128 protein-coding genes (1 of these 128 cut by a window edge) are annotated in these 115343 nt (G+C 34.5%); 28 read left to right on the forward strand and 100 right to left on the reverse strand.

The genetic code is table 11. From position 1 onward, the window contains the following. Positions 1-399: 399 nt before the first annotated feature. From ACUN28_RS19115 to ACUN28_RS19200, 18 genes are all read right to left on the reverse strand, one after another. Positions 400-843 carry a DUF5085 family protein gene (locus tag ACUN28_RS19115; protein ID WP_016088164.1) on the reverse strand — a complete coding sequence of 148 codons (444 nt, stop codon included), beginning with the start codon at positions 841-843 and terminating at the stop codon, positions 400-402. Further along, positions 840-1301 carry a DUF5085 family protein gene (locus ACUN28_RS19120; RefSeq protein WP_016088165.1) on the reverse strand — a complete coding sequence of 154 codons (462 nt, stop codon included), beginning with the start codon at positions 1299-1301 and terminating at the stop codon, positions 840-842. The genes ACUN28_RS19115 and ACUN28_RS19120 overlap by 4 nt, the downstream gene beginning before the upstream one ends. 100 nt (positions 1302-1401) lie before the next feature. Next, positions 1402-2199 carry a hypothetical protein gene (locus ACUN28_RS19125; protein WP_016088166.1) on the reverse strand — a complete coding sequence of 266 codons (798 nt, stop codon included), beginning with the start codon at positions 2197-2199 and terminating at the stop codon, positions 1402-1404. A gap of 31 nt (positions 2200-2230) precedes the next feature. Beyond that, on the reverse strand, positions 2231-3781 hold the full coding sequence (locus tag ACUN28_RS19130) for a T7SS effector LXG polymorphic toxin (protein ID WP_016088167.1): 1551 nt from the start codon (positions 3779-3781) through the stop codon (positions 2231-2233). A gap of 17 nt (positions 3782-3798) precedes the next feature. Then, on the reverse strand, positions 3799-4101 hold the full coding sequence (locus ACUN28_RS19135; RefSeq protein WP_016088168.1) for a TIGR04197 family type VII secretion effector: 303 nt from the start codon (positions 4099-4101) through the stop codon (positions 3799-3801). Positions 4102-4104: 3 nt separating this feature from the next. Further along, positions 4105-4527 (reverse strand): YwqH-like family protein, encoded by a 423-nt coding sequence (locus tag ACUN28_RS19140; RefSeq protein ID WP_000510565.1) that lies wholly within the window; start codon positions 4525-4527, stop codon positions 4105-4107. A 12-nt stretch (positions 4528-4539) separates the two neighbouring features. Further along, a complete protein-coding gene (gene essC / locus ACUN28_RS19145; RefSeq protein ID WP_445423408.1) occupies positions 4540-9051 on the reverse strand; it encodes a type VII secretion protein EssC in 4512 nt (1503 codons plus the stop codon). A 43-nt stretch (positions 9052-9094) separates the two neighbouring features. Beyond that, positions 9095-10294, reverse strand: coding sequence for a type VII secretion protein EssB (gene essB / locus ACUN28_RS19150; RefSeq protein ID WP_016088170.1), 1200 nt, complete (start codon positions 10292-10294; stop codon positions 9095-9097). A gap of 73 nt (positions 10295-10367) precedes the next feature. After that, complete coding sequence (locus tag ACUN28_RS19155) at positions 10368-10619, reverse strand: EsaB/YukD family protein (RefSeq protein WP_001007573.1); 252 nt, start codon at positions 10617-10619, stop codon at positions 10368-10370. A 4-nt stretch (positions 10620-10623) separates the two neighbouring features. After that, complete coding sequence (gene essA, locus ACUN28_RS19160) at positions 10624-11127, reverse strand: type VII secretion protein EssA (protein WP_016088171.1); 504 nt, start codon at positions 11125-11127, stop codon at positions 10624-10626. Then, positions 11099-14797 (reverse strand): type VII secretion protein EsaA, encoded by a 3699-nt coding sequence (esaA, locus tag ACUN28_RS19165; protein ID WP_445423409.1) that lies wholly within the window; start codon positions 14795-14797, stop codon positions 11099-11101. Before esaA ends, essA begins: the two co-directional genes overlap by 29 nt. A gap of 126 nt (positions 14798-14923) precedes the next feature. After that, complete coding sequence (locus tag ACUN28_RS19170; RefSeq protein ID WP_000918601.1) at positions 14924-15220, reverse strand: WXG100 family type VII secretion target; 297 nt, start codon at positions 15218-15220, stop codon at positions 14924-14926. A gap of 368 nt (positions 15221-15588) precedes the next feature. Beyond that, positions 15589-15831 (reverse strand): hypothetical protein, encoded by a 243-nt coding sequence (locus ACUN28_RS19175; protein ID WP_016088174.1) that lies wholly within the window; start codon positions 15829-15831, stop codon positions 15589-15591. A 30-nt stretch (positions 15832-15861) separates the two neighbouring features. Further along, the gene (locus ACUN28_RS19180) at positions 15862-16290 is read right to left on the reverse strand and encodes a GNAT family N-acetyltransferase (protein ID WP_016088175.1); all 429 of its coding nucleotides are present in this window, start codon (positions 16288-16290) and stop codon (positions 15862-15864) included. Beyond that, the gene (locus ACUN28_RS19185; protein ID WP_016088176.1) at positions 16287-16658 is read right to left on the reverse strand and encodes a cupin domain-containing protein; all 372 of its coding nucleotides are present in this window, start codon (positions 16656-16658) and stop codon (positions 16287-16289) included. The genes ACUN28_RS19180 and ACUN28_RS19185 overlap by 4 nt, the downstream gene beginning before the upstream one ends. A 12-nt stretch (positions 16659-16670) precedes the next feature. Then, positions 16671-17156 carry a GNAT family N-acetyltransferase gene (locus ACUN28_RS19190; protein ID WP_016088177.1) on the reverse strand — a complete coding sequence of 162 codons (486 nt, stop codon included), beginning with the start codon at positions 17154-17156 and terminating at the stop codon, positions 16671-16673. Further along, on the reverse strand, positions 17153-17713 hold the full coding sequence (locus ACUN28_RS19195) for a 2'-5' RNA ligase family protein (RefSeq protein WP_033659674.1): 561 nt from the start codon (positions 17711-17713) through the stop codon (positions 17153-17155). The genes ACUN28_RS19190 and ACUN28_RS19195 overlap by 4 nt, the downstream gene beginning before the upstream one ends. A 6-nt stretch (positions 17714-17719) precedes the next feature. Then, positions 17720-18286 (reverse strand): GNAT family N-acetyltransferase, encoded by a 567-nt coding sequence (locus tag ACUN28_RS19200; protein WP_016088179.1) that lies wholly within the window; start codon positions 18284-18286, stop codon positions 17720-17722. A gap of 136 nt (positions 18287-18422) precedes the next feature. On the opposite strand from ACUN28_RS19200, the gene ACUN28_RS19205 reads away from it, so the two are divergent. Next, the gene (locus ACUN28_RS19205) at positions 18423-19049 is read left to right on the forward strand and encodes a DUF1648 domain-containing protein (RefSeq protein WP_016088180.1); all 627 of its coding nucleotides are present in this window, start codon (positions 18423-18425) and stop codon (positions 19047-19049) included. Positions 19050-19075: 26 nt separating this feature from the next. Here the strand turns inward: ACUN28_RS19205 and ACUN28_RS19210 are convergent, their stop codons facing one another. Continuing rightward, positions 19076-20188, reverse strand: coding sequence for a metallophosphoesterase (locus tag ACUN28_RS19210; protein WP_016088181.1), 1113 nt, complete (start codon positions 20186-20188; stop codon positions 19076-19078). Between the two features lie 147 nt (positions 20189-20335). Further along, positions 20336-20758, reverse strand: coding sequence for a GNAT family N-acetyltransferase (locus tag ACUN28_RS19215; protein ID WP_016088182.1), 423 nt, complete (start codon positions 20756-20758; stop codon positions 20336-20338). A gap of 130 nt (positions 20759-20888) precedes the next feature. Between ACUN28_RS19215 and pdxR the strand changes: the two genes are divergently transcribed. Next, positions 20889-22289 carry a MocR-like pyridoxine biosynthesis transcription factor PdxR gene (pdxR, locus tag ACUN28_RS19220; RefSeq protein WP_445423410.1) on the forward strand — a complete coding sequence of 467 codons (1401 nt, stop codon included), beginning with the start codon at positions 20889-20891 and terminating at the stop codon, positions 22287-22289. 46 nt (positions 22290-22335) lie between these two features. Here the strand turns inward: pdxR and ACUN28_RS19225 are convergent, their stop codons facing one another. Then, positions 22336-23181 (reverse strand): YitT family protein, encoded by an 846-nt coding sequence (locus ACUN28_RS19225; RefSeq protein ID WP_016088184.1) that lies wholly within the window; start codon positions 23179-23181, stop codon positions 22336-22338. A gap of 194 nt (positions 23182-23375) precedes the next feature. Between ACUN28_RS19225 and ACUN28_RS19230 the strand changes: the two genes are divergently transcribed. The 3 genes from ACUN28_RS19230 to ACUN28_RS19240 are packed head-to-tail and all read left to right on the forward strand — an operon-like array spanning position 23376 to position 25871. Next, a complete protein-coding gene (locus tag ACUN28_RS19230) occupies positions 23376-24254 on the forward strand; it encodes a hypothetical protein (protein WP_016088185.1) in 879 nt (292 codons plus the stop codon). 23 nt (positions 24255-24277) lie between these two features. After that, positions 24278-25165: a GNAT family N-acetyltransferase gene (locus ACUN28_RS19235; protein WP_016088186.1), complete on the forward strand. Its 888-nt coding sequence runs from the start codon at positions 24278-24280 to the stop codon at positions 25163-25165. After that, positions 25158-25871 (forward strand): class I SAM-dependent methyltransferase, encoded by a 714-nt coding sequence (locus ACUN28_RS19240; protein WP_016088187.1) that lies wholly within the window; start codon positions 25158-25160, stop codon positions 25869-25871. Before ACUN28_RS19235 ends, ACUN28_RS19240 begins: the two co-directional genes overlap by 8 nt. 21 nt (positions 25872-25892) lie before the next feature. Here ACUN28_RS19240 and alr read toward each other — a convergent pair whose 3' ends face one another. Beyond that, positions 25893-27068 carry an alanine racemase gene (alr, locus tag ACUN28_RS19245; protein WP_016088188.1) on the reverse strand — a complete coding sequence of 392 codons (1176 nt, stop codon included), beginning with the start codon at positions 27066-27068 and terminating at the stop codon, positions 25893-25895. A 171-nt stretch (positions 27069-27239) separates the two neighbouring features. Here alr and ACUN28_RS19250 point away from each other — a divergent pair, with 171 nt between their 5' ends. Then, positions 27240-27701 (forward strand): DinB family protein, encoded by a 462-nt coding sequence (locus tag ACUN28_RS19250; protein WP_016088189.1) that lies wholly within the window; start codon positions 27240-27242, stop codon positions 27699-27701. A 24-nt stretch (positions 27702-27725) separates the two neighbouring features. Here the strand turns inward: ACUN28_RS19250 and ACUN28_RS19255 are convergent, their stop codons facing one another. From ACUN28_RS19255 to ACUN28_RS19340, 18 genes are all read right to left on the reverse strand, one after another. Beyond that, positions 27726-28925, reverse strand: coding sequence for an MFS transporter (locus ACUN28_RS19255; protein ID WP_016088190.1), 1200 nt, complete (start codon positions 28923-28925; stop codon positions 27726-27728). A 184-nt stretch (positions 28926-29109) separates the two neighbouring features. Then, positions 29110-29655: a MarR family winged helix-turn-helix transcriptional regulator gene (locus ACUN28_RS19260; RefSeq protein ID WP_016088191.1), complete on the reverse strand. Its 546-nt coding sequence runs from the start codon at positions 29653-29655 to the stop codon at positions 29110-29112. Positions 29656-29804: 149 nt separating this feature from the next. Then, positions 29805-30581 carry a Cof-type HAD-IIB family hydrolase gene (locus tag ACUN28_RS19265; protein WP_016088192.1) on the reverse strand — a complete coding sequence of 259 codons (777 nt, stop codon included), beginning with the start codon at positions 30579-30581 and terminating at the stop codon, positions 29805-29807. Positions 30582-30587: 6 nt separating this feature from the next. After that, on the reverse strand, positions 30588-31178 hold the full coding sequence (locus tag ACUN28_RS19270; protein ID WP_016088193.1) for a histidine phosphatase family protein: 591 nt from the start codon (positions 31176-31178) through the stop codon (positions 30588-30590). 118 nt (positions 31179-31296) lie between these two features. Next, the gene (locus ACUN28_RS19275) at positions 31297-31491 is read right to left on the reverse strand and encodes a 4-oxalocrotonate tautomerase (RefSeq protein WP_016088194.1); all 195 of its coding nucleotides are present in this window, start codon (positions 31489-31491) and stop codon (positions 31297-31299) included. A 20-nt stretch (positions 31492-31511) separates the two neighbouring features. After that, positions 31512-32300, reverse strand: coding sequence for a 2-keto-4-pentenoate hydratase (locus ACUN28_RS19280; protein WP_016088195.1), 789 nt, complete (start codon positions 32298-32300; stop codon positions 31512-31514). A 3-nt stretch (positions 32301-32303) separates the two neighbouring features. Beyond that, complete coding sequence (gene dmpG / locus ACUN28_RS19285) at positions 32304-33329, reverse strand: 4-hydroxy-2-oxovalerate aldolase (RefSeq protein ID WP_016088196.1); 1026 nt, start codon at positions 33327-33329, stop codon at positions 32304-32306. Beyond that, positions 33316-34215, reverse strand: a complete 900-nt coding sequence (locus ACUN28_RS19290) for an acetaldehyde dehydrogenase (acetylating) (RefSeq protein WP_016088197.1) — start codon at positions 34213-34215, stop codon at positions 33316-33318. The genes dmpG and ACUN28_RS19290 overlap by 14 nt, the downstream gene beginning before the upstream one ends. A 31-nt stretch (positions 34216-34246) precedes the next feature. After that, the gene (locus ACUN28_RS19295; protein ID WP_016088198.1) at positions 34247-35020 is read right to left on the reverse strand and encodes a 2-keto-4-pentenoate hydratase; all 774 of its coding nucleotides are present in this window, start codon (positions 35018-35020) and stop codon (positions 34247-34249) included. 128 nt (positions 35021-35148) lie between these two features. Next, positions 35149-36618: an aldehyde dehydrogenase gene (locus ACUN28_RS19300; protein WP_016088199.1), complete on the reverse strand. Its 1470-nt coding sequence runs from the start codon at positions 36616-36618 to the stop codon at positions 35149-35151. A 12-nt stretch (positions 36619-36630) separates the two neighbouring features. Next, the gene (locus tag ACUN28_RS19305; protein WP_016088200.1) at positions 36631-37089 is read right to left on the reverse strand and encodes a RidA family protein; all 459 of its coding nucleotides are present in this window, start codon (positions 37087-37089) and stop codon (positions 36631-36633) included. Further along, a complete protein-coding gene (locus ACUN28_RS19310) occupies positions 37067-38104 on the reverse strand; it encodes an amidohydrolase family protein (RefSeq protein ID WP_033660061.1) in 1038 nt (345 codons plus the stop codon). The genes ACUN28_RS19305 and ACUN28_RS19310 overlap by 23 nt, the downstream gene beginning before the upstream one ends. Continuing rightward, entirely contained in the window at positions 38089-38628 is a 540-nt protein-coding gene (gene nbaC, locus ACUN28_RS19315; RefSeq protein ID WP_016088202.1) for a 3-hydroxyanthranilate 3,4-dioxygenase, read from the reverse strand. The genes ACUN28_RS19310 and nbaC overlap by 16 nt, the downstream gene beginning before the upstream one ends. Positions 38629-38657: 29 nt before the next feature. After that, the gene (locus ACUN28_RS19320; RefSeq protein ID WP_016088203.1) at positions 38658-39206 is read right to left on the reverse strand and encodes an FAD synthetase family protein; all 549 of its coding nucleotides are present in this window, start codon (positions 39204-39206) and stop codon (positions 38658-38660) included. 16 nt (positions 39207-39222) lie between these two features. Then, entirely contained in the window at positions 39223-39969 is a 747-nt protein-coding gene (locus tag ACUN28_RS19325) for an IclR family transcriptional regulator (RefSeq protein ID WP_016088204.1), read from the reverse strand. A 148-nt stretch (positions 39970-40117) separates the two neighbouring features. Continuing rightward, positions 40118-41590, reverse strand: a complete 1473-nt coding sequence (locus ACUN28_RS19330) for a 4-hydroxyphenylacetate 3-hydroxylase family protein (protein WP_016088205.1) — start codon at positions 41588-41590, stop codon at positions 40118-40120. A 250-nt stretch (positions 41591-41840) separates the two neighbouring features. Further along, positions 41841-42812 carry an SPFH domain-containing protein gene (locus tag ACUN28_RS19335; RefSeq protein WP_000257392.1) on the reverse strand — a complete coding sequence of 324 codons (972 nt, stop codon included), beginning with the start codon at positions 42810-42812 and terminating at the stop codon, positions 41841-41843. A gap of 2 nt (positions 42813-42814) precedes the next feature. After that, positions 42815-43243 carry an NfeD family protein gene (locus ACUN28_RS19340; protein WP_016088206.1) on the reverse strand — a complete coding sequence of 143 codons (429 nt, stop codon included), beginning with the start codon at positions 43241-43243 and terminating at the stop codon, positions 42815-42817. 275 nt (positions 43244-43518) lie between these two features. Here ACUN28_RS19340 and ACUN28_RS19345 point away from each other — a divergent pair, with 275 nt between their 5' ends. Further along, the gene (locus tag ACUN28_RS19345) at positions 43519-44736 is read left to right on the forward strand and encodes an MFS transporter (protein ID WP_033659671.1); all 1218 of its coding nucleotides are present in this window, start codon (positions 43519-43521) and stop codon (positions 44734-44736) included. 45 nt (positions 44737-44781) lie between these two features. On the opposite strand, the gene ACUN28_RS19350 is transcribed toward ACUN28_RS19345, so the two are convergent. The 5 genes from ACUN28_RS19350 to spoIIP all read right to left on the reverse strand — a co-directional run bounded on the left by ACUN28_RS19350 (position 44782) and on the right by spoIIP (position 49571). Then, positions 44782-46257, reverse strand: coding sequence for an amidase family protein (locus ACUN28_RS19350; protein WP_016088208.1), 1476 nt, complete (start codon positions 46255-46257; stop codon positions 44782-44784). A 186-nt stretch (positions 46258-46443) separates the two neighbouring features. Beyond that, positions 46444-46890: an NUDIX hydrolase gene (locus ACUN28_RS19355; protein ID WP_016088209.1), complete on the reverse strand. Its 447-nt coding sequence runs from the start codon at positions 46888-46890 to the stop codon at positions 46444-46446. 23 nt (positions 46891-46913) lie between these two features. After that, positions 46914-47654, reverse strand: coding sequence for a M15 family metallopeptidase (locus ACUN28_RS19360; RefSeq protein ID WP_000747667.1), 741 nt, complete (start codon positions 47652-47654; stop codon positions 46914-46916). Positions 47655-47665: 11 nt separating this feature from the next. Continuing rightward, positions 47666-48163, reverse strand: coding sequence for a GNAT family N-acetyltransferase (locus ACUN28_RS19365; RefSeq protein ID WP_033658874.1), 498 nt, complete (start codon positions 48161-48163; stop codon positions 47666-47668). A 253-nt stretch (positions 48164-48416) separates the two neighbouring features. Beyond that, entirely contained in the window at positions 48417-49571 is a 1155-nt protein-coding gene (gene spoIIP, locus ACUN28_RS19370; protein ID WP_016088211.1) for a stage II sporulation protein SpoIIP, read from the reverse strand. Positions 49572-49660: 89 nt separating this feature from the next. Between spoIIP and ACUN28_RS19375 the strand changes: the two genes are divergently transcribed. After that, entirely contained in the window at positions 49661-49957 is a 297-nt protein-coding gene (locus tag ACUN28_RS19375; protein WP_016088212.1) for a hypothetical protein, read from the forward strand. A gap of 4 nt (positions 49958-49961) precedes the next feature. Beyond that, positions 49962-50267, forward strand: a complete 306-nt coding sequence (locus ACUN28_RS19380) for a hypothetical protein (RefSeq protein ID WP_016088213.1) — start codon at positions 49962-49964, stop codon at positions 50265-50267. Here the strand turns inward: ACUN28_RS19380 and ACUN28_RS19385 are convergent. From ACUN28_RS19385 to cbpA, 4 genes are all read right to left on the reverse strand, one after another. Then, a complete protein-coding gene (locus ACUN28_RS19385) occupies positions 50240-50806 on the reverse strand; it encodes a DUF1572 domain-containing protein (protein WP_016088214.1) in 567 nt (188 codons plus the stop codon). The genes ACUN28_RS19380 and ACUN28_RS19385 overlap by 28 nt on opposite strands. After that, positions 50787-51116: a chaperone CsaA gene (csaA, locus tag ACUN28_RS19390; protein ID WP_016088215.1), complete on the reverse strand. Its 330-nt coding sequence runs from the start codon at positions 51114-51116 to the stop codon at positions 50787-50789. The genes ACUN28_RS19385 and csaA overlap by 20 nt, the downstream gene beginning before the upstream one ends. Positions 51117-51184: 68 nt before the next feature. After that, positions 51185-52522: a branched-chain amino acid transport system II carrier protein BrnQ4 gene (gene brnQ4 / locus ACUN28_RS19395; RefSeq protein ID WP_431153780.1), complete on the reverse strand. Its 1338-nt coding sequence runs from the start codon at positions 52520-52522 to the stop codon at positions 51185-51187. Between the two features lie 437 nt (positions 52523-52959). Then, on the reverse strand, positions 52960-53607 hold the full coding sequence (gene cbpA / locus ACUN28_RS19400; RefSeq protein WP_016088217.1) for a cyclic di-AMP binding protein CbpA: 648 nt from the start codon (positions 53605-53607) through the stop codon (positions 52960-52962). 255 nt (positions 53608-53862) lie between these two features. Here cbpA and ACUN28_RS19405 point away from each other — a divergent pair, with 255 nt between their 5' ends. The 3 genes from ACUN28_RS19405 to ACUN28_RS19415 all read left to right on the forward strand — a co-directional run bounded on the left by ACUN28_RS19405 (position 53863) and on the right by ACUN28_RS19415 (position 56732). Next, positions 53863-54732 carry a hypothetical protein gene (locus ACUN28_RS19405; protein ID WP_016088218.1) on the forward strand — a complete coding sequence of 290 codons (870 nt, stop codon included), beginning with the start codon at positions 53863-53865 and terminating at the stop codon, positions 54730-54732. 208 nt (positions 54733-54940) lie between these two features. Then, entirely contained in the window at positions 54941-56248 is a 1308-nt protein-coding gene (locus tag ACUN28_RS19410) for a hemolysin family protein (protein WP_016088219.1), read from the forward strand. Between the two features lies 1 nt (position 56249). Further along, entirely contained in the window at positions 56250-56732 is a 483-nt protein-coding gene (locus ACUN28_RS19415) for a DUF456 domain-containing protein (RefSeq protein ID WP_016088220.1), read from the forward strand. A 24-nt stretch (positions 56733-56756) separates the two neighbouring features. On the opposite strand, the gene ACUN28_RS19420 is transcribed toward ACUN28_RS19415, so the two are convergent. The 4 genes from ACUN28_RS19420 to cls all read right to left on the reverse strand — a co-directional run bounded on the left by ACUN28_RS19420 (position 56757) and on the right by cls (position 59542). Continuing rightward, positions 56757-57377 carry an NAD(P)-dependent oxidoreductase gene (locus ACUN28_RS19420; protein ID WP_016088221.1) on the reverse strand — a complete coding sequence of 207 codons (621 nt, stop codon included), beginning with the start codon at positions 57375-57377 and terminating at the stop codon, positions 56757-56759. A 128-nt stretch (positions 57378-57505) separates the two neighbouring features. Continuing rightward, positions 57506-57685 (reverse strand): hypothetical protein, encoded by a 180-nt coding sequence (locus ACUN28_RS19425; protein WP_016088222.1) that lies wholly within the window; start codon positions 57683-57685, stop codon positions 57506-57508. Between the two features lie 182 nt (positions 57686-57867). Continuing rightward, on the reverse strand, positions 57868-58326 hold the full coding sequence (locus ACUN28_RS19430; RefSeq protein WP_016088223.1) for a spore coat protein: 459 nt from the start codon (positions 58324-58326) through the stop codon (positions 57868-57870). A gap of 31 nt (positions 58327-58357) precedes the next feature. Continuing rightward, complete coding sequence (gene cls, locus ACUN28_RS19435) at positions 58358-59542, reverse strand: cardiolipin synthase (RefSeq protein ID WP_016088224.1); 1185 nt, start codon at positions 59540-59542, stop codon at positions 58358-58360. Between the two features lie 160 nt (positions 59543-59702). Between cls and ACUN28_RS19440 the strand changes: the two genes are divergently transcribed. Then, positions 59703-59789 carry a YjcZ family sporulation protein gene (locus tag ACUN28_RS19440; RefSeq protein WP_000505094.1) on the forward strand — a complete coding sequence of 29 codons (87 nt, stop codon included), beginning with the start codon at positions 59703-59705 and terminating at the stop codon, positions 59787-59789. Positions 59790-59915: 126 nt separating this feature from the next. On the opposite strand, the gene ACUN28_RS19445 is transcribed toward ACUN28_RS19440, so the two are convergent. From ACUN28_RS19445 to cotH, 8 genes are all read right to left on the reverse strand, one after another. Continuing rightward, the gene (locus tag ACUN28_RS19445) at positions 59916-60422 is read right to left on the reverse strand and encodes an acyl-CoA thioesterase (protein WP_000141167.1); all 507 of its coding nucleotides are present in this window, start codon (positions 60420-60422) and stop codon (positions 59916-59918) included. A 119-nt stretch (positions 60423-60541) separates the two neighbouring features. Further along, on the reverse strand, positions 60542-61411 hold the full coding sequence (locus ACUN28_RS19450; RefSeq protein ID WP_016088225.1) for a TIGR03943 family putative permease subunit: 870 nt from the start codon (positions 61409-61411) through the stop codon (positions 60542-60544). A 3-nt stretch (positions 61412-61414) separates the two neighbouring features. After that, positions 61415-62311, reverse strand: coding sequence for a permease (locus ACUN28_RS19455; RefSeq protein WP_000418724.1), 897 nt, complete (start codon positions 62309-62311; stop codon positions 61415-61417). Positions 62312-62509: 198 nt separating this feature from the next. Continuing rightward, entirely contained in the window at positions 62510-63451 is a 942-nt protein-coding gene (locus ACUN28_RS19460; protein WP_000932392.1) for a magnesium transporter CorA family protein, read from the reverse strand. A gap of 184 nt (positions 63452-63635) precedes the next feature. Further along, complete coding sequence (locus ACUN28_RS19465) at positions 63636-65015, reverse strand: putative polysaccharide biosynthesis protein (RefSeq protein ID WP_016136645.1); 1380 nt, start codon at positions 65013-65015, stop codon at positions 63636-63638. Positions 65016-65113: 98 nt separating this feature from the next. Further along, positions 65114-65716 carry a DedA family protein gene (locus ACUN28_RS19470; protein WP_016088228.1) on the reverse strand — a complete coding sequence of 201 codons (603 nt, stop codon included), beginning with the start codon at positions 65714-65716 and terminating at the stop codon, positions 65114-65116. Between the two features lie 104 nt (positions 65717-65820). Then, the gene (locus ACUN28_RS19475) at positions 65821-66438 is read right to left on the reverse strand and encodes an NUDIX hydrolase N-terminal domain-containing protein (RefSeq protein ID WP_016088229.1); all 618 of its coding nucleotides are present in this window, start codon (positions 66436-66438) and stop codon (positions 65821-65823) included. A gap of 105 nt (positions 66439-66543) precedes the next feature. After that, on the reverse strand, positions 66544-67620 hold the full coding sequence (cotH, locus tag ACUN28_RS19480; protein WP_016088230.1) for a spore coat protein CotH: 1077 nt from the start codon (positions 67618-67620) through the stop codon (positions 66544-66546). Between the two features lie 181 nt (positions 67621-67801). Here cotH and exsB point away from each other — a divergent pair, with 181 nt between their 5' ends. Then, the gene (gene exsB / locus ACUN28_RS19485; RefSeq protein WP_016088231.1) at positions 67802-68380 is read left to right on the forward strand and encodes an exosporium protein ExsB; all 579 of its coding nucleotides are present in this window, start codon (positions 67802-67804) and stop codon (positions 68378-68380) included. A 45-nt stretch (positions 68381-68425) separates the two neighbouring features. Here exsB and ACUN28_RS19490 read toward each other — a convergent pair whose 3' ends face one another. The 6 genes from ACUN28_RS19490 to ACUN28_RS19515 form a co-directional block, all read right to left on the reverse strand. After that, a complete protein-coding gene (locus ACUN28_RS19490) occupies positions 68426-69037 on the reverse strand; it encodes a phosphoserine phosphatase 1 (protein WP_016088232.1) in 612 nt (203 codons plus the stop codon). A gap of 14 nt (positions 69038-69051) precedes the next feature. Next, positions 69052-69597 (reverse strand): short-chain dehydrogenase, encoded by a 546-nt coding sequence (locus ACUN28_RS19495; protein WP_016088233.1) that lies wholly within the window; start codon positions 69595-69597, stop codon positions 69052-69054. Positions 69598-69611: 14 nt separating this feature from the next. Further along, the gene (gene fosB, locus ACUN28_RS19500; RefSeq protein ID WP_016088234.1) at positions 69612-70028 is read right to left on the reverse strand and encodes a FosBx1 family fosfomycin resistance bacillithiol transferase; all 417 of its coding nucleotides are present in this window, start codon (positions 70026-70028) and stop codon (positions 69612-69614) included. A gap of 58 nt (positions 70029-70086) precedes the next feature. Then, on the reverse strand, positions 70087-71748 hold the full coding sequence (locus tag ACUN28_RS19505; protein WP_016088235.1) for a peptide ABC transporter substrate-binding protein: 1662 nt from the start codon (positions 71746-71748) through the stop codon (positions 70087-70089). Positions 71749-71824: 76 nt separating this feature from the next. After that, positions 71825-72832 (reverse strand): DUF2628 domain-containing protein, encoded by a 1008-nt coding sequence (locus ACUN28_RS19510; protein ID WP_080118010.1) that lies wholly within the window; start codon positions 72830-72832, stop codon positions 71825-71827. A gap of 7 nt (positions 72833-72839) precedes the next feature. Beyond that, positions 72840-73292, reverse strand: a complete 453-nt coding sequence (locus ACUN28_RS19515) for a methylated-DNA--[protein]-cysteine S-methyltransferase (RefSeq protein WP_016088237.1) — start codon at positions 73290-73292, stop codon at positions 72840-72842. 133 nt (positions 73293-73425) lie between these two features. Here ACUN28_RS19515 and namA point away from each other — a divergent pair, with 133 nt between their 5' ends. Further along, positions 73426-74463: an NADPH dehydrogenase NamA gene (gene namA / locus ACUN28_RS19520; protein WP_016088238.1), complete on the forward strand. Its 1038-nt coding sequence runs from the start codon at positions 73426-73428 to the stop codon at positions 74461-74463. Between the two features lie 29 nt (positions 74464-74492). Here the strand turns inward: namA and ACUN28_RS19525 are convergent, their stop codons facing one another. Both ACUN28_RS19525 and ACUN28_RS19530 read right to left on the reverse strand, forming a co-directional pair. Beyond that, positions 74493-75152: an oxidoreductase gene (locus ACUN28_RS19525; protein ID WP_016088239.1), complete on the reverse strand. Its 660-nt coding sequence runs from the start codon at positions 75150-75152 to the stop codon at positions 74493-74495. Between the two features lie 115 nt (positions 75153-75267). Then, positions 75268-75417 (reverse strand): hypothetical protein, encoded by a 150-nt coding sequence (locus ACUN28_RS19530; RefSeq protein WP_016088240.1) that lies wholly within the window; start codon positions 75415-75417, stop codon positions 75268-75270. Positions 75418-75684: 267 nt separating this feature from the next. Between ACUN28_RS19530 and ACUN28_RS19535 the strand changes: the two genes are divergently transcribed. Next, a complete protein-coding gene (locus tag ACUN28_RS19535) occupies positions 75685-76635 on the forward strand; it encodes a metal ABC transporter substrate-binding protein (protein ID WP_016088241.1) in 951 nt (316 codons plus the stop codon). Between the two features lie 130 nt (positions 76636-76765). Further along, the gene (locus ACUN28_RS19540) at positions 76766-77236 is read left to right on the forward strand and encodes a GNAT family N-acetyltransferase (protein ID WP_016088242.1); all 471 of its coding nucleotides are present in this window, start codon (positions 76766-76768) and stop codon (positions 77234-77236) included. Between the two features lie 14 nt (positions 77237-77250). Here the strand turns inward: ACUN28_RS19540 and ACUN28_RS19545 are convergent, their stop codons facing one another. The 4 genes from ACUN28_RS19545 to ACUN28_RS19560 all read right to left on the reverse strand — a co-directional run bounded on the left by ACUN28_RS19545 (position 77251) and on the right by ACUN28_RS19560 (position 81190). Continuing rightward, a complete protein-coding gene (locus tag ACUN28_RS19545) occupies positions 77251-77997 on the reverse strand; it encodes a VOC family protein (RefSeq protein ID WP_016088243.1) in 747 nt (248 codons plus the stop codon). Positions 77998-78015: 18 nt separating this feature from the next. Continuing rightward, on the reverse strand, positions 78016-78540 hold the full coding sequence (locus ACUN28_RS19550; RefSeq protein ID WP_016088244.1) for a PadR family transcriptional regulator: 525 nt from the start codon (positions 78538-78540) through the stop codon (positions 78016-78018). 106 nt (positions 78541-78646) lie between these two features. After that, positions 78647-80115, reverse strand: a protein-coding gene (locus tag ACUN28_RS19555; protein ID WP_445423411.1) for an IS1182 family transposase whose coding sequence is annotated in 2 segments (ribosomal slippage) — positions 78647-79554 and positions 79554-80115 — 1470 coding nt in all. Because the reading frame shifts where the segments join, the coding sequence is not laid out codon by codon here. A gap of 124 nt (positions 80116-80239) precedes the next feature. Next, positions 80240-81190 (reverse strand): CobW family GTP-binding protein, encoded by a 951-nt coding sequence (locus ACUN28_RS19560; protein WP_016088245.1) that lies wholly within the window; start codon positions 81188-81190, stop codon positions 80240-80242. 166 nt (positions 81191-81356) lie between these two features. Between ACUN28_RS19560 and ACUN28_RS19565 the strand changes: the two genes are divergently transcribed. Then, positions 81357-82259 (forward strand): aldo/keto reductase, encoded by a 903-nt coding sequence (locus ACUN28_RS19565; RefSeq protein WP_016088246.1) that lies wholly within the window; start codon positions 81357-81359, stop codon positions 82257-82259. A 24-nt stretch (positions 82260-82283) separates the two neighbouring features. Here the strand turns inward: ACUN28_RS19565 and ACUN28_RS19570 are convergent, their stop codons facing one another. After that, entirely contained in the window at positions 82284-82868 is a 585-nt protein-coding gene (locus ACUN28_RS19570; protein ID WP_016088247.1) for a GNAT family N-acetyltransferase, read from the reverse strand. Between the two features lie 84 nt (positions 82869-82952). Next, on the reverse strand, positions 82953-84416 hold the full coding sequence (locus ACUN28_RS19575; protein WP_016088248.1) for a flavin monoamine oxidase family protein: 1464 nt from the start codon (positions 84414-84416) through the stop codon (positions 82953-82955). Positions 84417-84593: 177 nt separating this feature from the next. Here ACUN28_RS19575 and ACUN28_RS19580 point away from each other — a divergent pair, with 177 nt between their 5' ends. Both ACUN28_RS19580 and ACUN28_RS19585 read left to right on the forward strand, forming a co-directional pair. Beyond that, on the forward strand, positions 84594-84785 hold the full coding sequence (locus ACUN28_RS19580; RefSeq protein ID WP_000815502.1) for a DUF3896 family protein: 192 nt from the start codon (positions 84594-84596) through the stop codon (positions 84783-84785). 105 nt (positions 84786-84890) lie between these two features. Further along, the gene (locus tag ACUN28_RS19585) at positions 84891-85892 is read left to right on the forward strand and encodes an LLM class flavin-dependent oxidoreductase (protein ID WP_016088249.1); all 1002 of its coding nucleotides are present in this window, start codon (positions 84891-84893) and stop codon (positions 85890-85892) included. Positions 85893-85937: 45 nt separating this feature from the next. Here ACUN28_RS19585 and ACUN28_RS19590 read toward each other — a convergent pair whose 3' ends face one another. From ACUN28_RS19590 to ACUN28_RS19600, 3 genes are all read right to left on the reverse strand, one after another. Further along, on the reverse strand, positions 85938-86882 hold the full coding sequence (locus ACUN28_RS19590) for an alpha/beta hydrolase (protein ID WP_016088250.1): 945 nt from the start codon (positions 86880-86882) through the stop codon (positions 85938-85940). A gap of 226 nt (positions 86883-87108) precedes the next feature. Further along, positions 87109-87564: a DUF3939 domain-containing protein gene (locus ACUN28_RS19595; RefSeq protein ID WP_016088251.1), complete on the reverse strand. Its 456-nt coding sequence runs from the start codon at positions 87562-87564 to the stop codon at positions 87109-87111. A gap of 107 nt (positions 87565-87671) precedes the next feature. Then, complete coding sequence (locus tag ACUN28_RS19600) at positions 87672-88115, reverse strand: Dps family protein (protein ID WP_000105195.1); 444 nt, start codon at positions 88113-88115, stop codon at positions 87672-87674. Between the two features lie 241 nt (positions 88116-88356). On the opposite strand from ACUN28_RS19600, the gene ACUN28_RS19605 reads away from it, so the two are divergent. After that, on the forward strand, positions 88357-89397 hold the full coding sequence (locus tag ACUN28_RS19605; protein ID WP_016088252.1) for a YkvI family membrane protein: 1041 nt from the start codon (positions 88357-88359) through the stop codon (positions 89395-89397). 36 nt (positions 89398-89433) lie between these two features. On the opposite strand, the gene ACUN28_RS19610 is transcribed toward ACUN28_RS19605, so the two are convergent. The 5 genes from ACUN28_RS19610 to ACUN28_RS19630 form a co-directional block, all read right to left on the reverse strand. Next, entirely contained in the window at positions 89434-89802 is a 369-nt protein-coding gene (locus ACUN28_RS19610; protein WP_016088253.1) for a DUF3979 family protein, read from the reverse strand. A 297-nt stretch (positions 89803-90099) separates the two neighbouring features. Further along, positions 90100-90405 carry a hypothetical protein gene (locus ACUN28_RS19615; protein WP_016088254.1) on the reverse strand — a complete coding sequence of 102 codons (306 nt, stop codon included), beginning with the start codon at positions 90403-90405 and terminating at the stop codon, positions 90100-90102. A 196-nt stretch (positions 90406-90601) separates the two neighbouring features. Then, positions 90602-92584: a HAMP domain-containing methyl-accepting chemotaxis protein gene (locus ACUN28_RS19620; RefSeq protein ID WP_016088255.1), complete on the reverse strand. Its 1983-nt coding sequence runs from the start codon at positions 92582-92584 to the stop codon at positions 90602-90604. Between the two features lie 204 nt (positions 92585-92788). Then, entirely contained in the window at positions 92789-93838 is a 1050-nt protein-coding gene (gene rsgA / locus ACUN28_RS19625) for a ribosome small subunit-dependent GTPase A (protein ID WP_016088256.1), read from the reverse strand. 182 nt (positions 93839-94020) lie between these two features. Continuing rightward, positions 94021-94548 (reverse strand): DinB family protein, encoded by a 528-nt coding sequence (locus ACUN28_RS19630; protein WP_016088257.1) that lies wholly within the window; start codon positions 94546-94548, stop codon positions 94021-94023. Between the two features lie 196 nt (positions 94549-94744). Between ACUN28_RS19630 and ACUN28_RS19635 the strand changes: the two genes are divergently transcribed. Continuing rightward, the gene (locus ACUN28_RS19635; protein WP_000426320.1) at positions 94745-95092 is read left to right on the forward strand and encodes a DUF4257 domain-containing protein; all 348 of its coding nucleotides are present in this window, start codon (positions 94745-94747) and stop codon (positions 95090-95092) included. Positions 95093-95176: 84 nt separating this feature from the next. Then, positions 95177-95401, forward strand: coding sequence for a hypothetical protein (locus tag ACUN28_RS19640; protein WP_000162691.1), 225 nt, complete (start codon positions 95177-95179; stop codon positions 95399-95401). 208 nt (positions 95402-95609) lie between these two features. On the opposite strand, the gene ACUN28_RS19645 is transcribed toward ACUN28_RS19640, so the two are convergent. The 3 genes from ACUN28_RS19645 to ACUN28_RS19655 form a co-directional block, all read right to left on the reverse strand. Beyond that, positions 95610-95972: a DUF805 domain-containing protein gene (locus ACUN28_RS19645; protein WP_016088259.1), complete on the reverse strand. Its 363-nt coding sequence runs from the start codon at positions 95970-95972 to the stop codon at positions 95610-95612. 500 nt (positions 95973-96472) lie between these two features. Then, positions 96473-97648 (reverse strand): MFS transporter, encoded by a 1176-nt coding sequence (locus ACUN28_RS19650; RefSeq protein ID WP_016088260.1) that lies wholly within the window; start codon positions 97646-97648, stop codon positions 96473-96475. Positions 97649-97697: 49 nt separating this feature from the next. After that, positions 97698-98633: an aldo/keto reductase gene (locus ACUN28_RS19655; RefSeq protein WP_016088261.1), complete on the reverse strand. Its 936-nt coding sequence runs from the start codon at positions 98631-98633 to the stop codon at positions 97698-97700. 107 nt (positions 98634-98740) lie between these two features. Between ACUN28_RS19655 and ACUN28_RS19660 the strand changes: the two genes are divergently transcribed. Then, positions 98741-99049 carry an ArsR/SmtB family transcription factor gene (locus tag ACUN28_RS19660; protein ID WP_001259916.1) on the forward strand — a complete coding sequence of 103 codons (309 nt, stop codon included), beginning with the start codon at positions 98741-98743 and terminating at the stop codon, positions 99047-99049. A 284-nt stretch (positions 99050-99333) separates the two neighbouring features. Here ACUN28_RS19660 and galT read toward each other — a convergent pair whose 3' ends face one another. From galT to ACUN28_RS19680, 4 genes are all read right to left on the reverse strand, one after another. Continuing rightward, the gene (gene galT, locus ACUN28_RS19665) at positions 99334-100818 is read right to left on the reverse strand and encodes a UDP-glucose--hexose-1-phosphate uridylyltransferase (protein WP_016088262.1); all 1485 of its coding nucleotides are present in this window, start codon (positions 100816-100818) and stop codon (positions 99334-99336) included. Between the two features lie 213 nt (positions 100819-101031). Then, positions 101032-101985: a serine protease gene (locus tag ACUN28_RS19670; protein WP_001246218.1), complete on the reverse strand. Its 954-nt coding sequence runs from the start codon at positions 101983-101985 to the stop codon at positions 101032-101034. A 274-nt stretch (positions 101986-102259) separates the two neighbouring features. Next, positions 102260-102547: an AbrB/MazE/SpoVT family DNA-binding domain-containing protein gene (locus ACUN28_RS19675; protein WP_000648283.1), complete on the reverse strand. Its 288-nt coding sequence runs from the start codon at positions 102545-102547 to the stop codon at positions 102260-102262. A gap of 116 nt (positions 102548-102663) precedes the next feature. Further along, positions 102664-104544, reverse strand: coding sequence for an ABC transporter permease (locus ACUN28_RS19680; protein ID WP_016088263.1), 1881 nt, complete (start codon positions 104542-104544; stop codon positions 102664-102666). 270 nt (positions 104545-104814) lie between these two features. On the opposite strand from ACUN28_RS19680, the gene nadE reads away from it, so the two are divergent. Continuing rightward, positions 104815-105633, forward strand: coding sequence for an ammonia-dependent NAD(+) synthetase (gene nadE / locus ACUN28_RS19685; RefSeq protein WP_016088264.1), 819 nt, complete (start codon positions 104815-104817; stop codon positions 105631-105633). A 47-nt stretch (positions 105634-105680) separates the two neighbouring features. On the opposite strand, the gene ACUN28_RS19690 is transcribed toward nadE, so the two are convergent. The 4 genes from ACUN28_RS19690 to ACUN28_RS19705 form a co-directional block, all read right to left on the reverse strand. Continuing rightward, a complete protein-coding gene (locus tag ACUN28_RS19690) occupies positions 105681-106142 on the reverse strand; it encodes an NUDIX hydrolase (protein WP_016088265.1) in 462 nt (153 codons plus the stop codon). A gap of 30 nt (positions 106143-106172) precedes the next feature. Beyond that, complete coding sequence (locus ACUN28_RS19695) at positions 106173-106370, reverse strand: DUF4083 domain-containing protein (protein WP_016088266.1); 198 nt, start codon at positions 106368-106370, stop codon at positions 106173-106175. Positions 106371-106473: 103 nt separating this feature from the next. After that, positions 106474-107634, reverse strand: a complete 1161-nt coding sequence (locus ACUN28_RS19700; RefSeq protein ID WP_016088267.1) for a transglutaminase domain-containing protein — start codon at positions 107632-107634, stop codon at positions 106474-106476. A 145-nt stretch (positions 107635-107779) separates the two neighbouring features. Beyond that, positions 107780-108532: a YwqG family protein gene (locus ACUN28_RS19705; RefSeq protein ID WP_016088268.1), complete on the reverse strand. Its 753-nt coding sequence runs from the start codon at positions 108530-108532 to the stop codon at positions 107780-107782. A gap of 224 nt (positions 108533-108756) precedes the next feature. Here ACUN28_RS19705 and ACUN28_RS19710 point away from each other — a divergent pair, with 224 nt between their 5' ends. Then, positions 108757-108903: a YjcZ family sporulation protein gene (locus ACUN28_RS19710; RefSeq protein WP_000540425.1), complete on the forward strand. Its 147-nt coding sequence runs from the start codon at positions 108757-108759 to the stop codon at positions 108901-108903. Positions 108904-108990: 87 nt separating this feature from the next. After that, positions 108991-109956, forward strand: coding sequence for a patatin-like phospholipase family protein (locus ACUN28_RS19715; RefSeq protein WP_016088269.1), 966 nt, complete (start codon positions 108991-108993; stop codon positions 109954-109956). Between the two features lie 109 nt (positions 109957-110065). Here the strand turns inward: ACUN28_RS19715 and ACUN28_RS19720 are convergent, their stop codons facing one another. Both ACUN28_RS19720 and ACUN28_RS19725 read right to left on the reverse strand, forming a co-directional pair. Beyond that, the gene (locus ACUN28_RS19720) at positions 110066-110233 is read right to left on the reverse strand and encodes a DUF3933 family protein (RefSeq protein ID WP_016088270.1); all 168 of its coding nucleotides are present in this window, start codon (positions 110231-110233) and stop codon (positions 110066-110068) included. 12 nt (positions 110234-110245) lie between these two features. Further along, positions 110246-111688, reverse strand: a complete 1443-nt coding sequence (locus ACUN28_RS19725; protein ID WP_016088271.1) for an aminotransferase-like domain-containing protein — start codon at positions 111686-111688, stop codon at positions 110246-110248. Positions 111689-111806: 118 nt separating this feature from the next. Here ACUN28_RS19725 and ACUN28_RS19730 point away from each other — a divergent pair, with 118 nt between their 5' ends. Further along, positions 111807-112421 carry a LysE/ArgO family amino acid transporter gene (locus ACUN28_RS19730; protein WP_016136642.1) on the forward strand — a complete coding sequence of 205 codons (615 nt, stop codon included), beginning with the start codon at positions 111807-111809 and terminating at the stop codon, positions 112419-112421. Between the two features lie 53 nt (positions 112422-112474). On the opposite strand, the gene ACUN28_RS19735 is transcribed toward ACUN28_RS19730, so the two are convergent. From ACUN28_RS19735 to asbE, 4 genes are all read right to left on the reverse strand, one after another. Further along, positions 112475-113704 (reverse strand): MFS transporter, encoded by a 1230-nt coding sequence (locus ACUN28_RS19735; protein WP_033660140.1) that lies wholly within the window; start codon positions 113702-113704, stop codon positions 112475-112477. 236 nt (positions 113705-113940) lie between these two features. Continuing rightward, entirely contained in the window at positions 113941-114147 is a 207-nt protein-coding gene (locus tag ACUN28_RS19740) for an alpha/beta-type small acid-soluble spore protein (RefSeq protein WP_000113545.1), read from the reverse strand. A 125-nt stretch (positions 114148-114272) separates the two neighbouring features. Then, the gene (locus tag ACUN28_RS19745) at positions 114273-115115 is read right to left on the reverse strand and encodes a sugar phosphate isomerase/epimerase family protein (protein ID WP_016088274.1); all 843 of its coding nucleotides are present in this window, start codon (positions 115113-115115) and stop codon (positions 114273-114275) included. Positions 115116-115152: 37 nt separating this feature from the next. After that, positions 115153-115343: the 3' end of a petrobactin biosynthesis protein AsbE gene (gene asbE / locus ACUN28_RS19750; RefSeq protein ID WP_016088275.1), read on the reverse strand. It continues 793 nt past the right edge of the window; only the last 191 of its 984 coding nucleotides appear in the window; the start codon falls outside the window, past its right edge; it ends in the stop codon at positions 115153-115155.

Below are 115343 nucleotides of genomic sequence, written 5' to 3' on the forward strand. Positions count from 1 at the left end.
GTTGTGTTTGAAACTTGTACAAAAATTTCAAATGTACCAACAAACATAGCAACCGTTCGGGATAATTCTTTATTACTAATATATAAAATCGTTGCAAGTTCTTCTGCAAATTCAGGTATATAAACAATATATCAAGCATTTCAACAGCTATTATGCAATCATCCACCAATACTTTATCCAATATTTTTCTGTTCAATTAATCCCCCAGTTTTATCCCCACACTCTTACTGAAAGTACAAAGTTTTTTCTTTTGAAAATAACCACATATGTAGGACCCTTACTACTAAAAACAACAATTAGAACTCTTAATTCAAGAATACCTTTATATTCTTCTATAAAACAAAACTAAAATTAGGGTTTTACTTTTCATATCTTTATTACTAAAAGTGTACTAAATTATTATTGTGTATCTACTGCAATTTTTATTTCAACATACTGTAACTCTTCATCACCACTAAAAATATGGTAAATAGGCGAGATCATATCAAGTTCATTATCTTCCATATACTGAAGAATCTCAGCATATGCATACTCTGTTAATGTTTCAAAATCTCCTGCATATCTTTTCATTAGCATGTTATCAACATAGTAATAACTTCGAAACTTCATTGTGTCTGATTTAGGAATACTACTCTCATATACTGGCATAAATAATTCAATAAACATATCTCCATCTGATGGTACATTTTTCAGCGCATAAAACATTGGGCCTTTGACCGTTAAATTCGCTTGCGCAATTTCTGTCAATAAATCTTCTATTACTTTTTCCATATCAGTATAGTGAAAAAAATATTCTCTCGATACAACATTTGTATAAGCAATGCTTTGTTCCTCAACTATCATCGCACTAATTCACCTACTTCAATAATAGGAGCATAAATATCCAACCACATATCACCATATACATCTAAACATACGTGATAAAAGCTACTATCTAATTTCATATGATTCTGTTCAGCAAATTCATTTAAAACACGATAAGCGTCTTCAATATCACCATCTTCATCTGAGAATCTAACACAAAGTGCTTCTTCAATAAGAATTGCATCAATATACTCATACGGTGAATCCTCTTCCATATTTACCCTTACATTTACTGGGACACAGTACATATATTCACCATATTCTGGTTCATTCTCTAATGGTGAATATGTAAAAAGAACAGGTCCTATTGGGTATATATCGTTATGAACTACTTGATTTCTAAGTGCGATAGCTGGCAACAACCAATCATCTTTTTTTACTATTTGAGTGATGCTTATTAAATTTAAAAGCGATAATGCTTTATACTGAACTTTCATAATCTCTACCCCTTATACAGTGATTTATTTATTTCTTCACAAATAGATTCTTCCACGCACATAAAAAAACAGTTTATGACTATCATTTACAAATCTCATTTCAATTTTTATTTTTCTTTTGTTCTTTTTCTCTGATTCTTTTTCTATTTGCTATAAATTCTTGGCGTTCCTTTTCATGTTGTTCCCACGTAATATTAAATGATGGGAATTTGAAGCGACAATACACTAACAGGACGAATTCTGCTGATACTACAGCAAATGTATATAATATTATTGTTTGTGCAACATAAATTGCCATTTGGCTAAATGTATAATTAAGATTTAAAAAAATTAATATAAGTAGAACCATTACACCAATTGTCATTCCAATCGATAAATATAATTTTGCGTTAGTAAAAAATGAGACGGCTGGTCCTTCCGATTTATATCCTCCATGTTTTGCCTTTTTAAAAACATCAATTGTAGTTACAATGTGAGTACAAAGCGCCCCTAACATTATTAAACCAATATAAACTAACGTTTTATTATTACTTGGAAAATCAAACATTCCTTCAACCATCATAACAATAAATGGTAATGTTGCTAATTGAAAAGAATAAAATAAAGTCACGATGGCTTGGAGTTTCTGTAATTTAAAAGCAACCTTTGAAGACATGAAAATTATTAAAAAAATCAACTCCAAAATGTATAACTTTACCTCAGATCGTACCAAAAATGTTTCAAATGGTGTTAAAGAAATCTTATCACCGTTCAGCAAAACACCTAAAAACATGATGAGCATGGGTATAGAAGTATATGCAAAAACTCCTACATAAAAGATTCTTATATAATCCGGACTTAATCTGTTTCTATTTTCAATTTCAAAAAGGCCCAAATCTTCTTCCTTTATCTTTAGCATTCATTTATCCTACCTTCTAATTTTATATAAATTACCAAAATATTGATTTCAATTTTTTAAGGACCTTTGCATTTTCTTTCGTAAACTCTTTATAATTTCCAGACTTTAAATTATCGTTCATATTTACTGCCCATTTTACTAATTTCTTTGTTCCGCTAACTACACTTTCACCTCCTAATATACTAAGTTTCTCATTCACCAGTAATGAGGCTCCAATCCCCACCACTGCACCTATAGCTCCTCCTGCCAAGGTTCCAAGTGGTCCCACAGCAGTCCCAATCGCTGCTCCAGTTGCTGCTGCTCCCGCTGCATATGCTAAGTCCACACCTGTATCTAATGCAACATCTCTTACATCCTGTAGCTGAAATCCATCATCTAGTGACTTTATAGCATTATCTACAACTGTCAGCCCTGTTCCAATAATTGCCACACTTTTGAAGAGCGTCCCAGTACCTTTGAGTTTTTTAAATGTTTCTGGCCATTTCTTAAAATTGAATTCGTCAATGCTCTTTTGAAATTCGGTCCCAAATGAATCTGTCCATCTATTTTTAAATGCTTTTAAAAAACCTTCTTCCTTCCGAGTCATCATAAAATCTTCACCCGCTTTAAATTCAGGCAATTTATAAATATCTTTTTTTGCTTGTTTTATTACATTTCTTGTTTCGTTGTTGTACTTGACTTTAAATTTATCTTTAAAAATAAATTTAAAAATAGCATCTTCATTTGCATCTGTAGCTAAAAGTTTGGAAGCCGCTACAATATCGGCATCGTTTAAAGTATTAAATACATATGCCCCTTTTCCTTTTCGAGCATTAACATCAAAATCAACACCAAATCCCAAATTTTTTTTCATGTAAACCAGACGTAAATAACCAGAAAATAATCCGACTACTCCTTTTTTCGCTTTACCCGTATATCCCGCAATCATTTTAGCTACTCCAACTATAGATGCGAAGGTTCCTTCAGACAGAAGTTTTTCGGTTGTATCACTAGAAAAGTTCCCTTTAGTCTCTTGTATTTGTCTCATAGCACCATCTAATCCGCGTAACATGTCATCAAAATTTTGAAGATCATTTTGTTGACTATTGTAAGCCTCTAGTTTTTCTAACGTATCACTGATTTCTTTTTGACTTTTTTCAACCCCTTCAGAAATTCCTGATGATGAGGGATAATGGATCGGAACAATATCATTAATTGAACTGATAGTCTGTTGTGCTAATTCATTTGATTGATTAAAACTGTTACTATACCCATTAATTTTTTGCTTTACATTATCTAAATAACTCCCATAAATTTTCGTATCTGCATCACTATCAACAGAACTATTAAAATCTTCTATTGCTTTTTCAAATTGCATGCTTAAGCTTTCTGCTGCGACCATACAACCTGAAATAACACTTCCATGAACTCTAGATAAATGGCCTTTAATTCCATCAGCAGCAGCACCTTGAAATGAATTAATCTCACTAAAATCCGCTATCTTTCCTAATAATGATTCAAACTGTTGATTCAACTCAGTGGCACTTGCTTGAAATCTATTTTGAAGTTCTTTTACTTCTTGTAACTCTATATTTTTATCCACGCTTCTCCCACCCTATTTTAATTTTTCATAGCATGATGAATTGAACCAATCCTTAATTGCTTCTCAAGTTGTTCGTCTTTTTCGACTATTTTCTCCCCAGTTTTTTGTATTTTATTTAAGTCATTTTCCAATATCTGTTCGTATTGCTGCACCTTTTGAGATAACTTTTCAATTGCTTCACAATACTGAATCAGCCTAGTCAAATTCGTACGACTCAACTTCATATCATTAAATTTCGTTTTCCCTAAATCACTAGCACCACTTTTCAATTCACTTACTTTCGCATCAAATACCCCTTTATTTAATTTAATTTCCCCCATTTATCATTTCCCCGCCTTCTGTACTTCTACTTGAATACTAGCGTCAACCATTGAAACACTTCTACTTAAAGAAAGAATACTAGACTCACATGTAGCGATTTCTCTTTCAAGCCGCCGTATGGCTTGATCGATGTCTTCTTGCACTCTTCCTAGTTCTCCAATAAACTTCCCTAAATTCGAAATGACTTGTTGTTCATACGTTTCTTTAAAAGTAGTTGCTCTTTGCCCTTTCCAACTACTCTCGTTTATTTCTAAAGACTTAAACTGCTCTTGATTTTGTTTAATTGCTTCAAGATTATTTACAAATTTCCCCTTAGCAGTTATTAGCCTTCGTAGTTTCATTTGTAATTCAGCCAATTGCCCTTGTTGATGACTTATACTACTTAATAAACCAGATTTTTGACTATTTAATTCCTCTATCCCCATGCAAATCCCCCCTTAAATAGTTGGCACTTTAATTCTAGTAGCAAAACGATTTTCAACAAAATACCCTTCAAATGGATTTAATTTTGTACTACTTAAATCTTTATTAGATACATCGAAGACCATTTGGCCTGATGATTTTCTAAGTAAAATAACATGAGATTGCGTTTTTATTGTTTTTGAAACTAGGTCGTATCGACTGTCAATTGAATCAACATCACAGCCAATTACGAAGTGGATGCCCATAAATGCACCATTTGTTATTAATTCCGCTAAACTATATATATCGCTATCTTCTAAATTACTTAAAATATCATTTACATCTGCAATTACGATTACAATCGGCTTAAATTTCTTAATAAATTCTGCCGGGTTCACTGTTTCACTTGATGCTTCCTGTTCCTCTTTAAACGCCGCTTCTCTTGATTTATAAGCATTTGTAACTTGTTTAATCGTTTTCTCAATTCCTGTTTTTTCAGCTACATATAAAGCAGCGCTCTCTCTATAGTTTGAGAAATTGCGTGTTCTTGTATCAATTAAACCTAGGTCAAAGTGTCCACTGTCAGCTAACTGTTGAAGGAATTGATGAACTACATTTTCAACTTCATCTTTCTTAATCCCCCCTACAACAATATTAGCCGCTTCTGTTAAATCTAATTCGAGAGGCGTAACGCTTTCTGTTTCTACACCAAATGTTAGCTTGCCTGCTTCAATAATTTTTCTTGTTTCTGGCCATGCAATGAATTCTTTGTATTCCAGAACTTCAGGTACCATAGGAATTGCTTTCGGTCTTTCTCCATCCCAGAAGGAATCCATCTCTTTTCCTTCAGCTTGTATATTTTCAATTCGAGTAAGTACATCTTCCCCATTTGTCGGTAAAGCTGTTTGGAAGATTGTTGGTTCGTCAATTTTAACTAAACCACGGCCTGCTAATTCTTCAATTTTTAACTCTGTTCTTCCTACAATAGCTCTAGATTCTGCCTCATCTATCATATATAGAGCAATTTGTAGTTTAATATTTGTATTTACTTGTACTCTCAATGCATTTTGACGTGTAGCCGTAAGCATTAAATGAATTCCTACTGCTGCCCCTTCACGTACAATTTGTGCAATAATGCGTTCAAAGTCTTCGACAAATCCAGCTTCTCTAACAGAATCATAGTTATCTAACGTAATTAATACTGTTGGTAATACTTCTTTACTAGCTCTCTCATACATTTCAAGACTCGCAACTCCATATTTACTTAGCAATTGCTTTCTATCTTTTAATAAGTCTTCTATGTGACGAAGAAATTTCTCGCATTTTTCAACTTGGTCTAATGTAATGATGTCTGCCACATGTGGTAAAGATTTTAGTGGCATTAAACCGTTCGTTCCGAAGTCTAATAAATACACATGCAAATGCTCCGGACTATGCTGACGAGCTACATCCATAATGACTGATTGTAAGAATGTTGATTTTCCGTAGCCTGGACTTGAGAAGACTGCTACGTGTCCATCTTTACTAATATCTAGTGTTAATGGTGTTTGTGATTGTAATTCAGGCTGATCTAGTAGACCAACTGTTGCTTTTAATGGTTTCTTTTCTTTCGTCCATGCTTCTTTGAACTGAATAGCGTGTAAGTCTTGTAAATATACGCTTTCTGGAAGTGGTGGTAACCACGGTCTAGCTAACGCTTCAATTTCATTTATTTCTGCGTAATCGTGAATGTAGTCAATAACAGCATCCAGTTCAGATGGTACGCTTATTACTTCTTTACTACTACCAAGTCCACTTAAGTCTTCACTTAATATTTCATATTGTCCTAGATCATTTATTGCATAGATTGTTGCGTCTAAATGTTCTTTATCCTCTTTGTTTTCTACATAGTCTGCTCCGCTCCAAGCTGATTGGAATAGTTCATAAATTTCATTATTCCCAACTTGTAAATAGGCACGTCCTGGCAATGTAATTTCAGCAGCATCTGGTGTTTTTAAAATTTCATTACTATCTGACGTATTTTGAACTTTCAATGCCAGTTTGAATTTCGAGTTACTCCAAATTTGATCATCTACAACACCGCTCGGTTTTTGCGTAGCTAATATTAAATGAATTCCGAGTGAACGTCCGATACGCGCTGTTGAAACTAACTCTTTCATAAATTCTGGCTGTTCTGACTTCAGTTCCGCGAATTCATCACTAATTAAAAATAGATGTGGCATCGGTTCACTTACTAAGCCTTCTTTATACAGTTTTTGATACTGATTAATATGGTTTACATCATTTTCTCCAAATAATCGTTGTCTTTTTTGTAATTCAGCTTTAATTGATGCGAGCGCTCTCATACTTTGTGCTCCATCTAAGTTCGTAATTGTTCCTAATAAATGCGGTAAGTTTTTGAATAAATTCGCCATACCGCCGCCTTTATAGTCAATTAGTAGAAAGGCTACTTCGTAAGGATGGAAATTGACTGCTAGAGATAAAATATACGATTGTATAATTTCCGACTTACCTGAACCTGTTGTACCTGCTATTAACCCGTGTGGTCCGTGTGCTTTTTCGTGTAAGTTTAAGTTTACGATATCTTCTTTACCACGTAATCCAAGTGGTACAGCTAAAGATTTATGTGCAGCATTTTTCTCCCAGCGACTTGTGATATTCAGTTCTTTTACTTTCTCAACACCGTACATTTCTAAAAATGTTACACTTTCTGGGATACTATTTTTTAAGTTTTGCAAATGATTTAACGGTGCTAATGCTCGTGAAACATCTTCTAAATTGAACCCTTTCGGTACGTGATTTAATTTAAATTGACGGTTTACAAGCTCTCCCTGTTCTAAGATGATGTTCCCTTGTTTTGCATCTCTTATGTCTATTACCGTTTTCACATGCTCCGGTAAACTTTGCATAACATCTTGTACAAATACAAGTGATACACCTAATTGACTCGGATCATCATTAAAGAATTCCATAACAACATGGTCTAGTATTAGTTTTTCATCTGTAATGAGAACGACATAGTGCGGTGCAAAGTACATTTTTTCATTCGTTGAACTTTTTTCATCTAGTTTTAATTTTCGTTCTTTTAATATTTGATACAAACTATTTAACACTTGATCACGGCTACGATCATGATATACAAATCCGCGTACATTTATATCGCGAACACTTCCATGAGGTAACCAGCGCATCCAATCCCATTTTTCTTTTTCTTCTTCAGGAAAAATAGTAATAAACTGCAAGTCATAATAACTATGGAATAATGCGGTTTGTACAACTAATAATTGTAATTGCTCTAACACTAAAGAGCGTTGTCCAATATAGCCAACCGGTCCATTTATCAAATCTGTTACAACAGGTACATCTTCCAATGATAGATAACGCTGTCTTAGTTCACGTGCTATATCAATTAATTCATCTTTCGTTTGACTAAATTCTTCTTCATTAAATTGGATTTCAAAACTTGTATTAGCTTGTCCTGTTCCAACGCTAAATGTTAAGAAATCATGATGTAGCATTGTTTTTTCATATATACGTGGATTTACTTGCATAGCCATATTACGTATAACTTCAACATTTGGATTATGATATTGTAATGCATGACGCTGCTTTTCACTTTCTGCATGTAAATCTTTCGTTTTTTGTTTGATATACGCTCTATAACTTTTATCACGTTCAACAATGTCGATTTTATATTGCTTTAAATTTTTTATATAAGATGTGACAGATACAATAATCGTTACTAATGTCATCGCAATCGATGCAATAATAAACATCCCATATTTCATAAAGATTGCAAGTAATACTGTTACGACAATCATGACAAGAGAAGGTGCAATAATTCTCGCCAAATGCTCAGTCGGTTTTGACGGCATACTTGAAGGTTTTGCAATTGTCATTTTCTCTTCTGGTTCACGGTAAATAATACGTGGTGAACGATGATAGTCTGGATAACCACTTTGATAATTCGTTTCGGATTCTACTAAAATAGGTAACGTAGATTTAACGTTCTCTTCTGAAGACAATACTTGAATATCTTCACTGCCTATCTCTACTAAAGCACCATCAAAATATAATACGTCTCCTGCTTCTAACATAGCGCTATCTTTTAGCTTCGTATAATTATGAAATACATCCCCTTCATATACGTTTACTTTAAAAGAATCGTACAACGTTTCACGAGATAGCATTAAATCTACATTTGTCCCGGTAATAGAAATATCATCATAACTGTTTTGACTTAATGTAAGAGAATGTTTCGTTCCGATATCAAACACTTTAGTTGTACCAATAATAGAGATAAAGATTTTCAAGCTCACATCTTTAGTTTTTCCAATCTCAAATTCCTTATTGAACTCTATTAATTGATTTTGTACCATCCAAGCATTTACTTCATTATTCCACTTTAACTCTACTTCTTGTTCTAAACTTGGATTCGTAATATCATTTGTCCACTCTTTTCCAATCGACACTATTGATTGCTCATTTGGATGTAATGTGCACTTATATATTTTGTCTCCATAAGTCAATACTAATAGTTGCTCCATCCGTGTTCACTGCTCCTTTTCAACTGTCTCATCAAGTCCTTGCTTACTCTTTCTTCTCTGTGTTCGACGAGTCTTTATCGTTTGATGATTTGCCATATTTCTTTTCATATTCATCTAATTGTTGCTCATATGTTTTTAATTTTTGATCACGCTCTTCTCCTGATAAATCCGGATTATTTTTCAGCGATTCAATTTGTTTAACAAGGCCGTATATAATAAGCTGAGGATCATCAAGTGTCTTAGCTAAATCTAATGATTTATCAAAATTACCTTTTCCGTTATACATCCAATACAGCAAATACTTTTCATCACTTTTCAAACTAATATTTTTCATAATCATTTTCTTTTGATCTTCACCTAGTTTTTCAGCCGTAATGTATGCAAATGCTAACTCATATTTAGATGCAATCGGTAATGATTCAAATTCCTCTTCATTTAATTGCGTAATTACTTTGTCATAATCAGTTGCTATGAAACTCGCATTTGCTTCTATTAACTTATTTTGATAAGGAAATTTTATAAAAGTGAAATATATTAAAGGAGCAGCTAAAATAACTGTCGCCGCTATGAAGGAAAAAGCTAAGTATTTAAATGATTTATAGCTCTTTTTAGATACTAACTGCATATTTTTTTCTGTTTTTGTTTGTTCCTTCTCAAAGCTGTCATCAAGAAACTGCAGTAATGCATCTAAACTTTCCATTTGAGCAACTGTCTGTTCAAATGTTGTTTCTTTTGCATCTTTTAGTAACCCAGCATATAAATCATCAAAATTGTGCTTTTCGGAGAATAAAGCAATAATTAGACACTTGTATTGCGTTAAAAATTGCTCTTCTAACAACGGGGTTGGTGGAACAATATCTCGAATTCCTCTATGTATAATACTTGGCATTAAATTCGCATTAAAAACTATATTGTCTGGATGTAAAAAGAACGTAATTCGTTTATTTAAATATTTACGAAATTGCGCAACATTTCGAAGCAGTCTTAATTTCTCATTTCTTCCAAAACGGCTAAGATCGTCCCACTTATATAAATTTTTGTCCACTTGAAATAGAAACGTAAACATATCATCCATTTCTTCTATCGTTAATGGTACAAAGTCAGATGATGCGCCCGTAATTATATCGAATTGACGGAAATCTTTTATACGTGTTTGAGATTTTGTCATCTCCAATTTCCAATTTTCTTTTTCTATTTGAAATTGATAGTTCATTGCATCAATTTGAATTGTTTTTTCCGTCATGTTTATCCTCTTCTCCTTTTCTTTATAACCAGTAATAACTTATTTTCAAAAAACTAAAAGTAAGAAATATTCTTTATAAAACTTGTAAAATATCTCCGTCTGTTATTTGATGATCAATTAAACGATCATTATCTGTTAAAACAATTGACTTATTTCTCACTTTCATTACAAAATGTGAACCTTCATGATTATCAATCTTTAGCGTATCTAATAAGTTTTTCAATAAATATTTAATAGATTGATGATTCGGAATACGCAAATCATATGTATTTCCATTCCATTTACTAAAATCTACCGTTACATTAATATGCGTTTGTATTGCCATCACTTTACCTCCAACTTTTCCGAAGAACCGTATAAATACCGATGCAAATAAGTAAAACACTGCCGCCTAACAATATGATTATTGTTGTACTGATTGGCTTTTCATTCATTGTTTGATTACTTGCTACTTCATCAGCGCTTTTTCTTACAACGTATTCACTGCTAAACAAACTATTTTTCGTATCTTTAACACGATTATTTTCTTTTTGTTTTATAAAAAGAGAATCTCTTAAGGATTCCATCTCTTTTTGTTCTTTCTTTTTCTTTTTCTGAATTTCTTCTTCTACTTCTTCGTTAAACAACTCAATCGATGCTTTATCTAATTCTGTTTCCTTATGTTCCTTTTTATTTTTTTCTTGGTCTTTATCTTCAAAGCGGTCTACTTTAAACTGAATTTTCCCATCATCACCAAGATAACTGTCCGCCGCGCTCCTAATCGGTAGCGCGACAAACAGTAAAAGGAAACAAATAAATGATAACCTAACCACTATGCTCCATTGTTTGATCATTTACTTCTTTTTCCTCCCATTTCTTGTGCCATACAAATAGATTACTAACTAATCCTATAATGGCAATTACAAACAATACGATAAAAATAACTTTCCCTGTATCTTTACCGCTAATAAAATCATTTAGAAAACCTTCTATATATTGAAGCGGTGAAAATTGACGCAATTTACCTACAGAAGACATTTGGTCTACTTTACTTCCAACTGCTTCAGTTAAAAATAGATACATACTTAAAAATACTAATAAGATAAACATCCCTACCATTTTTATTTGTCGTAGTAAGTATGTTGAAACTAATACGAACGCCATCATTATGATTGTGATAAACGCAATCCATAGTAAACTTTGATCCTGACCGAATTTTAAAAGACGGCCTGAGATGACTCCTATACTGATCCCTTCCACAATCGATATTCCAAATGCTACTACTGTAGTTGGTACATTCATATCAATTAAAGAGAATCTCTCTTCAAAATGATCTGATTGTGTTCGTTTCTTTTCTTGATTCGCAATTGCATATGCCGTAAATAACGCAACAATGAAGCAAGTTAATACGATTAAGTATGGTGTAAAAGCATTTCCAGCTACAATTACCCCATCATTTTGTTTCTGAACTGGACTAGATAAAAACTCATATAGCATCTCATTTTGACGATCTCCAATACGACTATTCGCCAAAATCTTCGTAAAGTTTTTCGAGAATGCTTTATCATCTTCCATTTTCTTCGTAAAATCATTTAATAAGGAATCTGCTTTCGAAACAATTGTCGTTCCGCTGTCTTGAATTTCTTTTGCTTGTCCATTAATTTGGTCAAATGTTTTATACACATCATCTGATGTCGCTAAACTATGCTTTGAACTCTCTACTAATGACTGAGTTTGCATCGTTAAAGATTTAATACCAGAGTCTAACGATAGTACAGCTGTTTGCTCACCTGCATTATTAGTCGTTAATACTTGTTGTTCTTCAGCTAACTTTAAGCTACTCTCACGCCATTTCGCTAAACCTTTTACATACTCTCCTAAATTTTGATTCATACTAGTTGCTTGCTGCATCGTTTCATTTAACTTCTCTGCTAATAGCATTGAATTTTGATCTGCACTAGTAATGAGTTGTTGGTAAGAGTCTATTTTTTGCTTTAAACCCATCATATCTTGCTTTACTTCACTCGTAATACTAGCTGAAACAAGATTTGAAATTAAATCAATTACACTTTGTTTATTTAACATATAATACAATGAATGATCAGTCGCAATCGTATCTAAACTTCCCTCTTCAAGCTTAGGGCCTACATCATTTGTTCTTAAATCAATCCCATAATACATTTGATAAAGACTCAATAATCCTTGATAACTTTGAACGGTCTCGACTGCTTCTTTAATTAATACATTAGAGGTATTATCTGTTAACTTCTCAGTTTTTTGATGTACAATATAATTATTTGTACGTTCAATAACTGTTGAGCCACCACCTTGATTTTGGTTTCCCCCGTTATCTGTTCCCGTTCCGCCTCCTGGGTTTCCCCCGTTATCTGTCCCTGTTCCGCCTCCTGGGTTTCCTCCGTTATCTGTTCCCGTTCCGCCTCCTGGGTTTCCTCCGTTATCTGTTCCCGTTCCGCCTCCTGGGTTTCCTCCGTTATCTGTCCCTGTTCCGCCTCCTGGGTTTCCTCCGTTATCTGTTCCCGTTCCGCCTCCTGGGTTTCCTCCGTTATCTGTCCCTGTTCCGCCTCCTGGGTTTCCTCCGTTATCTGTTCCCGTTCCGCCTCCTGGGTTTCCTCCGTTATCTGTTCCCGTTCCGCCTCCTGGGTTTCCTCCGTTATCTGTCCCTGTTCCGCCTCCTGGGTTTCCTCCGTTATCTGTTCCCGTTCCGCCTTCTGGGTTGTTATTACTCTGTTCTGTCTTTTGAATGATAGGCTTTTTAACAGTGTTTACTAGTGGCATTATTCCATACTGCGTTTGATTAACTACATTTTCTACCTTGCTATTTTCTGTTTTTGTTCCTTCATTCTCTTTATTTGGTTCTTCTTTTTTAGGTTCTTCTTTTCCAGTACTAGTTTCTTTCTCATAATTACCATTCAATTTCCATTCCCACGTTACTGGAGAGAAAACATCTATATTGATACTTGGATCTATTAACTTCACATGAAGGCTAATTTTCAAATCTCCTTCATTACGTGCTGATATTACAATTGATCCGTTTTGTTTAAATTCACTTGTACGGTCCACACCATCAATTAATAGTGAATCTGTACTACCATATAACTCAAAGCCACTAGGAATAGTTATATTCATAGTTTGCGAAGAATCCATTCCAATTACTTTCGCTGTATCACTGAATGTAATTCCATCTTTAGCCAAACTTTCTTTTACTTCTTTAATTGAATTTCCTAAAGATATTTTATTGACTGGGTCATAATTAAAATTATTTTCTTTATTATATTTATTCGTAAATTGGATTACGTTTTTCAGTTGTAACTTCGTTACATCAGGCAAATCACTTTGAACGATTTCTTCCATTTTCAAACTAGGCAACTTCGTAATTAAATTTTCAATTTGTTGCTTGATTCGAATATCTGGTTGTTTCATTAACGAATTGATAACTACTTCATGTTGTCCATCATTTGAAATAGACTTTTGTAATCGTTTAAGGATCGTCGCTTGCATGTCACTTTCTAACTTCCCTGCAAGTTCTGTATCATATTCTGACACTTGTTTTTTTACATCTGTTAAATACTTTTGAATTGTTGAAGCATCAGCTAAAATATTAGGATCTTTCTCTGAAAGCGTAAATTGATTTGCGATAATTTTATTCGCAGATTCTAATGCGCTTAACTGCTTTAAAACATCGCCTGAATTCATATCACTCATATACTGATTAAATTGATTTGTAAAATTATTCGCTAACAGATTATTATCCGTTTGTATTTTTTGAAAGTTATTAAATCCTTCTAAATACGTATTATTAGATTTATTCCCTTCATCTAAAGCTTGACCAAAGCCTTTTAAAACATCTTGGAATCCTTTAAAACTATTAACAGAAATACCAGTGTAATCTTGTACCGTTTTAAATTGGTTTGTGTAATTTGCCAACGGGCTATGTACATCTTTTTTATACATAGTCGTTTGATTGGTCCCTTTTTCAATTATTTTACCTATATTATCTTGTGCACCTTGCAACTTACCGATAACACTTGCAAAATAAACGTCGATGATTTGCTTATTAAAATCTTCTAAAATAGCAGAAGCTGTATTTTCTGCCTCAGCTTTCAAATCTTTATTCCCAGTTGCATTTACTTTGTAATTTAATGTTAATTTTTCTGGAAGTTCTGAATCAATCGCAACAGCTTTTCTAGAAAAATCGTTAGGTATTACAATCATCATATTGTAATTATTATTTTTTAAACCACTTTCTGCTACACCACGACTTACTACGTACCATTCTTGTTTCGTATTTTTATTTACATTTTTAACAAATTGATCTCCAAACGCTATTTTATTACCTTCAAATACAGTACCTTGATCTTCATTTACCAATGCAACTGTCATTTTTTGCGTGGTATTCTCATTTGCTTTCTTAACATTTTGATTTAACGCTAAATAGGAGACCCCTGTTGATAACACAAGAGCTAAAATAATAAACAACAAGATGCTCCACTTGAACTTTTTCACTACTTATCACTCCTGCGACTGCGAGTCTATTAAGTTAAAGACTTCGTATCTTACTCTAGTTTTAAAGTAATTTAGCCATACAACGTATGGTTGCATGGCTAAATTATATAGTTCTTTTTATCTGTCTTATTGTAGACCGAAATTACGAGAAAGATCTTCGTCATGTCTTGCAACAGCTTCTGCAGTTTTATTAAGCTGCATATTAATTTCTTGTAATAGCTGTGCGAAGTTTTGTACTTTTGGCTTTAATTGATTGAACTGTTGATCAAAACCTTCGAAAGCACGACCTTCCCATTCTCCTCTTAATTCATTTTGTAAGTTTTGTAGTTGACGTAAAATGTCCTCAATTTGATTTGCACCTTGTCCATATCGAGTCGCTTTCGATTTAAGCTCCTCTGGTGACATGCGAATTTGTCCTGCCATAAATAAATCCCCCTTAAAATTTAAAAATAGTAAAATTAACCAAAAATCAATTCTACAAATTGATTATATCAATAATTTAAAAATTTCTAAACAAAAAAATGATATTTTTCCAAAATTTCTCTTTTACTATAATAACATTATATTATATAATACTAATTTAGTGTTTTTTAGGCATACTCTATAAATCTACTATAAATTTAAAGAAAACCTTTTATTCCATATGTCTTTAAGGACTTATCCATTTTAAATCCCAGCAATAAAGTGTTCACTAAATCAATATTTCCCCTTCTCCACTGACTTTTCATTTTCACCAATCTAATTTTTAAACATATTGGGCTATTCCAGCTCTAAAAGCTTTCTTGTCATTATTAGTCACCCCAAAACGGATAAGGAATCGGAAGTGTAATAAAGGATTGTAATCGCTCTAACAACTTTGTTTCTAGTCGAAGTTTTTCAATGCCTTTTTCATATTTAGGAAAACGAAATACTATTTCATCATTTACAATTAATACATCATTATTTTGTCCTATCTCATTTATGTAAGTTGATTCTATTTGTAATGCCGGATACACCATTTGCAAATACGCAACATATTCTCTTTCTCTTTTCATTTTTCCCTTCTCCCACTCACAATATTTTGCTCACTTCAAAGTCATAATTACCTGTCTTTCAACAAAACCAAATTCTTCGTACATCTCTTTCGCAAAATTTCCTGCAAATACATTTAAGCGAATTTCTGAATAATTCTTTTGTAATTCCTTAATACCAGCCCCCATTAACTTTCTTGACAACCCTTTCCCGCGGTACTCTGGAAAAACATACAATTCGTATATAAACCCTAGTTTTTCATGAGAAAAATAGTCCGTATTTTCCCCTATTAATATCCACCCCATTACATTGTTTTCTTCTTTAACGACTAAATAATATGATCCCTTTTCTACAATCGGCCTTGTAATCTCAATTGCTTTCTCTGTACTTAACTGACAATTACCCCTCGTTCCTTCAAAAAGCGATTGAGCTGCATATTGTATTATTTCGTCCGTTTCTTCCCGATTCGCCTTCTCTATCATTTTTCACAACTCTCCTTATTAATAGGCATTAATATAGCTAGTTCAAGACTCTCCGCCTCTATAACAATTCCCATCAATCCATTTTCCGTACTCGTCTCATGAAATTCGCCCTTCTCCCAAAATACCGCTTGTCCCGCTTCCACCTTCACTTTTTCTTTATCTACTCCGCATACATACCCTTCTCCGTCCACAATAAGAAGCAGTTGCGATACAACTGCTTCATGATATCCGATTACTCCATTCTCTTGTAAATGCATAGCACCGATATGTACATTTCCTTTATGGTTTAATATTTTCGACATTATGAAATTAGATTGAAATGCTGAGATTTGTTTTCCCACTTTTTCACTAAAATCAAAAATTTTCATTACTAGACCTCCTTATACGTATAAAACCATCCTTACTGTCTTCATCATATGTCCTTCAAAATCTTCTTCAAATTCCTCTAATTGTGCAAAACCTTTCGCTTCATAAAAACGTTTTCCTTTTTCATTCGCTGCTTCTACATGAATGTATAATTTCCGAATTCCTTTTAATGCCGTTAGCCCTTTTTGTAATAAAGCACTTCCTATTCCTTTCCCTTGCTGATCTGGTAACAAATAAATCGCACCTAATTCTGCTTCATTTTGCAGTCTAACAGGTGAGAAATTCACAAAGCCAATTACTTCTCCCTCTTCTTCCGCAACGAATAAATGTGTATTTTCAAGACGATATTGCATTTTTTCATCAGAATAAGCCTCGTCTAAAAAACTGTCTTGAATCTCTCTCGGAATAATGCCTTCGTATGTATCATGCCAAGCTATTTTCGCTACTGATTGTACAGCATGAATATCTTCTTGCTTCATTTCTCTAATTACATATGTCATCTCGTTGTCTCCATTCTCTTTAAATTATATTCTGCTAATATACTAGAAGAAATGGCAGAACCATTTTCATAATTCACTTTAATTAATTTTAATTTCTCAATTGAAGCTGTTGTAACATCAAATTTTTCATATATATATTCCATTACACTTAAAAACTGATTTGCATGTAACCTATTTGCAATCGTACAATGCGGAACCCATTTTTCTGGTACGTAATATGAATTTAAATTATCATGAAAAGTTTTAAAATAATCATGATAAGAATGATGAAGTCTTAACAATCCATCGGTAATGGTCGGTGCCAGAAAGATCGTTCCGTTAGTAGGAAAAATTCCAACAGAAGGAAAAGTTATTGCAGCCATATTCTCTTGAACAGCTACAAACTCCTCTAATTTCTCCGTATATAAATGAACATCTAATTCATTGTAATCAGCTAATGTAATATGAGGTTCTACTCCGGCTAATTGATTTGTGCCAATGATATTTGTTATTTCATTTTGCAATTCTGTAATTTTATTAGTAAATTCGCAATCAAATGTAGCAATAATAACGTATATACTTCCTCACCCCTTCGTTACACATAGCGCTTCCCATTCTTCACGAATCATTCCCATTCGAATAGAATCATAGTACGTTCCGTTATAGTATCGGCATTTGCGCATTCTACCTTCTAAACTCATTCCTATTTTCTCAGCTACTTTCATCATTCGTTCATTACCAGACCAAGTCGTGATTCCTACTCTACCAATCTCCATCTTTTCAAATAGTAAATCTCGATATAACGTTAACGCATCTGTACCGTAGCCACCATTCCAATAATTTGGATTATAAATTACAAGCCCCATCTCTAACCAACGCGTCGGCTTATACTCCCAATAAAACCCGACTGTCCCAATGATTTGACCGTTATGTTCTATAATTAAATTTGATAGTGGTTCTTCTTTTAAACGAGTTTCCATCTTCTCTTTATAAGACGGGTATTCTTGCATTGAGAACGGGAAATATGGTGCATCCCATTTCTTCCATTCTGGATTTTCTTCTTTAAATACGAGATTCCATAATGGTTTTATATCTGATTCTTCAATTGTACGAATTGTAACTTTATCCCCTTTTACTATTACGTTTTGCATAATTTCCTCCTACAATCCTCTTTATTTCATATATAATTATAATGTTTTTTCAGAAAAATCAAAACAAATATCGTTTATTGTATTGTATAATTTTGTTATAAGATACCAATTATTCATGTAGAAAGCTGGTGATTCAATGAATAATCGATTTAGTATTGCTTTATTTCTCACTATTATTACGACAAATATTATTCTCTATTTCTTCTTACCATTAAGTATTGTTACGAAATGGGACTTCAATGGAACGCCTACATCAACAATGGATAAAAGCACCTTTGTTATCGTAAATATAATTATATGTTCCTTCTTATTCTTTTTATTTTTAGCTTTATCTAAAGCAGTGAGTAACCAGAAATTCCTCCATTGGATCAGCAACACAATTTTACTATTTTTATTTTTTGTCGATATGGTCATTGCCCTCCTCGCTCTTGGCTTCTCACTTCCTCTTGATCATTTAATATTTTTAGCATTAGGGCTTTTATTTATATTAATAGGCTATTTCAGTTCCAAAATTGATACGACTAAATCAACAGTTTCATTGGAATGGAATGATAAGCACCTCGAAAAAAGAGCTTCGAATATTTGTAGTATTTCAATGATGATAGCAGGTATTTTTCTAGCCGGGCTTCCATTTATCGTTCCTGCTCCGTATAGAGGTTATGCTATACTCACAATTTTTTTAGGAATGACGCTTGTCATTTTACCGAGTACGATTTACTTACTTATGAAAGACAGCAAGCAATCTACTCATATAAAAAGATAATAAAAAAATAGGAGGCTCCATACCTCCTATTTCATCTTTTCTATCTCAACTAAAATACCTTTCTCTATCCAGCCTTCTACTCCATCTCTTTTAACTAAATCATATCCCGAGCAGCTGTTATCAATGAGAGAAACAATGTCCCCTATGCTTACGCTTATTTGTGCACAAGAAATATCAGTTTTCACTGTGTATTCACCTGAATCAAGTTGCCTAATATATTCATTTTTCACAGAGAGTAATGTATTCGTTTCCTTTTGCTTACACATTGTGTAATCTTGCATCTTCTCCAGCGGCTCTATGTAATAGTACGGATATGTTACCCCGCCCTGCATTGTTGCATCAGCATGAAAATCTGCTATTACTTCATACTCTGGAAAATAGTCTACATATGTATAAGAAAACGTATCACCTGTTAGCTTCCTCTGAATGATAAATGCGTTTAATTGCCCTGCCTCTTTAATCGCATTTCCCCCATCAATTGCAATAATCTTTTTCTCCTGATCAATAACTGGATTGTTAGATGGGGCTTCATCAGAATAGTTCACAACAGGCCAATGACCGACAACTACATACTTATTTGATCTATGTAATTTATTGAAAAACTCCGGCATTGCTATCGCATTTTTTCGTTCTGTTTCTTTCCAATCCTCTCTATCTTCAAGGCCAGCATGTACAAAGATATAATCTTCTGTTTCAATCGCTGTTGGCAATTCTGTTAGCCACTTTATTTCTTTTGAAAAATGGCCCATCAATATGTTTTTCACTTCACGAATATCACTTTCTTCATTAACGGTAACGTTCAATTGCCCTAGCCACTCATTAAAAATTGTATTCTTTCGCGTACACAAATAATGTATTAGCGCAGGGTTTTCATTTACAAGTGCTTCAACTACAACTTCACAATTCCCTTCTATTACATAAACATTTGGCTTACTAACTACTAGATCCATCACATAGTTTACGACGCCAATACTATTTCTTCCTTTCTCACAAAGATCACCATTAATAATTAAATAATCCTCATCTTTAAAATTAACTTTATGTAGTAGTTCTTTAAAAAGATCTAATTCCCCATTAATATCAGAAATAATGATGACTCTTACATCATTTGGTATCGATAATTTCTTTATTTTTTCCAAATATAAACGCCCCTAACATTCTCCAAATTCAACATTTCCTTGTTAAATTCTAATATTCGACAAATTATATTACTAGGCCTGTTCCTAGCTCAAATCTGGAAAAGAAAGTAGGTTCCATATATTTTCACACACGGAACCTACTTAGTATTATAACTCTTTATAAAAAGAATAGCTTACTTTATCATAGCCCTCTCTTTCATAAAAACGATGTGCATCCATTCTCGGAAACGCAGATGTAAGAACGATAGAGCTGCACCCTTTTTCTTTCCCCCATTTTTCTACATATGACAGCAGAACTTTACCATATCCTTTTGATCTGTGAGCTTCTGCCGTTACAAGGTCATACACGAAAACATGTTTCTCATTATAAAAGTTCGTACAAATCGCTACACCAGCTAGACTCACAACTTCTTCATCTTCATCCCGTAACGAGAGTAGTTTATAATTTTCTTCTTTCATTTTTTGAAATAAAGAACTCGCTTCTTCTCTTGAAAGTTTCGTTCGTAATTGCTGTAATACGGGAAATACATCATGTAAATCCTCTTCTGTTACTACTACTTTAATATTCATTATGATTCTCCCCTTACTATTTATAAAATTTTCTAAATGTTATATCATCATTATAGAAAGCGACTGCCCTTAGCTTAAGTGACAGTTCTATTCTTTTTTATAAGGCCAGTGTAAAGAGGAGCGTCTACGAATGAATCTTACTATCCCATTAGTATTACAAAGTAAAACACCCATTTACATACAGATTTGCGAATATATGAAACGAGAAATCTCTCATGGATCACTATGTGCCGGTACACGCCTTCCTTCTCACAGAAATTTAGCTATGCAACTTAATGTGAGCCGTATTACAGTTGAATCTGCTTATCAACAATTACTAGCTGAAGGGTATGTAGAAAGCAAACCGAAACGCGGGATTTTTGTTGCAGAAGTTGATATTGATGTCATTCAAAAGAAACAGCAAATTGCGTCAAACAGTGCTAACAATAAAGAAAACGAACAATATGATTATGATTGTAGTCAAGGGCTTATTGATCAAAAAGCTTTTCCGATAACAAACTGGAAAAGAGCAATACACGAAACTTTATTTCAGTATGAAAATGAATTATTTGCTAAAGAAGATCCACAAGGTGAGCTCGTTCTACGAGAACATATTTCAAAGTATTTATATCATGCTCGCGGGGTACATTCTTCACCTGATCAAATTATTATCGGAGCAGGTACGCAGCCTCTTCTTTGGCTACTCCTTCAACTACTTGGCCCAAAAAAAGAATACGGAATCGAAAACCCTGGTTTTCACCGTATACCTGCTATGATTCAAAGTTCTGGTCTTACCGTCCACCCCATCCCTTTAGATGATAAAGGGATTCATATTTCCGCTTTACGTGAATCGGGTTGCAATGTAGCATATGTCACTCCATCTCACCAATTTCCACTTGGAATCATTATGCCGTTATCTAGAAGACTCGAGTTATTAAAATGGGCGAATGATTATAAGGGCTATATTATTGAAGATGATTACGACGGGGAATTCCGTTATATAGGAAAACCTATTCCTTCTTTACAAGGACTAGATACAAATGAACGTGTTATTTATATGGGAACTTTCTCGAAGTCTTTTTTACCTTCTTTACGAATGGGATATATCGTTTTACCCCCTCACCTTTTAAGCGTCTATGAAGAACTTGGTGGTATGTTTAAACAAACTGTTTCTACGCTGCAACAACTTACCTTTGCCACCTTTATTCAAAATGGTGATTGGGAACGTCATATTAACCGAAGTCGTACGTTATATAAAAGAAAACATATTTCTTTAATTAAATCTATTACAAACGAAATGGGGAATAACGTCCATATACTCGGTGAACAATCCGGACTTCATATTGTACTTCACGTTCATAATGGGATGAACGAACAAGAACTTATTCATGCAGCTGCAAAAGAACGTATTAAGTTATACCCTCTCTCCACATACGATTCTGTTCATAATGTAAGGGAGGAGTCGTATGTATTGTTCGGTTTTGGCAGTATTCCAGAGGATCGTATCGAAATTGTTGTCAAATTACTGAAACAGGCCTGGTTCGCTAAATAAGAATAGCTCCACGCAAGTTATACTTACGTGGAGCTATTTTTATTCACTATTTTTCTGATCTCGCTGCCCTTCCCGGACGTTTGACACCAGTTGTTTCTGTTGAATAGGAAGCTTCAATTATAGCAGTTGGATCTACAGAGAGAACGAGATCTTTCATTTTCGGATAAATGAAACGGTTTGTAATACAATAAATGATTCTCTTATGTTCTCCTAAAAAACCACCTTCTCCATGTAGATACGTAACGGATAATTGCAATTCTTTCATAAGTAGATCGCCTATTTCTTTATTTTTACCAGAAATAATCATAACGCTCTTTCCTTGATTAATACCATCTAATATGAAATCAATCATCTTCGTAACAATATAGAAGATTGCTAATGAGAACATCGCTTGTTCGATTGAAAATAAAATCGCTACAAATGTGAAAATAACTGCATTTACAGCAAGTAAAAATGTACTAATCGGTACTTTAAAATGTTTGTTCATCCAAACTGCTAACATTTCTGATCCGTCTATTGCTCCGCCCATTTTAACAACGATCCCAACGCCTATTCCAAACAGTACTCCGCCATAAAGTACAATTAATAGTTCAGAAGTTGTAATCGCCGGAAATGGTTTTAAATAGATTAAGCCGAGTGTTGTAACAACATTTGCATAAGATGTACGGATGAAGAACTTCTTCCCCATTACTTTTGCAGTAAAAAGCAGGATAGGAATATTAAGTCCTAAAAACACTCCGTAAAGCGGTAATCCAGCAACTTTATTTGCCATAATAGCAATGGCCGTTACACCGCCATCTACTAATCCATTAGGTGCTAAAATAAGTTCTAATGAACCCGCTACAATAATTGATCCAATTGTTAATAATACGTATTCAAATACTTTCTTCATTCATTACCCCCAAAACTTATGTATTTTCTTAGTATTATCATAACTAATTTTTTTCGTAAATACAAAGAAATTGATTTATATTAACCCATTTTCCACCTTTTTGACGATTTTTATGTGAAATTGAAAACGGTAACTCTTACCTACGATATGTTATATACTTAATTTATAGAATTTACAGAGAAAGGAGCAACTTCATGCTACAACAACTATTCACTTCACCTGTTTTATCTGTTCAAACTTTACATCCAGGTTATGAAGACCATGCAAGTGATGTGTTTCTTGTTAAAACAGCAGCTGAAGAAGTTATTGTTCGTTCCTCAAAAATGACTGAAGAGCCAAACAATGATTTTTGGTGGGGATGCAAAAACCTTTTTGGAATTGATCCACGGAACGTATATCATCTAGAAACTGTACATACATTGCTGCAAGAACATACTACTCTTCCCATCCCAACAATATTGGAAAAACATATTTTAAATGGCCGCGAATTCGTTGTGGTCGAAAAGTTAGTAGGTAACACAGTTCAATCTTTTATCGGGCAACCAGATACTACTTTATTCAGTCTAGGAAAAGGGCTTGCAGAAATACATAAATTTAAAGCCGATTACATAGGAAATGTGTCAGGCTCATTCCAAATTACACTTGAGGAATTCCAATCACACATTTTAAATGTGAGTAAAGAGCTTGTGAATATGTTTTATTCTGATAATGAAAGCATACAAAATGCATTTCCTACTTTTGAACAACAACTTTCTTCCTTACCAGCACCAAAGGAAGCGACGCTCGTTTTAATTGATATGGACCCTACTCAGTTTTTATCAGATGGTACAACTATTACGGGTTTAGTAGATACAGAAGCCTATGCAGTTGCTCCTCGAGAATTTGATTTTATCGGCTTAGAATATGTATTTACAGAAAAGGAAGCTCATGCTTTTAAACAAGGTTACGAAACCATTATGCCCATTCCTCGTCTTGAAGGATGTAGACCTCCCTATCGATATTTGTATCGATTATTATCTGTTCAGGGCAGTGTTGAGTTAGAAAAGTGGCTAAGTCATCCATCCTATTTTTAAATATGAATGTGAGGGATTATGAAATGTATATTGAACAAAAGAAATCTTTAACAGCAAACGAAATTCAGCAAATGAAAGATTTAGCTCATAATTGCGGGCAACACGATCAAATTGAATACTCGTCAGATTTACATATAAACTTTTTAACTACCCGTAATAAAGAAGAGATAAATGATTTTCTACTTTATGACGATACTCAATTAATCGGTGCATTAAGTATGTATGACTTTGAAAGACCGACAAAACTGGAGTTAATAGGGTTTGTTCATCCGAACTATAGGAAACAACATATAGGCACTACTCTTTTACAAACCGCAATGAAAGAAATACGAATAAGAGAGGCCGATGAAGCTCTTCTTATTATGAATGGGGATTCTGCTTCTGGGAAAGAATTTGCAAAACATATGAAGTTACCCTATTTATATAGTGAATATAGTATGGTGTTCAAAGCAAAAGAAGTGCAAAAAACAAAAGAGAATACTATACAGCTTACTTTTGCATCTTCAGAGTCACTTCTTGATCTTATTGAAATTTCCAGTAAAGCCTTTGGAGATTCAGCAGAAAATACCGCTACATGGTTACAAAAGATGATGAATTCGCCTTTCCATCAAGTTTACAGTGCACTTATCGATGAAAAAGTGATAGGAACGATTACAGTTTCTGAGCAAGAGCAATCTACTACACTATCAGGATTCGCCGTTCACCCTTCTTATCAAGGTAAAGGATATGGAAAAGATATTCTTAGTTATATGGTACATACCCTTATTACAGAAGGAGTATCAACAATTGAATTAGACGTCGAAACGAAAAATAATAATGCTTTAAAACTATATACACAATGTGGTTTTGAAATTAAAACGAAGCATGACTATTATAATGTAATGAATTTTGAGGTGAATACATATGTCTAAAAAACTAATTTATTCTAATTATGATATTTTTGCATCCATCTATAATAAGCATTGGGGGCATTATGCTGAACACGCCTATCTACTTTTGGAAAAACTCGTTTTACAATATGCACCACCACATTCTCATATTTTAGATCTTTGCTGCGGGACTGGTCACCTTACTAAGAAATTAATTGATAATAATTTTGTAGTAACTGGTATAGATGGTTCTGCTCAAATGATTGAATACGCACGTCAAAACGCGCCAGACGCAGCCTTTATCGTTGATGATGCTCGCTATTTCAATATAAATGAGCAATTTCAATATGTTATCTCTACTGGCGATAGCTTAAACCATATTTTGAAATTAGATGAATTAAAAATTGTTTTTCATAATGTTTACTCCGTATTACATAGCAAAGGTACATTCGTATTTGATATGAATATGGAAAAAGGCTTTCTTGAAAATTGGAGTGCTTCATTTCATATTTCAGCGGATGAACATGTTTGTACGATTGATTCAACATATGATAATGAAAATAAAAAAGCAGACATGAACTTTATACTATTTCAACATGACATAGATAATAATTGGATAAGAAGTGACTTTTCTTTTGAAGAAGCTTGTTATTCCAATGAAGAAATAATTTCTTCGCTAGAATCCGTAGGTTTTAAAGACATTCAATCACACGGTACAAATAGAGCATTTTTCATTTGTCAAAAATAAAAAAAACTGAATCATAACGATTCAGTTTTTTCTTAATATATTTACAACAGCAGTCGTTTCATTATTTTCTTTATAAACACGTGGAATTCTTCTGTCTAGCATACATGTAACTTCATAGTTAATTGTACCTAACATATCCGCAATTTCTTCTACTGCGATGTTTTCTTCACCTTGTTTACCGTAGAATACTACTTCGTCACCAACTTGTACTGGCATTGCTTTTGAAACGTCTAACATGAGCTGATCCATACAAACACGGCCAATAACAGGTACTCGAACTCCATTTATTAATGCATGCCCTTTATTAGATAACTGGCGATTATAGCCATCAGCATAACCAATCGGTACAGTTGCAATCCATTCTTCACCAGTCGTTACATACGTATTCCCATAACTTACACCGCGATTCTTCTTCGCATGTTTAATATGAGCTACTTTTGATTTTAACGACAACGCAGGCTGTAAAGAAACAACTGCATGATCTACCTCTTTTGAAGGATACATTCCATAAATTCCAATACCTACACGAACCATATTTTGAAATGTATTGCTAAGTTCCATTGATCCTGCACTATTTGAACTATGAATATATGGGATATGGATTCCTAATTCTTTTGCAGCATTGACAGCTTTTTCAAATAAGCTTGTTTGCATATTCGTATATGATTTATCAATTTCATCTGCCGTAGAGTAATGTGTAAACATTCCTACTATCTCTACATACTCCATACGGTTTAATTCTGCTAAAAATGGTTTAACCTCTTCTTCTTGTAAACCGATACGACTCATTCCTGTATCAATTTTCACCTGAATTTGCGCTTTCTTTTGAAGGCGGTTTGCGATTTCATTTATACCTTTTAAATCTTCACTTCTATAAACGGTCATCATAACGTCATATTGAATTGCCTCTTCAGCAGCCGCTACTGATGTATAGCCTAAAATTAAAATCGGCACGTTTATTCCTGCTTCTCTTAACTCTATCGCTTCATCTACAAATGCAACTGCAAGCTGATTTATTCCTGCTTCAATAGCAGCTTTCGCAACTTCAACTGCCCCGTGACCATACCCATTCGCTTTTACAGCAGCCATCATTGCAATATTTTCATCATTCACACGTTTTTTAAATTCTTTTACATTATGTTTTACTGCATTTAAGTCCACTTCAACAATTGTATCTCTTCCATATTTCAAACTCATTGGTCTAACTCCTAACTCAATAATTGCATTCCATTCTATTTCACGTTTCATATGACCTTTTACAATATAATACTTTTCAATATGCTAGTCAAACTACTAGAATTTTCGGAATTTTGAGTATGATATAATACTCTTAAGAAATTATTATATACGGAGATGAGGAGAATTACAATGTTTGTTCACTCTGCCTTGCATCAACTACAAATTGCTGTTGATACTTCTATTCAAATGCTTAGCCAATACAATGAAGAAGATTTAAAAATATACCCCATTCACTCGAAGCGATCAGTATTTGAAATGTGTGCACATCTTTCTCTTATTTGCCATGCAGATTTACTCATTTTAAATGGTATTACGGAAAAAGAGTTACATACCTTTTATTTCGAACATACACCGGAAACAATTGCGTACATGCAACAAATAATGATTGAAGGATACAATCTTCTCGCTAAAACATTTCTTTCCTATTCCCCAGAAGAATTAGCAGAAGTTATGACTGCCTATTGGGGTGTTTCTTATTCTCGATTTGAATGGTTACTTGAAATTCTTTCGCATTTTTATCATCATCGTGGGCAAGTTCATATTTTATTATGTGAGCATACGAAAGATCCTCGCATTCCTTTATTTGAGTGATTTTCCACTCATTCATTATCCAATCTACATATCATCAAATACGTGTTCATCATTTATAAATAGAGAAGCTATAAAACCAATAAAAAGTATCATTCCTAATAAAATAAACGTTTGAGCATAACTTCCTATTTTCATAAGATAAATAGAAATGATGGGTCCTATACTAGTACCTAAAAATAAAATAAAAGTATAAATGGAAACTGCTATTCCCCTTGCTTTTCCTCCTAATTGGCCTACAAGAGAAACTAAAGACGGAACTGATATAGCAATACCTATTACAAAACAGACACTCATTATGACAAGTAGAGGCAGGTATGAAACAAAACCCATTGCACTTAGACTAATAATAGCGACCAACAATCCCCCCTGAAGAACTTTCCTTACTTCGAACCTCTTTGTTAAACGACCCGCAATCGGTGACAGCAACATACCAAACAGCCCTGCTAAGCGAAAATAAAGGATTTGTTCTGCAGTTAAAGTGTAAATAGGAGAGCTCAAATAATTCCCTAAAACAGTAAACATATTAACAAAAGCCATTAATAAAACAAATGCAATCATATAGCTCATTACTAAGCTTTTATGTGTAAAAACTTTACCCATTTGTTTAATTGGTCCCAAAATATCAGTATAGGATTGAGATGTCTCTCCTTTCGGAAGAGAATAATGAACCCATACAGCAGTAATCATATAGACAATGCTAAGAAGAAAGAACACCATATGCCATCCAAAATGCTGACTAACAACCGTACTGATTACCTGCCCTACAATTCCAGCTACTAAAAAACCGGTACTAACAAATCCTATTGTTGTAACCTTTTTTTCTACTGGAAACATTTCTACAACGTAGGCTAACGCTACCGGAGAAAATGTAGCTGCTGCGATACCCTGTAATCCTCTAAGAATAACAAGCCAAAATAAACTCCCTACAAACCCTAAGGAAAAAGAAATAATCGACAGAGCAAGTAATCCAATGAAGATCACTTTTTTTCGCCCATATTTATCAGAGATTGCCCCAAATAACAAACAACCTATAGCAAAGCCAACAGAAAATATACTGCCTGTAGCTGCAGATTGTGCTAGTGAAGCATTAAAAAGGTCTGAAAATAGAGCAATTAAAGGGATTGTTACATATAAGCTAGACATAACTACCATACCCGACCAACATAATACAACGGTCATTATTGTGTAATTCTTTTCACTATTTATTTCCTTTCCTATTTCCATCATAATATCTCTCCCTTATTATAATTTTTTTATCCACTTAAAACCTCTAAAGTACGCAAAATGGCATTTCTTTAACTGCTACTCGTTTTAAAAAATATGACTGTTCCTAAAGTTAGTTAAACATATAATAAGGTAAGCTAATTATATTCCCAAATAAATAAGTTGATCCTCATAATCAACTTATTTACCTACCTTCTCCTAATTTCACCTGCATAGTTACTTGCATTTTATTTAATAGCTTCTCTAAAACTTGACGCTCTTCTTGATTAAAGTCGTCAACTAACGAAGCGCAAGATAACCAAAAAGTTGGTAAAGATCGCGTAACTAGTTCTTTTCCTTTCGGGGTAATTTTCACTTTTAATCTTCTTCGATCTTCAGAATGATGGAATCTTACAATTAACTCTCGTTTCTCCATCCAATCTAATAAACCAGTGACAGAAGCACGTGTTATCCCTAATCGACTCGCAATATTCGAAGGACTCATATTCACTTCTTCCCCATTTGATTCCATTTCACGCAAAATAAACAACAGTAAAAAATCTAGTTTACTTTCCGAAATACCAAGCGGAGCTAAATCTACGTCAACAGCATCAAGAACATTATCAGACGTCCATAACATTAACAAACCAAGTTTTGCTGCGATTGGATCCGTATCCGCTGATGCTGTCTTTTTTATTAGCTCTGCATACGGCCCAATCCCTAAAGGAAGAGAATCATTTTTCGAATTCATTCATCTTCACTCTCCTTTCCTTTTAGTTAATTAGCTTACCTAATTACTTTTTCATTATACTCGCATTTTTCCTTTTATTGCAAGAATATTGTTAGACAAAAAAATCCTGCAATTCAAACAGGATTTTACAAACTGACTATCTATTATTTTTAAATCATACGAAACTTCTTTAAGGCAAAAGAGATACCACCTTCACTTGATTTCTTTGTAACGAAATCAGCTCTTGTTTTTAACTCTTCTCCACCATTCCCCATCGCAATCCCTAATCCTACATACTGCAACATCTCAATATCATTTCTACCGTCACCAAAAGCAACCGCTTCTGATTTACAAATGTTTAAGTGATCCAATACCTTTTGAATAGCAGTTAATTTTGATACTTTCTTATCTTCCAATACATTTATGACATAGCCATGAAAACGTTCAAATGTAAGCATTGGGTATTTTTCAATAAATTTTTGAGCTTCTATTTCATCCGCATACAGACATAGACAATAGACGTCTTCTGACAAATCCCTGCTTTTTTCAGGATACTTCCCTAAATGTAACGTCTCGCTAAGCGCTTGCATTACGCGCTCATTATCCCTGGCTATTCCATTCATTACAAATTCCTCTGTGAAATAAGAAATACTGTGACCATGTAATTCAGCAAACCCCGATATATCATGAATGATTTCACTTGAAAGTACTGATTTATGTATAACTGTTTCTCCACGCTTGATATGTGCACCATTTGCAGAAATAAACGTATTTATACCTAGTTCCTTAAATTGCGAGCATAAGCTATATGGTCTCCCTGTAGTAACAACTACAGGAATCCCTTTATCTATTAATCTTTGTATCGCTTCTTTTGTACTGTCGTGCATACTTCTGTCAATCTCACTTAAAAGCGTACCGTCAACATCAAAAAACACTACTTTATACATAGGTTTTTACATCCCGTCCAAATGATTCGTATCATTAATGAAATGTATCGTTTTTTGTTCCCCATCAATTTCAATTAAACTTATTCCCGTATCTCCCATTTTAAAATAATAATCCATTGAAATTGGCATTTTGAAAAACGCACGTAATAGACTATTTATTACACCACCATGTGCAACGATTGCAATTCGGTCATATGTATTCTCTGTCACGATTTTAGAAAAGATGCCTTCTATTCTCATTCTAAATTCAATAAATGATTCCCCGTTTTCAAATCGATCATGAAGAAACTTTGGCTCTGGATATTTTTTTGCCTCTTCAAATGATAAGCCAGCTTGTACCCCATTATTAAACTCCATTAGTTCCTCTTCTAATTGAATTGGGCATCCAATTCCTTCTGCTAATGTTTCACCAGTTTCACGAGCACGTTTTAATGTACTTGCCCAAATGAAATCTGGCGGAAAATCTGCTTTCACTTTCTGTACAAGTCTTTGCACTTGCTGCCTTCCCTTTTCTGTTAATTCAAAGTCAGCTCGTCCTTCATGTACGTTTAAGATATCAGCTTCTGATTCTCCGTGGCGTATTAGTAGTATTTGCATGTTTATTCCCCCTTATCTCCTTAAAACCAAGACTAAATTTTAACATATTATTAAAACTTTTCAAAATAATAAAAGCAATTTTCATTCATATAAGAATGAAAATTGCTTTTATTACTAACTAACTTTCTTTTAAACTAGCTTTAGACTTTCCTCCTACTCCCCAATGCGAACTCGGGATTTCATTCACCAGAACACGCACTCTTTCAACATCTACATCTAAGTTTTTCGCAACCGCCTCTGTAACATCAAATATTAGATTTTGAATTTGCTCCTTCTTTCTACCTTCTATTATTTGAATTTGTATAATGGGCATTTTATCTCTCGCTTTACCTTTTATTCACAAAACATCGCTATACTTCCTAAATCATCAAATTGTGCAATAATAGAATCTCCTGCTTTGAAAGCAATCGCTTCTGATAATGCTCCACTTAATACAATATCACCTTTCTTTAACCCTTCATTTTGTAAACCAAGTTTGTTTACCACCCAAGCAATCGCCTCTGCTGGATGTCCCAGTACAGCTGCCCCCGTTCCAGTTGTAGCAATCTTACCATTCTTCGACATAACCATCCCTACATTAGCTAAATCTATATCTTTAACATCAATCCACTTACTTCCTAACAAAAATTTTGAAGATGAACAATTATCTGCTATTACGTCAGGTAATGTAAATTTGAAATTTAAATACCTACTATCAATAATCTCTAAAGCTGGCGCAACATATTTTGTTGCCTTTAATACATCCTCAGCTGTCACATTCGTCCCTTGTAAATCCTCATCCATTAAAAAGGCAATCTCTGGTTCTACTTTTGGATGAATGAATGTTTCGTATTGTAATGGCTCCCATTCAAACGCTAACATATCTTCCAACAAATATCCGTATATCGCTTCATCAATACCCATCATTTGTTGTTTTGCCTTACTTGTTAATCCTAGTTTTACCCCAACTCTTTTAGAACCTTCGTTCATTTTTTGTTCAATTAAACATTTTTGCAATCTATATGCGTCATCCACCGTTAAATCCGGATGCTTATCTGTTACTTTCACTACTTCTTTTCTATCTTTTTCAGCCTGAAGTAAATAGTCAACAATTTCTAGATCTGCTCCTTTTACTAAAGCCATCTTTTACACCCCCATTTTTATCTTTGCTAATTCTGCCGCGACATCTAAAATCATATCCTCTTGTCCACCAACTACTTTTCTTTTCCCAAGTTCTATTAAAATATCACGGGCGTCTACACCAAAACGCTTTGCCGCTCTTTCAGCATGTAATAAAAAGCTAGAATATACACCAGCATATCCCATTACAAGACTTCCTTTTTGAATTTCTTGCGGTGCTGGCAATAAAGGTGCAACAACATCCTCAGCTAAGTCCATCATCTTATATAAATCTATATCTAGCTTATATCCCATACGATCTAAAACAGCGAGTAATACCTCTGTTTGGGCATTTCCAGCTCCTGCGCCAAGGCACCGCACGCTTCCATCAATACGTGTCGCACCTTCTTCAATTGCCACCACTGTATTGGCTACTGCAACAGACAGATTATTATGACCATGGAAACCAATTTCGACATTTAAAGATTGACGTAATGCTCGAATACGTTCACGTACTTCGTGAGGCAATAAAGCACCCGCTGAATCCGTTACATAAATCGCCTCAGCACCATAGTCCTCCATAAGCTTTGCTTGTTCTACTAACTTTTCAACCGGTGCAGAGTGTGCCATCATTAAAAAGCCACACGCTTCCATACCTAACTCACGCGCAAATTGGATATGTTGTGCTGAAACATCTGCTTCTGTTACATGCGTCGCTACACGAACAAGTTTCGCGCCAATATTTGCAGCTTGCTTTAACTCATGAATCGTTCCAATACCAGGAATTAACAAAACAGCTACTTTAGCTTGCTTACACTCATCTACCGCTGCTTCAATCAACTTCATTTCATTAACTAATGACTTTCCATATTGTAATGTGGAGCCTCCTAAACCATCTCCATGACTCACTTCAATATAATGCATACCAGCCTCATCTAATGCTCTAGTTACAGATCGAACTTGTTCTTCTGTAAATTGATGTTTCATTACATGACTTCCATCACGTAAACAAACTTCCGTTATTTTCACTGGCCTTTCACTATTTCGCCTCATTCATTACACCTCTTTTCTTCTCTGAAATGATCCGCATTGCAAATTCTTCACCTACTTTTAATGCCGCTGCCGTCATAATATCTAAATTACCAGCATAAGGAGGAAAGTAGTCTCCAGCTCCTTCAACCTCTAAAAATACAGTCACACGATTCCCATCAAACATCGGCTCTTGTTTTAGAGAATAACCTGGAACGTATGCCCTAACTACTTCAACCATCTTATGAATTGCTTCACGAATAGAATCCTCATCCATATACTTAACTTCACAATATACTGTATCTCTCATTAAAATAGGAGGCTCCGCAGGATTTAATATAATAAGTGCTTTCCCATAATCTGCTCCGCCAATTTCTTCAATTCCACGCCTCGTCGTAATTGTAAATTCATCAATATTTGCCCTTGTACCTGGACCTGCACTTAAACTTGAAATAGTTGCAACTATCTCTGCATATGTAACATTTGCCACTTTATTAATCGCATGAACAATTGGAATCGTTGCTTGTCCTCCGCACGTAATCATATTAACGTTTTGCTTATCTACAAAATGATTATTTCGGATAGCAGGACAAACGAACGGTCCGCATGCAGCCGGAGTTAAGTCAATTACTATTTTCCCAAGCTCTCCTAATACTTTTGCATGATAACTATGTGCTTTAGCTGAAGTTGCATCAAATACAATATCAGCTAAACTTGGATTATCAATCATTGCTTGTATTCCATTATCAAAAACCTCGTATCCTGCTTCTTTTGCTCGCTTTAAACCATCCGATTTTGAATCTATTCCAATTATGGCATTTAGCTCTATGACTTCACTTTTTCTTAATTTATACATTAAATCCGTACCAATATTACCCGATCCGATAATAGCCGCCTTTACTTTCTCCACATTTATCCCCCCCTTTTTTCAACGCTTTAATCTATATGAATGTTACAGAAACCGATCCAAGTAAACCGAAATCAGCTCGAATGTTGTCTTCACTTTGAACTGAAACAGCACCAGATAATGCGCCAGGTAAAATTAGTTCCCCTGCTTTCAATCCAATATTAAATTCATAAAGCTTATTAGCTAACCAAGCAATAGCTTGTGCTGGATGGCCTAATGCAGCCGCGCCAGCCCCCGTTGCAATTAAACTATTATTTTTATAAAGTGTCATTCCAGTTGTACGTAAATCTACTTTATCGATGCTAGAGAATGTATGACCAATTACAACTTTCGCTGATGAGCCATTATCCGCTACTGTATCAGCCAGTTTAATTTTCCAATCAACAATGCGACTATCAATTATTTCAAGTGTAGGTACAACATACTTTGTTGCCATCAGTACATCAATGTATGTAATATTAGGCCCATTTAAATCTTGCTCTAACACAAACCCTATTTCTGCCTCTATTTTTGGGGATACAAAGGACCTCATTGAAACTTCACTACCACTTTCTATCTTCATATCATCTAGTAAATGTCCATAATCCGGCTCATTTACTCCAAGCATTTGTTGCATTGCAACACTTGTAAGACCAACTTTCTTGCCAATTATGCTACGTCCACTCTCTAACTTTCTCCCTACAACTTCAAGTTGAATATTATAAGCATCCTCAACAGATAAATTATCATATCTCTCAGTAAAAGGAAGTATCCCTACACGTGAATTTTCAGCTTGTACTAGTTCATCGGCTAATTCTCTAATTAACAATTGCTCTCACCTCATTTTTTAATTTATATATCCCTAAATATTCACATTGTAACTAACCCCCATCTATCTACTTTATTTCCATAAATATTAGATGGGAGCTCTTTGTACTTTAAGTTTAAACATCACCTTTATAATTTCATCGTTACTGTCTTAGCTTCCGTATAAAATTCAAAACTATGACGTCCACCTTCTCTACCAATCCCGCTTGCCTTCGAGCCTCCAAATGGAGTACGTAAATCCCGAACATACCAACAATTAATCCATAGTAAGCCTGAATCAATTTGTGAAACCACTCGTTGTGCTCTTCTAAGATCATTGGTCCAAACAACTCCAGCTAGTCCATAAATGGAATCATTCGCAATGCGAATTGCATCCTCTTCCGTTTTAAACGGAATAACAACTAGAACTGGACCAAATATCTCTTCTTGCGCTACACGCATACTATTATCAACATCATATAGAATAGTAGGTTCATAAAAATTCCCTTCTACTAAACTCTTAACTCTTTTTCCACCATAGGCTAATTTTGCACCTTCCGAAATTCCTATTTCTACATAGCGATTAACCGTTTCTAAATGAGATTTTGATACTAGTGCTCCCATATCTGTATCTTCAGAAAGAGGGTTTCCAACTTTTATTCTTTGTACAGCTGCTACAAATTTTTCTAAAAACTGTTCATATACACTTTCTTGCACAAGTAATCTCGAACCAGCTAAACAAATTTCTCCTTGGTTCCGATATATAGCTTCAATCGATCCTTGTACCGCTTCATCTAAATCCGCATCTTCAAATACGATATTTGCTGATTTTCCTCCTAATTCTAATGAAACAGGGATTAAATTCTCTGCTGCATTACGCATAATTGTTTTTCCTGTATTACTTTCTCCAACAAATGAAATTCTTCTTACAGCTGGATGTGTAGTCATTGTTGTCCCAACAGTACTCCCTGGACCTGTAATAATATTAAGTACACCTGGTGGTAATCCTGCATCATTAGCAATTTCACCAAGCATAACTGCACTTAATGGAGTATAAGAGGCCGGTTTGACAACAACTGTATTACCAGAAGCAAGCGCCGCTGATGCTTTCCACGTCATTTGCATAAATGGCAAATTCCAAGGAATGATTAAACTTGTCACTCCCGCTGGAGCGTACTTTGCATATGACATAAAATTATGTTTGTCATAGTGCTCGTGCACCATATATTTAGCCATTTCAGCAAAGAAGCGAAAGTTATGAGCCGCGCGTGGTATATCGAATCCTTTACTTTCCTTAATTGGTTTTCCAACATCCAAAGTTTCTATATACGCTAGTTCATCCACACGTTCCATAATTAAATCCGACATTTTGCATAAAATATCCGATCGTTCTTCAACAGGCATTTTACTCCAAATGCCGCTTTTAAATGTTCGTTCTGCTACATCAATTGCTCTTTTTGTATCCTCTTCATTTGCCTTCACTACAGAAGCTAACTTTCTATTCGTCGCTGGATTGAACGTATCAAACGTTTCACCACATACAGAATCCACATATTGTCCATCAATAAACAATTTCGCATCTTTTACTTTCATTTTGTCAGCTAATAATTCTTTGTTCACCGTCTTTACCCCCTACTCCTCAATTTCTAAAACCATCTCAATTTCAATTGTTGTGTTATTAGGTAATTGAGCCATACCGACTGCAGAGCGGGCGTGTTTTCCCTTTTCTCCAAAAATCTCTACTAATACATCCGATGCCCCGTTCATTACTTTTGGCTGATTGATAAAATCCTCCGTACTATTTACAAAGCCAAGCAACTTTACAACTCGTTTCACCTTATTTAAATCACCTAGTTCATTTCTTACAACACTTAATAAATTCAACATGGATTGTCTCGCTGCTTTATATCCATCATCAATCGATATATCCTTTCCTAATTTCCCGTGATACTCATCTACACCTTGTCCAGCAGTAAATAATAAGTTACCTACCCTTACACAACTAACATAATTTCCAACTGCTGGGCGAATAGCTGGTAGTATAATTCCCAACTCTCCTAATTTATCCTCAGGTGTTTGTACTCTCTGCATATGCTACACCTCGTTTTTTTATATCAATATTTAAAAATTCAGCTGCATTTCCCCCAAGCATTGCTGCTTTTTGTTCCTCGGATAAACCAGATGTTTCATCAATCACTCTACCCGGATCAATTTCTCGCAATAAAAATGGATAATCCGAACCCATGAAAATCTTTTCATGCCCAAATCTTTCAATCATATATTTCAAATTCATAGGATCATAATTTAAAGAGTCAAAATAAAATTTCTTTGCGTAATAACTAGGAGGATGTGTAGTCAAACGTAAATGAGGCCATACTTTCCAGCCTTGATCTAATCTTGGCAAAATATATGGAAAAGATCCGCCGCCATGCGCAAAACAAACTTTTAACCGTGGAAACTTTTCCATTATTCCACTACATATAAGTGTAGCTGCTGCAAGCGCCGTTTCACTTGGCATACCGACTGTATACATAAAATTATGGTGTGGCATTCTATCGCGTCCTAACGTTTCCCACGGATGGATAAAAATTGGAACTTGCCACTTTTCAGCCATTCGAAAGAATTCAATAAACGATGGATCATCTAAATTTTTACCATTTACGTTTGTACCAATTTCAATACCATGTAAATTTAATTCCGTTATGCAACGTTCCATTTCACGAATTGCAGTTTCTCCATCTTGCATCGGAACCGTTCCTAATCCTACAAAACGATCTGGATGTGCTGAAACTGTTTCTGCAATAAAATCATTTTGAATACGTGCCATACTTTCGGCTTCCTCTGGTTTTGCCCAATACGAAAATGTAACAGGGATTGGCGATAAAACTTGAATATCTACACCTTCCCGGTCCATATCTTCAATTCTTTTCTTAGGGCACCATACTTGGTCTGTCACATCACGAAAATTTTTCCCTCCAACCATAATACTTGCACCACATGTACAAGTCCGATTTAACATTGGCCAGCGACCGCCACCAAACTTCTCTTCAAAATCTGGAAAAGTTTCAGGAATAATATGTGTATGAAAATCTATTCGCACTTCCATTCCTCCACTTCTTCTGGCATAATGTAACCACAGTTTTTACATGCTCGAATTTCCTTATTTGAATTAAAACTATGAATTGCTTCTTTTACTTGTTTTTCAATATCATTTAATTGAACACGTACACGATGCATTTCATGATTACACTCGTCACAGAACCAAACGAAATCTTCAAGTTCTCCTTGGCTACGTTTTCTTTCAATTACTAGCCCAAATGTGTTAGCAACGCGGTGTGGTGAATGTGGTACCATAGCTGGCAGCATAAATACATCCCCTTCTTTTACTGTGACAACTTCCCGCTTACCTTCCTCTGTAATACATTCCACATAACATTCACCTTTAATTTGATAGAAAAATTCATCTGAAGGATCTACGTGGAAATCACGTCTTCTATTTGGACCACCTAATATCATGGCAATAAACTCTGAATCTTGCCAAATCACTTTGTTATTTACTGGTGGCTTCAATAACTCCTTATTCTCATCAATCCATTTTAGTAAATTAAAAGATTGCAATGTTTTAGACATATTATTTCCTCCTCATGATTCCTTTTTATTTATATCGTTTTAAAAGACCAACCGAGTAAAGAGCTAGACTTTTGCAAGTCCCCACGATAGACATAATCTCTAATTCTCGTTGAAGATATTCGCTCACCTTCATCACAGCAAACATCTTTCACTATAGAAATGTTGAAGTGTTCTCTTAGCAACTCAATATCTCCCTCACGATTTTTTCCAAACTTAAAATCTTGACCAATAAAAATTTCTACGGGGCTTAACCTTTTTATATCTTGTATAAAGCAACTCGCGCTTTTTGTTATATAAGACTCATCAAACCGAATTACAATCACATGTTCAACACCAAGGTTTTGAATACGTTTCACCTTCTCATCAATAGGCGTTAATACTTGCGCTCCTTGAAAATATGAGCGTGGTGGTGGATCAAATGTATACACAACATTTGTTATCTTTAATGCCGTTGCCTTCTCAACCGCATTTTTAATTACAGCTTGATGACCTTTATGCACACCATCAAATGCTCCAATTGAAACAATAGATTTCGTAAATTCAGGGATACACTGCTCATGTATATAAATGATACTCATCTCTTTTCTTCTAAAGTTAAATTTCCAAATAACCAAATTCCTTGGAAATCAAATTTGCCGTATTCATCACACTTTGAATTATGATTTCACGGTTACTTCCTTGCATATACGATATAGGTCCAACAATATTAAGCGCCGCAATGGTTCTCCCAGTATAAGATCGAATAGGCGCTGCAATCCCATACAGTCCATGCTCATTTTCGTTATCACTAATTGAATAACCTTGTTTACGAATCTTCTGTAACTCTGTCTGGAATTGTTTGACGCAAGTAATTGTATTAGGCGCTCTTGGTAAAAGCCCTTTCTCTGAAGTATATTCTAAGGAAGATGAATTAAATGAAAGCAGTACTTTCCCTGTGCTTGTACAATATGCAGGTTCTCTTGATCCAACATGTGTTGAAATTTGAACGGACTCCTTTGACGAAACTTTCAATATAAATACAACATCACCACGATCAAACATACCGATATGCACAGTACCACTAAAATTTCTTACAAGCTCTTCAACAAGTGGAATGGCTCCACTATAAATCTCTTGCTGAAACATGACTTGATTTCCCCACTCTAACAATTTCCAACCTAATCTATATTTTCTTTGCTCATCTTGTATGAGCATTCCTTCTGCACACAACGTACGAACAAGATGGTGAACCGTACTTGCATTCATATTTAGCTTTTCCGCTATTTCCGAATTACCTAGAACTGGTTCATCACTCGTAAAACAATTTAGAATTTTGCAAATTTTACTGATAGAAGCGATCAAATCATTTACCTCCCCTATTCCAGTTACAGTTCTCAAGTTTTAGATATTGTTAAAAATATAAGAAGATTTACATCCTAACAGTAAAATTCTTGTTTTCCTCTATTGCTCCTTCCTTTTTAAACAAAAATGTAAGCGTGAACATTTTTGTTTAACTTAAGGCTCCTTCAGATGAACTCGATTGCAATGCATTGTTCACAAGTGAAAAAGTTTGTTGTTTTTTGTACGCATTATAAAACATTCCCATTTTACGCACCGGATCTCCAGAATAATAACGCTCATATTGTAATAACCGTTGTCCAAAAGCCTCACCACATAAGTCCCATGCTAATTTAAATAAACGAACCCGTTCCTCAGAAGATACTCCTTCACGCCCGATATAATATTTTTGCATATCATCTTGAATCTCGGGGTTCATAAAATCAGCACCTGTCGGTGACATTAATAATCCACCAGCACCTATTGTTTGAATAATCTCAATAGCACGCGGGTACATCTTAGGTAATAAACTGCGTATCGTATCAAGCGGCAACCTCGCAGGAATAACTTCTCCATATGAATTCGTTTCATACTCATATTCAGCTACTTGCAGGAGAGCGCGTATCGTTTCAACATCTTGCATAAGCTCTGCTAACTGGTTTTGTACATTTAAAAATCCATCTACTCCAATCGAATCTGCTAATTTCATAGCTACTTCAGCTGCAAAAGATAGTTTTACTAACCCTCTTACCCCAGATTGATGGGCTGGTTGATGACCAATTCCGGTTTTAGGATACAATTGATTCCCAGCTTCCACACTTTGATAAATAAATACTTTATCCCACGGGATAAACACATTATGAAATACTAGTAATGCATCCATTTCCTCAAATCTTGATGCAAGTGGGTGATCAAATAAAGATCGTTTTCCATCTTGCATTGGCTCACGACATAGAATTCTTAGACCTGGTGCGTCAATTGGAACTGCAAAAGAAATTGCATGACGTTCATCACCTGGCTTAAAGCTTGGATAGGAATATATTATTACCTCATCCGTAATCGGCGCCAGTGTCGCTAACATTTTAGCACCACTAACATACATCCCTTCCGCTGCTTCACTTACTACCCCTAAATGCATTGTTTCATCTTCTTGTTGATGGGAAGCCTTACTCCGATCATTTTGTGGATTAATAATTGCGTGTGTTAAAAACAAATCATTATCCCTTATATGTTTATAATAATTTTTTATATTCGCTCCCCATTCTGGATTAAACTTCTCAAAAAACCACGAATTACTTGCCATCGAAGTAACCGTTACATTTAAAAAATCAGGTGTTCTACCCATTAAACCATAAGTAGCTTTTGCCCACACTTCAAATAATTCACGGCGTACTTTTAAATCCTCATAATTTTTCGGTACTAAAAATGCATTTGATACCCTTTCTCCTGTCTCTTCGCATATATGAGTAATCTTATCTTGATATTCTGGATTGTGCTGCATATCATATAAGTTCGCAATTTGTAAAATTGGTTCACGAAAAACATCTTCATTTACTACATCCGTTACTTTTCTTCCTCCAATCCAAATTTCAGGATTTCTTTTTCTCAATCCTTCAATATACTGTTCCCCTGTTCTAATTGCCATTCTTTCCCCTCCGATTTCCAATAATAATATACTAAAAAGTTTAGAAACTTCACTAGATGACTGAATTTTCAATCATTATACCGATTTTATTTTTTACAGATTCTCCTTTATTTCATATTATGAAATCTTAAAAATTTTTTAGTGCATATGAAAAAGGAAGGGTTTCCCGTCCCTTACTCATTTAATTTATAAATTAATACAATGATAAAAAATAAAAAGAGAAACGGCATCCCATTTCTCTTTTTCATTCTTATTGTTCTTTTGGTGTATCTGAAGAAGGCAATTTCTTCGCTTGTTTTTCTTTAAAGATTTCTCCAATTGCTCCAAGAGTACCAAGTGTTTCAATTGCATTAGACGGAATAAAGACTTTATTTGCTGGTCCTTTCGCAACCTCAATCAATGATTCAAATGATTTGTAAGCAAGTACGCGTTCATCTAAATCTGCTGCACGAAGTAATTCAATTCGATTTTGTTCTGCTTTTGCAATTTCCTCAATCGCTCTTGCTTCCCCTTGCGCTTCTAGTTCTTTTGCTTCCTTTATACCTTCAGCTTCTCGAATACGTGCTTCTTTATCACCTTCAGCCATTAAGATTTTACTTTGCTTTTCACCTTCAGCACGAAGAACTTTATCTTGTTTTGCAGCTTCAGCTTCTAAAATAATCGCACGTTTATTACGTTCTGCTTTCATTTGTTTTTCCATCGATGCTTGCACATCTTTTGGCGGATTAATATCGACAACTTCAACACGTTCAATACGTACGCCCCATTTTTCTGTTGCTTCATCAAGTGCTAAGCGAATTTCTGTTGAAATTTTTTCACGACCAGATAACGTTTCATCCAGTTCCATTTTACCAATAATTTGGCGCATCGTTGCAGAAGTAATGTTACGAACACCATATTCATAGTTCGAAATACCATATGTCGCAAGTTCTGGTTCCACAATTTGATAGAAAATAATTGTATCAATTTCTACTTGTACATTATCTTTCGTAATTACCTTCTGCGGCGGTACATTCGTTTGCTGAATACGCAAGTCATGATATACACGAACGCGATCCACAATTGGTATTAATAAATTTAATCCCGGCTGCATAATACGTTGAAACTTACCAAATCTTTCAACAACCCCAACTTTTTGCTGTGGAATAATTTTAATTGTTAATGCGATAAATGTAACAACAATTAGTGCGAAAATAATCGTTAATGTCAATGCTACTGCCATATTTATTCACTCTCCTTTTTCACTTGTAATATAGTACTATTCCTCTTTATAACAATAACCTTTTCTCCAGCATCAATTGGATCATCTGCAATAGCTGTCCAAGTATCTCCATCCACCTTCACAATACCATTTGCCTCATTTGTAATCGCTTGCATAATGATACCTTTTTTACCAACAAGCATATCTACTGTATCAGTAAAACCTTTTGCTTCTCGAAAGTTTTTTGAAATTCTTTTCGTGAAGAAAGTCAATGTTAAACTGACAATCGCACCAGCAATGACTTGTAACAGTAATGCTTCAGGAACAAACAAAGCAATAAGACCTCCGACAACAGCTCCAATTCCAAGCCACAGCATGTAAAACGTAATCGACAACATTTCCGCAATAAATAAAATACCAGCTATTATAAACCAAATTACCCAAGCAGCCATATACAACCCTCACTTTCTTTCTCATTTTCTATATGTATATGAAGAAAAGAATGGTTTATCCGCCCTTTCTTGTATGTGGGCGCTTACTACAAGCTATTGTACATATTCACTGTTATAATGAGTATTATTAAAATACTATATTAATATATTCTTCATTATACATGAAAATCCCTTTCAAAAAGTGACAAAAAATTAAATTCTTTCACAATTCCAACTTTCAAATTATAATTATTCTAAATATTGGAATGTTTTTCCTCAGGAAGGTTGTGTACTTATTGCAAAATCGTTCACTAATTTACTATTTAGGCTCTAAAATATGCATTACTCTTGCTGATATCGTATACATCATGATTATTACAACCCATATGTATATCACAACGAAATCAGCTACATTAACTGCTCTGTTTCCATTACTCCAGGTCATAACTAATCTTATAGCAAATACATCTGCACCACTTATAATGAATCGTTTTTCATCTTATTCCTTACTTTTTATACTACAATGGACAAAAACTGCTCTCTTATTTTTATTAATGATAGTATTTCCGGCCCTTTCCTCAAATATTGTAGCACTATTCACTTTCATTTTTTTCATTTCTTTATGTAGTGGCTGGAGCGCACCATTATTATACGGTATCCTTCCTCGCCTTACACCAAAAGAAAAATTAGTAAAAGTAAATAGTATTTTTTCCTTTTCCACACAAATTGCGCAAGCCGCTGCTTATTCATTTACAAGTTTTATTGTTCTTCTTATCGGCGCTACTTCTACACTCATGATGAATAACATATTGATGATTTTTGGGTGTGTTGCACTACACGTTTCATTACATTCCATACATAATGAACGAGTAATAGAGCCTTCTTCTTCAAAAGGCGCTGCTTTATTGGAAGGTTGGAAACTCTTATTTCAGAACCCGTCTCTCCGTACCGTTACATGTATGGACTTAATTGAAACTTTCGCAGGGACGATATGGATTGGCGCTATTACGATGGCTTATGTAACGACTGTCCTTCATAAAGGCGAAGAATGGTGGGGATATATTAATACAAGTTATTATGTTGGGACGTTAATTGGCGGGATATTAGCATGGAAAATGAGTACATACATTCAATACAATTTAATACGCTCCATGGCGATAGGCTCTCTTATGTTTAGTATTCTTACATTTTTATATGGTATGACAAGTAGCGGGTTTATTGCGCTTTTTCTATGCATTCTAATGGGGCCATGTTATCAAATTAGAGATATTTCTCAAACGACAGTGCTACAATCAAGTGTCGCCCCTACTTTACTATCAAAAATGTATACAGCTCATGGCGCACTCCTTTCCGCAGCTTCTGGTCTTTCTATGCTTAGCGTTGGAATTATTACCGATTTGTTCGGTGTTCGTACGATTTATATTCTCGCTTCTATCCTTATTTTATGCTCTGCTTGTTTATCATTTAACTTATTAAAATATGATAAAACAGAGAAAAAAGATATTTCACTTTAATGAACAAAATAAATAGGACAGGAATTCCTGTCCTATTTATTTTATTCATGATAAGTTAGGGATTTTTCGATGCTTTGTCGCTTGTTCAAAAGCGTATGCTAGTTTAATCAAGGTCCCCTCAGAAAAAGCAGTGCTTGCAAGCGTAATTCCAAACGGTCTCCCGTTATCCATATATCCCGCAGGCATTGCTATAGACGGATAACCTGCTTTCGCACATATAGTGGAGCCTATATAAGAAGGGAACAGAATCGCATCAAGATTATATTTTTCCAGTGCAAAATCAATGCCTTGTTCTTGAGAAAAATATATATCTTCTAATCTTGCATTTAAATACTCTGGATTTCTTAACGTATTAGGAACATCTTTTCTTCTCTCCAACTTAGTTTGTCCATATTTCAAAGCTCTTTCTGCTATATTTTCATTAAACTCCATTAACTCTGAAATAGAATGCACTGGAATAGCAGAAGGTAATTTTGAAAGATAGTTATCTAAACTATGCTTTAATTCATAGAGCGATACACCCCAGCTCCATTCTCTATGAAAAGACGGAATATTAATATCCTCTACTACTGTCGCACCCCCACTACGCAACACTTCAATCGTCTCCATAAACAACTTTTCATCATACTCACCAGTTTCATAATAATCTTTTGGTGCATTTCTAAATACACCAATCTTCGCTCCATGTAAGCCAGTAACATCAAGATACTTTGTATAATCATGTTCTGCTATACCTTCACTTTTATGAGTAGCTACATCCTTCTCGTCTACCCCAGTTAAACTCCCTAGCAAAACAGCAGCATCTGTAACCGTTCTAGCAAATGGTCCCGCTGTATCCTGTGAATAAGTAAGCGGAATAATTCCCCTACGACTAATTAGACCAACAGTCGGTTTAATACCGACTACAGAGTTTTGAACAGCTGGACTCAATATAGAACCATCTGTTTCCGTTCCAACAGATACTACTGTGAAATTAGCAGCAACTGCTATGGCAGACCCTGTACTTGAGCCTCCAACAAACATATCATCCTCACCTGTACCATAAGGGTTTATTGTTTGTCCACCTCTTGCACTATATCCAGCCCACATATCAAAAGACATTCCATTTGCTAATTCTGTCATATTTGTTTTTCCTATTATCACTACTCCTGCTTCTCGCAGCTTTGTTACGAGAAATGCATCTCCAATACTTATATTTTGTTCTAGAGCAATCGTACCTGCACTTGTATGCATAGAGTCGTTCGTTTCAATATTGTCTTTAAGTAAAACAGGTATACCGTGTAGTGGACCTCTTACACCTTTTGTTTTTCTTTCATGATCTAGCGCTTCTGCAATAAAGATAGCGTCCGGGTTGATTTCTAAAATAGAATTGATTTTTGGTCCGTCTTGATCATACTTTGCGATTCTATGAAGGTAATACATAACTAATTCTTTTGAAGTTAATTGCCCAGCTGCCATTGCTTTTTGTATATCATGAATTGTTAATTCTTTTTGTAACAGTGTATTGAACTGAACCTCCATCATCATTCTCCTTCTATAAAGCCTTTTATTGATTACATATAACTATTAGTTTTTCATTTTCTCCGCTCCTCGCATATACAATTACAATCCCTTTAAAAGAATTCAACTTACCAATATAAAAACCTTTTATTTCCTGAAAAATAAAAAAAGTCTGAAACGAATGAACTTCCGCTTCAGACCCTTTTATTACTTTACATATACTTCATCTAACAAATGTAAAAACTCACCTTGTTTCCCCGCTAATTCAGGGCATTTTGCAATATCAATCCATTCGTAGCAAAATACTAAACCTTCATCTTCCTCACCGGCACTTACAGTATGCTCCCAATTATCCTTTACATCTGTTGGTAACGTTACGTGGAAAAAATGGCGTTTTTGATATTCCTTTTTCTCCTTTACATGTATGATGTAGTCGGCTAGGAATCGTTCTATGCATAAATGACGTAATCCAGACTCTTCTTGTACTTCACGTAACACTGCTGTTTCTAACGTTTCCCCTTCGTCAACTGTTCCCCCTGGTACTTGTATACCAGCTTCAGGTATATCACGATGTTTAAAAACAAGCAGTTGCATAACTCCCTCTTTTTCTCTTGTTACATACACGTGTACCTTTTTCTTATATAACACCGTCATAATCCTTCTCTCCCCTCAATTGATCACTCTGTTACTTCTTCAAGTGTCAGTTGATTTTCATATAAATATGTAGCTTGTGGATTTCCCACATACCTCACGTGCCATGGTTCAAATCGATAGCCCGTAAGCGATTCTTTCTCTTTTGTATATCGAATGACAAAACCAAATTTATGGGCATTTTCAGAAAGCCACTGCCCTTCTTTCGTTTCACCAAAAATTGTCTCTAACTGAAACTTAGCAGATTGCGATGTAATATCCATAGCTAGTCCAGTTTGATGTTCACTCGTTCCAGGAACTGCACTCGACATTGCTGTTTTTGCTTCTCCATCTTGTTTTTTATACATCGTATTTAATGCTTTTTGTCGATCAAAAGATCTAAATCCAGAGACTGCAAAAAGGAAAATACGCTCCTTATCAGCTTGCTGAAACATTTCCTCAAGTGCCCCTGCTGCCTCTTTCCTCATTTTTTTCTTTTCTTGATCACCTTCACTTGAGTAACGTACTTTCGGAATAACTAAATCTGGCGGTCTATACCCATCTGGCAAACGCCTACTTTTATTCACAAGCACAAGCATCGAATTCGGATTACTAATGACCGCAATATCACCATCCATATTCGCAATCGTTTCTTTCGCTTTCGGAAATATGTTATTTACATTTACCTCGCGCGCCTGCTTATCCTTATACATTTTATAATTGATTCCTGCTACTCCAACAATGAGTATCATCGCTACGATACCAAGTAGTATCCATCTTTTTTTCATATAACGACCTCTTATTTTAATAATTTGGCCATTTCATACTCATCGATGTTCTCTCCATCGATAATAAGAGCAGCTCTTTTGACACCTTCTTTCTCAAATCCAGCTTTTTTATATAGTGCCTGAGCTCTTGTATTGTGGGCCATTACCGTTAATTCTAAACGCCATACATCATGTAATCTTGCCCACTTCTCAACCTCTTTAAACAATCTCGTCCCAATACCTCGCCCGCTATACTCTTGCAAAATACCAATTACAATACCTGCTACATGTCTCTTTCTTTGAATATGATTTCCATTCACTAAAATAAACCCTACTATTCTCTCTTCTTCAACTGCTACAAATATTGTTGCATATTCATTTTCTATAAAGCGATGAATCATTTGTTCTTGTTGCTCGGCTGTAAATTTTCTTTCTCCTGGTTCGTATAACATAAATTTCGTTTCTTCGTCTAGTTGCTTACTTAATTGCAAAAATGGTGCTGCATCTTCTATTTTGATCTCCCTAATCACTTCAATCACCCTACCAATTTCATAATAAAAAGCTTTCCTTATAAAAAGATTTTCTCTACTTTCTCGAAAATCCCTTTGTAAATCTCGCAGTACAATTTGACAAATTTCGATATTACTATAACAACGACAAAATATGTCTATTCTGTGAAGTCTCATCATTACAAAAAAAAACGCAAGCATTACACTCACGCTTTTTCAAAATGAATGTGAACTCATACTCATCAGCAGACTCCCCACTCATTTAAGTTTCACTTTATCCATTCACCTTTTCCGCCTGCCAGAAATATTCACCAAACGCTTTAGCAAGTGCATCAATCGATCGATTTAGTTCTTCCTCTGTATTATCTACGCCACCAACTTCAATTAATATCGCTTGTCCTGATAAGTCTTGATTGTAGACACCATTTCCTGTTTGGAATCCTTTTTGAATGACACCACGACTCACTCCTGGGTACTTCTTACTAATCGTCTCATGTAAAGCCGTTGCTAATTGTAAGTTCTTTTCGTAATTTTTATTGCCTTTCCCTACTACAAACGCAAGCTTCGCATATGATTTATCACCAATTGCTTTTGTCGTGATATTTTTCCGAGCACTATCACGATGTAAATCAAAAAAGTATTGTAGTTCTTTATTGCCGGCCATTGCTTCTTGTACAATTTCCCGTGACATTTTGTAAGAACTATTACTATTTAACCCTTTACTAATCAACTTTTGACCGACATCAGTCTTGTCGTTAGTAGCTCCGATCCCTTCACTTGCTAATTGTTCACGAAATCGGTCGCCGACTATTGAAATATTCGTGACGGAACTTGTCGCTTTATTCGGATTTGGATCGTTTGTTAAATTGAGTAACGGCAAATAAGATTCCCAGCTATGCGAATGATAAATAAACGCAACTTGTCGTTTTCCTGTCGTTTGATCTGGTTGCTTTTTCTCTTTGTTCGTATCCGGCTTTGGAGCCTGTCCACCTTCTCCAGTCCGTTCTTTTACTACTTCTTCAAGCGGAACGCTCGACTCAATCGGTAAGTTAGAATAATTGGTCCCTTCACCCGCAATAACAATTTCTGTATCGTACTTACCAAAACCAGGTAGCTCTTTGCCGACAAAACTGCGTACATCATTAAAACGAATATTCGTAGCCATCGAAAAGAGAAACGAAGAAATCGAAAAATCCTGATTTAAATTTCGATACTCTTGTGTAAAATAATGATTCTCTTTCCCAAGAACATACATGTAACCATTCATTGATAACTCATTTAACCAATTATATAAATACGTGGACTTTGTCTCTTTCATAGAAGTTACCATCATACTAATAAGAAAAAAAGTCGCAAGTACTGTAGCAATAATAAATAAAACTAACTTACGTACACTTGTGAACTTCACATAAAAAAAGCCTCGATTCATACTATCACCCTCTCTATTTCAAGTTATGTACAAGCTCTAGAGAATAGACCGTCTAAATTTCGGCTATATTGTTGCTGAGGTGAAATGAATTGAAGCTACTAATAGGAACATTACCCATTGTACTATCATTTATTTTTTATTGGCTTGCTAAGCATCCTACAATCCGTGTTGCGTTACATATTTCAGCGTACTTAGCACTTTATGTACTCGGTACAATTATTTCTATTAATATATATGATGTTTTAATACAAGATTTAGTTTTTATGACAAGCATTCATGGAATTTTACTAAATCCATTTTTTCTTATATCAGGAGCGTATATAGGAATATACACTTTGTACCTAATCATGTCTTACATTATTACAAAAATGAAAAATGGAGTGTAATGAAATGCAACCACCATTTATCTGTCATACATGTAAAAAAAGAATTGCACGAAAGAAAGATCTTATTACTGCCACATGGTACTTCCGCTTTTATTTATTTCACAGTGATTGTTTTAAAAGGCAGCAAGTGTTCATCTCACGATTTATCCCTGTGAATACACTTTTTAATTTCTTTCTTATTATATATGGACTTATTTTTGGCGGCATTCTTATGATTACAGAACCATCTATCATTTGGTTTATTTTTTTATTCCCCATTTTATATCGGTTTCTTTCCTATTATTATGTTGAACGTTTTTTCTCTACATAACGTGCAGAATGTCCTCTAGGAATACTTAAACATTCCCACTCATTTTCTTTTAACATTTTACCGATGTAAATAATCTGTCCAATATGCAAAGCATAATGAGAAATTTGTCTTTCAATTGCTTGCATGACAGTATGTGCTTCACCGCGAATATATACCGTCTTTAATAAATGTTCGGGCGTTAGCACATTCATCGTTTTAAAAACATATTCCCATCCTCTACTCCATGCTGCGAGAACCTCTTCCTTAGAATGATAACCGCCTTCAAATTCAGCATCTCGGTTACGATCTATTTTTTCACCATCAGATGTTAAAAAATCCGTCCATCTAGAACGCATATTACCATGTAAATGCTTAATAATAATTGCAATACTATTCGTCTCCTCATGAGAAGACCACATTATCTGTTCATAAGATAATTGAGAGAGTACTCGTTCTCCTTGGTTTTGTGTTGCTTTAAAATTCGAAATTGCACATTTTAAATATTCTCGTCCAATATCCAAATTAACACCTACCTTCACACTAACTAATTTTCGTTCCATTCGGTAGTTCCATATTAGGCTGAAGTAAAACAACATCGTCAGCTTCAGGTACTCCTCCTAAAACAAGCACTTCTGATTTGAATCCAGCTATACGTTTTGGCGGGAAATTCACAACAGCAACGATTTGCTGACCAATTAACCCTTCCGGACTATATCTTCTCGTAATTTGAGCACTTGACTGCTTGATTCCAAGCTCTCCAAAATCAATTTCTAATTTAATCGCTGGAACTCTCGCTTCTTTAAATTCCTCTGCCTTTCTTACAGTCCCAATACGTAAATCCAAAGTTAAAAAATCTTCAAAATTAGCCATTTTATCATTCCTCCCAATTATTACTTAGACATAATACAAAAATTCCCTTCAAAAAAAAAGAAAGGCGCCTAAGCACCTTTCTTTTGTAGTTCACTTGATTCATTTGATTTATAGAAGAAGAAACCGAGAATCCCGCCGATACATGATGGGATTAACCATCCTATTCCTTCTTTATATAAAGGTAGCATTTGTAGTACGTTAGAAATCGCGTCAATTTTAATCTTCGCACTTTCTAAACCGTTAAAGAAACTAATTAACAATGCTCCTAAAATAGCTCCAATATAAATGGTATTACGCTTTCCAATCCATTTATGGAAGTAAGAAAGTACGATTAATACAATTGCAACTGGATAAATGATCATTAACACTGGTAATGTGACTGCAATTAATTGTGTTAAACCTAAGTTAGATACAATTAAACTAAACACACATACCATTGTTACAATCGTTTTATGCGAAAGTTTTGGGAATAAGTTTGTAAAGAAGCCAGCACAAGCTGATGTTAATCCAACAGAAGTTGTTAAACAAGCTAGTATAATAACAAGCCCTAATAAAATTTTACCACTTGTTCCATATAACTCATTTACAACATTCGTTAAAATAAGTCCACCATTCTCTGAGACACCAAGTGATGTACTTGTTGAACCAAGATAAGCAAGTGATAAATAGATTAACGTTAAACCAAGTACAGCAATAATACCTGATACAACTGTTATTTTTGCAATTTGACTACTCTCTTTTATCCCTTTAGAGCGGATAACTTGTACAACGACAATTCCAAATACGAGAGCACTAATTGCATCCATCGTTAAATATCCTTGTATAAATCCACCAAAGAAAGCATTTTCTTGATATGCCGCTAGCGGCGCAGCTGGTTCTCCAATTGGATCAATAATTGCCTTTCCGACAATAACAGCAACAATCAATACTAACAATGGTGTAAGAAATTTTCCGAACCAATCCACTAATTTAGATGGATTTAATGATAGATACCACGTTATTCCGAAGAAAACTATTGTGAATAGAAATAGCATGTACCATTCTGAAACCAATGCCTCTGATAGAAATGGCTTCATACCCATTTCAAATGAAACGGCTCCCGTACGCGGAATCGCGAAAAATGGTCCAATCGCTAAATAACTAATCAATGGGAAAATAAACGCAAATATAGGGTGAACTCTAGAAGACAGCGCTTTCAAGTCCCCCTCTACAAACGCGACAGCTGTTACAGCTAATAGGGGTAATCCGACTCCCGTTACAAGGAATCCAATTGTAGCAACCCAAACATTCTCTCCAGCTTGTTGCCCTAAAACTGGTGGGAAAATTAAATTTCCTGCTCCTAAAAATAGTGCAAATAACATTAAACCTATTGCTACCGTATCACCTGGCCTTAAACGTCCCTTCATACTTTTCATTTGCATAGCACTTTTTCATTGTTTATCTGTATTTTCACAATATGCTATGCATCCTCCTCTCTGCTCAAGCTGATAAAATATGCCCCTTACAAAGCAGTGTCTTTCTCCATAATTTCTCCATTCCCCCTATTTTTACTCTAATTACTGATTTTTGATTTTTTTGAATATTTAACTCATTAGAGTGGTATTGCGTGGAGTGTAGTTGTCAGACCTCTTTGTTTTTATCACACATATAGTAACATATTTATTTAAAAAATAAAAACATATTTTCAAATTGATTTTTTTGAAAATCAAAATTATCTACATTTTTTTATTCTTTTACACAAATATTGTTACAACCTCACCTTTTACCCTATCATTATTTTCAAATAACTTTATGCACGTAACATAACAAAAGCCATCCAACATAATTAGATGGCTTTTGCATGTTAGTCTATCGTTTCAACTTCACGTGGATTATTCATCTCTTCCACATACACAACTCTAAATCCGTGATCTTCTAAATCTTTCAATAACATCTCTAATTCACCGTCGTTAAACTCTTCTCCTAATGTAAACATAATTCTACGAACTAATAAGGCGTCATTATCAAAAGTCATTAAACTTTGGATACCTGTATATTTTTTTAACACTGTCGATAATTTTTGAATGGCCCCATTATAATCTTGTGTCCCAATCATGACAGAATATTTACTAGAATGAACGCCCCAAGCATCTTCTAATAACTCAAAAACTTTTTTATGCGTTAAAATTCCAAGAAAGATTCCTTTTTCATCCACTACTGATAAATAAGGTAATTTTTTTATTGTAAAAAATACTTTAAAGAACGAAGAATCTTCTCTGACATATCCTTCTTTATCGTTTAATAATTGTAACACACTCTCTTCCAGCGAACCTTTATATTCTAAAATATCTACTTTATATATATTACCTAAATATTTCTCTTTTTTTCCATCTAAAACTGGTACACAACGATAGCCAGTTTTATTTAAATGCTCCAGTGCTTCCCCTATTGTAATTGAACTTGAGCAAAAGAAAACTTCCCTTTTCGGCACATAATTCCCTTTAATCCTCATAAACAGCCTCCTTATGTTAAAATACTTTCTGTGCCATAACTATATTATATTTTCAGAAAAAAATAAATGATTTATTTTATTTTTCTGAAAATTATTCATTTTCTTGTCATAATTTATTCATGATTCATTCACTTATCTCATACAACCTCAAACATTCTCTCTAAATTTCTTTAAGAAAAATATATTGTAACTTACACTGAAAAAAGCTAAAATAAGAATAAGAATTTTCTGAATATTCTAAGAGTAGGTGATTACATGTCTTTATTGCGCTCACATATATGTAAATTTATAGTTGGTGTTCTCATTATATTTATTATTAGTCCTATTCCAGCATTATTCATTACACATAAATACACATACTTAACTGGCTTTATAAGCATTTTTCATAACTTCGCACAACTTTCTTCTATGACAATTCCAAAAATTGATTGGATGCACGAATCTATCTTTTTCTCAGCAAATCAGTCGGTACATACTTCTAATCATTCTACACCGTTATTCCCTTACATATGGGAAATATATTTTTTATCGATTGTTCGTTTTACCTTTACTCTTGCGATCGGATTCTTCATCAGTTTAGGAATCGGCCATTTATTTTTTAAAGCACCTCATTCGGTTAAAAAGTTCACTTCTTTATTAAAATGGATTCCTTACTCTTTTTGTACTGTATTATTACAATGCTCAGTCCTACTACTACTCCTATACATCACAAAATTTATAAAGCTTCCTTACTACTCATCTTTTATCATCGTTTGTAGCACTTCCATGATTATCGTTATGCAAGCAATAAAAAAATGGATTCCTTTCTTAAGTAACACAAATGAATATGAAATAAAACAATCTTCTTTCCTTGTAGACACATTGTTTTTGGCGCTTACTTCGAATCATAAATCTATTCTAGGTTCCATTATTCTTTCATTCATTTTTATGGAATGCGTTTTTCACGCAAGCGGACTATTGCAATTTATCGTTCAATTCGGCGGAAATGCACCTATTATTGTTACAATTAGCTTATTGCTTTTGTATATCCCGTATTGCATACTCTCATTCCTTCAAACACTATGGACAACAAACCACTTTAAACAACAATCATACGCTTTAACGAGAAGTATTCCAAAACCTTAATTTGAAATAGCCCTCTAGAATCTGAAAGTAGGGGGTTATTCCTTTTGTATAGCGGACAAAATAATAGCAAATTCAAAAACTATTGCAGAAACATACCAATATTTACCCTTTTTCTTTGACTATTCTTTTCGTTTGGATTTATTATAAAAGTATAACATAATTGCAGGAGGTGACATCTTTATTCCAAACTACGGAATAGAGAACACACTTGGACATATTAAATATTTTTCTCATCTTTGTACTTATCCTTATTTCCGGCTTTTTCGTTGCATCAGAATTCGCTGTTGTAAAAGTACGAAAAAGTCGAATTGACCAGCTTGCAAATGAAGGCAATAAACAAGCTTTAGCTGCAAGAAGTGTCATATCTAATTTAGATGTTTATTTATCAGCTTGTCAGCTCGGGATTACGATTACTTCTTTAGGGCTTGGTTGGCTTGGTGAACCGACTGTGGAACATTTACTACGACCGCTCTTTGAAAAGATTAATATTACTGGAACAATGGCGAATACTTTATCCTTTATTATCGCTTTTAGTGTTATTACATTTTTCCATGTTGTATTAGGTGAATTAGTTCCAAAGTCTTTCGCAATTCAAAGGGCAGAAGCAATCACACTTAAGTTTGCACGACCACTTATTTTATTTGATAAAATTATGTATCCATTTATTTGGCTACTTAATAGTACAGCTATCTTTTTCACAAAACTACTCGGTTTAGAGCCTGCGAAAGAAAATGAACTTGCCCATTCTGAAGAGGAACTAAGACTCATTTTAGGTGAAAGTTTCAAAAGCGGCGAAATAAACCAAACCGAATATAAATATGTAAATAATATTTTTGAATTTGACGACCGGGTCGCGAAAGAAATTATGGTCCCTCGTACAGAAATGATTTGCTTATCTACTGAAAATACGTTAGAAGAAAATATGGATATCGTCGCAACTGAAAAGTATACACGCTATCCTATTATCGAAAAAGATAAAGATGATATTATCGGTATGATCAATACGAAAGAAGTATTTCACGATCAAACGAAGGGCATTCATAAGCCGCTTGAATCATACATACATCCAGTACTAACTGTATTTGAAACCGTTCCAATTCGCAAAACGTTAGTACATCTACAAAAAAATCGTGTTCAGATGGCAATCGTTATGGATGAATACGGTGGTACTGCTGGACTCTTAACAATGGAAGATATTCTTGAAGAGATTATTGGAGAAATTCAAGATGAGTTCGATGCGGATGAATCACCTATGATTGAAAAACGCACGCCGAAGCTTACTGTTTTAGATGGGAAGGTGCTCATTTCTGAAGTAAATGATATGTTTGGCCTACATATTGATGATAGTGATTTAGATACAATTGGCGGCTGGCTACTCTCTCAAGCAGTTGACTTAAATATTGAGGCTGGTTATTCTATTGAATTTGCTGGTTTTCAATTTAAAGCACTAGAACTTGATGGACATCAAGTGAAAAAAATTGCGGTACATAAATTAGACACGAAGAAGGAGTTATAAAGTGACAGTATTATTAACAATCTGTATCATTGCCTGTTTCATTGTTTCATTTCTTGCCTTTATTTATCCTATAATCCCAGGAATCCTTGCTGTCTGGGCTGGATATTTAATTTATCATTTTGGCATAAATGGCGGAGAACTAACAACTTCCTTTTGGATTATTCAAGTCATTTTCACACTATTCATTTTCGTTGCTGATTTTATTGCAAATGGATATTTCTTAAAGAAATACGGGAGTTCTAAATGGGGCGAGCGTGTCGGGATGATTTCAATCATTGTCGGATCGTTCTTCTTCCCACCATTTGGTCTTATTATCATCCCGTTCTTATCGGTATTTATAACAGAACTAATGCATAAAAAAGCGCCAAAAGACGCTTTTCTAGTAGGAGTTGCTACTGTAGTTGGTTTTTTAAGCAGTACAGTAGCGAAAGCCATTCTCCAAATCATTATGATTATCATATTTGTATGTTATATTATCTTTTAACCATCCCATTTTCGGGATGGTTTTTTAATATGAAATACCTACTCGACTATTCTCATATTTGTTTTTACTGCACAGATTCCACGTAAATTGCGCTGTATCACCAACTGTTATTTTTGCTCCTCCTTCTGGTAATACATCTTTTTCAGCTCGATATACCCCTGTCACATCACCGTCTATTAAATGCGTCGGACAAACGACTGTCCAACATAAATTACTACTACTAAGTATCTTGTATGCAGCTAAATGATCTTCTGCTGCTGTTGTCGTTTTCCTTTTTGATTCCGTTGATTGAAAACGATATAAATTTAGATTTGTCCTTGCTTGTAAAATACCTGCTGTTCCTATTGTAATAATCTTATAAACCCCTTCTTCTTCCATTTGCTTTATAATTTGTGGCATACTCTTCGCTAACGTTCCATTTTGATCAGTTCCAAGTGCACTAATTACTATATCGCTTCCTTCTATCGCGTTCTTTATATCATTTTCATTCAGTACATTACCTTCTATAACTCGTAACCTTTCATGATTTATTTCTATTCTATTTAAATCACGCGCTAACGCAGTCACTTCAGCTAAATCTTTTAATGCCAATTTTATAATTTTTGAACCTACTCGACCTGTTGCTCCCAATATACATACTTTCATTTGTTATCCCCTCTTTCTCTCTTTCTCTCTTTCTCTCTTTCTTTCCCTCTTTCTCTATTTTTCAATAATCTTAATCAATTTACAACAAAAAAGCTTCCTCATTTATAAGAGGAAGCTCTATTATTACTTTATTTCTTTTCTTTAGAATCTGTAGACTTCTCAGTTTTGCTTGTTTCTTTATCCTTTTTGTCCTCTTGTTGTGTTGTTGTACCGTCTTCTTTCTTCTTGTCCTCATCTTTACTACAACCTACCATTAATAAAGAACTTGCAAGTGCCATAGCAGTTATTGATTTAACCCATTTGTTCATTTGCGTTTCCTCCTTGTGATAGAATATGTACAACCCCATATTACTCTCTATTTTTAAAGGAAAGATTGAAAAATAGTAAATAAACGGTAAATATTTGTAAATTTTCTGATAATAAACATAGACACTTAGTCTTTTTTCTCCATGAAAAAAAACTAAGGCGCCTATCTTTCCACCTTAGTTTCTTATGCAAACTTCTCATTTTCATATACATGTTCAATCTTATACTCTTTCTTCACAACATATTGCCATACACTATAGGCATAACGGTTCATTTTCAAGAAGCAATTTTCTAAAAATGAACGGAATTCTGGATTTGCAACTTCAACTGCCACTTGAGCAAACTTTAATGCTAGCCGTTTTAAATGCGAAATATAGCAAGTTGCAATATAAATATCCCCTGTATACTTACTATTAGTTTCCTTTTCCATTTCATGAAAATGAAATGAAATTGGTTCACAAGTTATTTGCTGTACATTCTCTCCTTCTTGAAAATTAACTTGTTCATTATATGCTTGCAACATATATGGTAAATGATGCTGTAATAGCTCCTTTAATTCTTCGTCTCTTACCTCTCCTGTATACTCCCCAACCTTATATATAAGCATATAACTATACCTCATTAATTCTTTCATACAATCCATGAAAGTGCCTCCCATCTCTTTTGTCTATATACTATAAATATGATGCTATAACATTTGCTATTCTTGCTAAAAACCAATCCCATTTACTAATTTTCTCAAAATCTTCTTCTGAAAATCTTTTTGATTTATGAAAGTCTTCTTTTAATCGGTTCCATACATCAGCAACAACTGTTTTATCATATATGACACAGTTAGATTCACAATTTAAATAAAAACTTCTATTATCAAAATTCGCTGTACCTATATCAACAATCTCTCCATCAATGATTGTTACTTTCCCGTGAAAAAAACCATTCCGATATTGATAAATTTCTGCTCCAGCATGTTTCATCTCTTTCAAATGCGGATAGGCAGCTTGTTTCAACAATACCGCATCACTTTTAAATGGTACGAGAATTTTCACATTGACACCGCGGTTTAATGCATCTTTTAACTCTTTCATCATTTCTTTACTTGGTACAAAATATGGTGTAGCAATAATTAAATACTTTTTAGCCTGCTTTAAAAGCGCTCCATATTTTTCCCATAACCCTTTTCCATCTGAAAATAAATATTGATATTTTACATTCCCTATCGCAGGTAAGCTTTCATGTACAGGCATTTTTTCTCCTGTATCTTCTTTCCAATCATCAGCAAATTTTCTTTCCATATCCGTGGCACCATTCCCATTGACTCGTACATGATAATCACGCCACGGACCAAATTTCGGATCTTGTCCAAGATACTCCTTTCCGATGTTAAAGCCGCCGATATATGATACTTTTCCATCTATCGTAACGATGCGTCTATGATTCCGTTGATGCAACGAATAGAATATATTTTTCAGTTTAAGCTTTTTACTAAACGTAAACTGAACACCATTTCTTTTTAGTTGACGAATTATTTTCTTCTTCAGCTTATATCCACCTATTCGATCGACTGACAATTTCACTTCTACTCCGCTCGATGCCTTTTTCTTGAGTAACTGCAAAAACTCTTGGCTTATTTCATCTTTACCTACAATGTAAAAATGGACATATATGTACTTTTCTGCATTATGTATATCCTCAAATAATTTCTTATATAACTCTCCACCGTTCGTATATAGTTGAAATTCACCTAATCGAATTTGTCCTAATTCATATTCACTAGCCATTTTTTTCCCCATTTCCACATCGATGTTCATCCATATGAATACACCTATTAAACAAAGGATTACAGCGAAAAAGTGCTTCATGGATATTTTCCTTTCTCCACTTACTGTTATTTCTATATCTTCCCTTTTTTAATACATTATCATTCAAGAAAATATGTCATTACATGATATATGTCCATATCAAACAATAGCTCATTTGCATATAGTATGTTGTATCTTAAAATAAAAGGAGGAAATAACAATGGGCTTCGCACATGGTAATGGATTCGCGCTATTAGTCGTATTATTTATCCTCTTAATCATCGTCGGTGCTGCTTGCTTCTGCTAAGTAGTTATCGTCATATGATATGTGGATGAAAAAACTATAAAAGCGGACACCTATTTTTAGGTGTCCGCTTTTCATATAAAAAACACTTCGGTCTGTTATAATACCTTTAACGACTACATATTCAACTCAAAAAGTTAGTAATGTGGCTACTTTCTTACTCTCTGCCTTACGTATATGACGTTGTTCTGCACGTAACACTGCAATACGATGTAATTCTTTCTCTTCTTCTGTTTCAGGGATTACTCGCGGCACAGGAACTGGATTATTTTCCTTACTAAGTGCAACAAAAGTAACAAAAGACGTTGCTGCGATACGCTTCTCACCTGAAATTAAATCTTCCGCTACTACCTTCACAAACACTTCCATAGAAGTTCTACCCGTCCAAATTACAAAGGATTCATAACTAACACAATCTGAAGAGCGAACAGGATGTAAGAAATCTACCCAATCCATAGATGCTGTGACACATTCTTTTCTTGCATGCCTTGTTGCTGAAATAGAAGCAACCATATCCATCTCGGCTAATATCTTTCCACCAAATAGCGTATTGTGATCATTTAAATCTGTTGGAAATACTCGGCTCGTTTTAAACACTCTGGATTCATTTGCTGTTTTTCCCTTTACTTCAGTCATTGTTATCACCCTTTTAATTATTTATCCCTGATATTTCAACCATCACTATACTAAATGAACTACACATTTAATATTAACAACATTCCGAACTTTTAGTCTATAAAAAAGAACCGATGTTATCAATCGGCTCCTCTAAATACATATTGTTCTTTCGGCTGTTCAACTTTATTCCATTTCGTTACTTCTAAAACAGGGATATTTGCATGGAACGGTTGATAAAATTCAGTAGAAATTTCTCCCTCTATTTGAATCCAATCATCGTTTTTCCATTCTACACCTTCTGGCTTTTTCACTAACATACCATATACACCAGAATCCGCTACACAATGTATAATACCAAAACGGAATAAGAAATATTGTTCTTTTTTAGAAGAATCATCTTTGAAAACAAACCCTTTAAAAGATAACTTTTTCCCAGTAAACTCGCCAGGATAATTATAAATTGTTTCCATTCCTTTTAAGAAATCCTCATCTTTTAAAGCAATATTGTCTTTCGTAACAAACTCTTTCTTCCCTTTTTCCATTACACCACGGTATCCTTCTTTTCCATAATAAATACTCGTGTCTGGTCTTAGGAATTGCCTTGTCATAAATGGATCTTTACTTTCCGCCTGTGCTACTGGAAAATGAAATCCCTTTGCTTTTACAATATCCGAATCTAGTGTCGCAATCGGGAAAAATAATCCTGAAATAATTGGGAAACAGAACAAAGTATAAGAAAATGTTCGTTTCCACCATGTATTTTCATCTTTTGAATGGTCGTGCCCACAATGACTATGATCACACCCACAATTGTGCTGTTCTTTTTCTTTTTGGTGTTCTTTTTGGAATACGATAATAATTTGAACGATCGTTAAAAAACCTAAAATAATAGCTGCTGTTGTTGATAAATAGGCATACTTCATATTGATATACTTCGTAATATTACCGGAAATATGAAGCTGCGCGATTAAGATTGTAAAACCTAATAATATATATGCTCGAAACATAACCTACCACCCCATCGCATAAATGAGTAGTGAGCTTGCATAAACAACAAGTGTAACTGTAACAGTAACGACAATTACAAATTTCGTTTTAAACGTCGCAAGCATCATAAACATATTTTTAATATCCACCATCGGTCCATATACGAGGAACGCGACCAGTGATGCTGTTGAAAAAGTACTTTGGAATGACGAAGCAATAAACGCATCCGCTTCTGAACACAGTGATAAAATGTAAGCAAGTCCCATCATAACAGCTGGTGAAGAGAACGGCCCTTGTCCTATAGCAAGAAGTGTTGAAGTTTGTACGAACGTTTGAACTGCCGCTGCAATTAACGCACCTAATACTAAATATTTTCCCATCGAGAAAAATTCCTCAACAGCATGCGTACATACATCCCACATTTTTTTACGTAATGGACGCTTATGATTCACTTCTGGGAAGTGATCATCTCGTAATTGATGTTCTTTAAACATAAATGATAATATAATTCCAACGATAATTGCTACGATAATCGCTACGATAGAACGATACCATACCATGTGCATACTACTTCCAAAGGCAACGTATGTTGCAAATAATACGACTGGATTAATAATTGGTCCAGTTAACATAAATGCAATCCCGGCATATGGCGGAACCCCTTTTCCGATTAATCGCCTTACAATCGGAACGATTCCACATTCACAGCCCGGAAACATCATACCTAAAAAAGTAGCCATTAAAACAGACAGGAAACGGTTTTTCGGCATCCATTTTGCTACCATATCTTCTGTTACAAACATTTGAATGAATCCTGAAATAAATACACCAATGAGCACAAAAGGAAGTGCTTCGATCAATATGGAGATAAAAATTGTATTCATTTGCAGGAATGCTTTCGGTAATTGAAACAATTCCATGATGTATTTCCTCCAACTTTTCATTAACAATATGTAATTTTAACCTCATTTTATGAATTGGACAAGACTTATACGGAATTCAACCCTTTCATATACATTACATTTTATAAGTTATATTCTATTCAAAATTTGGGATTTCATAGCAAAAAAGCTGCTCTAGCGCAGTTACACAACTATGCTAGAGCAGCTTTCTTCTCGTTAAAAGTAACGTTTCTTCCAAAAAACAAATGCTAATGTGAAAGATAGTGTTACACATATGATGAGTACAATTACAAAACCATGTGCTTCCCCTTCAAACGGAACCTTTACGTTCATTCCAAAGAAACTAGAAACCATCGTTGGTAACGATAAAATGATTGTAATAGACGTTAACAGTTTCATAACACTATTTAAATTATTTGATATAACGGAGCTAAAAGTATTCATCATTCCACTTAAAATGTGACTATATATTTCCGCCATTTCAATAGCCTGTTTATTTTCAATTAATACATCTTCTAATAAATCTTGATCGTCTTCATACATTTTTAAAAATGTACTGTTACGCATTAATTTTTGAATTACAATTTTATTCGCCTTTAATGATGTTGTAAAGTAAACTAAACTTTTTTCAAGGCCTAGCAATGTGAAAATCTCTTTATTTTTCATCGACTTATTTAATTGATGCTCTAAATCGATTGTTTTTCTGTTAATTTGCTTTAAGTATCTTAAATAATAAGTAGAAATCGTATATAAGAGCTGAAGTGCAAAGCGTGTCTTTTTAAACGTATAAAATTCTTTAATACGTTGATTAATAAAACGTTCAAAAATTGGGTTTTCTTCTAAGCAAATTGTAACAAAACAATCTGGCATTACAATCATACCTATTGGAATCGTGTCATAAATCGAATTTCCTTCTTCATCATGTCTAACTGTTGGAATATCCACGATAATTAAAGTATTATTATCTTCCTTTTCAATACGAGAGCGTTCTTCATCATCCAAAGGGTCTTTAATGAAATCTAAGTCTACATTTAAAGTTTGTACTAGATATTGAATTTCTTCTTCCGTTGGATGAAGTACATTAATCCAGCAACCCTTTTGCATTTCCTCAACCTCTTGTAGTTTTCCGTTTCGGTCTGTTAAATAAATATTTAACATACTATCACCCCGATTCTTTTTACATGTAGGAATCTACCTCTCTTACATAACAGTTTTTGAACCGCCATTCTCAGCATATGAAACATACGTTTAAATTTCAATAGAAAAATTATTTTGAAAACGTTTTTATAAGAAAAATATTCTAAACAAAGAAAAAGACAGAGTGCTCTCTGCCTTAAAAAGCTTATGTTGCCTTTATAACATATTTAGAAAGCATCCACAAGTTAAAGCCGACTGAAATCGTATAACCAGCGTATGTTGAAATAATAAAACTTACATAATCGAAATACGGAAGCAGCACAATATTTAAAACTATCTTCACAATAATGCCAATACCTAATCCTAGCACTGTTTTCTGTTGTTGATTAATTCCTTGTAACATCGCAGCTGTTACTGTAAAAAGCGAAAATAGTATACAGGCAGGAGCATAATACTGTAATATAACTCTCCCCATCTCTGGATCATTTCCGGCACCAAATAAAAGCGTAAATACTGGTTTTGCTAACACCATCATTCCAATTGCCGCTGGCACCGTAATACCTACTACTAATACATTCGTCCTCGTAAAATGTTTGTACAGTAACTTCACATTTCCCGCTGTATAAGCTTTTGTCATCTCAGGCACGAGAGACATGCTAAAAGCGGTCGCAACAGAAACGGGAATAAGTACAACCATCTGAACAAGACCAATTATCGCATTAATCTTCTCCGCTTCTCCTTGCATATATCCTATTTGTATAAGCAGTTTATTAATTGTAAATGTATCAATCGTCTGATACAACGGAATTGCTAAACCTACCACAACAAACGGTATTGAATATGTAAAGAGCTCCTTATACAGTGAGAAAAAAGATTTCGTTGTTTGCGGTATACTTGCCATCTCTTTTTTCTTTAAGTGCTTTCTCCTTCTTATGTAATACGCACTTAAAACTGTTAATCCACCTATCGCTCCCATAAAGGCACCAAACGTTGAAATACCAACAGCCAACGAGACAGAAGCTTTTAAAATATATAAAACGACAAAACTTCCTATTAAAATGGTTAAGACCCGAAAAAATTGTTCTACAACTACACTTAAAGCAGAAGGCCCCATCGATTGGAATCCTTGAAAGAAACCCCTTAATAAACTCATTACTGGCACAAGTATTAACGCAAAACTCACAATTCGAATATTAGTAGTGACTGCCCCTACACTATTCCCCGTTTGATCATTTCCATCGATTACAAGTTTAGCCAAATGTGGAGCTAGCATATATAAAGCAAAACACGAAATAATTCCCATTATAAACATAAACACGATTCCACTTTTCAACACTCTCTTAACCGTATGATAATCATTCAGTTGATCATATTTTGATACCATTTTTGAAACTGCAAGTGGTAGTCCCATCGTCGCAATGCTGAGCATAATTGTATATGGACGATATGCATACGTGTATAAAACGTACCCACTCGTACCGACCATTGCTGTAAACGGTATAACATATATAAATCCTAACATTTTAGATATCATCGTTGCCATCGTTAAAAATATCGTTCCACGTATAAACGGTGACCCTTTCATCACATTCCTCCGCTACGCTTTATTATTACACATTATGGACAACTCCTTTTCTTTAGAACCGAAACAAATAAAAAAAAGCCAATGAAAAATCATTGACTTTAACGCGCTGCTTTTTTCTTTTTGAAATACTTTAAACCAAAGTATAAGGCAACAAAGAGAACAGCTCCTATAATTATGTAATGTGTGTAATCAGATGCATACTCTTTAATATGTCGCCAATTTCCACCAAGCTTTTCACCTAAGTATATAAATAGTATTGACCATGGAATAATCGCAACTACTGTATACAGTGTAAATAGTTTTATTGGCATTTTAGCTAGTCCTGCTGGAATAGAGATTGCATGACGTACGACTGGGATAAAGCGTGCAGAAAAGATTACTCCTGCTCCGTAACGCTTAAACCAATTTTCTGCTATGTCTAAATGGTGTTTATTAATAAGTAGATATTTTCCATATTTCTCTACAACTGGACGTCCTCCATAGTATCCAAGCCAATATAAAAAGATTTGAGCTAAAGTACCACCGATTGTTCCAGCAATAACTGCACCGACAAAGCTAATTTTACCATCTGCGACTAAAAAGCCAGCATACGAAAGTACAATTTCACTCGGGATAATTTCAATCATTAAAGCTAGCGCTACTCCAAAGTAACCTAAGCTTGCAAAAAATTGCAATAACTGATCTATTATGCTTGCTAACATTTTATTTTCTATCTCCTTTTTTCTTCACATACCATCCCATTATTACATAAAGGTTGCATTCTGCCAATATCTTCATTCCAACAATATCATCGGCATAAACATTATTAATCTATTACTATTTCTTTCAGTGGTTCTTTCATGTAGGCAAACATTTCTTTAATTTGCTCTTCTGTATTTCTAGCAATCGATAAATTAGGCAATTCATTCTCACCAAAAAACTCCACATCTTCTGTTTCAATACTAATTTTCTTTTCACCACCAATAATCTTACAGCCAATAAAAATTTTATATACGTGTGTTGCTGAAGGCGAAGGTTGATGTTTTTCTTTATCAAATATAGCGAGTAGCTTAAAATGATCAACTTCATAACCTGTCTCTTCTAAAACTTCTTTTGCTGCTACTTCTGTCGGCGTATAACCGATGTCAGCCCATCCACCTGGCAATGCCCATTTCCCATCGCTTTTTTCTTTCACAAATAATAACTTTTCATTTTGAAAAACAACTGCTCTTATATCAATTTTTGGTGTTTGATAGCCTGTCTCACTTGCAAATAACTTCTCTACAACTTCCCAATCTGTCTTTGTGTAATGTGACATCATCGAAATGGAAATATCCCGTAATTGTTGGAAACGCTCTATATCATACACATCCTTAGAATACGTTAAACCCGCTTGAGCTATAGATTGTATTTGTTTTACCCAATCAATCCATTTTACCTTCATGTTTCCACATCCCCATTCATTATTAAGTAAATATTACGTCAATTCCATTGATACCTCTTTATTATACAAAAAAAGAGATTGATAATGTTCCAATCTCCTTCAAAATTAATCCAATTCATGTAAATGATCTTGTATATACTTTCTTCTTTTATTTATATATTCCTCAATCATATTAGCTTCTTGATCAAATGTTTCTAATTTTTCTTTCATATATGGATCTTGTAGTAAATAAGGACGAATCGACTCACACAAACCTTCTACTTTCGGCATCATAAATGAAACGGTAAATTGTTCTTCTAATATTTCTTCCAAAATACTTCGGTATTGTTTTCTAAATACAGGTATATCTAACAATCTTGCACTTAACGTGTTATAACCTTGAATACGAATATATTCATGATTAAGTGGTCTCCCTTGGACATCTCGCCCCCAAGTCGCATCATAATCCCACGGTATCACTTCAAATAAATTCGTTTCATCGTTATGATATAGTGCATAGTTATGAACGAAACCATCAAAGTTTTGTGTGAAAATAACGCCAGCTAACCATCGTAAATATTTATCAACATGCAAAAACTTCCCAATTTCTTTTTCATAAGATTCCCTCGACAAAGTATTCGCTTGGAATACAAATTCACTCAATTGTTCTTCACTATTTTTATTCGAATATTTAAATTCATAACCCGCAAATAGCTCGGTCTTAACATCTTTATCTCTCTCACTCATTAAAGAAAAATTCGCATCATCATCTATCGCATAATAAATAGAACCACTCGGTAATCCTCTATTTTTCAAAAAGTTTTCATCAACTGATTCTAACTGTAAATATACACCTTGAATTTGACCATTAATTTTTATAAACACATGTTGTGATTTTGGTGAAAGTACACCAATATCATGAAAAAAGTCTAAAGATAATTTGTTTCGTATGAGAGACGGATCCATAAACTCAGAATTTAAATGAATTTCTTTCGCACCTTGAAATTTTTTCGGTTTATAAAACATAACATGATAAGACTTTTTCTCAAACTCACGAATATGAGCCCCCCGGTATACGATATCAATGTCATACTTCTTTTTTCCATAAGTTAATTTTGCTGGCACTGGACTGTCTGACCAAATTTCTTTTTTCAATTCCACTAGGTTCATTGGATGAATAAAAAAATCATATGAAGGTAGCATATTTTCTCATCCCTTCTCAGTTCTCTTCATTCAATGTATGCACCTTGCCTTGTCCATACATCCGCTATCATCTATTTATATAAAATTACACTCTTGTCCTGTTCAGAAAGACTTCATATCTCATATCATGTTAAGGAAAAAGAATACCTTTTCAACTTAATACATGATAAGGAGGATTTCTATGAAACGTGATATTAGAAAAGCGGTTGAAGAAATCAAAAGTGCTGGGATGGAGGATTTTTTACATCAAGATCCAAGTGCTTTTGAGTGCGATGATGATAAATTCTCTCATCATCGATGTACAACAGGATGTAAATGTACAACTGGGGGTAAATGTCCAAGAACAAGATGTACTCGTGTGAAACATTGTACGTTCGTTACAAAATGTACGCATGTAAAAAAATGGACATTTGTTACGAAATGCACTCGTGTACGCGTTCAAAAATGGACGTTTGTTACGAAAGTAACGCGTAGAAAAGAATGCGTTTTAGTTACGAAAGTGACGCGTAGGAAACATTGTACGTTCGTTACAAAATGCATACGCTTTGAAAAGAAATTTTTCTGGACAAAACGAAGCTTCTGTAAAAAGTGCGAATTCTTCCCGCATAGAGACGGTCACTCATGCGATGATTCATGTGATCATGGCAGAGACTGTCACGATAATGGACACAAATGGAATGATTGCAAAGGCGGACATAAATTCCCATCTTGCAAAAACAAGAAATTCGATCACTTCTGGTATAAAAAACGTAATTGCTAGTTTTTATGCCTACAAAAAAAGGCCGTTTTGCGGCCTTTTTTACGTTCATTGAAAATGACTTATATCTGCAAATTGCTTCACTTCACCTTTATCTTCTTCAAATTCTATTATACTTAGACTAGCACTATGCATAAATGGATCATCCCACACATTTTCTATTTCAATACCCGCAAAATGTCCTACAAGTAATTTTGCCGCTGCCGCATGAGAAACAATTAATATACTTTCTCCTTTATGCTTTTCTAAAAGAAGCTGTATCCCCTCAATTACCCTTTTATGAACGGCCTCAAAATTTTCTCCTGATGTTGACTGAAAAAGATGTGGCTCATACCAAAACAATTGTATTTCCTCTGGATATTGCCTTTCTATATCATCGATTGTCTGTCCTTCCCATTCACCCATGTTAATTTCATAAAAATGCTCATCCGCTATTATCGGTATATCACGATCGCCCTTTATTAACTCTGCAGTATGAAGGGTTCTTTCACTCGGACTACTATAGATCGCATGGATAGATAAATCTTTCATTCGGTCTCCTAATTGCTTTGCTTGTAACATACCATTTTCAGTTAAAGCAGAATTTTTCCGTCCTTGCATTCGTTTCGCTACATTCCATTCCGTCTCACCGTGCCTTGTTACATATACAGTTGTCTTCATTTCTCATTCCCCCCTTACCATGTTGGCCGCAATTCCCACGGTTCTACTCGTCCTACAATCCATTCATCACATTTACTCTCAATTCCTTTTATTACCCCATCCGATATTTCTTCATGGGTAAGCCATCTCCCGTATGTATCTTCTAATATAAAACCTAATATTATTCTATGGTAGCTACATCGCGTACCACCTATTTTTTGTGCGGGTATACGCGACGCTTTACTACCTAAAATATGAAAAACGTTGTATGTTTCAGACGACAAATCCAATTCTCTACAAATGAATGACAACGTATCCTTCGCACTTGCGTGTACCCATGCGACAACTAATGTTATTGGGCCATTCTGCACAATTGTGCTTTTAATAGCTAGCTTTACATCGTCATCATTATGATAATCTAACGGAAGACATGTGATACTTTCTGGCGCAGCACTCTCTCGCTTAACATTTTCTAATTTCACTTCATCTCGTCCAATAATAGAAACATGAAATCCTTGCTCACAAAGCCACATAGAAACTCTCTTTAGCATCCCTGTTCCACCAATTACTAGCGCATGCAACTTCTTCCCCCTCCTTAGTAAAATGTCATATGAGGTTTATCTTCCCTATAATAATTAAGTCGGTCTTGCAATGTCCCTGAATGAAACTCAAATTTGTGGCCGTCAGGATCAACAAAATATATGGACTTACAATCCCTTACATCGCGTTCTCTTCCTTGTAAAATATGAACATCGTTTTCTTCTAATCGTTGCAGTAGGCGTTCAAAGTCTTTCTGTTCAACTGAAAACGCAATATGCGTATAAGATTGATGAATCTCATTTCTCGGAATATGTGTTTCTTCATTAAGTGCTACCCATACCCCACATATATGAAAATACGCAAGTTTTCTCCCTTTAACTAATAATTCTCCTTCTAGTACTTTTTCGTAAAATATAATAGATTTTTCTAAATTAGACACTGAAAAACAAAGATGATTGATTCCCTTTAACAACTCTAATTCCTCCTATACAAATAAAAGATGAGCGAAAATTCACTCATCTTTTATTATACTATTTCTTTGTAATATATGCCCATTTATAACTGAAGTCCCCACCAAACGTATGATTCGCAATACCTTTTACGTATGGCTTCTCTAAGTAAGCCGTACTTTGTTGGTACGTAGGAGAAATGGCAGCATCTTGACCAATTAAGATTTTTTCAGCTTCTGCAAGGGCATTCCAGCGTGCTTTATCATCTTTTAATAGCTCTCCTTTTGATTTCGCTACTAAATCATCATACTTCGGATTAGAATAATCCATTTCATTAAATGAGCTTCCAGTAACAAACATATCAATATAAGTCATTGGATCTGGATAGTCCGGACTCCATGCAGATAATGAGAATTCATATTCAAATTTCTTTTCTAACTCTAGCTTTTGCTTATATGGTTGTTGTTTCAAATTCACTTTAATACCAGGTAAATTTTTCTCTAACTCTTCTTTAATAAAGTCACCCACTTTTTTACGGCTACCGTTATCATCATTTAGAAATTCTACTGTAATTGTATCTTGGCCAAGCTCTTTCTTCGCTTCTTCCCATAATTTTTTTGCTTTTTCAGCATTATCTTTGCTGTCACGGAAATTTTTATTTACAGTACGGAAATCTTTCCCATCTGGTCCTGTCGTAAATTTCTCAGGTACTAAGAAATATGCTGGTAATGATCCGTCATTTAAAATAACATTTGCAATTCCTTTTTTATCGTATGCCAGATCAATCGCTTCACGAACTTTTTGATTTTTAAACGTTGCATTTTTCTGGTTAAAACGTAAGAAATACATACGTGGATCTAACTTCGTTTTAAATTCATCCGGCTTATTCTTTTTATACTTATCAACAAATTCAGAACTTAAAATAACACGGTCCGCTTGATCACTATCATATAAGTTTACTCCCGTGCTCGTTTCCTTCACAATATTTACATTAATTTCTTCTAACTTCACAGTATCTTTATCCCAATAATTAGGGTTTTTCTTTAACTGATAACTTCGTTCATGTTTCCATTCACTCATCGTAAATGGTCCATTATATAATAGTTTATCTGCTTCTAATGCATATTTATCCCCTTGCTCTTTCACATATTTTTCATTTAATGGGAAAAATGTAGGGAATGACGTAAGTTCAAGAAAATAAGGTGCTGGTTGCTCTAATTCTACTACCAACGTTTTATCATCCTTCGCTTTAACACCCAATTGATCTGATGGTAATTCTCCTTTATTTACTTTCTGTGCATTTTTCACATCAAATAAAATAAATGCATATTCTGCCGCTATTGCTTTATCTAATGTACGTTGCCATGCATATACAAAATCTTGTGCTCGAACTGGATCACCATTTGACCATTTCGCATCACGTAATTCAAATGTATATGTCTTTTTATCTTCACTAATCTTCACATCTTTTGCCATGCCTGGTGTTGGTTTATTATCCTTATCTAAACGATATAACCCTTCCATTGCATTTACAAAGGCACGGAATGATACAGAGTCTGTTGATTTTGATGTATCCATTGAAGGGATTTCTGCTGTTTCTAGTAAGTTTAATACTTGCTTATCTGCTGCTCCCTTACCTGCTTCTTTCTTCGTTGTAGATGCCTTCTCCCCATTTCCGCAACCTGCAACTAATACACTAGTCGATAATGCAACTGCAGCAATCGTTGTTACCTTTCTCTTCATTCTTCCTTCCCCCAATCTATATGTATAAATGAAAGCCAGTATAATATATATTATTATACAAAAGATTCAGATTATTTCAAATACTATTTTTGTACACTAAAAAAAGAAGTGGATAGAGAGCCCTTCTATCCACTTCTTTTTCTTTTACTTGTAATCCATCCTCTATATCAAATGGGTTTTGAACTTTAAATATTTCGTCCATTATCTTCAAAAATTCTTCCTCATTTTTAGATTCTCCATTAATCATAAGTGAGTACGGCTCAATCTCACCTAATTTATAATCAACAACAAATTGGATTGTCACCTTTTTCCTTGGCATATCAGGACTATATCCTTCGAATTCTACCAATTCTAATCCTTCCGTTCCACGATAATATACCCAACCTGGATTTCTAAAGTAACTTTCAAACGATTCACCAATGGAAAAGAACGGATATTCATAAAGCGAGCTTGTACGAACTTTTTGAATAATATCTCGATCAGTCGGGAAAAAGAAATGGCTGAAAAAAATACTAGCAATCGCTAAAATCGTAACGATTGTCGCTCCTACTTTACTCGTTCCACCACTATCACGAATGAGATAGTTTTCAACCGATGCATCTTGAATTCCCCGTGCTTTTATTCGATATATACGTCTTTCTGCAAATTGATAATATAATCCATTTGCAAAAATCCCCATCCCAAACAGAATAAAAATGAGTAACAGAAACGTAAGAGGCACCATATTAATGATTGGTAATGCTACGTTGAAGCCCATATAATAAGAAAATGCATCACACGCTACTAATAACAGTAAAAATAAAGCTGCAGGTAAATAGTACTTACGATATCCAAGCCAACCCACATTGAAAATAGCAGCCCAACCATTCCAGCTCCACCTAGCAATCCGTTTATCCTCAAGCTCCCATTTCCTTTTGTAATACGGATATTGTCTCCCTACATATACTTCTAACTCTTTGTCGATTAACGAGCTTCCATCGCCTTGTTCATTATGCAAAGTCCGCTGGCAACTTTCACAATTCAACTGATTTCCATCGCAAAGTTGCCCACAATTTATACAGTTCAAAACAATCCCTCTTCCCATCCATACGTCATTTCAAAATACCTTCGTGTTTTAATAACCACTCTTTCCTCCATAAACCACCCGCATATCCAACAAGCTTCCCGCTTTTCCCTATTACACGATGACACGGAACGATAATTGAAATCGGATTACGACTATTTGCTCCTCCTATCGCACGTACAGCTTTCGTATTTCCGACCTTCTCTGCAATATCTAAATATGAAGCACTTACGCCATAAGGAATAGTATAGAGCGCATCCCATACATTCTTTTGAAATGATGTTCCCTCAGCAGACAGCGGGACCGTGAACTCTTTTCTTTTCCCCTTAAAATATTCATCTAGCTCATTTATACATTGATCTATCATTTCATTTTTATGTTCTTCTTTTCTCTCATCAACAAATATAACAGACGTAATTCCATTATCATTCGCTGTAATTTCCAGCAAGCCTAATTCACTTTCATAATAAGCCTGGTACATATGTCATCCTCCAATTCAATTCATATTAGTTATTGTAACACGAATAGACAAAATTTTTCGTATAAGCGTTTTATTAGAGAAATAAAAAAGAGAATGCTACAATGTAAGAAAATTCAATCAAGGAGGCTTTTTGATGAATTCCAAACTTTTTTCACCTTATACAATTAAGGACGTTACGCTAAAAAACCGTATCGTTATGTCACCTATGTGCATGTATTCATCAGAGAATGAGGATGGCCAAGTAACGAATTTCCATCTCATTCATTATGGAACAAGAGCTGCCGGTCAAGTTGGTTTAGTAATGATTGAAGCAACAGCCGTGTTACCTGAAGGGCGAATTTCTAATAAAGACTTAGGTATTTGGGATGACTGTCTAATTGAAGGCTTACATAAAACGACAAGTTTTATACATGATAACGGTGCAAAAGCAGCCATTCAACTCGCTCACGCCGGAAGAAAAGCTGAATTAGAAACAAGTGCTTTTGCTCCATCAGCAATTCCGTTTAATGAAACTATGAAAATACCATTAGAAATGAGTATTCAGCAAATAAAAAATACCATATTAGCTTTTCAGAAGGCTGCAATACGATCTAAACAAGCTGGATTTGATGTTATTGAAATACATGGTGCCCACGGTTATCTTATAAATGAATTTCTTTCTCCACTTTCTAATAAACGAACTGATGAATATGGGGGCTCATCTGAAAATCGCTATCGTTTCTTACGTGAAATCATTGACTCGATAAATGAAGTTTGGAACGGACCGTTATTTGTTCGAATTTCAGCAAATGATTATCATCCTAATGGGTTAACAGTTCAAGATTACGTTCAGTATACAAAATGGATGAAAGAACAAGGGGTAGATTTAATCGATTGTAGTTCTGGAGCTGTTGTACCGGCACACATCGATGTATATCCCGGGTATCAAGTACAATACGCTAAACGTATTAAAGAGCATGCTAACATTGCAACTGGTGCAGTTGGATTGATTACGACTGGGTCTCAAGCAGAACAAATTTTAAATAATAATGAAGCAGATTTAATTTTTATCGGACGTGAGTTACTTCGCAATCCATACTTTCCAAGAATAGCCGCCAATGAACTTGGCTTTGAGTTACAAGAACCGTATCAATACAAGAGAGCACCGGGGAAAATCATTACAAATAAATAAAACCGAGAAGTGATTCTTCTCGGTTTTATTTATTCTATCGTTGTAATTTCATTTGAATTATAAATATGGATACCCGATTCTTCTCGCAATGCAGTTATATACATTCCTTTCGCCACATCTTTAGCTGAAATAGGTTTATACTTTTTGAAAGCCCCTTTAAATATAAAAGGAATAATACGAGATAACTTTTCAGCCATTCGTTCACCGAAACGAAATTCTTGTCGATTCCCTACTAATAAAGATGGCCTAAAGATGTGAATACCACCAATGACTAACTTTTGTAATTCCTCTTCCATTTTCCCTTTGACTTGTGAATAAAAGAAAAACGATTTAGGATTTGCTCCCATTGAGGACACAACAAGGAAGTTTTGCACCCCTTGTTTCTCAGCTAAACAAGCAGCTCGTAACGTATATTCATAATCTACTTTTTTGAAATTCACCTTTGTTTTTGCTTTTTTGATTGTTGTTCCTAGACAACTAAATACGTCATCTACAGCAAAAAACTCTTTATATTCCTCTAGCATCGAAAAATCTATTTGCTTTTGCTGTAACTTTTCATGTTGCCATTGCATTGGTTCTCTTACAAAAATAGTAACCGAATCGTAGTAATCTGATTCAAGTAATAGACGCGTTATCTCTTGTCCAACTAAACCACTTGCACCAAGTACTAACGCTGTTCGCTTATTCATATATGCATATACCTCTTATTTTACTTTTCTCTCCTTCAGTAAAATACAACTTTTAGGAGTTTCCTTCTCTCATTTTACCACAAGTAAAGCACTATGCGTACGCATAGTGCTTTACTCACTCTTTTTTCTCATCTTTCTCACGTAATTTTGTTACTGTTGATGCGTCTCCTAAATTACTTATTAATCTTCTTAAAAAAATTAAAACAAATGATAATGGCAATACTACCGCTAATATCAAGAATATAGATTCCATTAAGTAACCCAAACACTCATCCCCCCCTACACCCTCCTTTCATATATATGAACACGGCGTTGTCACATATGCATGTATTCGCAAAAATAACACATCTATATTTGACAACTTTATTACAAAATCAAATCGGAATGATTATTATTTATTGCAACTTTATAAAAGATGTATTATACTAAGTTCGCAAACTAAAACGTAATTATTCCGTTTTGTATTAAAATGATATTTTTCTTCTATAATTGGGGAAAATATATCCGTAAAAAAAGAAAAGAGGAGAACTTCATGCCTAAAAGATTGACTATATTTTCATTCTTACTTATTTTCACTTTAATTTTTACTGGCTGCTCAAATAAAAAAGAAGGTAATGCCAAGAAAGACGGAAAGCTAACTGTTTATACAACTATTTTTCCTCTTGCAGATTTCGCAAAAAAAATTGGTGGCGACTATGTAACTGTTGAAGCGATTTACCCACCTGGTGCCGATTCTCATACATTTGAACCAAGTCAAAAACAAACAGTACAAGTTGCAAAAGCCGATTTATTCGTTTACAACGGCGCTGAATTAGAACCATTTGCTGAAAAAATGGAAAAAGCATTACAAAAAGAAAATGTTAAAATTGTAAATGCATCAAAAGGTATCGAACTGCGTACTTCTACTGAAGAAGAGCATCATGATCACGGAGACGGCCATAAAGAGGACGAACATCATCACGATAAAGACCCACACATTTGGTTAGACCCTACTCTAGCAATGAAACAGGCAGAAAAAATTAAAAATGCACTTGTAGAGTTACAACCTGACCATAAACAAGAGTTCGAAAAAAACTTCGCAGCACTTCAAACGAAATTCACTGATTTAGATGATCAATTTAAAGCAGCTGTAGCAAATGCGAAAACGAAAGAAATTTTAGTTTCTCACGCCGCTTATGGATACTGGGAACAGCGCTATGGCTTAAAACAAATCCCTATCGCTGGTATTTCAGCTTCTGATGAACCATCTCAAAAACAACTTGCTGACATTACAAAAACAGTAAAAGAACATAATCTAAAATATATTTTATTTGAAACATTCTCTACGCCAAAAGTCGCATCCGTTATTCAAAAAGAAACGGGTACAAAAGTTTTACGCTTAAATCATCTTGCTACTATTTCTGAAGATGATGCGAAGAGCAATAAAGATTACTTCACTTTAATGGAAGAAAACGTAAACACATTGAAAGAAGCTACGAACTAATCAAATTTTTAAAAGAAGCTGACCATTCAGCTTCTTTTTTGTTTGTTCTTACTTGACTTGACCGAAATAACAAGTAAAATTATCCATATTAGCTTTTAGGCTATATTAATTTAGAAGGTGAGTTGGAATTATGGCTCTTCACATTTGTGAAGTAACAGCAAAAAATTGGCGTTCAGTAGCTGCCTTAAACGTCGCGAAAGACCAGCAGCAATTTATTGAAAGCAATGCGTTTTCTTTAGCAGAATCATTATATGAAGGAAACGGAACGTCAGTAGGTTTATATGATGGAGAAACACTTGTAGGGTATGCAATGTATGGATGGTATTGGGAAAAACGTAAAAGCGTATGGTTAGATCGATTTATGATTGACCAACAATATCAAGGAAAAGGATACGCAAAACGTTTCCTTCGCATACTCATTCAATTTTTACAAGATAAATTTGAATGTAAAATAATTTATTTAAGTTTACATCCAGAAAACAAACTCGCAATGGGACTATACGAGTCATTTGGCTTCCGCTTAAATGGCGATATTGATGACGAAGGCCCAGTTGTAGGTGTTGTAATGGAGTTACTATTAGATGAACATACAAGCCTGTGAAAACAGGCTTTTTATTATTTATTTATCAATGTCACATTTTCTATATCTAATTTCTTCTCCCTATTTGCTTCGCTTTTACAATCTAGTATTACCTCTGTAAAATGCTCATTCGATTGAATTAAATGAATTACTTGATTGTTTAAATGGATTATTATTTCACCTCCCTCATTTGTAACATCTGAAAATAGACAACTAATTATTTCTCTATCTTCTTTTGTTATTTCTCCATATAGCTTTACCGCAATTATTCCTAAAATGCCCTGTTCCACACTATTGGGATACATATATTTCTCCATATATTCTCTGCTCTTTTGATCATCCATTTGTTGTAGAAAGAATTGAAACGGCATCCCCTTCATAGGCTGTATGTATGCATTTTTCCACGGCATAGTTTTCTTAAACAAATTAAAAAACCACTTATATTGTAATGGTTCTGGTTTTGTAATTTCAATTCCACCTTCTATCATTTTTTCATACACTTTATCTATATTTTCAACATCAATCGCTAGTCCGATTAACCCTCGATGGCCAGCATAATATTTCTGAACCCACTCTTGTACCCAGCCACCACCATCTTTTGTTTTTACTCTTACTAATTCTAAATATTCTTTTCCAATCCATACGTTAGATACTTTAAAGCCTTTCGTTCCCTTTCCCCATTTCGGAGCATATGGAAGTCCGATAGAATGTACGTTTTTTATCATTTCCTTATTTTCTTGTATCTCTTTATTTACATTTACAACAAGATGATCAATTTTCATATTCTTCCCACCATATTTTTATTTTTTTAATAGCTTTTCTAACTTATGAATAAATCGAAGTTGCATCTCACATTGTTCATACATATTTTCGAAAATAAGTTTCACATACTCTGGTGCATGATCTTTCAGTCTTTCTCCTTCCCTCATTTCTTCATAAGTAGCTAATATTTCTCTTTTTTGTTCATCTAAAGCTTCTAAAATCTCTTCTCTCATACCCTTTTCTTCTGAAAGAAAAGTTAATGCTGTATATAAATGTTTCGGAAACACAACTGATGACTTTTGAAACGACTCCTTTAATAGTCTTTTAAATTCTTGACTTCCCTTTTCTGTAATACAATATATCGTTTTTGAACGTCTACCAGTCATTTCAATTGCTTTTACTTGAATTAATTCCTCATTTGTCATTTTTTTTAACGCGTGATAAATAGAAGCCGGGAACACCTCTGCCCATTTACTACTTTGCACCATATGTAGAGCCTGCTGTATTTCATAACCAGATAGCGACTCCCTTTTAGTAAGCAATCCAAGAATCATTAAACGCACCTTTTATCCCCCTACCCTAATAAAATACTAAATGTTTAGTATTTTTAGAATACTTTACTACAAATTCCAATTTTAGTAAACAAATAAGCCTGCAATATACGCAGGCTTATTTCCAGAGTGTTGGGAAACCCTTTAGGGTTCCCAACGCTCTGGAATCTTTTTTGATTTTAGCGAATGAAAAAACCATAAAATAATAGAATTTAGAAAAATAGCCCTCCACCAGACCCTTTTTGGTCAGGTGGAGGGCTATTTTTTTCATGTTTTGACAAGCTGCGGTGAGATAAGCCTGCATTTGGACAGACTTCAGTCCCCGAAACCGAGCATATCGATAGCCATGGAGTTCTTTGGCGTCCGCAAAGCTTCGCTCTATAGTTGAACAGCGTACTTTATACAACTTTTTCCCTGTAGCTGTTAGTTTGTTTTTTCTAGCGATATCCTTATATTTCTCCCATATATGATGAGTGATAACTTTTTGTTTTTGTTTCTTTGAAAAGCACACCTCACGTAACGGACAAACAGCGCAGTCTTCTGGATTCGATTTATATTGACGATATCCTTCGCGATCCGTTGTCGCATACTCTAAAATACATCCCATCGGACAAGCAAATGCATTCATTTCTTCTACATATTTAAATTGGCTTTTCGGTACTTCTTTATTTCTCTTTCCAAATCGGCGATACCCCATCACCATAAATATATTTCTTTCTGATAACTTCTTACAGATATAACCTGTAAAATAACCCGCATCAAGAGCGACAGCTTCCACTACAAATCCAAATTTATCAATTTGGGCTTGTAGACGTGCTAAATACGGCTCGGAATCTGCCGTATTTCCAGCCGTTATATAGGTATCTGTAATGATATTGTACTTCGCATCAGTCGTACGATGATCTAAGAAATGAAAACCGTTCGGTTTTCCATCTCTCATTAAAAATCCACTATCTGGATCCGTAGTACTTATACGAGTTTTTTTAGTAGGGGTATCACTTTCCTTTCTAGGTTTTAATTCTTTTTTCCGTGTCCCTCACGATCTTCGATTACCGCAGCTTCTAGTTCATCTATATAAAACTTTGCCTTTTCTTTTTTATATTTATGTACAAATTTATTTTTATTAGCATTGGCCTTAATATGTGTAGAATCTGTCATCAGCGCACGTCCTCCCACCATCCGGTGCTCCGTCGCTTGCCTCACAATCTCATCAAAAATTTCTTCAAAAATATTTGTATGAATAAAACGGGTACGACGATTCCAACTAATTGTAGAATGATCTGGGATAGTATCTGATAGAGAAAACCCTAAAAACCAACGGTAGGCAATATTCGTTTTAATCTCCTTTTCTAATTGACGTTCAGAACGAATACCATAAAAATATCCAATAAACATCATCTTAAATAAAACAATAGGATGGATTGAGGGACGCCCATTATTTTCACAGTAATACGGGCGTAACTTCTCCTCAATAAAGTCAAAACTAATTGTCGCTTCAATTGCACGAAGGAAATGATCTTGCGGAACCAACTCTTCTACAGAAACAGATACACGCTCATCACGATGATTTTTTAAAGCACCCATCATAAAAAATCGCTCCTTTTCCTCTTTTTTATCAGTGTTGACACATAAAAAGAGGTTCAGACACAAAAATAGGCTGTAGAGAAGACTTTCTCCACAGCCTGCAAATAAGCCTGCAATATACGCAGGCTTATTTCACACACTCTTCAAAATGTTCTTGGAACCATTCTTTATTAATATCTTTTCCGATAAACACAACTTCACTTACTCGTTCTTCGCCCTCTTGCCACTCTCTATCATATGATGCAGCAAACAGTGTATGTACACCTTGGAAAACGATACGTTTATCTACTCCACCAATCGATAAAATTCCTTTGTAGCGATATAAATACTCCCCTAGCTCTTGAACGACAGCTGACATCCACTCATTTAGTTTTTGTAAATCTAACGGTCGCTCTTCGCGTAGTACAAACGACTTTACGCCTTCTAGATGATTATGCTCTTTATGAGGATAAATTTGTAACGTATCTTTCGTTTTAAACGTTTGAATTTGTAGTAACGATGGAATATCTACATCACAGTTAGTCGCCTCGATTAACTTTGCAGTTGGGTTAATACCTTGCAGTTCCTGCAATAGATTTTCCTTTTCACTTTCATCCACTAAATCTAATTTATTTACTAAAACGACATCAGCAAATGCAATTTGTTCCTTTGCTTCTAGTCCTTTTTCAAAATGTTTATGTATATGGTAACTATCTACTACTGTTACAACACCGTTAATTTGGTATGCAGATTGAATCACAGGATCTAAAAAGAATGTTTGAATAATCGGACCTGGATTTGCAAGACCAGTCGTTTCAATTACTAATCCATCAAAATCCATTTCCCCTTCTGCTTTTACGTCCAATAATTGTTTTAAAGCAACAAGTAAATCTTCCCGTACAGTACAGCATAGACAACCGTTTGTCATTTCCATAATTTCTTCTTCCACATTCATAATCAACTGATTATCGATACCAATTTGCCCTATTTCATTTACAATTACCGCTAATTTCTTACCGTGATTCTCTGTTAAAATACGATTTAATAATGTTGTTTTCCCAGATCCAAGAAAACCAGTTAATATTGTTACTGGAATCATTTCCTACATCTCCTTATACCTATTATGTTTCTACATTATAGCATATAGAGAAAATCGTTTTTGTAGCAAAACATATTTATTGTATGTACGACACTGAAACTATATAATAATATGTAGCAAGAAAGCCTTTTCAAAACATTACTCATTCATCAAGGGGGCACTTATAATGGAACGAGTTCAAATGGCCGAAAAGCTAGAATTTTCTCGGATTATTCAAGGTTTTTGGCGTTTAGCAGAATGGAATATGACGAAACAAGAATTACTTTCTTTTATTGAAGAATGCATGGATATGGGGATTACTACTTTCGATCACGCTGATATTTATGGCGGTTATACGTGTGAAGGACTGTTCGGAGAGGCATTACAATTAAAGCCTTCCTTACGTGAAAACATGCAAATCATCACAAAATGTGGAATCGCTCCCCCATCACCAAAATTTCCAGAGCGATATGTTGCGCACTACAATACAAGTGCTGAACATATAATAAAAAGCGCGGAAGACTCATTACAAAACTTACATACAGATTATATTGATGTACTTCTCATTCATCGCCCTGATCCATTTATGGATCCAAATGAAGTAGCAGAAGCGTTCTCACGCTTAAAGCAAGAAGGAAAAGTCCGTCACTTCGGTGTATCTAACTTTTTACCGTCACAGTTTAATATGCTAAATTCCTATTTGGATTTCCCGCTCATTACAAATCAAATTGAAGTATCTGCGATGCAGCTTGAGCATTTTGAAAAAGGGACAATTGATTTATGCCAAGAAAAACGAATCAATCCTATGATATGGTCGCCTCTTGCTGGCGGAGAAATCTTTACTGGTCAATCAGAACGTGCCGTACGTGTACGTGAAACTTTACAGAAGGTTGCTACTGAACTAGGTGTTACTAGCATCGATACAGTTATGTATGCTTGGCTGCTTGCTCATCCAGCTAACATGATGCCAATCGTTGGATCTGGTAAATTAGATCGTGTTAAAACAGCCGCTCTTGCTACAAAAGTTAATTTAGATCGTCAACAATGGTTTACAATTTTCGAAAGCTCTAATGGACATCCTGTACCATAATACACAAAAAGAAGAGCTGTTGCTTTACAGCTCTTCTTTTTCATATGTATTTCTAGTCATGGCAAATACACACATATCCCTTAATCCATTTCCATCTACCGCTACACTCGCACTTTCTAATGTACCTTCTAACTTAAAGCCTAATTTCTCAGGTATCGCTCTACTCTTCTTATTTAAAGAATCACATCGAATTTCTACGCGGTTTGCTTTCAGCTCAGAAAAAGCATAATCCGTTATACCCTTTGCAGCCTCTACCATATAGCCCTTTCCACTAAACCTTGAATCAATCCAATACCCAATTTCAAATTGAGGTATATCCCAATTAATACGATGCAATCCAGCTGATGCAATAAATTCACCGGTTTCTTTCGAAAAAACTAGTAATCTTAAATCCTCACGCTGCAAAAATTGAATATGCGATTTTCTAATGCTCACTTCTACTTCTTCCTCTGTTTGCTCTTTTTGTGCAAAAACCATCCACGGTCTTAATTCTTGCATAGAAGCTTGAATTGCATCGTATACAACTTTACCGTCACCTGGTTTCGGCATTCGAATAAATAGCCTTTCAGTATAAAATTCAGAAGGAAAATCGAATAATAACGGATTCACTTTCAACACCCCTTTTAATTCTTTTATATATAATAATATCCATCTCAAACTATACAGTAAAGAAATTTCTGAATTTTACACATTTTAATCATTTACCTCTACCGCTACACGAACTCCAGATTCAATTGCACCTTGTATCCATCCGTGATATAAAGTTGTATGATCACCTGCAAAGTATAATCTCCCCTCTGGCTTTATAATTACTGGTTGTAGTTCGGATTCTTGACCTGCCTGAAATAGCGCAAATCCTCCAAGTGCATATGGATCCAATGTCCAACTTTTTGATACTCCAGACATGAACTCATCATATACTTGACCACCTAATATTGTTGCCAAGTTGTGTAATGTGTAATAAATACGATCTCCCTTCGATAACCCATCCCATAACAACGCATCATAAGACCATGTATAGCTGCCTAGCATCATAGCAGGTCCTTTTTCTCCAATTCCGTGACTTGGATAATAGGCGTAACGAATTGGCAAATCCGTTATAATCCTGCCACCTAACTGTCCTTGTTCTTCCCAAAATCGACTTTTAAATTGAATTCCTATTTTCGTTGCTGGCATATAATGCAATTCACGAATTGCTTTCCATTTTTCATGAGATATAGAATCAAATGGATCTACTTCCACAAAACGCATTGTCGAAAATGGAATTGTAATAATAATTAAATCCCCTGTAATACTACTATACTCAAAAGTTTCCTCGTTTCGATAAAAAGCTGTCACACCGTTATCATGTTGATGTAGCTTCATTAATTTTTGATTATATATAATATTTTCTTCTAATTGTGGTAAGAAAGACTTTGGTAATCTATCATTTCCGCCTACTATTTCACAAAATCCACTCTCCTCCTGCATAATGTATAAAAAGCGTAGTGTCTCAACAAATGACCTTTCCAAAAAACCTTCTAAATCTAATAGAACACCGATCATCTCAATTGTTACTGGCGAGAAATACGTATTATATTGATAAGGATGATACTTTAAAAATTGTCCTGTAGAGTATCTCCCAAAATCCTTTACTACAACATCCCAATTTTTCTCTGGGTTCTTTTTTATAAAATTTATAATGGGCTGTACCGCTAACAATAATAGCTCTTCAGACGTTTTCCCGACCTCATTCATTTCTACAGGATACTTTAATATACTTGGATCTTTTTCGTATTGTTTTAATGTCGTTTTTCGGCCATTTACGTAAATAATATCAGTCTCATTCCTATTAATAAACGGGCTCACCTGTAGCCCAAATTTTCTTATATATGCCATCGTTAATGTGTGCGAATACGGCATTCTCATTGCCCCAACATCTAAATATAATCCGGTATCTTCCATTCTAACCGTCTCTATGCGGCCACCTACCCGGTTGTTTGCTTCAAAAATTTTCACATCATGTCCTGCATCTTTTAATAAAGATGCCGAAACCAACCCAGCCATACCGGCCCCTACTACTATAATTTGTTTCGAACGTGTCGTCTTCTTTAACCCTTTATTTATAACTTTCAACACTTCATCCATCTCAGTGTTATACATTATATCTTTCTGCACAATTCCACCCCTTACTTCATAAAATGGGCATTAGTGGTTTAGTGCATTTTATTCATAAATTCCTATAAACATAACAACATAGCAAGTGGAATATTCACTAAAAGTACATAAGAGTTAGCTTTCACACCTCATCACGCTACGTATAATATAGCAACGGTAAAGAAGGAGTGGTTGAAAATGAAACAAACTTACGACTACAACGCTACAAAGAAGTATTTAGAAGGAAAGAAACAACAACTATGCAACAAACTTAGTAGTAAACAACTATCTAAAAAAGAGCGTGAACAACTAAAACTTGAGATTGATAACTACGAATATATATTAAATTTAGTCGAAATGAATCATTATGAACGAGGCTTTCCTCGTTAAAAGTGGATAGGTGGTTTATCCACTTTTTATTTTGAGCATTTTATTACGCATTTTTCGTAAGTAAATATATAATAGGATGTACATTAAGATTGAGAGGTATATTCTATGATCAAATTAAGTGTATTAGACCAATCCCCTATTTCAGATGGTAGTACAGCAGCCCAAGCTTTTTCACATACAGTTACGCTTGCACAAGAAGTTGAAAAACTCGGATATACACGCTTTTGGGTATCAGAGCATCACAATTCTGTAAGCCTTGCTGGTTCAAGTCCAGAAATACTTATTTCTCATATTGCAGCAAAAACGGAGCGTATGAGAGTTGGTTCGGGTGGTGTTATGTTACCTCACTATAGCCCGTATAAAGTTGCTGAGAATTTCCGTGTTTTAGAAGCACTTTATCCAAATCGTATTGACCTTGGTGTCGGCAGAGCACCTGGTGGAATGCCAATAGCTACTCGAGCACTACAGGAGGGCAAAATGGTCTCCCTTGATCAATATCCAGAACAAATTGCAGATGTTGCAATGTACTTACATGATCAAATACCAGAAAATCATCATTATGCAAATTTAAAAGCTACTCCTGTAATTCCAACATCTCCCGAGATGTGGATGCTTGGTTCTAGTGGAGAGAGTGCAATGATTGCCGCAAAACAAGGTACTTCTTTTGCATTCGCACAGTTCATTAACGGATACGGCGGTACCGAAGTAATGGAAGCTTATCAAGAACAATTCCAGCCTTCCTATTTAGGAGACAAACCAAAATCAATCGTCGCTATTTTTGTTATTTGCGGAGAAACAAATGAAGAGGCGGAAAAAATTGCTTCTAGTTTAGATTTATCAATCTTATTACTAGAGCAAGGAAAGCGCACAACTGGTACTCCTTCTATCGAAACTGCACAAAATTATTCATACAGCGCTTATGATTTATTCCGTATAAAAGAAAATCGTCAACGTATGATCGTCGGTGATCCATCTTCTGTGAAAGAAAAAATCGTAAACTTAAGCAAAGCGTACAATACTGATGAATTTATGATTGTCACAATTACTCATCGATTTGAAGATAAATTAAATTCTTATCGCTTACTAGCAAATGCTTTTCATTTATAATGATAAAAGGGAGATCCATCAATTATGATGGATCTCCCTTTCTTACTACTTATTACTTTTGCCGTCTATATATTTAATAGCTTCTTCTAATAATACTTCAAAATTCTCAGGATAATCGTGATTTAATTTCGGCACAACTTTATACTCATGTTCTATATTTTTATCTCTTAATAATTGTACAAATTGCTGCGTACTTTCGAAACAACCTTCATCTTGATCCCCGCACACTATATATCCCTTTATTTTTTTATCTTGTAGCACTTCCAACAATTCACTCCATTCTTCAATCCCTGGAAGCCACGGCGCCATAAAAATAAAACCATCTACATCTAAATCTTTTTGTAAAATTGTATACAAAGCTACTCTGGCACCAGCAGAAAAACCACCAATTATTACCCTTTCTACTGTATGATTTTCTATAAACGTAACGTAATGCTCTTTTAATTCTTCTTTCCCTCTATGTATATCATCCCAAACAAACCCATCTGAAAACTGAATTTGCGAAGACTGTGGTAAAGCTAACGTATAATCTTGATCCAAAACAGATTTCCAATATGGTTCTACTATTGCTATATTTTCTTGATCTCCGTGCATTGCAATAAATAGTTTTTCTTTTTTCTTACCATCTATAAATTTCACGTCTGCTCGTTCTGTTTTCTTTGCTAATTCTTCTCTTTCTTTACATAATTGAACCATTTTATGAAACTCTTCAAATTTATGTAGTGGTGTTAAATCATCGTCCGAAATTAAATACTCATTTCCGTACCAAAATCCATTGTCTATAATAGCTTCCTTCATTAACTGTAACGCTTCTTCTTCAAGCCCCGCTGCACTCGCTAGCGCATATTTAAAATTATATATTTGTGCTTTATTCCCCACTACACCATTAGCATGCTCCATTATATAAGTGAACGCTTCCAAACTTCCTTTATTTGCATAACAATGTAACGTTTCATTTAATAATTGAATGTAAGTCATACTATTTTTCATACACCCATTCCCCCATAACCTTGTATAATATTTATTTCTCAAACCTTTATACCATACTGTAATCACTGTATACATCTCACGCTAACAATACTTTATTCTTAAAACGATACTTAACCATTACTTCTCTTTGTCCAATGAGCTTAGTATACAGTTGAATAGACTGAAAAATCAATATTTTAATAAACAAAAAAAGACAACAATATATTTATTGTTGTTTTCAATACATCTACCCACTCTTTTGTTTTTTTCTGTCTGGTTTACTTGAAACTAAATAATGTTTTTCTGAAATATATAAGTCTCTTTTTAATATACGATTTAAATACGGTCCTAATTTCATCCCGCATATAAGACGCTCTTCACTACCTTCAACAATTGGAAACATTTCTTTTTCTGTTACGTATTGATCTACTGCTTTTTGTACGATATCAATTTCTTTAACTAGGTTTAGATTTTCTTCTGTATGTTCAAATACCTCAAGCGTTTCCTTCGTAATAAGAAAACTATTTGTTGGAAATGCAGGTAAATACGGCTTTAACAAATCATAATTTACTGTATAATCATCATTTACTAATACCGTATAAACGATATTAGCATTCGTTTCTAGAAACTTAGCCATCGATTGTTCTAATTCATCTTTCGTAATTTCACGCTCTTCTTTTCCAGTTCTGAAAAAGCGAAACATCGCATCGCCTCCTTTTTACTATATTATAGCATAAAAGAAAACTGAAAAATTACAAAAAAAGTCATTGAAAGAATTTTTCAATGACTTTATTCTTTATAAACTAATATTTATTTTAAGAACGCACTTAACATCCATACGTGTTGTTCTAATGTTGTATGAATTGCTAACAACATGTCCGCTGATGTTTCATCGCCAGCTTCACCCGCAACTTCCATACCTTCTTTTAATTCTTGAATAAGTGCAGAATAATCATTTACTAATGTTTGCACCATTTCTTCTGCAGATTCCTTGCTTGTCCCTTCACTAACACTAGAAGTAGCAAGATATTCTTTCATTGTCGCTAGTGGCTTACCTTCCAATGCTAAAATACGTTCGGCTAATTCATCAATATTTGTTCCAGCTTCATTATAAAACTCTTCAAATTTCTCATGTAATGTAAAGAAGTGTGGTCCTGTCACATACCAGTGATAATTATGTAGTTTCACATATAACACATTCCAGTTTGCTACCTGCTTGTTTAATACTTCAACAACATTTGTTTTCGTACTCATACAATCCACTCCTCTTATCATTTTGTAATGATTATCTTTTAATAATCTAATTACATTTTACCATACATTCCCTATCCTTTCGAACGATCGGCTCATATGTAGCAAAGTTTTAACACCTTTAATACTTCCCTAATATCTTTTAATTCATGTATATTTTCAAACACTTCATACGTCTAATTGTCCAAGCTCATACATATGCATAATAGTAAATCAAGCTCATCGTAGTAGAAAGAGGGATAACATGGACAATCAACAGTGGCAAGTAGCAAAGAAAGTCGCTGCTACTTATATTGGAACAGTCGTTGGAGCTGGATTTGCTACTGGACGAGAAATTGTTGAATTTTTTACAGTGAACGGATTATATGGAACAATCGGCATATGTGTAAGTGGATTTTTTTTTATTTGGCTTGGCACAAAGATGATGTTACTTTCATCACAAATCGGTGCATTTTCAGCGCAAGAATTTAACAAATATTTATTTGGAGATGTATTTGGAAATGTTGTAAATACACTATTATTACTTGTATTATTTGGTGTAACGAGCGTTATGTTATCAGGAGCTGGGGCGGTATTTGAAGAGCAGCTTCGTTTACCAAGACAACTTGGTATTTTCATTACAGTAATCGCCTGTCTCATTATAGGTAGCCGCGGATTACAAGGGGTTTTTGAAGTTAATACACTTGTCGTACCTATTATGATGATTTTTATTATCGGACTTGCTATTACAACTTTTTTTCACAGCACAACTCCTATTAGTAACACTATTCCTGCAGAAAGCTGGAGTATGAAGTGGATTACTAGTCCTATTACATATGTCGCCTTAAATCTTTCTCTCGCCCAAAGCGTTCTCGTCCCGTTAGCCAGTGAAGTAAAAGATCGAAAGGCCATTTTATGGGGTGGTATTTTAGGTGGTGCAGGACTTTCTTTAATTTTATTATGCAGTCATTTAGCTATCTTATCAGTAGATCAATTTTATCAATATAATATCCCAATGGCTGAAGTGATAAGAAAATTCAATGCAACTTTTCACTTTTTCTTTGTCCTTATCATTTTCGGTGAAGTGTTCACAACTTTAGTTGGCAATGTGTTCGGAATGACAAAACAAATGCAATCAATTACTGGATGGAAAAATAACAATATTATTTTCTTCATTTTACTAATTAGTTATTGCTTTAGTTACGTTGGTTATAGTGAACTCCTCCACATTTTATATCCTATAATCGGATGGGTCAGCATCATTTTACTTCCGATTATTGCTTTTAAACAACTTCAAAAAACATAAAAGAAGCATCCATATTATTGGATGCTTCTTTTATGTTCATTCACAATCATCACAAACTTCCCAGTACGGCCCCATTTCCAATGCCAAATATGGCTTTAATTGCAACCGAATCATCCGACTAGGCATGCGTTCTAAAACGAATTGAATCCCTTCTTCATCTTCGTCTAATTCAACTTTTGAAATCGCAATTCTTTGCACAGTAGAAATAGGCATTCCATCTTTATATAAAGTGATTTTCACCTCATCATATTCATTAAAATACAATTCAACATTCATTTGATTTTTCAACATTTCATCAACAATTTCATATTTATCATTTTGTTCCTGGATTATATATTTCCAGCCGCCTCTACTTTCTTCTTTCGGAGCTGCTTGAAATAATGTCATCAAATCCTCGTATAGCATAAGATAACCCCTCTCTTACTAAAAACGATGAGTATTTTATATACCCTTTATCTCTATCACTATCCATATGTATTGTACCATATATCACCGTTCTTACCGTATTCATTTGCTTCTTAGATGCATATAAAATAACTGATTCTCTTCATTACTGTGTGAATTATCTCCTATTTCATTTCTTAATACTCTTCTATAGCTTTCAAGTAATATCACACTTAAGTAAATGCATTTTTTATCCATCCTCCACTTATTATTTGCTTGCAAAAACAAAAAAAAGAAGAGTGACTTATATCACTCTTCTTAAAAGAATTTCCCAGTAGCTGCTAACGCTAATACTAGTATTAAAATTGTAAATAATAAAGAGACAATGAAACTAAAAATAGGCAATGCTTTCTTTTCATTCTTCTTAAAGAGTAACTTTAAACTAAGTAAGATGTTTACTGGTACAAATATAAAATAAAAATATTTAACAATTTGCACCGAATTATTCGAAAGTGTTTTTAAAATAAACACTTCAATTAGAAAAACAATAAAAAATGAAATACTTAGCCAAAATGAGACATAGCTAAGCCAAGAATGTCTTTTTGTCCCCCAATACACTCCCATACTAATCTCCTTTATTTGTATTCTATATGATTATAATTATACACAAAGTTAACAAATACCTCTATTTTTCGACAAATATTATACAAAATATACCTTTACATATCATAAAGATACTCTCCATCCCCATTTAATTTTACATAATAAAAACAGACTACTCCAATAGCATACTGCTATTTTGAAGATAGCCTGTCCTCTGTTAAACTTTAAATCTTTCAATTAACCCTTGTAACTCTTCAGCCATTTGAGATAATGTACCAGCCGCAGAACTAATCTCCTCAATGGACGCTAGTTGTTCTTCGGCTGATGCTGCAACGTTTTGAGTACTCGTCGCATTATTCTGCGCTGTCATTGCAATTTGACCTACCGAAATAGACACTTCATTGGCACCTTTTGACATCCCGTTAGCCGTTTCAACCATCGTTTTAATTTGATTCGCAATTTCATTTGTAGATTGTAAAATCTCAGTAAAGTTTTGCTTCGTTTCATTCGCAATAACAAGTCCAGATTGAACTTCTTCATTTACATGCCCCATAGATTTTACCGTCTTACTCATGTCATCTTGTATTTCACATATTAATTTACTAATTTCACTAGAAGAAACGCTAGACTTCTCCGCCAATTTACGTACTTCATCTGCAACAATTGCAAATCCTCTTCCATGCTCTCCTGCTCTTGCAGCTTCAATTGCTGCATTCAAAGCTAGAAGATTTGTTTGATCTGCAATATTTTGAATTACTTCTAGTATGTCACCAATTTGTTTTGATTTATTATTTAGTAACTGTATAACTTCATCTGATTGTGAAACAGATTCTGCAATAGATTGCATTTGATTTACTGTTTTTCCGACTAGTTTTCCACCATCTTCTGCTTTTTCACGAGTATGAGCAGAAGCCGTATTAATCGATGATGAACTATTTGCTACATGCTGAATTCCTTCTGTTACGTCAAATAGTAACATTGCACCATTTTCTACACTTGTTGTTTGCGTTGTTGCCCCACTCGATATTTCATCCATTGCCATCGTAATTTGCTCAGTCGCTTCACTGGCCTGTCTTACACTTGCTGTTAGCTCTTCTGATGCTGCTGCAACATGTCCAGCCGAAGTATTAATTCTTCCAATTAACGTTCGCAATGCATCTGTCATCTCATTAAATCCTTTTGCAAGTTGGCCAATTTCATCATTAGAATGAATATCGATTGTTTGCGTTAAATCTCCCTCACTTATTTCTTTAGAAGTCGCAACTAATCTTTTTAATGGCTTCGTTATAGAAAGTGTCACAAAATAAATAAGTGCCCCGCCTATAACTAATGCAATGAACATAACAATTAACATATTATAAAATACAGGCTGTGCAGCTTCAATTACTTCATTTGAGTACATCGTCCCGCCGATTTTCCAACCTGTTTTTACATTTGTAGCAAATACCATTTGTTTTTCGCTACCGTCATACGTATATGAAAAAGCGCCATGATTATCTTCATAAATTTTCTTCGCCCAAGAATCAGCTGCTTTTTCTCCTGATTTTTCTTGAGGATGTGCAATTATTTTTTGTTTCCCATCTAAAATGAAAGCATATCCTTTTTTACCAATATTGATTAACTTTGTTGTTTTTAATAAATTATCTAAACTTAAATCTATCGCTACAACACCGTTTTTATCTTCTGTTTGTTTTGCAATCGTTACGACAATATGTCCATTTCCTTGCGCCTTATACGGCTCAGTAATTACAATACCACCTTGTTTGGCCACTGCATCTTTATACCAAGAACGTTCTGTTGGATCATAGTCTGCTGCCATTTGTATATTTGGTTCCTGCACAAATTTCTTATCATTCCCAGCAGCGTATACTTGTTCAACATCTTTATTCAAATTGATATATTGAGATAACATTTTTCTTAATTCATCTTGATTATCCCCTTGATACATATTACCTTGAATCACCCGTGCAAAATTATTCACATCATTAAATTTCGCCTCAATCATTTGATTGATTAAATTATCTAATATTTTTATATTGTCGTGAGCACTGCTCGTAATTTGTGATTCAAAATTCTTTTTAGCCGTTTGATAAGACATGCCTCCGATAATAGAGACAGCCGCAATTAAAATGACAAAAAATGAAATTAGTAGTTTTTTTGCTACTTTCATATTACGAAACCAATTTAATAGTCTACCCATTACAAACCTCCTGCTTTTCAATTTCAAAAGTTAAATCTAGTAAATTATAAATATTTCCCATTCCCTAATTATTATTTCCATAACCTATTATGATGAATACTTTGTAAAGTTTAAACAATTAAGTTCCCTTTGTCTATATATATGAATAATATTATTATAAAATTTACAATTACAAAAAGCCAAAGGGAACCACCCTTTGGCTTTTTACATTTTTTTATGCTGTTTAGAAATCTTTTTCCACTTATCACGCTCTGCTCTTGCAAGAATAGCATCTTGTTTTCTCATAAAATACGCCAGTTCTCTTTGTAATTTTTTATAGCTTTGCAAACGATGTATCGTAATAATTCCGTTATCAATTGCATTATGCACTGCACACCCTGGCTCATTTTCATGCTTACAGTCCCTAAAACGGCACGTTTTTGCTAGTTCTTCAATATCAGAAAATGTTGTTTGAATTGCATCGCTTCCTTCCCAAAGCTGCAGCTCCCTCATACCCGGAGTATCAATAACTAAACTACCACTCGGTAATCGGAACAATTCACGATGAGTTGTCGTATGCCTTCCTTTACTATCTTCCTCACGAATATCTCCTGTTTTTGCTACTTCAATTCCTATAAGTGCATTTAACAAAGTGGATTTCCCAACCCCCGATGACCCGACTAAAGCAATTGTTTTTCCTGAAGAAACAAATTGCTGCAACGATTCAATACCAGCATGCTCCAAACTATCAACGACAAAGATCGGAACACCAATTGCCACCGCTTCCGTTTCAACAATTTTCTGTTCCACGTCTTCACATAAGCTACTCTTTGTTAAGACAATAATAGGCATTGCACCGCTTTCATACGCTAATAGTAAATAACGTTCTATTCTTCTTACGTTAAAATCATGGTTAAGTGCATTCACTAAAAATAGATAATCTACATTTGCAGCTATTACTTGTTCTTCCGTTCGATTACCAGCCTCTTGTCTAGAAAAAGAACTTCTTCGCTGAAAAATGCGATGAATAATTGCTTTCTTTTCATTCTCTATTTTCTTTATATACACCCAATCACCAACCGCTGGATAATCTCCCTTCGTTACTGCTTCATGTCGAAATTTTCCAGACAGTTCTGCCATATATTCACCATCATTACAAATAATTCGATATAGATGCTTATGCTCAAGTAAAATACGTCCTACTTCAAAGTTCTCTACAGCTTGTTCCTCAAAAAAGGAATCCCAGCCGAACGATTCTAAAATATTTTGATTCAAATTGATATCCTCCCTAGTTTAAGCTAAGTGGAAGGATCGTGCGCTCACTTATATAGTCTCGCCCTTTCCATCCACCTTTGTATTTGGTTTATTATTTATATAAGTTATTTTCGCCATAATACATCACCCCGTTCTCATTTTAATTACTCTCATTATATGGAATATTTATTTAAAAAGCTACTTTATTTAACATAATTTTCAAATAATTTATTTTTCATCATTCTAATTTGTCCACGGTGACTAATCTCATCTTCTAGCACATGAAACCAAAGGTAGTGCTGATTATGCGCTACACCGTTAGGCCACTTTCTTTCTGACATAAGCCATTCATCATCTTGTTCACTCAAATACTTCAGAGATTCTTTTCGAACACTTTGTAGAAGTTGTACATAATACTGTATGTTATGTCCACGAATCGTTCTCCCCGATTCCCCTAAATACAGTGCGTCTTCCCATATTTCTAATTCTTCTTTTGTAAAGTCACGCTCTTGAAATGAAATCAGCTGATGTGCTTTTTCAATAGCTGCAATATGCTTTAATAAAGCTCCGATGGAATTCCCTCCACTTGGCATAATTGAATCTAATTGCTCAACTGATAGATCGTTTATTTCCTGTAATGTTACAGCCCTCGTATGCTCCAGCATGCTTACTAATTCCCCTATATTTTTTGTATAACCATCTACACTTCTTATTCGATAATCTATATTCATATCACGCACCCCTTTCTGTATTCACATTAATGGATATACGCTTCAAATAATAGACTGAAATATATCAGATTTTTCTGTTATAATTAAATTGAATAGGTGATACACCCAAACAAACTTTCTCAATGTGCTTATATGAAATATTAAAAGGAATCAATATAAAATGATCGAATCTTATTCACTAAAAGGAGTGGATTCGATGGAAATGTATCAATGGCTAACTGCTGTACTCGTTGGTGGCATTACTGGTTTCGTTTCCCATCTAATCAATAACCAAGGTAAGTTATTGCTTCCACGCCGTTTGAAAACTTTTTTTCACTTTGGGTTTTTGACTGATATTTTCACTGGCAGCCTAGCTGCACTTCTTGGACTCGTTTTATTCGATGTCACCTTAATAAAAGAAATTATTAAAGTATCCATTGTGACTGCTATTTCTGGTCAGACTTTCTTACTCCACCAAGCGCTTGGTGGTGAGCAGGCTAAAAACACGCAAATCGGGAAAGCTGATGAAAAGATTCAAGAAATTGACAAATTATTACGACGTTAATCTATACTTTCTTTAAAAATTATTGTTATAATGAAAAATAAATATTTTCTATTGCGTCGTTTGTCAGAAGAAAGGGTGTTTCGTATGACAAAAAAGAAAGTAGAAGATTTCTTAACAAACACTGAAAAAGAGGAACTGCTAGAAAACTATAAATGTTTACGAGAAGCCCGCACAAAAAGCGAAGCTAACTATTTTGGTGAAGCAGTAAACCATCTATTAAATAAAGCAAAACAACGAATTATTAAAGATGCAGGCATACATGATGAAAATGCAGCAACTGTTCAATCAAAAAGAAAAGCACTGTTTTAGCTACATTAGCTAAAACAGTGCTTTTCTTTTTGAAATTTTTTCTTACCATAATACTTTCACTCTGCTTTTATTCTTCCCATTTTTACTGCTCCAAAAGTCATATTGGCTTAGATCAACCTAATCATATAACCTCATGTAAACCATTTTAAGAATAGATAAATTAAGCAAAATTTGTTGAACTAGTAATGCTATAAACGAAATAAGTTTATTAAATCGCTTCTTTTAACTTTGTATGCGGATTTGGTCCGTATTGATTGTCATTTTCTTCACTTTCAATGATAAAAAATACAAGTAAAACAACGCTACCAAATGGTACAAAATTTAATAATTGCCACCATCCTGTTTTCCCAATATCATGTAACCGACGTGCGCCAATCGAAAAACTTGGTATAATCATTACTAACATAAATAGCAGCGCAATAATAGCAACTAACACCTCTGAAAATGATGATAAAAACAACAGTAGCCAAAAAATTACGATATTGGATAAACTAAAAATCCAGTACTCTTTTCGTGTAGCTCTACCACTAAAATTCCCATAATTCTTTAGAGCTTTCAAATACCATTGCATGTAAATCTCTCCCCTTTTATCCCCAATAAAATAAAACTATGTAATTTTTAACAGATAAGTAGAAATATAACATGATTTTTTTGTAAAATCCATACTCTTATCTACATTATCCTCTATTTAAATAGTGTTTTTCTTCCAGCATTTTTCACATTACTTTCACATCTACTTCACAAATATAAGTAGTCCTATATGTTATACTAAGTATATCCTTTTCCAAGGAACTATATGCCGATATATAAATCCCTATCTCTGTAGGGATTTTTATTTTTGGATTCTCCATAACTTTGTTACAATGCCTATACACTATTTCTCTACTTTCTGTAGCTTCTGCACTTAAAAACTACTTCGTGTATTATTACTCTTCTAATATTGATTTAATATATTTCATATTTGGTTTTCAACTGACATTTTCATTGCTACACTAACTGCACTTCTTGTACTCGTTTTATTTGATGTCACCTCAACCGAAGAAATACAGCTATTTTTTATTTGAACAGGCTTTATGACGCAATTCCTGTTTCATGATTTTCAGTAAGTTTTTCACTTTTTCTAAACAATAATAAAGCGACTACATATAGGAAAGCAGTAAAACTACCTACAAATATAAAATTGTGAGATGCAGCAAATAGCAGTCCTGCTATTGCCGCTCCTATCATTTGACCAATATACATCGAAGCATTAGCAAGAGCTGCTCCTGTTCCTCTTGCTACACTGGACATGTTTTGTAAGTGCCTCATCATCAATACAAACAAAATTCCTGTCACAAAAAATAAAACAAAGAATAATAACTCCACAAATATAATGTTCTTTACATGAGGAAGTAATACATATAGCACTGCTGTAAATAGAATGCCGCCATAGAAAGAAAGGTTATAACCAATTTTATTTACGATTCTAGGACCAAAAATATTCCCAGTTAAATTCCCTAATCCTAATATGAGCATAGCTGTTCCTATTTCATGAATTTTTAAGCCAAATTGAATGGAAAGCCATACGCCAAAGAATGAAAATGCAGCAAAATTACCAGTTTGAAAAACAAAATATGCAAAATAAGAAAGTGAAACCTTTGAATCTGTAAGTAATTGTTTATAGCGTTTTAAGATATTTGTTTTATTTCCACCTATATGAACCGGTTGTATTTCTGGTAATACTACATAAATAAGAATGACAAGTAGTGCTGATAATATACCAATGACGAAGAATGGTGTAGTATAGTGTATCATTGCTAAATACGACCCTACTGGTAGACCTAAAATTTGAGAGATTGATAACCCTGCTGTTGCAATCCCAATCGCCTTTACAATTTGCTCCTTCTCTATAAGGAGCGGAATAGATGCCCACACTTGTGGAGATACAAAGGCTGCACTTACACCTGCTAAAAATCTAAATGCTAGCATCCATAGAAAACCCGGTGCCATTCCACATAAAAACGTACTTAACGCAAAAAAACTCATTCCTATTACCATCACTTTTTTTCTGTTTAAGCCATCTGATATAGGACCAGCAATAAGTGCAAATCCAGCGTATCCTAAAGCATATGAACTTACCATCCACCCTGACAACTCAGTTGAAACATGATATACCTGTTGTAATGTCGGTAAAAGTGGTGAAATTAAGAAAGTATCTGTACCAATCATAAACATTATCGTAAAGAATACAGCTAGTACTCTTTTCATTTAAATCTTCTCCTTTTATATAAAAAGAGGGAACTCCCCCTCTTTTCAACTAAGCTTCTAAAATAGATTCAATCTCTTTCATAACCTTTTCATTCAATGAAACTTCCACCGCTCTTACACTTTCTCTTATTTGCTCCGCTCGTTTCCCACCAGGAATAACAGTATCAATTCCTTTTTTGTTTAGAAGCCACGCTAAAGCTAAATGCGATACTTCAAGATTCATTTCTTTAGCTAAGCCTTTTAACATTTCTACTTTCTTAAAGTTACTTTTGTATGTATTTTCTTCGAAGAGATTTACACTTTGACGCCAATCCCCTTCGTTCAATTTGAAATCTTCTGTATATTTTCCACCTAGTATCCCAAAGGCAAGAGGCCCATACGGAATAAATGAAATACTTGGTTCTATACAATACGGCAAAAGTTCTTCCCCAGCATTACGATCTAACATATTATATGGTGATTGTACAACATCTATATGTCCGTGCTGATTCGCTTCTTTTAATTGCTCTACATTAACGTTAGATATTCCAATTGAACGAATTTTCCCTTCTTCTTTTAGGCGATTAAGCTCTCCAATTGAATCTATGTAACTTGTTTCAGGATTTGTAAAATGTAAGTAATATAAATCAATATAATCAGTCTGTAATCTTCTTAAGCTATTTTCCACAGCATTTCTTAAATAGCTTGGTTCATTATTAATATAAACTTCTCCATTTAATAACGGCTGTATTCCACCTTTTGTAGCAAGTACAACTTCGTGGCGTTTTCCTTTCAATACTTCCCCTACCAATTCCTCTGATCTACCGAATCCGTATGAATCTGCTGTATCAAAAAATGTAATCCCTTGCTGAATAGCTTCTTCAATTAATTGTTTTCCTTCTCCCTCATTCACATCAGCATATAAATTATGTCCCCCTACAGCGTTTGTTCCTAGCCCCAACTTTGAAATATTAGGTCCTGCCTTTTGCAATTTTGTATAATTCATTTTTTCTCCCCCTATATTTCTATTGTTCGAATATATTCGAACAATAGAAATATACCACTTTGTATGTTATAGTGCAAATATATGAACTTATACAAGCAGGTGAAAAAATGCGTACTCTCTATCATCCAAATCGAGAAGAAATTCAATTCTCTTCTGTCTTATACGCACTTAGCGATCAAATTCGTTTACAAATTGTAACTATGCTACTAGAGAAAAATGAACAATCTTGTGGTGCGTTAAACATTCCAATTGCGAAATCAACTTTATCTCACCATTTCAAGGTTTTACGTGAATCCGGTGTTATGTATACACGCCTTGAAGGCACACAACGTTTCATTTCAATTCGTGAAGATGACTTAAATGCTAGATTCCCCGGTTTATTAGATGTCGTAATACATGCGACAGAACCATACTAAAAAAACATCCCACATGAATATGGGATGTTTTTTTAGTTTTTTCTATTCTTTTCATACAGTAAAACTTTAATCAATGAGGACTTTGTTCATCACACACTAGGAATACATGCGTTTAATTCTTTTTTACTTTAATAATTTGATTACATTTTATACAAACCATTAATATAGGGCCACCTACCTGTTTCAATTCCTGTAGTTGCTTATGCTCACACTCCTCCATATTATTACCTCCCTTATCATATAATTAGGTCATTTTGTAATCACTATAACTACTAAGTCCATTCCTAATTTAAGGTCTGAATAAAACGTTTAAACGCCGATATCCCTTCGTCGTCTCGTTTAAAAACACCAGCATCTTCAAGCGCCTGTATAAATTTACGTCCTAATTCTTCTCTTACTATCCCCTGTACATTTTGTTCATGTATTCGATTGTCATATTTTATTTTTAATTGTTCTGCCCATCGTATATGAGGCGTTGGAATATCGCTTGGAATGTTAAGTAAAAATTTTTCCACTTCCTGAAGTTCTGTTTTTAAACGCGCAGGAAGTACAGCTAATCCCATTACTTCAATCAGACCGATATTTTCCTTTTTAATATGCTGTATTTCCGCATGAGGGTGAAAAATACCTAGTGGATGTTCGTCACTTGTACGATTGTTCCGCAAAACAAGATCCAATTCGTACATACTATTCCGGTAACGAGCAATCGGCGTAATCGTATTATGTGGAACATCATTCGTAAATGCAAATGTATTTACAGATGGATCACTATACCCCTTCCACCTCTCTAATATGTACTCCCCTGCATTTACTATTTGTTCTATGTCGTTACTTCTTAAGCGAATAACTGACATAGGCCATTTAATAACAGAACATTGCATTTCTGGAAAGTTGGTGAGTTCAAAAATTAGGTCGTTTGATGCATTTGCCATAGCAAATTCATAGTTTCCACCTTGATAGTGGTCATGTGTTAGAATAGACCCTCCTACAATTGGCAAATCTGCATTGGAACCAAGGAAATAATGTGGGAATTTTTCTACGAATTTTAACAAACGTAAAAATGTTTGACGGTCAATTTTCATATCCCGGTGTTCTGAGGACAATACAATACAGTGTTCATTAAAGTATATATACGGAGAATACTGTAGAAACCAGCTTTCATCTGTAAGGTTCATACGAATCATACGATGATTCGATCGTGCAGGGTGTCCAATTCTGCCCCTATATCCTTCATTCTCTATACAGAGTAAACATTTTGGATAATTTGTACTTTCCAACACTCTTTCTCTAGCAATTTGTTTCGGGTCTTTTTCCGGTTTTGATAAGTTAATCGTTATATCAATGGCACCATATTCCGTATTTACTTTATAATTTATATTTTTGGCAATTTGCTTCATTTGGATATAGTCGCTGTTTTTACTTAATTCATAGAAATAATCTGTCGCAGCCTTCGGACTTTGTTCGTATTTTTCAGAAAATAATATATTGATAACTGACGGTTTGGACATAAAAACATCCATAATTGCACTTGCTAAAATCTCCTTCTCGTCCAGTACTCCCTCAATGACTTTATGCATGCAAGCATATTCAATTAACTCTTCCAATAACTCCGAAATTGCTTTCTTTGCGGGCGCTGACGCTTCCACTACAAAATCATCTAAACGAAGTAAGGAAAGGATTTTATTCCTTGCATATATTGCATCTTCTTGTTCAATCAATTGAATTTCAATTGCACGATCAATTAACTGCTGAATAGCTTGATATATCATCAGTGTATACCTCCTCTAGCCTTATAGCGGTTTATGTTGTTGCGATGCCAGTTCCATGCACCTTTTATAATTTTATGGACAGACGTACGGGATAACCACCAGCCTAATATACATTTCGTAAAAAAAAATTAAATACTAGATTCCCCAGTACATGCAACAAAACCATACTAAAAAAACATCTCCTATGAATAGGAGATGTTTTTTTAGTATTTGCTATTCTTTTAATAAATCTATTAATCCATTACCTTCAGATGTACGTTCATACCCTAAAGGTACAGTTCTTTTAATAAGTTGTGCATATATTTCTGGCTCTGATAACTTTCTACCATATTCTCTCTCACACTGCTTAATGAGTAAGGCCAGCGCTCCAGCAACATGCGGTGTCGCCATAGAAGTACCACTTAATACAGCATATTTCCCTTCAGGATACGTAGATAATATTCCATCGCCTGGCGCCACTAAATCGATTTCTTGATTTGAATTACTAAAACATGCGATTTTCCGTTCTAAATTAACAGCACCAACTTCAATTACCTCAGAATAAGCACCTGGGAAGTCTAGCTCCTCCGTGTTATCATCGCAATCTCCATTATTTCCAGCAGCACATACAACGAGAACATCATGTCTTACCGCATTTTGAATTGCTTCATGTAATTCCGGAACGTCTTGCGGGCCACCAAGTGACATGGAAATGACTCTAACTCTTTCTTTATTAGGCCCTCTCCAATTTACAGCATAATGAATTGCCTCAATAATTTGCTCATAACTCCCAGAACCATCTCCCGCTAAAACCTTTAACACTAACATTTTAGCAAGTGGTGCCACTCCTAAAACACCGACACCATTTTCAGTCGCTGCAATTGTCCCCGCTACATGAGTACCATGTCCGTTGTTATCAAGATAAACATTTGGATCCCCTTCGTAATCTTTCGTGAAATTTCTTCCGCCGATAATGCGATCCTTTAAATCTATATGATTCATATCACACCCTGTATCTAATACGGCAACGACAATATCTTTTCCTTTCGCACTCTTCTCCCATACTTGTGGAGCATGGATGAGTTGTACACCTGGTGGAATTTCATTTACTTGTTCAATCACCTTGTCTACTGTAAAAGGAATCAATTGTATACCTTTTTGTTTATTCGCTGTACTACTGTTCCTCATCGTAATCCCTCCTGAAAATATATTATTTTCATTTCAGACCACTTTTGAAAACGTTTAAATGTAACATTCGTTTTATTTGTTTCTTTTTCCTTCCTTAAAAATATTTCTCAATATAGCTTACTAATTTTATACTACTCTTTGATTTATCTCGTAATTTTTAAGCACCAAAAATCCGATTGGTACAACTAATAACCAAAATAAAAGGACCAATTTAATGGTCCTTTTATAGTTTTTAAAGAATGATATGAAATTTAAAAAATAATATAAATTAAGACTAAACCTCACTCTTGTTTAAAAACTTCTCTATTTCTTTTATTAAATGTTTCGCTCCATCTATACTAACAGTAATGTTTCCATTTGCTAATGATATGTTTTGATCTGAAACATCACCTGTTATTTGACAAGCATTGTAAGGTTGATATTTTTGTAAAATGACTTTATCTGCTTCTACGAAAATTTCAAGTGGTGATTTGATTTGGATCCCTAATACTTCTCGTAACTCTTTAGGAATAACAATTCGTCCTAATTCGTCTACTTTTCGAATAATTCCTGTTGCTTTCATATTACTCCCCCCCTTACTTTCTATTATTTTTTCCACCTCGCTCTTTCCATTTTATCACTTTTTGGTAATACCTGCCTCTTTTTAGAAATTTTTGTACTCAAGTTAAAAAAACACATTTAACGAATACGTAATCTCTCTTTCAATTGTTTTAAATAACGAGATTGTATCAGTAAGAAATATACAACTTGAATTCCTACGAAAATACTTAATACAATCATATTTTCTTTAAATAATGAGTACTCAAACATCTGTCCCAGTGCAGTTAACGCTACTGCCCCATGTAATGTTGCAACACCTATTGGAACGAAGAATAAAAGTGCCAATCGAATTGTAACCACTTTCGATAATTCCCCACTCGTTAATCCTACTTTTCGAATCATTTCAAACAAACGAGTATCATCCTCCAAGTCAGAAAACAAACGGAAGTAAAGGAAGCTTCCTGCGCATACGAAAAATACAATACCAATAAAGAAACCTACAAATAAAATTGGTCCTGCGATTTGTAAACTTTGGTTTTGTTCGTACTCTTCTGCACTAAACGTTGCATGTTCTTCATAAGGCTTCATCTGATGAGTAAGTTCTTTACCAACCTCAATTTCATCTTTCGTTCCTTCTGTTTTGTACACATAATCTTTTTCCTCTTTAAATCCATCTTGTAATGCATCATATTGATTTTTAGAGATTACATAAACGTTACCTCTTAGTATTTTACTTAATGAAGAAGTATTAACTTTTTTCACTTTTAAAGGATCGTTCAAATGTGGTAAAGTAATTTCTTTTCTTTCTTTCATTGGTGGTCCTGGTATATCGACAAACAAAAATAAAGCTTCTTTATTTGCTACAGTTTGAAATGGTTCTCCTGTTAATTTCGCATATTCCTCATAATCTGATTCTTTTATGAAAATGGCGCTTCTTAACGGCTGCTCCTCCGCCTTTTTCGTTGAAATAGTAGTTTTAGAAGCTGCTATACTATGTTTCTTTAATCCTTCATCAATCATCTTCAAATGCTGTAATTCATTACTATTTCCTTGCTTAGAGTGATATTGAAACGCAATTGGTCTCTCCATAATTCCTTTCATCATTGATGCGAAACCAACTAATGTACCTATTGCTGAAAACGCTACAGTTGAAATAATGGTTACAATAAAGAACATTCTTGCGTTATCTCTCATACGGTAAGCTAAATCTGACAAAGTAATAATATTTGTCTGTGTCCAATAGAAACGTTTACTTTTTTTACATAGTCTAATAATAAAGACACTCAACTGCTTGTACAGCAAGTACGTACCAATAATGACTACCGTTGTAACTGGAATCATCATGATAAATACCATTGCGCCGTGTGACATAAGCGCTCCTGCATATCCGGCACTAAGCAATATGACCGCTAATATGGAAGAAATAATAGATGCTTTCGGTTCCGGCTTCGCTTCTGCTGACCCTCTAAACAATTTCATAATTTTATTTTTTTGAATCATTCCTGCACTAAACAATGAAATAATTATAAATAATATGAAAAACATAATACTCGTTACAATAATTGCTTTCATTGGTATGTAATAGGCTAAGGAAATATCTAATTTTAATATCATCGGAGCTACAAATATTAACATTCCAGAAAATAACATTCCTGCAAGAATTCCAAAAACAATTGCCCCTATCCCAATCATAATATTTTCAAAGAAGATAAGACGCTTTAATTGATATTTCGTCATACCTAACATCATTAAAATTCCTAATTCACGCTTTCTCGTTTTTAAAAACATTCCCATCGAATATAAAATAAAGAAAAATGTAAATAAGTAAATAATGGACTGTGCAAAAGACATACTTACGAACACGTACTGGCCCAATTCTCCAGCACTTAATGCCGGATGAAACGCAAAAAATGAATACACAAAAAAGGCCATAATAGCAAATGCACTACTTAAAAAATACGCTGAATATGTTCGTCTATTTCGCGTCACATTCCGATATGCGAGTTCTCTAATATTCATATTACTTCTCCGCCCTTCTACTAACTATGTTCTTATATTAGTAAAGTACGGAAATACCTTCCATCGATTCAAATGACAAAAACCTTACATTATTGAAAGGTTTCAAAAAAATTGCTTAAACGAAGCAGTTTCATTATAATGACTACATTCATATTCATACACGCATCCTATTGTATATTCGTTAGTTTTGCGAAATAATAAAGGATAGAAGTATGTACCAATATACATATAAACTTATTTACCGCTTTAATACGAATAGGAGGAAACATAATGACATTACAAGAACAGATTATGGCAGCATTACATGTTCAGCCTGTAATTGATCCGAAAGCAGAAATCCGTAAACGTGTTGATTTCTTAAAAGATTATGTAAAAAAAACGGGTGCGAAAGGATTTGTACTTGGAATTAGTGGCGGACAAGACTCTACATTAGCTGGACGTTTAGCTCAGCTTGCAGTGGAGGAAATTCGTAATGAAGGTGGTAACGCAACGTTTATCGCTGTGCGCCTACCTTATAAAGTGCAAAAAGATGAAGATGATGCGCAATTAGCATTACAATTTATTCAAGCGGATCAATCTGTTGCATTTGATATCGCTTCAACAGTTGATGCTTTCTCAAATCAATACGAAAACTTATTGGGTGAATCATTAACTGATTTCAATAAAGGTAACGTGAAAGCACGTATTCGTATGGTTACGCAGTACGCAATCGGCGGTCAACAAGGATTACTTGTGATTGGAACAGATCACGCTGCAGAGGCTGTAACGGGCTTCTTCACAAAATTCGGAGATGGTGGTGCAGACCTATTACCATTAACTGGATTAACAAAACGTCAAGGACGCGCTCTATTACAAGAATTAGGTGCGGACGAGCGACTTTACTTAAAAATGCCAACAGCTGATTTATTAGATGAAAAACCAGGTCAAGCTGATGAAACAGAGTTAGGTATTACGTATGATCAATTAGATGACTATTTAGAAGGTAAAGCAGTTCCAGCTGATGTTGCTGAGAAGATTGAGAAGCGTTACAAAGTAAGTGAACATAAGAGACAAGTTCCAGCATCAATGTTTGATGATTGGTGGAAATAAATACAATATAAAAAAAGAAGCTAATCCCAATAGCTTCTTTTTTTATATTAACGATACATCCCTACTCTTTTCTCTAGTAAGTCCTGCAAACAATCCTCATGTTGTTGATTAAACAATGGTGGCATTTTGTTTAGCGGGAAAAACTTCAAATCCAACGTTTCATCACCGTCTACTTTTTTCTCTCCTCCGATAATTGAGAATGAAAAGAATATTAAAATGGACTGAGCTCTGTCTCCATTTGGATATGTTTGAAAATATTTTGTATACACTCCGATAAGCTCATTTATTTCTACATCATAACCTGTTTCTTCCTTTATTTCTCGAATCGCAGTTTCTGCGGCAGATTCCCCGATTTCCATTGCACCGCCAGGAAATCCCCAAGCGTTAAAATCACCTCTTTTTTGCAGTAATACTTCTCCATGTTCATTCAACACACAACCACCCGCAAAGTTTATGAGAACACAGTCGTGCCCTACTTTTTCACGTAATTCTTTTATATAATTAGCCATCCGCTTCTCCTTTTCATACATCTTCTATCGCTATTTCTTATCTTTTTCAAGCAATTCAATCATTCGATCTAGCTTCTGATTCATATGCATCACTTGTTGTTTTTTTGCAGCGCTCTTTTGCAATAATCTTCTAATAAACAAAGTAAATGATAGGAAAAACAAAACGATAAGTCCGATTACTAAACAAACATATATCAATGTAAACATATTACTTTCGAACAAGTTCATTTAGTTTCCACATCCTTCCTTTATAATTTTATCACACAATTCTGTTTTTTGAAGTGATACATAATAAAAAGAGCACCTTTTACAAGATGCTCTCCTTTATTACTTAATACGTAAATGTAATTGTCGCTAATGAATAATCTGCCATTGCACTATATGGTGCTACTTGATAAGATACACGCTTGGCACCTTTTGGCCAATTTATTTCATTTAACACTTTTTTTATATCTTGCATTGTTCCATCCATAGACTGCTTATATCGTACTTCTACTTTTTCTGGCTTAGAAGCGAATTGTTGCTGCAACTTTTGCTTAAATTCATTATAATTTTCAGCCCCATATTGTGCTGATAAATATTTTAAATTCGTATCTTTTAACATTTGCTCGTATACGGGAGTTTTCGAACTACCAGCTTTTATTTTGTTTGTTAATTCACCAAAATAACTTGTAGTTGCTGCTGGATATTTACTACGATCCCATTCATGATCTTTACTTAATTGCTCATCAGACATATTAAAATATGAATATGTTACGCGCCCAGCTTTATCTGGCACTGGATCGTCAAATGTCGTATCAAGATGATACCACTTGTTTTCAATGTTTACTAAATTCCATGCGTGAGCTTGTCCATTTCCTGTACCTGTTACAATATGATTTTGGATACCCGCTTCTTTTAGCAATTCATACGTTAATAACGTATATCCTTGGCAAACGGCAGAACGGTTCGCTAACGCTTCATATGCTGTGTACGCTTGATAAGACGTATCATAAGATACGTGTTTTACAACGTAATCATGAATAGCTTTTACTTTCTCATTCTCATCCATCCCTGGTTTTACAATTGAACCGATAATTGCTTTTGCCTGAGATTTTACATATTGTGTTTGCTCTTTTGATTCACGGTATTTCACTTGCAGTGTAAACGTATAGTTTCCTGGTAACCCTTTAATAGAATATCTAGTAGACGCTACATTATATTTTACATACTCATCTGCATCTACAATTTTATTAAATTCACCATACAATTGGTCCATAATATTTCTAGCATTTCTATCTTTTGTTTTATATGTGATTGTAATATTTTCTTCTCGATTATCAATCTGTTTTTTTAATTCTTTTCTGAAATCATTTAACAACTTTACATCTGATTGTGATGTCGCTACAGTTGGATTCGTAGCTGCATAAGATACAGATGACGCGTGTAAGCCCCCCATTACTATAGTTGAACAAAGTGCGGCAGCTGTCACATACTTACTTGTCTTTCCCATCTCGTCACTCCTTACATTCTATAACTATACGAAAAAGTATCGTATAGTTTCAGAGTATACAATACTTTTTCGTATAGGTCATATGAGATTATGCATATTTAACATTGTAAAAAGGTTGTTCTTTTTACAAGAACAACCTTTTTCATTAACAAGTTTGTAATACACAGCATGTATTTTCAAAACGTCGATTTTTCAAGTCTTCATTTCCAATACAGAAATAAAGCATCCCTAAATCTCCCCACATCATATTACAATTTTTAGTATCTGAATCAATTTGGAATAAAAGCGTCATTTGCTGCGGGTCTATGTCCATATATTGTCCAGTCTCGTACAATACCTCATCTTGTACAGAGAATGGCTCGCCAAACATTTGATGGTTATCGTAGTTGTCTGGGATTAGCTCTTCAAGTAATTGCAAGAAACGATCTGAATCAGCCTCATCTTCAATAAAAAGCTCTGGCAATTTATACGTTAGTTCAAAAGTAGTTGCACACTGGTTATAATTCGTTTGCAATTCATCTGCTCTTCGTAATTGCTCTACAGGAACATCATAATAAAGCACACGCCCCGCTTCAGTTGGATTCACATCTTCTTCAAAGTAATTTTCAATGCTAAAGAAATATAACATCCCTGTCTTAGGAAGATTGTGATCTATACCAACATTTTGTAAATCATTTAAATTAAATTGAGCGATAAATTGTAACGGATTTCCTTTATACATTGGATATTCAAATGAAGCTGGTAAATCAGGAACTCCTCCCATTTTCGAACTACCTTTCGCAACTGTTTTCTCCTGCTTTGGCACAACTTTTACACAAGGAAATACAGTATGAATAAGTTCCTCTTTTAAATGTGTCAGCCCATATTTATCAATTAATACTTCAATTTTATTATTCATAAATTCTCCTTATATTTACATACTTATTTGTATCATCGCACAAAGATTATACTCCATTCTTTGTAAAAACAACAAGCCTCCCAAAAAACGGGCTCTTCCTCCATACGCGAACAAGTATAAAAAAGCATAGTATACATTGTTCCTACAAACACGATAGTTCATTATTTCTTCCAGTACATTTTCCCCTCGTTCATTTTTATTTTTAATTTAAGGAGGAATTCCACATGGGTTACGGATATAGTTGCGGCGGTTACGGTTACGGCGGTAGTTGTGGTGGATGTGGTTATGGAGGTTTCGCTTTATTAATCGTTTTATTTATCCTTCTAATCATCATCGGAGCTAGCTGTTGGGGTGGCTTTGTAGGCTGCTAGTAAATTTAAAAACTATTGTAAAAAAGCACGTACAATACGTGCTTTTTTGCCATTTTCAAATCTTTTATTCGAAAGGAAGTATGATTAATGAAAATTGATGGTGTTTTTGAAGGAGGCGGTGTACGCGGAATTGCGCATGTCGGGGCAATTTGCGCGTTAGCTGAAAAAGGCTATGAATGGGAACGTGTAGCTGGCACATCAGCTGGTTCGATTATCGCTGCGCTCCTAGCAGCAGGATACTCTTGCTCAGAACTAAAAACGATTATAACTGACATTGATTATAATAAATTTACGAAGAGAACCTTTGTTGACAGAATCCCGTTTATTGGAAAAGGATTAAGCGCATGGACTACTCTTGGTATTTACTCTAATATTTTTATAGAAGAATGGATTGAAGAATTACTTCGAAAAAAAGGAGTTCACTTATTTACAGATTTACCTGATTTAAATAAGCTTAAAATCATCGCTTCTGATATAAGTAATGGTAAAATGGTTATCTTTCCTGATGACTTACCAAACTACGGATTTTTAAATTATCGCTTCTCTATTGCTAAAGCTGTAAGAATGAGTAGTACAATCCCCTTCTTCTTTGAACCAGTAAAATGGAGAACTCCAAAATGGAAGCAACCTTGTTATATGATTGATGGAGGGATTTTAAGCAATTACCCAATTTGGATTTTCGACTCACCTAACTCTCCTCGCTGGCCGACTTTTGGATTTCACTTTGTAAAAGATGAGATTCAAGCTGATCCTGCCCACTATAACGAGCCTATCTCTATGTTCAAAGGACTATTTAAAACAATGATGCAAGCCCACGATTTACGTCATTTAGATAAGGAATCAAAAGCAAGAACAATTACAATTCCAACGGGATCCATTACAAGTACAAACTTTGAGTTAACAAAGGAAGAAAAAGAGTGGCTTTACAATTCTGGCTATAACGCCGCAAATAAGTTTTTACAATCTTGGAACTTCAGACAATATATTGATGAATATAGAAATGGAAATCAAGACCGAAAAACAAATCGGTATTTCCGTCAACTTGACTCATAATACTATTATTTTTCATACGAGAACACATAACGCTTTCAAAAAAAATAAGCCTAGTAATATCATATATTACTAGGCTTATTTACTTCCTGCATAAATTATTATACATTGCTTATGGATACGTTAACCCTTCCGCTTCCTCCGCAGTAATAACTGTGTATCGATTTCCCGTTCGTAATCCTAACAATTCTGCTTTTTCAATTGCATCCTGCTTTGTCTCCGCATATGCAGCTAAATATTTTTCTCCATTGATAATTTGGCAAATTACATATTGTTTCATTACTTTCTCCTCTTACTTTTTCATTAGTTGTGCAAGTTTTTTTATACCTATTTCCATTTCTTCTAACGTTGCGTATGAATATGATAGGCGCAAAAATTGGTTTGCACTTCTATCATACAAAGTACCTGGGTTTAATAAAATCTTTTCTTTCAAAGCTTTGTCAAATAAGCTACGGTTTGAAACGGGTACATTCATATGTAACCAAACATAAAAACCACCTGTCGGTTCATACCATGTTGCTATATCATGACAATATTTCTCTAACATTTGTAGCATAAAATCTCTGCGTTTTTTCAATTTAATTCTTACAAACTGTAAATGTTCATCATACAATCCATTTGTAAACCATTCCGCTGCAATTTGCTGAGAAATAGAACTTGAACCATAATCTGTTTGCATTTTTATGTCTGCCAATCTTTGAATAACAGGCTCAGATCCAACAATCCATCCAATTCTTAATCCTGGGCTAATAACTTTAGACATACTCCCGATATGTAGTACAATTCCGTTTTTATCATATGCTTTTAAAGGCTTTGAAACAGGCTCATCAAACCATAAGTCTTGATATACCGCGTCCTCTATAATAGGCAATCCAATTTCGTTACATATTTCCAGCACTTCTATTCGTTTCTTCGCATTCATACTAAAGTTCGTCGGATTATGAAAAGACGGGATTGTATATAAAATAGATGCATTAAATTGCTTCTTATATTTTGTAATATATGATGCATGTAAACCGTTCTCATCCATTGGTATTCCAATGAAACGCATTCCTGCTGATTGAAAAACATTAAGCGAATATAAATAGGATGGTTTTTCTAATAAAATGGATGCCCCTTTTGGAAGAAGCCCCATAGAAATAAGTTGCAATGCTTGAATTGCTCCTGAAACAATTAATATAGAATCAGGAGTTACATAAATACCATGTCCTTTTAAATAGTCCGCAATCTTCTCCCTTAAAGAGAGATTTCCTTTCGGCTCTTCATAACCAAGCGTCACCTTTGATGCTAAAAGCTTATTCATAATATCTTTCATCTTTTTTTCAGGCAAAAGACTTGGCGCGAGCTCACCTGTTCCTAAACGAATTACATGCGGATAAAATTCAGCTTGGTTAATCTCTTGAATAGCAGGCAGATTCGGATAATGAAGTCCTGTTTCTACATAAGACTGCCAATTAGGCGGGGGTGCGTACGTTGAGGTATTCTCATTATTATTTACAACAATTGTTCCTTTCCTGCCATTCCCTTCAATGTACCCCTTTGCCACTAGTTCATCGAAAGCCATTACAATTGTACTCCGGTTCACACCAAATGTATGCGCCAAATCTCTTTGTGAAGGTAATTTCGTCCCAACAGTCCATTCACCATTAACGATTCTTTCTTTTATATACGTTTCTATTTGTTTATACAAAGGAGTCTCTAGAGACATATTAGGTTTCCAAACGAATCTTTCCATCATATCACCTTATATTCTTTTTGGTTGGTAACCTCCCCAACCATATGGATGGATACAAATTTTCATTTCTTCTATACAATATACACTATCATAATGAATTAAAATAGGAGGTAATATGATGAGTGAAGCAATTATTCATGGTATCATTCTTGCATTTGGCCTAATCATTCCATTAGGTGTCCAAAATGTTTTCGTCTTTAACCAAGGTGCGAGCCAACCAAACATTTGGAGGGCAGCCCCTGTAGTATTAACTGCCTCTATATGTGATACGTTACTCATATTAATTGCGGTGCAGGGTGTCTCCCTTGTACTCCTTACTTTTTCTTGGCTAACTAACACGTTATATATAATTGGATTTTTCTTCCTCCTATATATGGGCTTTGTTATTTGGAGAAGTAACCCTTCCAACGATATAAAACAAGAAAACCGCATGCCATTAAAAAAGCAAATCCTTTTCGCTGCATCGGTTTCACTATTAAATCCACATGCAATTTTAGATACAATCGGTGTAATTGGAACAAATTCTATTCAATACATAGGAAGTGAAAAATGGGCTTTCACACTTACAACTATTATCGTTTCTTGGATTTGGTTTATAAGCTTAGCTTTAGCGGGGAAATTTCTAAAAAGAATAGACTCAACTGGAAAGACAATCGTATTATTAAATAAATTTTCTGGTCTCATCATATGGGGTGTCGCGCTTTATATGTTAAAACAAGTCATTTATTCTTAATGCACGAAAGAGAATTGCATGTTACTTAATACATCATGCAATTCTCTTACAAATTATGAAGTAGGTTCCGACCTCTGTTTTACCGTCTTTGCATCTTTTGCTGGTTTAATCCAAATGATTGCTATAACAGCACCAATACCAGCGAATATACTTGTTAAATAAAACACTTCATGGTCAGCGCCTTTCATGAAATAAGAATATAGAGGTGGTCCAGCTGCTACACCGATAAATCGCATGGAACTATAAAATGACGTAACCGTCCCCCTTTGCTCCTTTTCAATTCCTTGTGTAATTAGGGCGTCTAAACATGGGAGTGCCATACCAATTCCTAACCCCATAATAACGAGACAAAGAAGTAGTAAATAGATCCCTTTTATAAATAAAGGAATGATGACTGCTGCAGCTGCCAATAAAAAGCCAATATAAATACACTTCTTCATAACAGTTTGATTATCTCCAATTTTTTTACCAGCCATATATGAACTAAGTGACAGTACAAGTAACGGAATAGCAAGCACACAACCTTTCCATATACCATGAATGTCATACTTTGATTCCAGTATAGTCGACAAATAAAAGAGAATTCCGAATAAAATAAGCATAATAATTGCACCCAATACAAAAATGGCAATTAACCATCTTCCCTTTTCTCGAAACGTAGAGATAATTGATTGAATAAACTCTTTAAGTGGTGGTACTTCGTCTTCTTGTTTCTTTGCCTTTACAAGAACAAGCAATAAAACGATTGATACTACGCATAAAACTGGAATCGCCCAAAATGGTAAGAACCATACAATGGCAGCAAGAGCAGATCCTAAAATAGGGCTCAGTACTTTTCCAAATGTATTCGATGTTTCAATGATTCCTAAACCTGTACTAACTTGTTTTTCATCCTTGTATAAATCACCAACACACGGTATAACAACTGGCATTGCACCAGCAGCACCAATACCTTGAATCGCTCTACCTATCAATATCCAAGTGTAGGGATTATCAACTTTCCAAGATACCCAACCAGTTATCGCTCCTCCTATAGCCGCAATCAGCAAACTCGGAACCATTACCATCTTTCGGCCCCATCTATCTGATAAATAACCAGCAATCGGTATAAGTAAAATAGCTACGATAGAGTAAATTGTAATAATCATGGATACTTGAAACGATGAAATATGTAATTTCTTTTCGATAGTCGGTAGGATTGGAATGAGCATTGAATTCCCTAATGTCATAACAAGTGGAACTGATGCAAGCGCAATTAAACAACAGTTTTCTTTTTTTAACATGTTGACTTCGGAACCTTTCATCATATATTTCTTACCATATAATAGCCCTGCTGGAACGTAATTTTTCATTCCACCAGGGCTATTACATCTTTACTATTTCCCATTCACAACAAAAGAAATTGGGGAAAATATAGTATTATTTCTATTCTTTGAATCCAGTTCGGAATATATCCATACCAATTAATTGAAAAAAAAAGAAAGGAAGAATCCTTCCTTTCTCCTATAACCTTCTACAATTAGCGAGTATATCCGCCACCAAGTTGTTGTTCTGCCATCGCTACTAGGCGTTTTGTAATTTCACCGCCTACAGAACCGTTTGCACGTGAAGAAGTATCAGCGCCAAGTTGTACACCAAACTCTTGTGCGATTTCATATTTCATTTGATCTAAAGCCGCTTGTGCTCCATGTGATGCTAATTGATTAGAATTACGATTTCTAGCCATTACCAATCACCTCCTTATTTATATATAAATTGTGTTAAATTTTAATTTAAATACATGGTAATTTTTGGTTATTAATATTTTTAAAAAAGAGTCTCTACAATGAGAGACTCTTACATCATTTCATATTAAGAAGTTACTACTTCTAAATTTCTATTCCTTAATACTTTCATTTCTTCTTTTAATATATCTTTTGCATTATGTCCAAACCATTCGAGTGAAGCAAAATGGTCAGTATCTCTCACTACCTGAATAATCTCATCATAATTTACGATACCTTCAAATAACGGAACCATACCAATTCGGCTTCCCGCTGCCGCATATACATTATTGGGCTCAAATACATGCAAATAATCTGCTGACGATATATTCTTAAAATGATAATGTTGTATCCACGGCCTTAGTCGATGGAAACTGTCTATTGGATTTGCACCAGACTCCCATATATGAAGAAAATCAAGGTTTATTTTCAAATTCGGATGATTTACTTCCTCCAATAGTTCCAAAGTAGAAGGCAACGTATCCGTTAATGTATTTGGATGTGTTTCTAAAAGTACATACATATTATGCTTAGCAAACAAATCACAAATGTTGCGAATTCGCTTTACGTACTCTTTCCTTTCCTGTTCCGAGAAATCTTCGCTTCCTTTTTGTCCAGCAAACGTACGAATTTTGTTCGTTTTAAACCAGTTAGCTAGTATTGCAAGTTGTTCACATTTCTCTATCGTTTTTTCAAAATCTGCCGATAATGATATGTCTAAATAATCACTGATCATCGTAATTTCCAAGTTTTTATCCTTTAAGCAATTCAATTCTCGTTCTGTCGTTTCATACTCTTGCATATACAAATTTTGTGCATGAGTCCCCCACAATTCAATTCCTTCAAAACCGTTTTCATATGCAAATTGAACAATATCAGTAAATGAAATTAATTGATGACGAAAGGAAATAGTACATAACGAATATCTCATAGGTTTGAACTCCCTTATTTTAAATTCAGCTAGCTTTTTAATACACTAAGACAGACTGGTTTGTTTTCATTTCTTTCCATAACAAAAACTGTCTCTCTAATTCAGCCTTAATTTGCAGTTCAATTGCATTCATTTCATCCAGTTTTTCAACAATTGATACTAACATACCTTTATTATTCGTCATTGCCATTTTGATTGCACGATACTGTACATTTGTAAATCCTTGTA

This window comes from Bacillus sp. WC2507 (assembly GCF_052656125.1).

Excerpts from the sequence above, each read along its gene's own strand:
- ACUN28_RS19115 (WP_016088164.1), bottom strand. The coding sequence starts at position 843 with ATGATAGTTGAGGAACAAAGCATTGCTTATACAAATGTTGTATCGAGA.
- ACUN28_RS19120 (WP_016088165.1), bottom strand. The coding sequence starts at position 1,301 with ATGAAAGTTCAGTATAAAGCATTATCGCTTTTAAATTTAATAAGCATC.
- ACUN28_RS19125 (WP_016088166.1), bottom strand. The coding sequence starts at position 2,199 with ATGCTAAAGATAAAGGAAGAAGATTTGGGCCTTTTTGAAATTGAAAAT.
- ACUN28_RS19135 (WP_016088168.1), bottom strand. The coding sequence starts at position 4,101 with ATGGGGGAAATTAAATTAAATAAAGGGGTATTTGATGCGAAAGTAAGT.
- ACUN28_RS19140 (WP_000510565.1), bottom strand. The coding sequence starts at position 4,527 with ATGGGGATAGAGGAATTAAATAGTCAAAAATCTGGTTTATTAAGTAGT.
- essC (WP_445423408.1), bottom strand. The coding sequence starts at position 9,051 with ATGGAGCAACTATTAGTATTGACTTATGGAGACAAAATATATAAGTGC.
- essB (WP_016088170.1), bottom strand. The coding sequence starts at position 10,294 with ATGACGGAAAAAACAATTCAAATTGATGCAATGAACTATCAATTTCAA.
- ACUN28_RS19155 (WP_001007573.1), bottom strand. The coding sequence starts at position 10,619 with ATGGCAATACAAACGCATATTAATGTAACGGTAGATTTTAGTAAATGG.
- essA (WP_016088171.1), bottom strand. The coding sequence starts at position 11,127 with ATGATCAAACAATGGAGCATAGTGGTTAGGTTATCATTTATTTGTTTC.
- ACUN28_RS19170 (WP_000918601.1), bottom strand. The coding sequence starts at position 15,220 with ATGGCAGGACAAATTCGCATGTCACCAGAGGAGCTTAAATCGAAAGCG.
- ACUN28_RS19175 (WP_016088174.1), bottom strand. The coding sequence starts at position 15,831 with ATGAAAAGAGAAAGAGAATATGTTGCGTATTTGCAAATGGTGTATCCG.
- ACUN28_RS19180 (WP_016088175.1), bottom strand. The coding sequence starts at position 16,290 with ATGATAGAGAAGGCGAATCGGGAAGAAACGGACGAAATAATACAATAT.
- ACUN28_RS19185 (WP_016088176.1), bottom strand. The coding sequence starts at position 16,658 with ATGAAAATTTTTGATTTTAGTGAAAAAGTGGGAAAACAAATCTCAGCA.
- ACUN28_RS19190 (WP_016088177.1), bottom strand. The coding sequence starts at position 17,156 with ATGACATATGTAATTAGAGAAATGAAGCAAGAAGATATTCATGCTGTA.
- ACUN28_RS19200 (WP_016088179.1), bottom strand. The coding sequence starts at position 18,286 with ATGCAAAACGTAATAGTAAAAGGGGATAAAGTTACAATTCGTACAATT.
- ACUN28_RS19205 (WP_016088180.1), top strand. The coding sequence starts at position 18,423 with ATGAATAATCGATTTAGTATTGCTTTATTTCTCACTATTATTACGACA.
- ACUN28_RS19215 (WP_016088182.1), bottom strand. The coding sequence starts at position 20,758 with ATGAATATTAAAGTAGTAGTAACAGAAGAGGATTTACATGATGTATTT.
- pdxR (WP_445423410.1), top strand. The coding sequence starts at position 20,889 with ATGAATCTTACTATCCCATTAGTATTACAAAGTAAAACACCCATTTAC.
- ACUN28_RS19225 (WP_016088184.1), bottom strand. The coding sequence starts at position 23,181 with ATGAAGAAAGTATTTGAATACGTATTATTAACAATTGGATCAATTATT.
- ACUN28_RS19230 (WP_016088185.1), top strand. The coding sequence starts at position 23,376 with ATGCTACAACAACTATTCACTTCACCTGTTTTATCTGTTCAAACTTTA.
- ACUN28_RS19235 (WP_016088186.1), top strand. The coding sequence starts at position 24,278 with ATGTATATTGAACAAAAGAAATCTTTAACAGCAAACGAAATTCAGCAA.
- ACUN28_RS19240 (WP_016088187.1), top strand. The coding sequence starts at position 25,158 with ATGTCTAAAAAACTAATTTATTCTAATTATGATATTTTTGCATCCATC.
- alr (WP_016088188.1), bottom strand. The coding sequence starts at position 27,068 with ATGAGTTTGAAATATGGAAGAGATACAATTGTTGAAGTGGACTTAAAT.
- ACUN28_RS19250 (WP_016088189.1), top strand. The coding sequence starts at position 27,240 with ATGTTTGTTCACTCTGCCTTGCATCAACTACAAATTGCTGTTGATACT.
- ACUN28_RS19255 (WP_016088190.1), bottom strand. The coding sequence starts at position 28,925 with ATGGAAATAGGAAAGGAAATAAATAGTGAAAAGAATTACACAATAATG.
- ACUN28_RS19260 (WP_016088191.1), bottom strand. The coding sequence starts at position 29,655 with ATGAATTCGAAAAATGATTCTCTTCCTTTAGGGATTGGGCCGTATGCA.
- ACUN28_RS19265 (WP_016088192.1), bottom strand. The coding sequence starts at position 30,581 with ATGTATAAAGTAGTGTTTTTTGATGTTGACGGTACGCTTTTAAGTGAG.
- ACUN28_RS19270 (WP_016088193.1), bottom strand. The coding sequence starts at position 31,178 with ATGCAAATACTACTAATACGCCACGGAGAATCAGAAGCTGATATCTTA.
- ACUN28_RS19275 (WP_016088194.1), bottom strand. The coding sequence starts at position 31,491 with ATGCCCATTATACAAATTCAAATAATAGAAGGTAGAAAGAAGGAGCAA.
- ACUN28_RS19280 (WP_016088195.1), bottom strand. The coding sequence starts at position 32,300 with ATGGCTTTAGTAAAAGGAGCAGATCTAGAAATTGTTGACTATTTACTT.
- dmpG (WP_016088196.1), bottom strand. The coding sequence starts at position 33,329 with ATGAGGCGAAATAGTGAAAGGCCAGTGAAAATAACGGAAGTTTGTTTA.
- ACUN28_RS19305 (WP_016088200.1), bottom strand. The coding sequence starts at position 37,089 with ATGCAGAGAGTACAAACACCTGAGGATAAATTAGGAGAGTTGGGAATT.
- ACUN28_RS19310 (WP_033660061.1), bottom strand. The coding sequence starts at position 38,104 with ATGGAAGTGCGAATAGATTTTCATACACATATTATTCCTGAAACTTTT.
- nbaC (WP_016088202.1), bottom strand. The coding sequence starts at position 38,628 with ATGTCTAAAACATTGCAATCTTTTAATTTACTAAAATGGATTGATGAG.
- ACUN28_RS19320 (WP_016088203.1), bottom strand. The coding sequence starts at position 39,206 with ATGAGTATCATTTATATACATGAGCAGTGTATCCCTGAATTTACGAAA.
- ACUN28_RS19330 (WP_016088205.1), bottom strand. The coding sequence starts at position 41,590 with ATGGCAATTAGAACAGGGGAACAGTATATTGAAGGATTGAGAAAAAGA.
- ACUN28_RS19335 (WP_000257392.1), bottom strand. The coding sequence starts at position 42,812 with ATGGCAGTAGCATTGACATTAACGATTATTTTCGCACTAATTGTTGTT.
- ACUN28_RS19340 (WP_016088206.1), bottom strand. The coding sequence starts at position 43,243 with ATGGCTGCTTGGGTAATTTGGTTTATAATAGCTGGTATTTTATTTATT.
- ACUN28_RS19350 (WP_016088208.1), bottom strand. The coding sequence starts at position 46,257 with ATGGAGGTTCAGTTCAATACACTGTTACAAAAAGAATTAACAATTCAT.
- ACUN28_RS19355 (WP_016088209.1), bottom strand. The coding sequence starts at position 46,890 with ATGACGGTGTTATATAAGAAAAAGGTACACGTGTATGTAACAAGAGAA.
- ACUN28_RS19360 (WP_000747667.1), bottom strand. The coding sequence starts at position 47,654 with ATGAAAAAAAGATGGATACTACTTGGTATCGTAGCGATGATACTCATT.
- spoIIP (WP_016088211.1), bottom strand. The coding sequence starts at position 49,571 with ATGAATCGAGGCTTTTTTTATGTGAAGTTCACAAGTGTACGTAAGTTA.
- ACUN28_RS19380 (WP_016088213.1), top strand. The coding sequence starts at position 49,962 with ATGCAACCACCATTTATCTGTCATACATGTAAAAAAAGAATTGCACGA.
- ACUN28_RS19385 (WP_016088214.1), bottom strand. The coding sequence starts at position 50,806 with ATGGAACGAAAATTAGTTAGTGTGAAGGTAGGTGTTAATTTGGATATT.
- csaA (WP_016088215.1), bottom strand. The coding sequence starts at position 51,116 with ATGGCTAATTTTGAAGATTTTTTAACTTTGGATTTACGTATTGGGACT.
- brnQ4 (WP_431153780.1), bottom strand. The coding sequence starts at position 52,522 with ATGAAGGGACGTTTAAGGCCAGGTGATACGGTAGCAATAGGTTTAATG.
- cbpA (WP_016088217.1), bottom strand. The coding sequence starts at position 53,607 with ATGAGGATTAAAGGGAATTATGTGCCGAAAAGGGAAGTTTTCTTTTGC.
- ACUN28_RS19405 (WP_016088218.1), top strand. The coding sequence starts at position 53,863 with ATGTCTTTATTGCGCTCACATATATGTAAATTTATAGTTGGTGTTCTC.
- ACUN28_RS19420 (WP_016088221.1), bottom strand. The coding sequence starts at position 57,377 with ATGAAAGTATGTATATTGGGAGCAACAGGTCGAGTAGGTTCAAAAATT.
- ACUN28_RS19425 (WP_016088222.1), bottom strand. The coding sequence starts at position 57,685 with ATGAACAAATGGGTTAAATCAATAACTGCTATGGCACTTGCAAGTTCT.
- ACUN28_RS19430 (WP_016088223.1), bottom strand. The coding sequence starts at position 58,326 with ATGGATTGTATGAAAGAATTAATGAGGTATAGTTATATGCTTATATAT.
- cls (WP_016088224.1), bottom strand. The coding sequence starts at position 59,542 with ATGAAGCACTTTTTCGCTGTAATCCTTTGTTTAATAGGTGTATTCATA.
- ACUN28_RS19440 (WP_000505094.1), top strand. The coding sequence starts at position 59,703 with ATGGGCTTCGCACATGGTAATGGATTCGCGCTATTAGTCGTATTATTT.
- ACUN28_RS19445 (WP_000141167.1), bottom strand. The coding sequence starts at position 60,422 with ATGACTGAAGTAAAGGGAAAAACAGCAAATGAATCCAGAGTGTTTAAA.
- ACUN28_RS19450 (WP_016088225.1), bottom strand. The coding sequence starts at position 61,411 with ATGTTTCGAGCATATATATTATTAGGTTTTACAATCTTAATCGCGCAG.
- ACUN28_RS19455 (WP_000418724.1), bottom strand. The coding sequence starts at position 62,311 with ATGGAATTGTTTCAATTACCGAAAGCATTCCTGCAAATGAATACAATT.
- ACUN28_RS19460 (WP_000932392.1), bottom strand. The coding sequence starts at position 63,451 with ATGTTAAATATTTATTTAACAGACCGAAACGGAAAACTACAAGAGGTT.
- ACUN28_RS19465 (WP_016136645.1), bottom strand. The coding sequence starts at position 65,015 with ATGAAAGGGTCACCGTTTATACGTGGAACGATATTTTTAACGATGGCA.
- ACUN28_RS19470 (WP_016088228.1), bottom strand. The coding sequence starts at position 65,716 with ATGTTAGCAAGCATAATAGATCAGTTATTGCAATTTTTTGCAAGCTTA.
- ACUN28_RS19475 (WP_016088229.1), bottom strand. The coding sequence starts at position 66,438 with ATGAAGGTAAAATGGATTGATTGGGTAAAACAAATACAATCTATAGCT.
- cotH (WP_016088230.1), bottom strand. The coding sequence starts at position 67,620 with ATGCTACCTTCATATGATTTTTTTATTCATCCAATGAACCTAGTGGAA.
- exsB (WP_016088231.1), top strand. The coding sequence starts at position 67,802 with ATGAAACGTGATATTAGAAAAGCGGTTGAAGAAATCAAAAGTGCTGGG.
- ACUN28_RS19490 (WP_016088232.1), bottom strand. The coding sequence starts at position 69,037 with ATGAAGACAACTGTATATGTAACAAGGCACGGTGAGACGGAATGGAAT.
- ACUN28_RS19505 (WP_016088235.1), bottom strand. The coding sequence starts at position 71,748 with ATGAAGAGAAAGGTAACAACGATTGCTGCAGTTGCATTATCGACTAGT.
- ACUN28_RS19510 (WP_080118010.1), bottom strand. The coding sequence starts at position 72,832 with ATGGGAAGAGGGATTGTTTTGAACTGTATAAATTGTGGGCAACTTTGC.
- ACUN28_RS19515 (WP_016088237.1), bottom strand. The coding sequence starts at position 73,292 with ATGTACCAGGCTTATTATGAAAGTGAATTAGGCTTGCTGGAAATTACA.
- namA (WP_016088238.1), top strand. The coding sequence starts at position 73,426 with ATGAATTCCAAACTTTTTTCACCTTATACAATTAAGGACGTTACGCTA.
- ACUN28_RS19525 (WP_016088239.1), bottom strand. The coding sequence starts at position 75,152 with ATGAATAAGCGAACAGCGTTAGTACTTGGTGCAAGTGGTTTAGTTGGA.
- ACUN28_RS19535 (WP_016088241.1), top strand. The coding sequence starts at position 75,685 with ATGCCTAAAAGATTGACTATATTTTCATTCTTACTTATTTTCACTTTA.
- ACUN28_RS19540 (WP_016088242.1), top strand. The coding sequence starts at position 76,766 with ATGGCTCTTCACATTTGTGAAGTAACAGCAAAAAATTGGCGTTCAGTA.
- ACUN28_RS19545 (WP_016088243.1), bottom strand. The coding sequence starts at position 77,997 with ATGAAAATTGATCATCTTGTTGTAAATGTAAATAAAGAGATACAAGAA.
- ACUN28_RS19560 (WP_016088245.1), bottom strand. The coding sequence starts at position 81,190 with ATGATTCCAGTAACAATATTAACTGGTTTTCTTGGATCTGGGAAAACA.
- ACUN28_RS19565 (WP_016088246.1), top strand. The coding sequence starts at position 81,357 with ATGGAACGAGTTCAAATGGCCGAAAAGCTAGAATTTTCTCGGATTATT.
- ACUN28_RS19580 (WP_000815502.1), top strand. The coding sequence starts at position 84,594 with ATGAAACAAACTTACGACTACAACGCTACAAAGAAGTATTTAGAAGGA.
- ACUN28_RS19585 (WP_016088249.1), top strand. The coding sequence starts at position 84,891 with ATGATCAAATTAAGTGTATTAGACCAATCCCCTATTTCAGATGGTAGT.
- ACUN28_RS19590 (WP_016088250.1), bottom strand. The coding sequence starts at position 86,882 with ATGAAAAATAGTATGACTTACATTCAATTATTAAATGAAACGTTACAT.
- ACUN28_RS19595 (WP_016088251.1), bottom strand. The coding sequence starts at position 87,564 with ATGTTTCGCTTTTTCAGAACTGGAAAAGAAGAGCGTGAAATTACGAAA.
- ACUN28_RS19600 (WP_000105195.1), bottom strand. The coding sequence starts at position 88,115 with ATGAGTACGAAAACAAATGTTGTTGAAGTATTAAACAAGCAGGTAGCA.
- ACUN28_RS19605 (WP_016088252.1), top strand. The coding sequence starts at position 88,357 with ATGGACAATCAACAGTGGCAAGTAGCAAAGAAAGTCGCTGCTACTTAT.
- ACUN28_RS19610 (WP_016088253.1), bottom strand. The coding sequence starts at position 89,802 with ATGCTATACGAGGATTTGATGACATTATTTCAAGCAGCTCCGAAAGAA.
- ACUN28_RS19615 (WP_016088254.1), bottom strand. The coding sequence starts at position 90,405 with ATGGGAGTGTATTGGGGGACAAAAAGACATTCTTGGCTTAGCTATGTC.
- ACUN28_RS19620 (WP_016088255.1), bottom strand. The coding sequence starts at position 92,584 with ATGGGTAGACTATTAAATTGGTTTCGTAATATGAAAGTAGCAAAAAAA.
- ACUN28_RS19630 (WP_016088257.1), bottom strand. The coding sequence starts at position 94,548 with ATGAATATAGATTATCGAATAAGAAGTGTAGATGGTTATACAAAAAAT.
- ACUN28_RS19635 (WP_000426320.1), top strand. The coding sequence starts at position 94,745 with ATGGAAATGTATCAATGGCTAACTGCTGTACTCGTTGGTGGCATTACT.
- ACUN28_RS19640 (WP_000162691.1), top strand. The coding sequence starts at position 95,177 with ATGACAAAAAAGAAAGTAGAAGATTTCTTAACAAACACTGAAAAAGAG.
- ACUN28_RS19645 (WP_016088259.1), bottom strand. The coding sequence starts at position 95,972 with ATGCAATGGTATTTGAAAGCTCTAAAGAATTATGGGAATTTTAGTGGT.
- ACUN28_RS19650 (WP_016088260.1), bottom strand. The coding sequence starts at position 97,648 with ATGAAAAGAGTACTAGCTGTATTCTTTACGATAATGTTTATGATTGGT.
- ACUN28_RS19655 (WP_016088261.1), bottom strand. The coding sequence starts at position 98,633 with ATGAATTATACAAAATTGCAAAAGGCAGGACCTAATATTTCAAAGTTG.
- ACUN28_RS19660 (WP_001259916.1), top strand. The coding sequence starts at position 98,741 with ATGCGTACTCTCTATCATCCAAATCGAGAAGAAATTCAATTCTCTTCT.
- galT (WP_016088262.1), bottom strand. The coding sequence starts at position 100,818 with ATGATATATCAAGCTATTCAGCAGTTAATTGATCGTGCAATTGAAATT.
- ACUN28_RS19670 (WP_001246218.1), bottom strand. The coding sequence starts at position 101,985 with ATGAGGAACAGTAGTACAGCGAATAAACAAAAAGGTATACAATTGATT.
- ACUN28_RS19675 (WP_000648283.1), bottom strand. The coding sequence starts at position 102,547 with ATGAAAGCAACAGGAATTATTCGAAAAGTAGACGAATTAGGACGAATT.
- ACUN28_RS19680 (WP_016088263.1), bottom strand. The coding sequence starts at position 104,544 with ATGAATATTAGAGAACTCGCATATCGGAATGTGACGCGAAATAGACGA.
- nadE (WP_016088264.1), top strand. The coding sequence starts at position 104,815 with ATGACATTACAAGAACAGATTATGGCAGCATTACATGTTCAGCCTGTA.
- ACUN28_RS19690 (WP_016088265.1), bottom strand. The coding sequence starts at position 106,142 with ATGGCTAATTATATAAAAGAATTACGTGAAAAAGTAGGGCACGACTGT.
- ACUN28_RS19695 (WP_016088266.1), bottom strand. The coding sequence starts at position 106,370 with ATGAACTTGTTCGAAAGTAATATGTTTACATTGATATATGTTTGTTTA.
- ACUN28_RS19700 (WP_016088267.1), bottom strand. The coding sequence starts at position 107,634 with ATGGGAAAGACAAGTAAGTATGTGACAGCTGCCGCACTTTGTTCAACT.
- ACUN28_RS19705 (WP_016088268.1), bottom strand. The coding sequence starts at position 108,532 with ATGAATAATAAAATTGAAGTATTAATTGATAAATATGGGCTGACACAT.
- ACUN28_RS19710 (WP_000540425.1), top strand. The coding sequence starts at position 108,757 with ATGGGTTACGGATATAGTTGCGGCGGTTACGGTTACGGCGGTAGTTGT.
- ACUN28_RS19715 (WP_016088269.1), top strand. The coding sequence starts at position 108,991 with ATGAAAATTGATGGTGTTTTTGAAGGAGGCGGTGTACGCGGAATTGCG.
- ACUN28_RS19720 (WP_016088270.1), bottom strand. The coding sequence starts at position 110,233 with ATGAAACAATATGTAATTTGCCAAATTATCAATGGAGAAAAATATTTA.
- ACUN28_RS19725 (WP_016088271.1), bottom strand. The coding sequence starts at position 111,688 with ATGGAAAGATTCGTTTGGAAACCTAATATGTCTCTAGAGACTCCTTTG.
- ACUN28_RS19730 (WP_016136642.1), top strand. The coding sequence starts at position 111,807 with ATGAGTGAAGCAATTATTCATGGTATCATTCTTGCATTTGGCCTAATC.
- ACUN28_RS19735 (WP_033660140.1), bottom strand. The coding sequence starts at position 113,704 with ATGTTAAAAAAAGAAAACTGTTGTTTAATTGCGCTTGCATCAGTTCCA.
- ACUN28_RS19740 (WP_000113545.1), bottom strand. The coding sequence starts at position 114,147 with ATGGCTAGAAATCGTAATTCTAATCAATTAGCATCACATGGAGCACAA.
- ACUN28_RS19745 (WP_016088274.1), bottom strand. The coding sequence starts at position 115,115 with ATGAGATATTCGTTATGTACTATTTCCTTTCGTCATCAATTAATTTCA.